The organism is Streptococcus taoyuanensis (assembly GCF_029589235.1).
In the GTDB taxonomy this organism is placed as follows: domain Bacteria; phylum Bacillota; class Bacilli; order Lactobacillales; family Streptococcaceae; genus Streptococcus; species Streptococcus taoyuanensis.
Map to the genome: position 1 here is coordinate 1 of NZ_JARQVW010000004.1, position 115,343 is coordinate 115,343.

Genomic DNA, 115,343 nt, shown 5'->3' on the forward strand with positions numbered 1-115,343 from the left:
GAGCCCACTCAACCACTGCGTCTTGCTCGACAATCCAAAAATAATTGAGAGGCTAGGACTTTTGTCCCAGCCTCTTTGCCATTAGATAAACAAACTAGCGGTTAGGATCAGATAGAGCAAGAAGGTGATCAGAAACCCAGCGCGCCAGAAGTATTTGATAAATTTCGGATAATAAAAACTCTTTTTCTTTTTTAAGAAATAAACCGTTAGCCCCAAGGCCAAAAGCGAAAGGCTCAAGGCTAATAGTGGTAAGAGACTGTGGTAAAAAGCGCTGTCTGAGATCAGGTAGTACTCCAAGGCAAATAAAGGAAAGGCAATATCGGTGGATCGCCATCCTCTTTTTTGGAGTTTAAAGAGGTGAACAATGATGCCGCTCAGAATCAGCGTTAAAAAAATAAATAATACAGAAGCAACTTTGATTAACATAGCTTCATTCTATCATAAAACGAAAAAAAAGTTTACTATATTTTAATTTTTTCTTGCAAAAAAAGAGAAATCGTGTATAATAGAAAGGTATGCACAAAGCATACTTGTGGGAGGTAAAAATCTGTAATTACCGCCAAAACCACAAAGGAGGATTTAAGAAATGGCTAAAAAAGTCGAAAAACTTGTAAAATTGCAAATCCCTGCTGGTAAAGCTACTCCAGCTCCACCGGTTGGTCCAGCGCTTGGTCAAGCAGGTATCAACATCATGGGATTCACTAAAGAGTTTAACGCTCGTACAGCTGATCAAGCTGGTATGATCATCCCAGTTGTTATCACTGTTTATGAAGACAAATCATTCGATTTCGTTACAAAAACACCACCAGCTGCTGTTCTTTTGAAAAAAGCTGCAGGTGTTGAAAAAGGTTCAGGTACACCGAACAAAACAAAAGTTGCAACTGTAACTCGTGCACAAGTACAACAAATCGCTGAAACTAAGATGCCAGATTTGAACGCTGCAAACATTGAGTCTGCAATGCGTATGATCGAAGGTACTGCTCGTTCTATGGGATTCACTGTTACTGACTAATTGTAACAATCCTATTTGCCCGCAATACACTTGATCAAATGACGAGTGACGTGGGAGATGAAAATCGATATGACCACATTACAAGGAGAAAGATAAAATGGCTAAAAAAAGCAAACAACTTCGTGCTGCTCTTGAAAAAATCGACAGCACAAAAGTCTACAGCGTAGAAGAAGCTGTAGCTCTTGCAAAAGAAACTAACTTTGCAAAATTTGACGCAACTGTAGAAGTTGCATACAACTTGAACATCGACGTGAAAAAAGCTGACCAACAAATCCGTGGTGCAATGGTATTGCCAAACGGAACTGGTAAAACAGCTCGCGTACTTGTATTTGCACGTGGTGCAAAAGCTGAAGAAGCAAAAGCTGCTGGTGCAGACTTCGTAGGTGAAGATGACCTTGTTGCGAAAATCAACGATGGTTGGTTGGACTTCGATGTAGTTATCGCTACACCTGACATGATGGCTCTTGTTGGACGTCTTGGACGTGTCCTTGGGCCACGTAACTTGATGCCAAACCCTAAAACTGGTACAGTAACAATGGATGTTGCGAAAGCAGTTGAAGAGTCTAAAGGTGGTAAAATCACTTACCGTGCTGATAAAGCAGGTATCGTTCAAGCGATCATCGGTAAAGTTTCATTCGATGATACTAAATTGGTTGAAAACTTTAAAGCTTTCAACGACACAATCCAAAAAGCAAAACCAGCTACAGCTAAAGGTACTTACGTAACTAGCTTGACTTTGACTACAACTCAAGGTCCTGGTATCAAAGTGGACGTTAACTCACTTTAATTGAAATGAAAAGCTGCCTTCGGGTAGCTTTTTTTGTACGCCATTTTTATTTGCTACAGTTGGTAAAACTAATCGGATGGAAAAAAGAAAATTTTAATGGATATGACTATATAAAAAACGTAATTTATGGTAAAATAATACAGATCAAAAAAGGAGAGAGAAAATGGTAGAACCTAAGTATAAACGTATCTTAATCAAGCTATCTGGTGAAGCCCTTGCTGGCGAACGTGGTGTCGGAATCGATATCAAAACTGTCCAAAATATGGCTCAAGAAATCAAGGAAGTTCACGAACTTGGAATTGAAATTGCCTTGGTGATTGGAGGGGGAAACCTTTGGCGTGGAGAACCTGCTGCAGAAGCAGGGATGGATCGTGTCCAAGCAGACTACACAGGGATGCTTGGGACTGTCATGAACGCCCTTGTGATGGCTGATTCGCTTCAACAAGTTGGCGTGGATACCCGTGTTCAAACTGCGATTGCTATGCAACAAGTTGCAGAACCATATATCCGTGGTCGTGCCCTTCGTCACCTTGAAAAAGATCGGATCGTGATCTTTGGTGCAGGGATCGGTTCTCCTTACTTCTCAACAGATACGACCGCAGCCCTTCGTGCAGCTGAGATTGAAGCAGATGCCATTCTCATGGCTAAAAATGGGGTCGATGGTGTTTACAATGCCGATCCGAAAAAAGATGCTTCAGCTGTGAAATTTGAGGAATTGACTCACCGCGATGTGATCAATAAAGGTCTTCGCATCATGGACTCAACAGCCTCTACTCTCTCCATGGACAACGACATTGATTTGGTTGTCTTTAATATGAATGAACCAGGCAATATCAAACGCGTTGTCTTTGGTGAAAATATCGGTACAACCGTATCAAATAACGTAGAAAAATAATAGAAAATAGAGGAAGATTATGGCAAACCCAATCGTAGAAAAAGCAAAAGAAAGAATGACTCAGTCTCACCAAAGTTTGGGACGTGAATTTGGTAGCATCCGCGCTGGACGTGCAAATGCAAGTCTTTTGGATCGTATTTTTGTAGAATACTACGGAGTAGAAACACCATTGAACCAATTGGCATCTATCACGATTCCAGAAGCGCGTGTCTTGTTGATCACACCATTTGATAAATCATCTTTGAAAGACATCGAGCACAGCATCAATGCTTCTGACCTTGGAATCACTCCAGCCAACGATGGATCTGTTATCCGCTTGGTCATCCCAGCTTTGACAGAAGAAACTCGTCGTGACTTAGCAAAAGAAGTGAAAAAAGTTGGTGAAAATGCTAAAGTAGCGATCCGTAACATCCGTCGTGATGCTATGGATGAAGCGAAGAAACAAGAAAAAGCAAAAGAAATCACAGAAGATGAATTGAAAGGTCTTGAAAAAGAGATCCAAAAAGTTACGGATGATGCTGTTAAGCATGTAGATGAAATGACAGCTCACAAAGAAAAAGAATTGATGGAAGTTTAATCCATCCCAACCATTACAGGAAAGAAAGACTCAGTTGGCACTGCTGGCTGGGTTTTATTTCCATTATTCTTGTGAAGAGGCAAGAGGAAAGAAGGAAACATGAATACGAATCTAGCAAGTTACATCATGGGAATGGTCATTGATGAAAATGATCACTTCTATTTTGTTCAAAAAGATGGCCAGACCTACGCGCTTGACAAGGCTGAAGGCCCGCATCAAGTTGGAGAAAGTGTCAAGGGCTTTGCCTATACAGATATGAAGCAAAAGCTCCGACTCACGACACTTGAAGTCACTGCAACTCAAGAAAGCTTTGGCTGGGGAACGGTCACGGAAGTTCGCAAGGATTTGGGAGTCTTCGTGGATACAGGGCTTCCAGATAAGCAGATTGTTGTCTCATTAGATATCCTACCGGAGATTAAAGATCTATGGCCTAAAAAGGGCGATCGTCTCTATATTCGCTTAGAAGTCGATAAGAAAGATCGGATTTGGGGGATCTTAGCCTACCAGGAAGATTTCCAGCGTTTGGCTCGTCCAGCCTACAACAATATGCAAAACCAAAACTGGCCAGCCATTGTCTACCGCTTGAAATTGTCTGGAACCTTTGTTTACCTTCCAGAGAACAATATGCTGGGCTTTATCCACCCAAGTGAGCGCTATGCAGAACCTCGTTTGGGAGAGGTCGTAAATGCTCGCGTCATCGGTTTTCGTGAGGTGGATCGGACCTTGAATCTATCTTTGAAGCCACGCTCCTTTGAGATGTTGGAAAACGATGCACAAATGATTTTAACCTATTTGGAAGCCAATGGAGGCTTTATGACCTTGAATGATAAGTCATCTCCAGAAGAGATCAAGGCGACTTTTGGGATTTCAAAAGGCCAGTTCAAAAAGGCTTTGGGTGGCTTGATGAAGGCCAAAAAAATCAAGCAAGACCAGTTTGGAACAGAGTTAATCTAAGAGGAGGCTTATGCGAAAATCGTTTTATACTTGGCTGATGACGGAGCGCAATCCTAAAAGCAATGCTCCTAAAGCCATTCTAGCAGATCTTGCATTTCATGAGTCTGCTTTTCCCAAGCATACAGATGACTTCGACGAGGTCAGTCGCTTTCTAGAAGAGCATGCGAGCTTTTCCTTTAATCTTGGCGATTTTGATGCGATTTGGGAAGAATACCAAGCCCACTAGAAAAGGACAGGTCGAGGATGGTTTTTTCTCGGCCTCTTTGTTATAATAATAGAAAAACACAGGTAGAGAGGTTCTTTATTTGCAAGAACATTCAGTTGAAATTACATTAACGCATCCAGACGATCTCTTTCATTTGTTTGGATCTAACGAACGCCATCTCCGTTTGATGGAGCAAGAATTTGGGGTAACTATTCATGCCCGGACAGAAATCGTCCAAATCATTGGGGAAGAAGAAAACTGCGAGCAGGTTCGTCAAGTCATCCAGGCTCTTTTGGTCCTCGTTAACCGTGGTATGACCATTGGTACGCCAGATGTGGTGACCGCCATTACCATGGTGAGAAATGGGGAATTGGATAAGTTCATCGCTCTCTATGAAGAAGAGATTATTAAGGATAGTTACGGCAAGCCCATTCGGGTTAAAACGCTTGGTCAAAAGATCTATGTCGATAGTGTCAAGAACCATGATGTCACTTTTGGGATTGGACCAGCGGGGACTGGGAAAACCTTCCTAGCAGTGACTTTGGCCGTGACTGCCCTCAAGCGTGGTCAGGTCAAGCGGATCATTTTGACCCGTCCTGCTGTAGAAGCTGGAGAGAGCCTTGGTTTCCTACCAGGGGATCTCAAAGAAAAAGTGGACCCTTATCTACGACCGGTCTATGATGCTCTTTACCAGATTTTAGGGAAAGACCAAACCACTCGGATGATGGAGCGGGAGATTATCGAGATTGCGCCTTTGGCTTATATGCGGGGGCGGACCTTGGACGATGCCTTTGTCATCCTCGATGAAGCGCAAAATACCACCATCATGCAGATGAAGATGTTTTTGACCCGTCTTGGTTTTAATTCCAAGATGATTGTCAATGGGGATACCAGCCAGATTGACCTTCCTCGAAATGTTAAATCCGGCTTGATTGATGCCCAGGAGAAATTGAAGAACATTTCTCAAATTGACTTTGTGCATTTCTCTGCCAAGGATGTCGTTCGTCATCCAGTAGTAGCAGAGATTATCCGGGCCTACGAGCCCATTCCGAATCCAGTCCTCAAAGAAGAACCGGATGTGGAAGAAGAATAAAAGAAAAGGCAAAGATCATCGGATCTTTGCCTTAAATTGACGATAAAATCATCTTCTAACCTTTCCTTAGGTGAGAACGGACGTCAGCGAACTTCGTAGAAGTTCCATGACTAATTATTGAGCCTAAGGTCTCAATAATTCCGAGTGCCTGAAACTAAATTGTTTCAGGCACTTTTCTCACGGCGGAAAGTCTCTGAAAATGATTTAAAAAATTCAAAACAACTTGTTTTTTCCAAAACATTTTTAATTAGTTCATATGAAAAAAATAAGTTGTTTGTTTTTTTCGATGGTGATTCTTTTATGATAGTTTAAACCAATTCATCGATTGGTGTGAAGTCGCGCTCTAAACCAGTAGCAACAGGTTGGCTTGTGATGTGACCTTGGTAAGTGGTGACCCCTTGGCGCAGGCCTTCGTCGAGGGCGATGGCCTTGTGGAAGCCATTGTCAGCTAGGGATTCGACATAAGGAAGGGTAACATTGGTAAGGGCGATAGTAGAGGTACGAGCGACAGCCCCTGGGATATTGGCAACAGCATAGTGGAGCACACCATGTTTTTCGTAAACTGGCTCCGTATGCGTTGTGACACGGTCTGCTGTTTCAATAACCCCACCTTGGTCAACGGCCACATCGACGATGACTGAACCGGGACGCATCTGTTTAACCATATCGTCTGTCACTAATTTAGGAGCTTTAGCACCAGGAATCAAGACAGCACCGATGACAACATCGGCATCACGGACGCTGGCCTCAATGTTAAATGGATTGGACATAAGGGTTTGGATTTGGTGACCAAAGACATCTTCCAGAACAGCCAAACGTTTAGCACTGATATCTAAGATGGTCACTTGGGCACCAAGTCCAAGGGCGATACGAGCCGCGTGGGTTCCAACGACACCGCCACCGATGATGGTGACTTTTCCTTTGGGAACACCTGGTACCCCACCTAGGAGGACTCCTGATCCACCTTCTTGTTTGGTCAGGAAGTGAGCACCGATTTGCACGGCCATCCGTCCAGCAACCTCACTCATTGGCACCAAGAGTGGTAATTGTCCATCTAAGTCTCGAACGGTTTCGTAGGCTACACCAGTTGTCTTGGCTGCAACCATGGCATCTGCTAATTCAGGAGCAGCAGCCATGTGCAAGTAGGTGAAGAGCAAGAGGTCTTCACGAAGGAAGCCATATTCTTCAGCGAGGGGTTCTTTGACTTTGACCACCATCTCAGCGGCCCAAGCTTCTGTAGCAGTCGCAACGATGGTTGCCCCTTGCTTCGTGTAATCTTCATCCGCAAAGCCAGAACCAAGTCCAGCATTTGTTTCCACCAAAACTTGATGTCCTTTCTTGACCAAGCTTTGTACGCCTGCAGGAGTCAAACCGACCCGATTTTCGTTGTTTTTAATTTCTTTAGGAATTCCAATGAGCATTCTTGCCTCCTTGCTCAGATTTAGGTGTAAAAAGGCCATTGGTGTGAGATGGCTCTCTTGACTCAATGACCTTTTCACTCCTTATCTGATTGTTTTGATTGATTTAATTGTATAGAAAAGTGGGTTAAAAAGCAAGAAAAATTTGAGCTTGCCTTCCTTTAGGTTATTTGCTAAACTAATCCCTAAAGAAGGAGTGTCAAATGGAAAATTTATATGTGAAGTTAGCGGCTTATCGTGAAGTGGAGACAGAGCGTTTGCACTTGCGTCCGGTCACTCTTGATGATGCACCAGCTATGTTTGAGTATGCTTCTGATGAGACAGTTACGCGCTATACCTTTGCAACCAATCATAGTCTTGAAGAGACGCGTAATAATATTGCCCTCTTTTACCTAGCGAGCCCACTTGGAAAATGGGGGATCGAGCTCAAAGAAAATGAAAAATTTATAGGGACGATTGATTTACTGGATTTGGATCTTTGTCTGAAGAAGGGGAGTATCGGCTATGTTCTGAATAAAGACTATTGGAACCAGGGTCTTGCGACAGAGGCTACCAAGGCAGTCATTGCCTTGGCTTTTGAACAGTTAGGGATGAACAAGCTAATTGCTGTTCATGATCAGGACAACCCAGCTTCTGGACGGGTGATGGCCAAATCAGGGATGAAATATTCTCACGAGGAGCCCTACGCGATGCTAGACCTGCATGAAGAAGGGAGAATGGTGACAAGAGTTCATTATGTCCTCACTAAGGAAGAATATTTGTCAGAAAAATGAGTCAGGATATTGACAAAAGGCCTATCTCCATGATATAGTAGATAGGTACTGCTGGTTTAGCTCAGTCGGTAGAGCGCATCCATGGTAAGGATGAGGTCGCCGGTTCAATCCCGGCAACTAGCATATCAGAAGAGAGAAGCTTAGAGAAGATCTAGGCTTCTTTTTTTGCGAGTCCATCTTTAAAAGTCCGGTTTTTTCAACAATTTTCAAAAAAACGTTGACAAGCAAGGAAATCCGTGGTAAAGTTAGAACAACAAAGAGAAAGGAGAAAACCATCATGAACAAAGTAGATGTTTTGATGACACAATTGAATACACAGCTTCTCCAATCTCAGTTGAGTTCGATGTAAACTATAAATGGAACCCAAGATGGAGGAGTTTGTCTTGGGTTTTTTGTATGCATTTTTACCTGCCTTAACTGAATTGGTGATAGGCATCAGAAGGCCCAAGTGTGGACTGAGCACGTACTCAGCTCCTTGCTTGGGTTTTTTCTGTGCCATTTTGAAAAGGAGAATATATGATCAGAGCTATTTGGGAGTATATCAGGGAGCGCAAGTGGCGATATGTGAAGATCGCTATGGTCCTGATTCTTTATGATTACACCTTATTGATCCCGACGCAAGTTATCCAGCGTTTAGTGGATCATTTGAGTCAGCAGACGCTGACGCAATCCAACTTTGTATGGGATATGGTCCTCTTGGTGGGATCAGCCATCCTCAATTACCTGACGGCTTTTTATTGGCAGTTGCGACTCTTTCAGTCGTCAGTCCATTTCAAGGCGACCCTTCAGGGACAAGCGTTTCGTAAGCTAGTAGCTATGCGGCGTCCCTTTTTTGAGAAATTTCGCTCAGGGGACCTCTTGACGCGCTTTACGACGGATGTGGATGGCATGGCCGATATGGCTGGTTACGGGATGATGGTGCTCCTGTTTGGCGGTGGCTTGTTTGCCTTTATTATTCCGACCATGTTTTTCATTTCTTGGCAATTAACCTTGATTTCCTTTATTCCCATGATCTTCCTCGTCGTCTCTACCTATTTTTTGAGTAGAAAGCAGGAGGAGTATGTTGAGCAAAACCGGGAAGCGGTCGCTCAGTTGAATGATGAAGTCTTGGAGTCGATCGAAGGAATTCGGGTCATGCGGGCCTATAGTAGACGGGACCAGCAGGTCAAACAGTTTCAGAAAAAAACGGCCAGTCTATCCAAAACGGGGGATAAAATTGCCTCTATCCAGTATTCTTTTGGACCTTTAGCCCTGTTGTTTATTGGATTCTCGACAGTCTTGCTCCTGCTATTTGGAGGCCAGTCCCTGGCAAGCGGGCAATTGAGTCTTGGGAAATTATTGGCTTTACAGCTGTATTTGGTCTTTTTAATTGAGCCTATGTGGATGATGGCGGACTTGATCTTGGTCTACCAGACAGGGCAAATGTCCTATAAAAAATTAAAAGAAGTGATTGATGAAACGGATGATCTGGAGCCAGATGGTTCTCACTACCTAGAGCAGATTGATTTGGTGCAGTTTAAGGACTATTCTTTCAGCTATCCTGGTGCTGAGCGAAAGAGCCTATCAGGCATTGATTGGACTATCCAGCGAGGACAGACGGTTGGAATTGTTGGTCGTACCGGAGCAGGAAAGACAAGCTTGGTTCGACAATTCTTGCGGCAGTACCCAGTTGGTGAGGGAGAATTCTTGGTCAACCAGCAACCGATCGTGGACTACAACCGACACTCCATCGAAGAAAAAATTGGCTATGTTTCCCAAGAACATATTTTATTCTCCAAGTCTATCCGTGAGAATATAGCGTTTGGTAAAAAAGGAGCCAGCCAAGAAGACTTGGTGGAAGCAGTAGCCCAAGCTGCTTTTGCGGATGATCTCGAGCGGATGTCTCATGGAATGGACACCCTGATCGGTGAGAAAGGGGTCTCTGTGTCAGGAGGTCAAAAACAACGGATCTCTCTGGCGCGTGCATTCTTAAGAGATGCTGAGCTCTTGCTGTTAGATGATTCCCTTTCGGCGGTGGATGCGAAGACCGAACAGGCCATTATTGACACGATTCAAAAGGAACGAAAAGACAAGACGACCATCATTGTTTCCCATCGTTTGTCGGCTGTTCATCAGGCGGATTGGATCATCGTCTTGGATCAAGGGCAGATTGTAGAAGAAGGCAGGGCTAGTGATTTATTGGCTCAAGAGGGCTGGTATTATGAACAATACCAACGGCAACAAAAACAGGAAGGAGAATAAGATGAAAGTTTTGAAACGATTATTATCTAGGATCACGCTTTATCCAACTGTCTTTCTTGCTGGCTTTATTTGCCTCTTACTAGCCACCATTTTTTCTGAATTGTCTCCCTTTCTTCTCCAAAAGATGATCGATGGGCCTTTGACTGCGCTGACCCACGGTGGAGGGCAAGGGGACTTGCTTCAGATGGGAGGATTCTATCTCTTGGTCTTGAGCATCGGACAGCTAATTAGCTACCTAGGGAATCGGATCTTGCTACACGGAAGCAATCAAGTGACGGCTAACCTAAGAGACCAAGCCTTTCAAGTCATGCAAGGGTTGCCTATTTCTTATTTTGATGATAAGCCGGCTGGGAAGATCGCGACAAGAATTGTCAATGATACGGAGACCTTGCGGACCCAGTTTTATAACTCTTGTATGATTTTAGTCATCTACTTGGTGCGTTTCCTCTTTATCCTAGGGATTCTCTTTTACCTGAGTCCTATGATGGGCCTTCTCTTGTGTTTGGTCTTTCCGATTTTCTATGGGATCCAGTATCTCTACAAGGTCATGACGGACCAGCCTATGAAGGATTTCTTTGATGCGCGAAGCGAGGTCAATACCCAGGTCAATGAACTCTTGCATGGTGCCAGTATGATTCAGCTCTATCATCAAGAGCCTGGTGTGGTGGAGGAGTTTGAAGCCACTACCCAGAAGATGTTAGGAGCTAATGATAGAATCCTCCTGGCTGATTCTATCGCTTCTTGGACCTTGACGGAATTGCTCAAGTTTTTAGTGATTGCGGGCATTTTGACCATCGCTGGGATTTCTTTCCTACAAGGCAATATCGGTGTGACGGCTGGTTTCTTATTTATCAATATTAACTATGTGATTAATCTATTTGATCTCATGGCCAATCTTAGTCGTCAATTCCCAAATATTCGGCGATCCTTAGAAACGGGGAGCCGCGTCCTTGCTTTCTTAGACCAACCTTTGGAGGCCGATGGTGTATCGGAACTGAAGATAGAAAAAGCTCAAGTCGTGTTTGACGACGTTCAATTTGCCTATGAAGAAGGCAAGCCAGTTCTGCGGAATATTGCCTTTCAGGCTAGTCCAGGTCAAACCATCGCTCTGGTGGGCCATACTGGATCGGGTAAGTCTTCGATTATGAACCTGCTCTATCGTTTTTATGATCCTCAAGAAGGAGCGATTTTGATCGATGGTCAAGATATTCGCCAAGTTTCTCGTGAGAGCCTGCGAAGCCACATGGGGATTGTTCTGCAGGATCCTTATCTATTTACAGGGACCATTGCTAGTAATGTGGCCATGAGTCAGGATCACATTGATCGGGAGGCAGTCCAAGAAGCCTTGAAAAAAGTCGGGGCTTGGCCCTTTGTAGAGCGCCTTGAAAAGGGAATCGACCATCCAGTCGTAGAAAAAGGATCCGCCTTTTCAAGTGGCGAACGCCAATTGATTTCCTTTGCGCGGACGCTCTATATGAATCCGCAAATTCTGATTTTGGATGAGGCAACCTCTCACATCGATACGGAAACAGAAGAAATCATCCAGAAGGCTATGGCAGTCCTGCAAAAGGGACGGACCACCTTTATCATTGCCCATCGCTTGTCCACTATCCAAGATGCGGATCAGATCTTAGTCTTATCTGAAGGACGCATTGTGGAGCGTGGTAGACACGAGGAACTAGTCGCACAAGGCGGGATCTATGCCCAGATGAATGCCATCCAGCAAACAGTGGTGTAAGATTGTCCTGCAAAGAAAAAGATTGAAAACCAGCCTGTATCTAGTATATAGGCTGGTTTTATGCTATAATGAGGTGATAATAGTGAGGTGATCCAGATGTATATTGAAATGGTAGATGAGACTGGTCAAGTCTCTGACGAAATCTTAAAACAAACGCAAGAAATTTTAGAATTTGCTGCTCAAAAAATTGGGAAAGAAGACAAGGAAATGGCTGTGACTTTTGTAACCAATGAACGCAGTCATGAACTAAATCTTGAATACCGTGATACGGATCGCCCGACGGATGTCATCAGTTTAGAATACAAGCCAGAGATGGAGATTTCTTTTGACGAGGAAGACCTTGCAGAAAATCCAGAATTGGCAGAGATGATGGCTGAATTCGATACCTATATTGGGGAGCTCTTTATTTCAATTGACAAGGCGCGTGAGCAAGCCGAAGAATATGGCCACAGCTTTGAGCGCGAAATGGGATTTTTAGCAGTGCATGGTTTTCTTCACATCAATGGCTATGATCACTATACGCCGGAAGAAGAAAAGGAAATGTTTGGCTTACAGGAAGAGATTTTGACAGCCTATGGACTCACAAGACAATAAGAGAAAATGGAAAAATCGGGACTTCACTTCAAGCCTGGAGTTTGCGATAACAGGAATTTTCACGGCGATCAAAGAAGAGCGCAATATGCGCAAGCATGCCTTATCAGCCCTTGTTGCAATTCTTGCTGGTTTGGTATTTAGGATTTCTGCGACAGAATGGCTCTTTTTATTGCTCAGCATCACCTTGGTGATTGCTTTTGAAATTATGAATTCAGCCATTGAAAATGTGGTGGATTTAGCTAGTAACTACCATTTCTCCATGTTGGCAAAGAATGCCAAAGACATGGCGGCTGGAGCAGTCCTTGTCGTATCAGGTTTTGCCCTACTAACAGGACTGGTGATTTTTGTGCCCAAATTCTGGGCCTTGGTATTTGGATAAGAGGGAGTATGCCCTCGTGAAAGGATAATATGACATTTAAATCAGGTTTTGTAGCCATTTTAGGACGTCCCAATGTTGGGAAGTCAACTTTTTTGAACCACGTCATGGGGCAAAAAATTGCCATCATGAGTGACAAAGCGCAGACAACGCGCAATAAGATTATGGGGATTTATACGACGGATAAGGAACAGATCGTCTTTATCGATACCCCAGGGATTCACAAACCCAAGACAGCGCTTGGAGACTTCATGGTGGAGTCGGCCTATAGCACCCTTCGAGAAGTCGATACCGTTCTCTTTATGGTCCCAGCAGATGAACCGCGTGGGAAGGGCGATGACATGATTATCGAACGCCTCAAGGCTGCTAAGGTGCCGGTTATTCTTGTGGTCAATAAGATCGACAAGGTGCACCCAGACCAACTCTTGGCGCAAATCGATGACTTCCGTAGTCAGATGGATTTCAAGGAAATCGTGCCGATTTCAGCCCTTCAAGGAAACAATGTTTCGCGTTTGATTGATATTTTAAGTGAAAACTTAGAAGAAGGTTTCCAATATTTCCCTGCCGATCAAATCACCGATCACCCAGAGCGCTTCTTGGTCTCTGAAATGATCCGTGAAAAGGTTTTGCATTTAACGCGGGAAGAAATTCCCCACTCTGTGGCAGTAGTAGTGGATTCTATGAAGCGGGATGAAGAGACCGATAAGGTCCATATCCGTGCAACCATCATGGTCGAGCGCGATAGCCAAAAAGGCATTGTCATCGGAAAAGGCGGGGCTATGCTTAAGAAGATCGGAACCCTTGCGCGTAAGGATATCGAACTCATGCTAGGGGACAAGGTCTTCTTAGAAACCTGGGTGAAGGTCAAGAAAAATTGGCGGGATAAGAAATTGGATCTTGCCGATTTCGGATACAACGAAAAAGAATATTAAGAAGAGGTGGGCAGAAGGCCTGCTTCTTGTTTTTGAAAGGAGTTCTATGCCTGAATTACCAGAAGTAGAGACGGTTCGACGCGGTCTTGAGAAATTAATTCTTGGAAAAACCATCCAGTCCGTGGAAGTAAAGTATCCAAAGATGATTCAGACGGATCTGGATGCTTTTCGTCAAGATCTCCCAGGTCAAGAAATTCGGGTCCTAGGACGCCGTGGGAAATATCTCTTGTTTTATCTGACGGATCTGGTACTCATCTCGCATTTGCGAATGGAAGGTAAGTATTTCTTTTATCCAGACGAGGTTCCTCTTCGCAAGCATGCCCATGTCTTCTTTCATTTTACAGATGGTAGCACTCTGGTCTATGAAGATGTCCGCAAGTTTGGGACCATGGAAGTCCTCACACCTGAGCTTGTCGACAGCTATTTTTTGGCGAAAAAAATTGGTCCAGAGCCGACGGAAGTGGATTTTAAAGAACCAGCCTTTCAAGCAGCTCTTAAAAAATCAAAGAAACCCATTAAATCAGCTCTTTTAGACCAAAAATTAGTGGCTGGTCTGGGCAATATCTATGTGGATGAGGTCCTTTATCGAGCCAAGGTTCATCCAGCTCGTTTGAGTCAAAGCTTGACTGCTAGAGAAGCCAAAGCCGTTCGCAAAGAAACGATTGCCGTGCTTGCTCAGGCTGTTGAAAAGGGTGGTTCCACCATTCGCTCCTACAGCAATGCTTTTGGTGAGGATGGCACCATGCAGGAAGAACACCAGGTCTATGGGAAAACAGGCCAGCCTTGTTTGCGCTGCGGGACTCCGATTGAGAAAATCCAGCTGGGGGGACGCGGAACCCATTTTTGCCCCCACTGTCAAAAGGAGAACTAGATGGCAAGAATCATCGGATTAACAGGAGGGATTGCTTCAGGAAAGTCCACTGTCACCTCCTATTTGAAAGAAAAAGGATATCCTGTCATTGATGCTGATCAAGTGGTCCGTGAGTTACAGGTTCCAGGGGGAGCCCTCTACCGTGTCTTAGTGGATCATTTTGGTAAAGAGATCCTTACAAAAGAAGGAGAGCTGGATCGCGTCGCTTTGGGTCAGCGGATCTTTTCAGACCCTAGTGAAAGAGACTGGTCCAATCGCGTCCAAGGCAGACTTATTCGAGAGGCTCTAGCTGAGGTAAGAGATAGACAAGCTACACAATCCGATCTCTTTTTTATGGATATTCCACTCTTAATCGAGCAAGGCTATGAAGAGTGGTTTGAATCTGTCTGGTTGGTAGCTGTCTCAAAAGAAACCCAGCTCAAACGCCTGATGGAACGCAACCACTTATCAGAACTGCAGGCCCAAGAACGCATTGCGTCTCAAATGCCGCTAGATGAAAAAAGCGCCCATGCAGATCTGGTCTTAGACAATAATGACGATCTAACGGCCCTCTATGCCCAATTAGATGCAGCCCTACAACAATTAGAAAGAAGATGATCTTATCACAAGAGAAATCAATTGGCGTAAAAATCTATATATTGCCTGGATCGGCTGCTTTTTCATCGGAGCCAGCCTTTCTTTAGTCGTTCCTTTTATGGCCCTCTTTGTGGAAGAGTTGGGTGTTACGGGCAAGGCTGTTCCCCTTTATGCTGGCATAGCCGTTGCGAGTTCTTCTGTGACCTCTGCGATCATGTCTCCCATCTGGGGGAGCTTAGCCGACCGCTATGGTCGAAAACCCATGATGCTTAGAGCCTCCATTGCCATGACACTGACCATGGGAGGCATTGCCTTTGTACCATCCGTCTTTTGGCTCTTGGTCCTACGCTTGCTCAATGGGGTCTTTTCAGGCTTTGTCCCCAATAGTACAGCCCTGATTGCCAGTCAAGTTCCAAAGGACCAATCTGGCTACGCTCTAGGGACTTTATCGACTGGTGTCGTGGCTGGAACCTTGATGGGGCCTTTGATTGGGGGACTCATTGCTGAAAATCTAGGCATGCGCAATGTCTTTCTCTTGGTCGGCTTCTTCTTATTTTTGGTTTCCCTCTTAACCTTCTGGGGCATTGAGGAAGACTATGAGCCCCTTCCAAAAGAAGAACAAAAATCCAGTTGGGAGTTGCTCATGTCCATTCAGCAAAAAGATATCCTCTTGGGACTCTTTTTGACCAGCATGACCATTCAAATGATCGCCCAATCTATTTCTCCGATCCTGCCTCTTTATGTGCGAGCTTTGGGACAAAGAGATAACCTGATCTTTGTATCGGGGATGATTGTTTCAGCTATGGGAGTCTCTAGTATGCTCTTTTCAGGTTGGATGGGAAAACTCGGAGACCGAATCGGGAATCACCGGCTCTTATTAATCGCCCTTCTCTATAGTGGCTGTCTCTATATCCTTTGTGCCCAAGCGCAATCACCCCTTCAATTAGGGATTTTACGCTTCCTCTTTGGGATCGGGACAGGAGCCCTACTACCTGGAGTTTCTGCATTATTGAATCGTTTAACCCCTCCTGAAGGGATTTCTCGGATCTTTAGCTACAACCAGCTCTTTTATTACTTAGGTGGTGTATTAGGGCCAATGATGGGGTCGAGTATTTTCATGCATTTTGGCTATCATTGGGTATTTTACGGTACAGCCCTTTTGGCTTTTACCGATTTGATGTTCCTCTTATTCTTATTTAGAAAGTATTTGAAAGTGAGAGACGTACGTGCGAATTAAAGTTCAATTGACCTGCACCAGCTGTGGGAGTCAGAATTATTTGACCAGTAAAAATACCAAAACCCATCCTGAAAAGATCGAGGTCTTGAAGTATTGTCCCAAGGAAAGAAAAGTAACCTTACATATTGAATCAAAATGATTTTCATGGTATAATAGTGAAGATTTTAAGGAGTTTTGAATATGAGCGGAGCATTAACAACTATTTTACTAGTATTATCAGTATTGATTATTATCGCAATTTTTATGCAACCAACAAAAAACCAATCGAGCAACGTCTTTGACGCAAGCTCAAATGACTTGTTTGAACGTTCAAAAGCGCGCGGGTTTGAAGCCGTGATGCAGCGTTTAACAGCTATTATGATCTTCTTTTGGTTATTGATCGCGATGATCTTAATGGTACTTTCTAGTAGATAAGATAGGCTCAGACAATGTCTTTGCCTATTTTTATTTTGTAAAACAAAGACACAAGTGGATAGAAAAAAGGAGGCTGGATAACCAGCAAATAAATCAATGAAAACAAGTATTAAAGAATATTTACAAGAGCATGACAAGGCCCAGATCAATGATCTGGCAGCAGCTCTAGGAAAGGAAGGGTCTAAGGATTTCCGTGACTTGGTCAAAACCATCTCTCTGATGGAACGCCGTCATGAGTTGAAATTCGAAGATGATAGCTCTCTTCGTTTGGCTCAAAAGAAGGCCCCAGCTATTACCCTCAAGGGGATCTTTCATGCGCATAAGAATGGCTTTGGCTTTGTCAGTTTAGAAGGCGAAGAAGAGGACCTCTTTGTTGGCCGAAATGATGTCAACCACGCTATCGATGGTGACACCGTTGAGATCGTCATTACCAAGGTGGCAGACCGAAACAAGGGAACGGCAGCAGAAGCTAAGATTATTGATGTCTTGGAGCATAGCATTAAAACGGTAGTTGGACAAATTGTCCTGGATGAGGAAAAGCCTAAATATGCCGGCTACATTCGTTCGAAAAATCAAAAGATCAGCCAGCTGATCTATGTGAAGAAGCCAGCCATCCAATTGGAAGGGACCGAAATCCTCAAGGTCGAAATTGATCAATACCCGAGCCGCAAGCACAATTATTTTGTGGCGACTGTGCGGGATGTGGTTGGTCATGTAACAGATCCAGGAATCGATGTCTTGGAAGTGTTAGAATCCATGGACATTGTCTCAGAATTTCCAGAAGAAGTGCTGAAAGAGGCTGAGAATGTTCCAGATGCACTGTCTGCAAAGGATTTAGAGGGACGCTTGGATCTGCGAGAGGAGATCACCTTTACCATCGACGGAGCAGATGCCAAGGACTTGGACGATGCGGTCCATATCAAGCTACTCAAGAACGGTAACTTTGAGCTGGGTGTTCACATTGCAGATGTCTCTTATTACGTTCAGGAAGGTTCAGCACTCGACAAGGAAGCTCTAAATCGGGCGACCTCTGTCTATGTGACCGACCGAGTAGTACCCATGTTACCAGAGCGTCTCTCCAATGGGATCTGTTCTTTAAATCCAAATGTGGACCGCCTGACCCAGTCTGCCATCATGGAGATTGATCCTCATGGCAAGGTCGTCAAGCACACCATTACCCAAACAGTGATCAATACGACCTTCCGAATGACCTATAGTGACGTCAATGATATCTTAGCAGGCGACGAAGAAAAGGCTCAAGAGTTTAAGAAAATTGTCCCAAGTATTCATCAAATGGCCACCCTGCATGGTATTCTAGAAAGCATGCGGATTCGCCGAGGAGCCCTCAATTTTGATACCAATGAGGCTAAAATCCTAGTCAATAAAGAAGGAAAACCGGTCGACATTGTCCTCCGTCAAAGAGGAATTGCGGAGCGGATGATTGAGTCCTTTATGCTGATTGCTAATGAGACAGTGGCGGAGCACTTTACACGAATGAAACTGCCATTCATCTACCGGATCCACGAAGATCCAAAGGCAGAAAAAGTACAGAAGTTTATCGATTATGCTTCTAGCTTTGGGATCCAGATCTACGGAACGGCTAGTGACATGAGCCAAGAAGCCCTGCAAGAAATTATGCGCAAGGTTGAAGGAGAACCTTATGCAGATGTCCTTTCGATGATGTTGTTGCGCTCGATGCAACAGGCCCGTTACTCAGAGCACAACCATGGCCACTATGGGCTTGCTGCGGAGTATTATACCCATTTTACTAGTCCCATCCGCCGGTATCCGGACTTGATGGTTCATCGAATGGTGCGCGAATACGGTAAATCCCAAGAAGTGGCAGAACACTTTGAACAAGTCCTTCCAGACATTGCCAGCCAATCCTCTAGTCGAGAGCGCCGGGCTATTGACGCCGAGCGCGAAGTAGAGGCTATGAAGAAGGCAGAATACATGGAAGACTATGTTGGGGAAGAGTACGATGCTGTGGTTTCCAGTGTGGTGAAATTTGGCCTCTTTGTGGAGTTGCCAAATACGGTTGAAGGCTTGATCCATATTACCAATCTCCCTGAATTCTACCATTTTAATGAACGGGATCTAACCCTTCGCGGAGAAAAATCAGGAGTGACCTTCCGTGTCGGTCAGCAAATCCGGATCAAGGTAGAAAGAGCCGACAAGATGACAGGAGAGATTGATTTCTCTTATATTCCAAGTGAATGGGATGTCGTCGAAAAAGGTCTCAAGTCTAAAGGACGTGACCGAGATGGCAATCGTAGAGATCGCAGACGCAAGGACAAAAAAGTTTCTAAGGGATCAACCGCTAGAAAAGATGACAAGCGGAAAGATTCTTCCTCTAAATCCAAAAAGAAAAAAGGGAAGAAACCATTTTACAAGGAAGTAGCAAAGAAAGGAGCCAAACATGGCAAAGGGCGAAGGAAAGGTAGTCGCGCAAAATAAAAAGGCGAGACATGACTACACCATCGTGGATACGATTGAAGCAGGGATGGTGCTGACGGGGACAGAGATCAAAAGTGTCCGTGCGGCACGCATTAACTTGAAAGATGGCTTTGCACAAGTAAAAAATGGCGAAGTTTGGCTTAGCAATGTCCACATTGCCCCTTATGAGGAAGGCAATATCTGGAACCAAGACCCAGACCGTCGTCGCAAGCTCCTTCTTCATAAAAAGCAAATCCAAAAGCTGGACCAAGACACCAAAGGGACCGGAATGACCTTGGTGCCTTTGAAGGTCTATCTCAAGGACGGCTATGCCAAATTGCTTTTGGGACTCGCTAAAGGGAAACATGATTATGACAAGCGTGAATCCATCAAGCGTCGGGAACAAAACCGGGACATCGCACGGGTCATGAAACAATACAATACACGTTAAAGAAAAAGACAGTTTTGAAACTTGTTTCAGATCTGTCTTTTTTATGCTTTCTGCTTGTAATCGCTTGCAAAACAATTGCTTATATTATATACTAAAATTAGGGTGTTGGTATAGTTGCTTTTCTTAGGCTTGAAAGTTTTTCTAGCCTCTTTTGTAGTCAATAAGGAGAAAGACTATGAAGAAAATCCTATTCAAACTACTGTTTGGCCTCATGCTGATCGCTCTCTTCCCTGTGCAGGTTGCACAAGCCTGTTCCGCCTTCATTGTGGGAAAGGACTTAACCACGGATGGCTCTATGCTTTACGGTCGTACAGAGGACTATCCCTATGCACCAGATGGCGGGCGCCACAATCAAAACTTTGTTGTAGTTCCAGCAAAGGACTACAAGGAAGGGGATAAGATCGAAGATGAGTCCAATGGCTTTACCTATCCTCATTTGAGCCATGAAATGAAGTACACAGCGACCTATGATGCTGCGCGTGGTGATGGTAGCAACGGGAACTTCGGAGCTCATGGTTTTAATGAAGTGGGCGTGTCGATGACAGCGACGGTATCAGCGACTCCGCATGACAAGATTTTGAAAGCCGACCCTTTGGTCAAAGATGGCCTACCAGAAGCTTCCATGATCGACTTGGTCTTGCCTCGTGCAAAAACTGCTCGAGAAGGAATCGAAATCGTTGCCAAGACTCTGGATGAAAAAGGTTCTGCTGAAGGGAATATTATTGTCGTAGCAGATAAAAATGAGCTCTGGTACATGGAAATCCTCTCAGGTCACCAATATGTGGCTATTAAATTCCCACAAGACCGCTATGCTATTTTTGCCAATACCTACTATCTGGGACATGTCGATCTCAAGGACAAGGACAATGTCATTGCTTCAAAAGATGTAGAAGCAGTAGCTAAGAAAGCCGATCATTACAAGACGGATAAGGATGGCAAATTCCATATTGCGGATTCTTATGGTCCGGACGAATACACCGAACGCAACCGCTCACGGACCTATGCAGGGATTACCCTGATGGATCCAAAGGCAGATGTCAAATATGATGATCAACACTTTGATCTGCTTCGTAAACCAACGGATCCTTCTAAGAAGTATAGTCTAGAAGATGTTTTTGCCGAACAACGGAACCGTTTTGAACACCTCAAACAATTTACAGCAGATGACTTGGCCGAACCAGGTAAAAAAGTTGATACCAAGAAATACAAGTATGCTCTAGGAAATGAAAACGTCATTGATGCCCATGTCTATCAAATCAAGAAAGACTTACCAAGTCCATTTGGTGGAATCGTTTGGTTGGGTCTTGCCCAAAGTCGCAATACCCCATATGTCCCATTCTATGGCTTAGTCAATGACACCTACGGTGCCTTTAAAGTCCGCTCTGCTAAGTACGATCCAACTTCATGGTATTGGGCTGTTTGGCACATCGACCAAATGGTCATGAAATATCCAGACCTCTTTGGCACCAGTATCCAAGATAAATGGAAAAAAATGGAAGCCGGCTGGATCAAGGAACAAGCTGCTTTGGATCAAAAATATAGTGGTCTCACAGATGACCAAGCCAAAGCTCTTCAAGGTGAAGTCACCAAGGAATCCATGGATCGAGCAGATGTAATCTTCAAACAAATCAAGGCTACTGAAAAGGAAATGGAAGATAAGATTCGTGAAGAAAAGGGCTTGGAAGCTGACTTTGTCTACGATGGCTATAACAAAGCGAATTTAATGGCTGCTGCTGAAAAAGACAGTTCAGACAAGAAGCCAGAAACTTGTCAGGAAGCACTTGGGGATACCCCTAAAAAGGCTAGCCAGACCCAAGATTCAAGTGTGGTCTTCTCAGTCCTTCTTGGAGTATTGGCCGTTTGTGGATTTAGTTTAGCTGGATTCTTTTATAAGAAATCAAAAAAATAAAGAGGATGATGAGATCCTAACAAGGAGGTTCTGCTAGAAAGCGGAGCCTCTTTTTCCAACTTGTAAAAAGGAGCTTTTTTCTGTATGATAAGGGTAGTGAAAGAAAAAGGAGAAGCAGCATGACACAAAAATTGATTGCTTACAAGCGCATGCCTATCTGGACCAAGGATACCATGCCAGAAGCTCTTCAAAGAAAGCACAATACCAAGGTCGGAACCTGGGGAAAGATTACAGTTTTAAAGGGTCAGTTACGATTTATTGAATTGACTGAAGAGGGGGAAGAAATCGCGAGCCACCTCTTTGAAGCAGGAGCAGAGAACCCCATGGCCGAGCCTCAGGCCTGGCATCGTGTGGAAGCGGCGACAGACGATGTGGAGTGGTACCTAGAATTTTACTGTGAGCCAAAAGACTATTTCCCCAAAAAATACAACACCAATCCTGTCCATTCAGAAGTGCTAGAAGCAGTGGGAATTGTCCCCGCTGGAAAGGCATTGGATCTAGGATGCGGGCAAGGCCGCAACGCCCTCTTTTTGGCCCAACATGGCTTTGACGTGACAGCTGTAGATCAAAATGAACTGGCTCTTGAGATTTTACAAAGTATTGTCGCTGAGGAAGATCTAGAGATGCCAGTGGGCCTTTATGATATTAATGCTGCAGCTCTTACCCAAAACTATGACTTTATCGTATCAACTGTGGTCCTCATGTTTTTAGACGCTGATCGGATTCCAGCGATTATCCGCAATATGCAAGAGCATACCAATCCAGGTGGCTACAATCTCATTGTCTGTGCCATGGATACGGAAGATTATCCTTGCCAGATGCCTTTCTCGTTCACCTTCAAAGAAGGAGAATTGGCGGAGTATTACAAGGATTGGGAATTGGTCAAGTACAATGAAAATCCAGGCCATCTCCATCGGCGAGATGAGAATGGCCATCGGATTCAACTTCGATTTGCAACCATGTTGGCAAAGAAAAAATAAAGAAAAAGCAGGATCCTAGCATCCTGCTTTTTTGCTTTCTACAAACAAGTTGAACAAGGTGATCTACATTTTGTTCATTTGCCAAAAAGAAAAACCTTCTCCATAAAGGAAGGAAAAGGTTGGGGAATTTAGTTCCAGTTAGCAAAGTTGCAGACGCTGAGAATAATCGTCCCGATTTCGATTGGCTCTTCTTTCGCACCGGATTCTAACCAGGTCACAATCACAGATTCAATCGTAGCGATGAAAATTTCTAGACCATACTTGTATGGAACTTGAAAGTCTGAAATGATGTGTTCTTCAGCATGGGGAGTATCGTCTAATGCATGGAGGGTAAAACTTCTTATTAGTTTACGGAAGTCTGAGCAGCAGGATTGGGACAATGCATAAATAAAATCATAATTTTCTTTAATAGCAGTCAACACATTAAGAAAGTTCACCTTTACAGGGCTTCCTTCAACGAAGAGGCTATCCAATTCTTGCATCATGTCCATTTTCATTTGCTCAAACATGTCGTATTTATCGACATAGTGCAAGTAGAAGGTCCCGCGGTTAATCCCAGCGGTTTCAGTTAATTGTCGAATAGTGATGCTTTCAAAAGGTTGTTGCAAGAGGAGTTTTGAGAGCGCATTTCGTAAGTCTGACTTGGTTGTTGTTTGTCTTTGGCGTACCATATGTTCCTTTCTGTAGTTGTATCAATCTGTTTCTATTTATTTGACGTTAAAATAATTTATATGTTAAATAATTTTACGACACTAACAAAGAGCATTATACTCCAAAAGAATAAATTAGACAACAATTCTCATTTTTGTACAGATAACGAAAAGTGTACAAAAATTTCACAAGTTTATGAATGACGGGCACTGGCAAGATTTTGTGAAAATCTCACAACAATTAGTGATTTAAAATAATTCCCTCCTAAAAAAATGGTCAGGAAATTTTTAGGAAAAGGAGGAGCAAGATGGAAAAGGGAGTGTAATAAATAAAAAGAGGCTGGGACAAAAGTCCTAGTCTCTCAATTATTTTTGGATTGTCGAGCAAGACGCAGTGGTTGAGTGGGCTCTACTACGCTGATTTCATCAGCTTTTACAGCCCTACTCAACTGTGCGGAGGTGGGACGACGAAATCGAATTCTAACGAATTACCGATTTCTGTCCCACTCTCTCTTTATTTGATAAAAGTTGTCACGATCAAATTGAAATTTAAGATGGTTAAGACAATCGCAACGAGATAGCCTAAGAAAGTGTTCCACTTCGCATTGACATGCTCTCCCATGATTTCCTTGTTGGAGGTGAAATAAACCAGAGGGAAGATGGAGAATGGAAGAGCCGCTGATAGGAAGACTTGAGAATAAACCAGAAGGTCATCAAGGACATGTTCCTGATCTCCAAATAAGATCGCAACGATGATGACAGGAAGAAGGGCAATGATCCGAGTCATGAGACGAACGACCCATTGTGGTAAGCGGAATCTCAAGAAACCTTCCATAACGATTTGACCGGTTAGGGTCCCAGTAATGGTTGAATTTTGACCACTGGCTAACAAAGCGATGGCAAAGAGGGTGGATAAGAAGGGACTAGCGATAGCACCGGCAATATGGTTATCCTTGAGGGCGTTGTACATGCTAGAGAAAGCACCGATCTTATCTCCGTGACCAAAGAAGAGGGCCGCTCCAAGAATCAAGAGGAGGGAGTTGACGACAAAGGCCAAGCTCAATTCAATATTTGAATCCCAGGTCATAAAGCGCACTGCCCGTTTGATATCTGCTGGATCCTTGTAATCGACTTTTCGCGTTTGCGAAATGGAAGAGTGGAGATAGAGGTTGTGGGGCATTACGGTTGCACCGATGATCCCAAGCGCCAAGGTTAAGGCTTCATTTCCTTTTGGAAGCCCAATTCCTAGCACCTCTTTTTGAGGCAGGAAGCCAGCGAAGATTCCTCCGATATCAGGTTTCGATAGGAAAACCAGATAGCCAAAAATTGCAAGGATCGTGAGGATCAAGGTTGATACGATGGCCTCGATCTTTCGAAATCCTAGATGCATGAGCCCCAGTAATAGGAAGACATCAAAGATGGTGATCAGGATAGAAAAGAGCAAGGGCCAGCCAAAAAGAAGGTGGAGGGCAATCCCTGATCCGATGACTTCCGCTAAATCTGTCGCCATCAAGGCAAGCTCAATCACAATCCAAAGGGTATAGCGAAGCCATTTTGGTAAATGATGGGCGGTTGTTTGGGCCAGATCCTTACGATGGACAATCCCTAGTTTACCAGCCATTTGTTGCAACTGCATGGCGATTAAAGACGAGAGAAGAACCACTGATAAGAGGAGGTAGCGGTATTGGGCCCCTCCAACGACACTAGTAATCCAGTTTCCCGGATCCATATAGCCGACAGCTACTAGACTTCCTGGCCCTGAAAAGAGCAGGAGAGTCTTCCAAAAAGGGATCCCTTTTGGCACGTCAATAGATTGGTTGATTTCTTGAAGTGATTTCCTTTCAAACTGTTGTAAACTCACAATGAGCCTTCTTTCTAAGAATAAATCAAATTTGTCTCTAATTATAGCATAAAATTTATAATAGTTCATGATAATTTAGGATAACCTTGTTTTCTACTACCTCGATTTCTTTGTAATCTATCAGAAAAGGACTATAATATAGATAGGAAGTAGGAGGGAGGAGAGGAAATGGCCTTCATCGAAATGCAGCATTGTTACAAGCGCTATACGAGTGGAGAGACAGAGATTTTCGCTAACCAGGATGTTTCCTTTGAGATTGAAAAAGGCGAGCTGGTCATTATTTTAGGGGCGTCAGGAGCTGGAAAATCAACGGTTCTCAATATCTTAGGAGGGATGGACACCAATGACGAGGGGCAGGTTCTGATTGATGGGGTGGATATTGCAAAGCTCAATGCCCATCAACGAACCAATTATCGACGAGATGATGTTGGTTTTGTCTTTCAATTTTATAATTTGGTCCCTAATTTGACAGCTAAGGAGAATGTTGAGTTGGCTTCAGAAATTGTTTCTGATGCTCTAGATCCGGAAGCTGTTTTAAAAGAAGTAGGACTTGGCAATCGTCTTGATAATTTTCCTGCCCAATTGTCAGGGGGAGAGCAACAACGGGTGGCGATCGCTCGGGCAGTGGCTAAAAACCCTAAAATTCTCCTTTGTGATGAGCCGACGGGAGCCTTGGATTACCAGACGGGTAAGCAAGTATTGGGGATTTTACAGGATATGTCTCGAAAAAAGGGAGCGACGGTCATCATCGTAACCCATAATGGTGCCCTAGCTCCGATTGCAGACCGTGTGATTCGCATGCATGATGCCAAGGTCAAGTCGGTAGAAATCAATGAGCTTCCTCAAGATATTGCTACGCTAGAATATTAGAAGAGGTGGTAGCATGAAACGAAAAGTCTATTGGAAGGATCTATTTGCTTCCTTTACACATTCAAAAGGACGTTTTCTCTCCATCTTAACCTTGATGTTATTGGGAAGCTTGGCCTTGGTTGGCTTAAAGGTGACTACTCCAAATATGCACCGAACGGCTAACCAGTTTATTCAGCAACAAAAAATGCTAGATCTTGCTGTCATGGGGGACTTGGGATTAGACCAGGCAGACCAAGAGGAACTTTTAGGAGTCAAAGGAGCGCGTGTCGAATTTGGTTCCCTGCTGGATTTGACAGTGAAAGGAACAGGAAAGGCAATTCGACTCTTTTCTGCCCCAAAAAGTCTTTCTTCTTTTCGTGTGACCAAGGGGCGCCTGCCCCAAAAAGAAGGGGAACTGGCCCTAGCAAGTTTTTGGGAGGATCGCTATCAGATAGGGGATACCCTCACACTTGAAGAAAAGGCTGGAACGCGCTCTAGTTTAAAGCGAAAGCAATTCACCATTGTTGGTTTTGTTCAATCCTCTGAGATGTGGTCTCAAAAGAATTTAGGCACTGCCATGAGTGGTAGTGGAAATCTAGATGCCTATGCACTAGTTTCAAAAGAGGTCTTTACGACTAAACTTCCCGCGATGGCGCGGATCCAGTTTGATGATCTGAAGTCTTTAGATTCTTTTTCGCAAGTCTACCAAAAAGGGCTCAAAGCTCATCAAGAAGAGTTAGAAAAACTTCTGAAAGACAATGGAAAGGCCCGCTATCAAAGACTCAAGCAGGAGGCGGATGGGCAGATTCAAAAAGGCCAGAAAGAACTCAGTCGTGCCGAGGAAACACTCCAGTCAGCTAAAAATCAGATCGATCAGGCTCAAAAACAATTAGACTTGCAGGAGGCCCAGTTCAAGAAATTAGCTCCATTTCTGCCAGCTAAAGAGCAAGTAGCCAGTCAAGAAAAGCTCCATCAAGCCCAAGAACAAATTGATCAGAAAAAGAAGGACTGGACTGCAGGTGAAACGGAGCTCGCAAAAAAAGAGGAGGAGCTGAAAAAAGCGCAAAGGGAGCGAGATCAGCTGGAAATTCCAACTTATCATGTCTATGACCGCAAGACCATGCCAGGTGGACAAGGTTACTTGATGTATAGCAATGCTAGTAGTAGTATTTCCGCTGTCGGAAATATTTTTCCGGTTGTTCTTTATCTAGTAGCCGCCATGGTGACCTTTACCACGATGACCCGCTTTGTCGATGAAGAGCGAACCAATGCAGGGATATTTAAGGCGCTGGGCTATCGTACCAGGGACATCATTCTCAAATTTGTCCTCTATGGATTCTTTGCAGGGACGATCGGTACCCTTCTAGGAACCTTGCTGGGCCATTATTTCCTATCGGGGATCATTTCCAACATTATCACGCAAGGGATGGTGATTGGAGAGAGCAGAGAGTATTTTTATGGGGATATGACTCTGATTGCGCTCGGACTGTCTTTCGTTGCGAGTGTGCTTCCGGCTTACTGGGTTTCGCGTAAGGAATTAAAAGAAGAAGCCAATCTTTTATTACTGCCCAAACCACCGGTATCTGGTTCGAAGATTTTCCTGGAGTGTCTCCATTTTATTTGGAAACGTCTGAGTTTCACCCACAAGGTCACTGCTCGTAATCTCTTTCGTTACAAACAACGGATGCTGATGACCATATTTGGAGTGGCAGGTTCTGTTGCTCTTCTCTTCGCAGGGCTAGGGATTCAATCTTCTGTAGGAGGGGTTCCCAAACGCCAATTTCAAGAGATCTTATCATATGAGTTGATTGTAGCCAAAAAAACGAATGCATCAAGCCAAGAAAGCAAGGAACTAACCAATCGTCTGGAAAAATCAGATATCAAAGATTATCGACCGATCTATAGTAAGGTCATCGAAGCATCTTTAAAGGGTGGACGCGACAAGCAGACCATTACGATGATGGTTACAAATCGTGCAGATTTTTCTCCCTTTGTCAGCTTGCGTTCTCTCAAGCAAGGAGAGCCCTTGTCTCTCAAGAAAGGGGTTATCATCAGTAGTAAACTAGCACAACTAGCCCGGGTTACAGTCGGTGATCGACTGACCTTAGATGGCCATACTTTTACGGTAGCAGGAATCACTGAAAATTATGTAGGCCATTTTGTCTATATGGATCAGGCAAGTTACCAAAAAATCTACGGAAAGCGGACTTCAGCAAATAGCTATTTGCTGCAGTTGAAAAATCCTTCTACACGACAAGTGCAGGCTGTTAGTCGGGATATGATGAATCTTGCAGCTGTGAAGGCGGTTCGTCAGAACGCTTCGATGATTTCCCTCTTTAACTCAGTTGCCAAATCTTTGGACACCACTATGATGATTCTAGTAGTCGTATCGATCTTGCTAGCTATCGTGATCTTGTATAATTTAACCAATATCAATGTGGCAGAGCGGATCCGTGAATTATCGACCATTAAGGTCTTAGGATTCCATAATAAGGAAGTGACGCTCTATATTTACCGCGAAACCATCTTATTGTCTATCATAGGGATCCTCATGGGATTAGTGGGTGGTTATTATCTTCATCAATTCCTCATTGCAATGATTGCACCAGATGCCATTCTCTTTTACCCTAAAGTGGGACTTAGCGTTTTTCTCTTTCCTGTCGGAGGAATGCTCCTTCTCTTGCTCCTGTTAGGAATTTATGTTGACCATTATCTCCGAAAAGTAGACATGCTCGAAGCTCTCAAATCAGTAGACTAAGATACAAAGAGTTGGAGGCGTGTTCGTTTATAAGATACAAAGCCCGTGGCTGATATCGTCCAATAAAGATCTCTATCCTTATTTTTCATTTCTGGTAGCATGGAATGTTCATAAAACTTTCACCTTTGGGTGGAAGTTTTTCTTCTCTTTGTTATAATGGAGAGAAGGAGAAGATCATGACTAAAATTGCTTTACTTTCAGATATTCATGGAAATACGACAGCATTGGAAGCTGTCCTAGAGGATAGTCGAAAAGCCAAGGTGGATGAATATTGGCTCTTGGGAGATAGTTTGATGCCGGGGACAGGGAGACGGGCCCTCTTGGAGCTGTTAGAGGAGTTACCGATTACGGTCAAAGTCCTTGGAAACTGGGAAGATAGTCTTTGGCGGGCTATGAGGGGGATGTTGGATGAGACCAGACCCAGTCATCGCTACCTCATGCGCCAGTGTCAATATATTCTTGAAGAAATCACGCCCCAGGAAATTGAAGACATGCAGAAAATGCCCATGCAAGTCCATAGAGAAATCGCAGGTTTAAAGATCGGCATTACCCACCACTTACCTGATAAGAATTGGGGTCGCGAATTGATCCACATTGGTGAGCAGAAGGATTTTGACCGCTTGGTGACAAATCCGTCTTGTGATATTGCAGTCTACGGACACATTCACCAGCAGTTTTTCCGCTATGGTACAGGAGGAGAACTGATTATCAATCCTGGCTCGATCGGTCAGCCTTTCTTTCTGGAAAAGAATCTTCGCAAGGACCTTCGGGCCATGTATGCTATTCTTGAATTTGATCAAATGGGGTTAAAAGATGTAGATTTTAGACGGGTGGACTATGATGTCCAAAAAGAACTGCAACTGGCAAAAGACCTCCATCTTCCTTATTACCAAGTGTATTATGAAAGTTTGGTCAATGGCATTCATCATACCCACAATCATGAGCTCCTTCATGAAATTGAGCAGAGAGAAGGTCATGATCGAGAAATCGATGCTTGGCTAGAGGACTTCTTCCAATAGTGTAACTGTTGACATTACAACTGAAAAGAGTATAATAGGAATAACGAAAGTCGTCCCTTGACGGTTGTTCAATAGACTCTACCTTCAAAACGGGTAGAAAGGAGTGAAGTTATGCAAATTTCGAGTCGCTTTACCATTGGGACTCATGTCTTGATCATGATTGCTCTACAAGGAGAAAAAACAAAAGTAACCAGTGATTTTTTGGCAGGAAGTGTCGGCGTGAACCCTGTTATTATTCGAAAGACCTTGTCTCAGTTGAAGAAAGCAGGATTGATCCATGTAGCGCGTGGGACAGGCGGAGCTGAGCTCGCAAAAGCATCCGATGAGATCAGCCTGCTGGATATCTATCAAGCGGTAGAATGCTTAGGTTCGACAGGTCAATTATTTGGTTTTCATGACAATCCAAATCCAGCCTGCCCAATTGGCCACAATATCCACAATGTTTTAGATGGGAAGCTTGAGGACATTCAGACTGCTATGGAAAAAGAAATGTCCCAAACCACTTTAAAAGACGTCGTAGAAGATACGCAGAAAAGAATGAAACTCGAATCGGTTTCATAAGAAAAAAGAGAGTGGGACAGAAATCGGTAATTCGTTAGAATTCGATTTCGTCGTCCCACCTCCGCACAGTTGAGTAGGGCTGTAAAAGCTGATGAAATTAGCGTAGTAGAGCCCACTCAACCACTGCGTCTTGCTCGACAATCCAAAGATAATTAAGAGGCTAGGACTTTTGTCCCAGCCTCATTTTTTATAGTTATTAACGAAACAAGATGTTTGTTATATATTGAAACGACTAAAGGATTAGTCAAAGTAAAGTAAGTCTTTGCTGGTTTCAGTGAAGAGTCCAAATCCGTCTTTTGTGACGTACCCACAATCTTCGATACGGACACCGACTTTACCTGGAATATAGATTCCTGGTTCGACTGAGAAGCACATGCCTTCTTCAAGTACCATGTCATTTCCTTCCATAATAGAAGGGAATTCATGCACGTCCATTCCGATCCCGTGTCCGAGGCGGTGGTTGAAGTACTCACCATAACCAGCTTTTTCAATGACGCTTCGAGCAGCTCGGTCTACGTCATGTGCTGTTACACCAGGTTTGATCATGTTAATGGCTGCTTGTTGAGCTTCTAACGTCAAGTGGTAGATTTCTTTTTTGAAATCATCAGGTTTTCCAACAGCAACAGTACGAGTCATATCAGACGCATAACCATTCACCATACAGCCAAGGTCAAAGAGCAAGAGGGCATCATTTTCGACTTTGTTGCTTCCAGGAATTCCGTGTGGGTTAGCTGCATTATTTCCAGTCAAAACCATGGTTTCAAAGCTCATTTCATAACCCAAGCGTTTGATACCAAAGTCGATTTCTGCTACGATATCAGTTTCTGTTTTATCCAGTGAGATGGCGTCGAATCCCATATTGACAGCCTTATCTGCATATTGACCAGCCACCAACATTTTTTGGATCTCATCAGCAGATTTGATCAAGCGCATCCGGTTAATCCGTGGTGTCAAGTTAGTGAATTCCGCTTTTTCAAAGACAGTACGCAAGCCATTGTATTTGGTAAGGATCAAGTTATCATATTCAAGTGCAACGGTTTTGGCATCGGGTTTTGCGATAGCCCCTTTAATCTTTTCCCAAGGGTTTTCAGAATCTACATAGCCAACCACTTGGAAATCAACAACTGCAGTCGCCCGTTCCACTTCAAGTGCAGGAACGAAGAGAAGGGGTTCGTGGTCTGTATAGACGAACAAGAAGAGTTGGCGTTCGTGGGGATCACTGTAAAATCCAGTCAGGTAATTGATGGTGACAGGATCGGATACAACAGCGACATCTGTTTTTTCAGTTTCAAGAAAATCGACGATTTGATCTAATTTAGACATAATGCTACCTTCTTTCTATGGATCTATTTTGTCAAATTTTCCCCAAAAAAGCAAGAGTTTACAAAATTTTACCAAAATGCTTGAAAGTGTTTACAATAAGTGATAAAATAGGATTAATTAGAGAGTGAAAACGAAATTTTCAACAATGAAAGGAAATCTTATGAATACAGACGATACAGTTACAATTTATGATGTCGCCCGTGAAGCAGGGGTTTCAATGGCAACCGTTAGTCGTGTAGTAAATGGAAATAAAAACGTTAAAGAAAATACACGTAAAAAAGTTTTAGAAGTGATCGAACGCTTGGATTACCGTCCAAATGCTGTTGCGCGTGGTCTTGCTAGCAAGAAAACCACAACAGTCGGTGTTGTGATTCCAAACATCACGAATAGCTATTTCTCTACATTGGCTAAGGGGATCGATGACATTGCTGAAATGTACAAGTACAATATTGTTCTTGCAAATAGCGATGAAGACGATGACAAAGAAGTTTCAGTGGTAAATAACCTTTTTTCAAAACAAGTGGATGGGATCATTTTCATGGGCTATCATTTGACAGAAAAGATTCGCTCAGAATTTTCACGCTCTCGTACGCCAGTTGTTCTTGCTGGTACAGTGGATGTTGAACACCAATTACCAAGTGTCAATATCGACTACAAGCAAGCGACTGTGGATGCTGTTACACAGTTGGCAAAACACAACAAGAAAATTGCTTTTGTAAGTGGCCCATTGGTGGATGATATCAATGGAAAAATTCGTTTGACAGGCTACAAAGAAGCTTTGAAAGCGAAAAAATTGAGCTACAGCGAAGGACTTGTGTTTGAATCCAAGTACCGTTACGATGAAGGTTATAACTTGGCAGAACGCATCATTGCGTCAAAAGCAACAGCTGCCTTTGTAACAGGGGATGAATTGGCTGCAGGTCTCTTGAACGGCTTGTCTGATAAGGGGATCAAAGTACCAGAAGACTTTGAAATCATTACTAGTGATGATTCACAAGTAACTCGTTACACGCGTCCAAATCTATCAACGATTGGCCAACCCTTGTATGACCTTGGTGCGATTAGTATGCGTATGTTGACCAAGATCATGCACAAAGAAGAGTTGGAAGAACGCGAAGTACTGTTGTCTCATACGATCAACCAACGTGGAACGACCAAAAAATAAGGATTAGTAGACTAGAGTCTCGACTTGGGAAGACGTGTCTACTAGTCTGAGAGGCTAGAACAGAACTGTTCTAGCTTCTTTTTATATGTGTCATTAATCATAAGTAATGATGAAGTGAAATTGAATGAGTGTTGGTTCAAATATTGATGTGTAAGTTACAATTAAATCGTTCTAGAGTTTGTTAAAATACCATACAACAAAATATGATGAATTTGTTTTGTTTCGTCTTCTATGTTTTTATTTGGAGATAGATGATTTCCTGTGCTATTGAGAGCACTCATGACGTTTAATATAACCTCTGTTGACAAATCTTTAGCAATTATATTTTCATTTTTACCTAGCTCAATATATGCACGATATATTTCACGCTTTTTCTCATCTATCGCTTTTGTCATAAGTTTCGTAAAAGTAGGATCCTCTAACGTTTTTTCTTGAAAGTAGTTAGAAATCTGTTGGCTTATTTTTTTCTGACATAAAGCTAAGGCTTGATTTAATTTTGATTTATAATCTATATTACTGAGTAGAATGTTTTCAGCTTCTTGTATGATGTCTTTAAACAATTCATTAATACATAAAGCTACTAAATTATCTTTCTTATCAAAGTAATTGTAGATTGACACAGGAGAAACTTCTGCGACTTTTGCAATTGATTGTATACTTGTTTCTTTAAACCCTTTTTCTTTAAATAAAGAAAGAGCAGACTGAATAATAGCTTGCTTCTTTTTTTCTGTTGTTTTTTGATATTGATTCATTTGAACACTCCATTTGATATCAATTATAGCACAACTTTGAAATTTATCTCAGATTATTTCATTAATTCTTGACGATATCTGATATTTACAATACAATTAAGTTTGAAATATAATTAATGATATTTCAAACTTATAATAATTGAGGGAAGATATTTAATGTTAACTGAATTTCTTATTAAGCAGTCTCAAAAACCTAGTGGTCTTATTGGTAGAGTCATCACAAAAATATGGTCATTCTATTTTAAAAAACTTAGTCTTTGGGCGATTAAACAGACTACTATTTCAGATAATTATAGAATTTTAGAAATTGGTTACGGTGGCGGGAGTACTATCAAGAACCTTCTTGCTTTAAATAAAAATCTTGAGATTCATGGTATTGATATTTCTAAGGAATCATATAGAACTGCCCAACGTGTTCATTCAGATTCCATAAGAAAAGGTAGTGTCCAACTTAAGATTGGAAATGTGGAGAATATGCCTTATCAAAATAACTATTTTGATAGAATATTTGCTATTCAGACCCATATTTTTTGGAAGGATATAAAAAAGAGTTTTCAAGAAGTTTATAGAGTCATGTCCAGCAATTCTACTTTGATAATTGCTTCTGAAAAAGAAAAAATACATTATCATATGACAGATTATCGTACAAGTCATGAATTTAGTCAGTTACTAACAAGTATTGGTTTTTCAAAAATTGAGGAAAAACAGAATCGCAATTGGATTTTGTATACCGTATATAAATAAAATAGAATTTTAAATTTCGAACAGAACTGTTCTAGCCTCTTTTTTATACTGCAAACAGGTAGAGACTTGCTGGGCACTCTTTATTTCGGTATAATAGAAAGTATGAAAGTTTTACTGTATTTAGAAGGAAAATCCGTATTACAAAAATCAGGAATTGGTCGAGCCTTGCAGCATCAAATGCATGCGCTGGATTTGGCTGGGATTCCGTATACGACAGATATTTTAGGAGATTATGATGTGGTGCATATCAATACCTATGGCCCACGGAGTTTCCTTTTGCTCCATGCAGCAAAGCGTCGTGGAAAGAAAGTCATCATGCATGGCCATTCAACCCGTGAGGATTTTGAAAATTCCTTTATCGGGTCTAACTTTTTTGCGCCCTTGTTTGGGAAGTATTTGGCTCACATGTACCAAAAGGCAGACTATGTGATCACGCCATCTGAGTATTCCAAACACCTGATTCAGTCTTATGGGGTGACCACACCGATTATCGCGGTTTCCAATGGAATTGATTTGGAAAAATACAAGAAGGATCCGAAAAAAGAAGAAGTCTTTCGCAAGCATTTTAATATCCAAGAAGGCCAAAAGGTTGTCATCTGTGCAGGGCTTTATTTTAAACGCAAAGGGATTGAAGATTTCGTAGAAGTGGCTCGTCGCATGCCGGATGTGCGCTTTATCTGGCTAGGTTCTATCAACAAATGGATCATTCCGCGTAAGATTCGTCGTATCGTGGAAAAGGATCATCCAAGTAATGTGGAATTCCCTGGCTACTTCAAGGGAGCGGTCTTCCAAGGGGCCATGACGGGTTCAGATGCTTTCTTCTTCCCATCTTATGAAGAAACAGAAGGAATCGTTGTTTTGGAAGCCTTGGCCAGTCATCAGCACACGGTCTTGCGGGATATTCCAGTATACAATGGCTGGATCGACGAGACGTCTTCTGAATTGTGCCATAATGTAGACGAATTTGTGGATTCCTTGAACAAGGTCTTGAACGGACAAGTAGACAAGCGGGAGGCGGGCTACAAGGTCGCTGAAAGTCGTTCGATCGACTTAGTGGCTTATCAATTGGTCGAAGCCTATCAAACAGTTTTGGAGATGTAAGATGCGTGTAGGGTTATTTACAGATACCTATTTCCCGCAAGTTTCGGGAGTGGCGACCAGTATTCGGACGCTCAAAACAGAATTAGAAAAATTGGGTCACACGGTCTTTATCTTTACGACAACGGATAAAGATGTCAACCGCTATGAAGATTGGCAGATCATTCGGATTCCAAGTGTGCCTTTCTTCGCCTTTAAGGACCGCCGCGTTGCATATCGTGGCTTCTCAAAGGCGCTTGCCATTGCCAAGCAATACCAGCTGGATATTATCCATACCCAGACTGAGTTTTCACTGGGCCTTTTGGGAGTGTGGATTGGACGCGAGTTGCGGATTCCAGTCATTCATACCTACCATACCCAGTATGAGGACTATGTCCGCTATATTGCAAGAGGCATGGTCATTCGCCCAAGTATGGTCAAATACATTGTGAGAAGTTATATGAATGATCTGGACGGCGTGATCTGTCCTAGTGAGATCGTCTATGACTTGCTCCAAAAGTACAAGGTCAAGGCAGAAAAACGCATTATTCCGACAGGGATTGATTTGGCCAAGTTTGACCGACCAGAAATCACTCCGACAGAGACAGCAGCCCTTCGTGAAAAATATGAAGTCGCAGAAGATGAAACGCTTTTACTGAGTCTGTCGCGGGTTTCTTATGAAAAGAATATTCAGGCTGTTATTGCGGCTCTTCCTGATGTCCTCAAGGTCAATCCAAAAGTTAAGTTGATCGTGGCTGGAGATGGTCCTTATTTGGATGATTTGAAAAAACAAGCGGCGAAACTGGGGATTTCAGATGCGGTTGTCTTTACAGGGATGATCCCACCAAATGAGACAGCTCTTTACTATAAGGCGGCTGACTTCTTTATTTCAGCTTCAACGAGTGAGACGCAAGGGTTGACTTATTTAGAGAGTATTGCGAGTGGTACCCCGATCATCGCTCATGGCAATCCTTATCTCGATCATGTGATTGATGACCCTATGTTTGGAAAGCTCTTTTATGAAGAGAGTGATCTGGCACAAGCGATTCTTGAAGCGATTGAGGAGATGCCTCCAATCGATGAGACCAAGTGGGCAGAAAAGATTGATGATATTTCTGCAGCAACCTTTGGCCGTCGGGTCTACGAATTTTACTTGGATAAAATCATCTCTAAAGACTTTTCAAATGATTTGAATCCTGAGCAAAGTCGGGTTAAGCGGATGTCTAAGACCATTGTGAAAATCCCGACCAAGGTGATTGCTCTTCCGGTCAATGGATCTGTGAAGATGATGAAGGCTTCGGTCAAACAAGTGAAGAAAATCCGTAAAATCACGCATTTCTTTGATTGAAAATGAAACTTTTTCTTGCAAAATTTTTCAATCGTGCTATAATAACTGACAGAGACATATCAAATCTAGGAAATCTGATAGAGAGCGCGTGGGGCTGGAAATCGCGTAGAGGATAGGTTTGGGACTACTCGTGATTCTTTTATGCAAACATAAAACGGTGGCTACGTTAGAGCCAATCAGAGGTGTCCCTCTTTTTTGAGGAACATAAATGAAGGTGGAACCACGTTGCGACGTCCTTTCGAGGAGGTCGCTTTTTTGATTTCTTCATGAAGACATCAAAAGGAGTGACGATTCCAATGTTCAAAGACACCTCCCACCCATTTAGCTACTAAAAACTTTATAAGGAGAAAATCATGATTAAGATTACTTTCCCAGATGGCGCTGTTCGTGAATTCGAATCTGGCGTTACTACTTTTGAAATTGCCCAATCTATCAGCAATTCTTTGGCTAAAAAAGCTCTTGCTGGTAAATTCAACGGCAAATTGATTGACACAACTCGTGCCATCACCGAAGATGGAAGCATTGAAATCGTGACACCTGATCACGAAGACGCTCTTCCAATCTTGCGTCACTCAGCAGCTCACTTGTTTGCCCAAGCAGCTCGTCGCCTCTTCCCAGATATCCACTTGGGTGTTGGTCCAGCGATTGAAGATGGTTTCTACTACGATACAGACAACCAAGCTGGTCAAATCTCTAACGAAGACCTTCCTCGTATCGAAGAAGAAATGAAGAAAATCGTGAAAGAAAACTTCCCATCTGTTCGTGAAGAAGTGACCAAAGATGAAGCGCGTGAAATCTTCAAAAATGATCCGTACAAATTAGAATTGATCGAAGAACATTCAGAAGACGAAGGTGGGTTGACCATCTACCGTCAAGGTGAATACGTTGACCTTTGCCGTGGACCACACGTCCCATCAACTGGTCGCATCCAAATCTTCCACCTTCTGAACGTTGCTGGTGCTTACTGGCGTGGAAATAGCGACAATGCGATGATGCAACGGATCTACGGTACTGCTTGGTTCGACAAGAAAGACTTGAAGAACTACCTTCAAATGCGTGAAGAAGCTAAAGAGCGTGACCACCGTAAACTTGGGAAAGAGCTTGATTTGTTCATGATTTCTCAAGAAGTTGGTCAAGGGCTTCCCTTCTGGTTGCCAAATGGTGCGACCATCCGTCGTGAGTTGGAACGCTACATCGTAGACAAGGAAGTCGCTGCGGGCTACCAACACGTCTACACTCCACCAATTGCTTCTGTAGAACTTTATAAAACTTCAGGTCACTGGGATCACTACCGCGAAGACATGTTCCCACCAATGGATATGGGGGATGGAGAAGAGTTTGTTCTTCGTCCAATGAACTGCCCTCACCACATTGAAGTCTACAAACACCATGTGCATTCTTACCGTGAATTGCCAATCCGTATCGCTGAAATTGGGATGATGCACCGTTATGAAAAATCAGGTGCTTTGACTGGTCTTCAACGTGTCCGTGAAATGTCTCTGAATGATGGTCATACTTTTGTGGCTCCAGAACAAATCGAGGAAGAATTCAAGAAGATCCTTCAATTGATCATCGATGTGTATGAAGACTTTAACTTGACGGATTACCGTTTCCGCTTGTCTTATCGTGATCCTGAAGACAAACACAAATACTTTGACAACGATGAAATGTGGGAAAATGCGCAACGCATGTTGAAAGCAGCCGTTGATGATATGGGTGTTGAGTACTATGAAGCTGAAGGAGAAGCAGCCTTCTACGGACCAAAATTGGATATCCAAGTGAAAACAGCTCTTGGTAAAGAAGAAACTCTTTCAACTATCCAATTGGACTTCTTGCTTCCAGAACGCTTTGATCTTCATTACATCGGAGCAGACGGAGAAGAACACCGTCCAGTCATGATCCACCGTGGGGTTATCTCAACGATGGAACGCTTTACTGCGATCTTGATTGAAAACTACAAGGGAGCTTTCCCAACCTGGCTTGCTCCTCACCAAGTAACCCTTATCCCAGTATCGAACGAAAAACACGTGGACTATGCTTGGGAAGTGGCTAAGAAACTTCGTGACTGTGGTGTTCGTGCAGATGTGGATGAACGCAATGAAAAAATGCAGTTCAAGATCCGTGCTTCACAAACTCAAAAAATTCCTTACCAATTGATTGTTGGTGACAAGGAAATGGAAGACAAGGCTGTAAACGTACGTCGTTATGGTCAAAAAGAAACAGAAACCATGTCAGTGGATGCATTTGTAGAATTGATTCTTGCAGATATTGCAAATAAATCCCGTGTTGAGAAATAAACCATTTAACCTAGAACAAAATCTCAGCCACCTAAAAAGCAACAACTGAAATAGTTGTTGCTTTTTTACATTTTGATTAAGCTGAGCTAGTAGTGATCTGTCAAACCACCACAAATAGTATCCTCATCAACAATCCTTTCTATCCACTAACTTTTGGATATAGGATATCCTCCCAAGATTTGCTTCCTCGAGTTAGATAAGTTCACTATCCTCAGTCCTTGTCTGCTTCATTTTCTTTTACGAGATCTTTTTGAGAATCTTTTTCAGAGAGTTTTTGATCGATATACTTGTTAATGGTTTCATAAAATTCCTTGGTCATCTCACTATCTAATTTTGTCGAATTATGGACTTGATTGACTTTCAATTGAACAGATTGAATACCGTAAGAGGCTTGCTTTTGGCGAATTGTTTCTAATTCTTCTTCTGAAATCGGATCTCCAACAACTGTCAAGACTAATTCATTGCTACTTGACTTGTAGACTTGATTAATGATCGTATGATTAGAGAACTCTTTGCCTACAAACTGTTTAATCCCTTCTTTTCGTGCTTGATCCATCGTCAGAGTGACTGCTGAATAGCTGGCTGGAAGAACCAATAATACAATCAAGGATATCAAGCCAATTTTCATTTTAATGTTTAGCTCTTTAAATGAACTTAAGGGAGATTTTCTCATTAAAATTCTTGTTCCAACAATATTGGTTAGCATGATAAAGACACAGTTAATCAAGAAAAGATAGAGAGCCCCGAATAAAAATCGCACATTTCCATTAGCTAAACCATAGCCTGCAGTACAGATAGGTGGCATCAAAGCTGTTGCAATGGCTACGCCAGGCACGATATTGTTTGCTTCTTTTTTCCTTGAACCAATTACACCTGCTATCCCACCAGCAATAGCAATGAGAACATCCCAAATGGTTGGAGAGGTTCGTGCAATCAACTCGCTACTTGCATAAGATAAGGGAGTAATCCAGAAATACAGAGTCGAGACAAGCAAACTGACCAATACTTGAGTAAATAAAACCTCTAGAGATTGCTTGATTAAACGCGTATCAAAAATAGCTAAACCGAATCCCAGTCCAACAATCGGTGTCATAAGAGGGGAAATCAGCATGGCTCCAATAATGACAGCTGTTGAATTCATATTTAGACCTATAGAGGCAATAAAAATCGCACACATCAAAATCACTGTATCTCTTAATCGAACATGAAGGTCATCATATAGTTTCTCGCGGAATTCACGTGTTGAATAGTTTCCGGACATTGGTTACTCCTTTTATTTCATATAATCTTGTTTCTGCATGGATGATGGTAGAGAGCCTTCTGTCCAAACTGACATGTTTTTAATTCTTACCTATGATTTTTTTGAACATTATCTTTTAACTATCCATCAGTCCATCCTTGACATTATATCAAAAATTTTACAGTCTTTCTCTGAAGAAATCAATTAATTTAAAAGATAGTGAAGGCAGAAATTTTTGTATCCTTATCCGAAGAAGAAAAACGATATCTCCTCTGAAAGTAGATACCGTTTTAATGTTTAAACATGATGAGTATGTAGCAGGAATCCTAGCTGATATCGCCAACAAATCACGTGTTGAGAAATAATGAAAAAATAAAAAGATTGAGATGTAACGATCTCAGTCTTTTTGCTTTGTCTTATTGGAAAGTCCAGCAATTGAGACTCCACATTTCTTCATAAGTTTGATATAATAAGAAGATAGAGATTGATAAGGAAAAGTAGCATTAGAAACGGGTATGTAAGATGAAAAAAATATTAGTAGTTGATGATGAAAAACCAATTTCAGATATTATCAAATTTAACATGGCAAAAGAAGGCTATGAGGTATTGACAGCCTTTGATGGTCGGGAAGCTTTAGAGGTCTTTGTGGCTGAAAATCCGGATATCATTATTCTAGATTTGATGTTGCCAGAGATTGATGGCTTGGAAGTGGCGCGGACGATTCGTAAGACTAGCAATGTGCCGATCATTGTCCTATCTGCTAAGGATACGGAATTTGATAAGGTCATTGGGCTTGAAATCGGGGCGGATGACTATGTCACCAAACCCTTCTCGAATCGGGAATTGCAAGCGCGTGTGAAAGCCTTGTTGCGTCGTTCTGAGTTTGCGGCTGATCCTCAGCTTGAAAATGAGGCCGATACGGAAATTGTCATTGGTGATCTTCACATTCTTCCAGATGCCTTCTTGGTTCAAAAAGGCAACAAAGAATTGGACTTGACCCATCGCGAATTTGAATTGCTCTATCACCTTGCGACCCATGTCGGTCAAGTGATGACTCGTGAGCACCTTCTTGAGACGGTGTGGGGCTATGATTACTTTGGTGATGTTCGGACAGTAGACGTGACGGTTCGTCGGTTGCGTGAAAAAATCGAGGACACACCGGGACGTCCAGAATATATCTTGACCCGTCGTGGTGTTGGATATTATATGAGAAACAATGATTGATCAACTAAAACAATTTGTAATGTCGTCGAACTTTGTCTTTGTTCTAATTACGGTTGGGTTTATCATTGTGGTAGCCTTGCTTTTGTTAGAAAACCGTAGGGACAATATTAAGCTCAGACAATTAAACGCCAAAATTAAGGATCTGATTGCAGGGGACTATTCTGAAGTGGTCGACATGCAAGGGAGTCCAGAACTGACCGATATGACCAACAGTATCAATGATCTGTCTGAGGTTATTCGCCTGACGCATGAAAACTTGGAACAAGAAACCAAGCGTTTGACCAGTATCCTTTCTTACATGACAGATGGGGTGCTTGCGACCAATAGACGTGGTCAGATCATCATGGTCAATGAAATGGCCGCCAAGCAATTGAATGTCAATCCAGATGAGGTGCTCAATACCAGTATTCTGGATTTGCTTTCGCTTGGAGATGACTATGATCTACGAAGCTTGATTACAGAAGTACCAGAGTTGACCATCGATTCCCAGGATGAAAATGGGGAATACATAAGTCTTCGTGTGCGCTTTGCCTTGATTCGTCGTGAGTCAGGTTTTATCTCTGGTCTGGTAGCTGTCTTGCACGATACGACAGAGCAGGACAAGGAAGAGCGGGAACGTCGCCTCTTTGTCTCCAATGTGAGCCATGAATTGCGGACTCCCTTGACCAGTGTGAAATCCTATCTGGAAGCCCTAGACGATGGCGCTTTGTCAGAGCCAGTAGCACCAGATTTTGTCAAGGTTTCACTCAATGAAACCAACCGCATGATGCGCATGGTCACAGATCTTTTGAGTCTTTCTCGAATCGACAATGAAACTAGTCAGTTGGAGATCGAGTTGACCAACTTTACGGCCTTTATCACCTTTATTTTGAACCGCTTTGATAAGATCAAGAGTCAATCGCAAGAAGATACCAAGAAGTATGAACTGATCCGGGAATACCCGATCACTCCGATCTGGGTGGAAATTGATACGGATAAAATGACCCAGGTGATCGACAATATCTTGAACAATGCCATCAAGTACTCACCTGATGGTGGAAAGATCAAGGTAGGGATGAAAACGACAGACGCCCAGTTGATTATCTCCATCTCAGATGAGGGCTTGGGGATTCCCAAGAAAGACTTGCCGCGCATTTTTGATCGCTTTTACCGAGTGGATAAGGCGCGTAGCCGGGCCCAAGGTGGGACTGGTCTGGGCTTAGCCATTGCTAAGGAGATCGTTAAGCAACACAAAGGCTTTATTTGGGCCAAGAGTGAATATGGCAAGGGATCTACCTTTACCATTGTCTTGCCGTACGATAAAGACGCTATTAAAGACGACTGGGATACAGAAGAGGAAGAATAAGGAGTCAATGACAGAAGAGGGATTTAAGTATAGTATTTTAGCTTCAGGTTCTAGTGGGAATTCTTTCTACCTTGAGACGCCAAAGAAAAAACTGCTTATTGATGCAGGGTTATCAGGGAAAAAGATTACGGGACTATTGGCTGAAATTGATCGCAAACCAGAAGACTTAGATGCCATTTTGATTACGCACGAACACTCAGACCATATTCATGGTGTGGGTGTTTTAGCGCGGAAATATGGCATGGATCTATATGCTAATGAAGCAACTTGGAAGGCTATGGAAGGCACCAAGTATCTAGGCAAGGTCGATGATGCTCAAAAGCACATTTTTGAAATGGGGAAGACCAAGACATTTGGCGATATCGATATCGAAAGTTTTGGGGTCAGTCACGATGCTGCTGCCCCTCAATTCTATCGCTTTATGAAGGATGGCAAGAGCTTCGTCATGCTGACGGATACGGGCTATGTGAGCGACCGCTTGGCAGGAATCGTCGCGGATGCGGATGGCTATCTGATTGAGTCCAACCATGATGTAGAGATCCTTCGAGCAGGTTCGTATGCTTGGCGCTTGAAGCAGCGGATCTTGTCAGACCTAGGCCACCTTTCTAACGAAGATGGTGCAGATGCCATGATCCGAACCTTGGGAAATCGTACCAAGAAGATTTATCTGGGGCATTTGTCAAAAGAGAACAATATCAAAGAATTGGCCCATATGACCATGGAGAATCAACTGGCTCGAGCAGATCTAGCTGTTGGCCATGATTTTGAGGTGTTAGACACCTCACCAGATACCGCAACTCCATTGACGAAGATATAAGATGGAAAACCACCTGCGGGTGGTTTTTTATATGCCTATTTGAGGAAATCTATATCTAGTACTGAATTTGCTCTTTACCCAAAATTCGTGTATGATAGGAAAGAACGAATTCTGAGTGAGAGTCACGAGAGTAGAGGAGAGATAATAAATGAAAAAAATGATGTTATTACTAGCTAGTTTGGTTGCTTTAACTGCTTGTAGTCAGTCTATGCAAGATACGAAAGAGTCGACTTCCAATCAAACGACGAAGGAAACAAAAGTATCAGAGTCTTCTAAAGATAAAGAAGAAAAAGGTTTGAAATTTGTGGTGGCCCCTCAATATGAAGGAAAGACGTCTGATCTCATCGAGCTAGGAAGAAAATTGGTTAAGGAACATCCTGAAGTTGGTAGTGAAGGTCATATGGTAGTCTACTATACTGGGGCTGTATCTGAAGGAAGAGCAGCGCTCATGTTGGTCAATAAGACAGATGTGGATATCAAGAAAGATTTGAATTTTTCAATTTCTTGGTCTTATGATGGAAAGACTATTTTTGATAATCAAAAGGTAAGTTATTTCATCAAGGATAGCGGCGAATTACCATCTCATTCAGCAACTTTGATATTGTTGCCATTGAATGAGGAACAACAGAGGATTGTGGATGGAATGTCAGATCCATCTAAGATGAAGCTTCAACTATCCGATATGATGTTTGCGGAATGATAACAAAAAGGAATCATACAAAGGAGAAGTAAATGCGCCTTGTTTATCTTACGATTGGTTTTATGTCTTTGGGATTAGGAATTATTGGGATTCCATTACCGATTTTACCGACGACTCCCTTTTTACTGCTATCGATGGCCTGCTTTGCTAAAAGTTCCAAACGCTTTGAAGAGTGGCTCTACCAAACCAAGCTTTATCAAACCTATGTAGCGGATTACCGAGAGACCAAATCGATTGCCAAAGAACGGAAGAAATGGATCCTTCTTCAGATCTACATTCTGATGGGGATTTCGATCTTTCTGGCACAGATTATTTGGGTGAAGCTTGCTCTAGGGGCTTTGACGATTTTTATCACCTATTATCTCTTAAAAGTGATCCCTAATAAGCCTGAAAATCCAACAGAAGAAAATCCTGATTAAAATTGGAGAATTCAGGACCTAGAACTAGGAAAAGAAGTGCGTTCGTGCTTCTTTTTTGGTATAAAAATAAAAACCCTTGTGTATCAAGGGTTTTGGTGTGTTGACTACGTTTTTGACTACGCTTCAAGAAATTTTAATAAGCAATCTGCAACATCTGACCACTGTCTATCGTTTAAGTGTGTGTACATATCGAGTGTCGTTTGGATATTTGAGTGGCCCAGCCTGTCGGATATGGTTTTAGGTTCTAAATATATAACATCTTTTCTATCTACCGTCCTGTTTTTGGGGGGGCGGTTTTTTGTTTTACATTAAACTAAAAATAAAATTCAGTAGTGGAATCAAGAGTAAGATAATAATGATTAAGTACCCCAAATTGCTGAGAGCTTCTCCGCACCCTTGCCTAGCTTCCCCAGCACCTTCGAGAGCATTGCCCACTTGCGTGGCTTTGCTATTCTCTACATGGCTTTCGTAGTCATAAAAGATTTGCTTCACCTCGTCTGGATCATATTCCATTCCATACTTTGGGCATCTGCGCGTGTGGAATGTTAAGATGATGTCATTCTTGCAGTGTTCACATTGTAATTTTAGCCTTGCATTTTCTAAATCTATAATAAGCTCCCGCTAAGTATTTTATTTGTCGTAAATCATCGTGCCGTTTTCTTCGTGCGCAAGTTGGACTTCGTCCTTGTCATGCACATAAACGGGCGGTGCGGTAAAGTTTGCGTCAGTCATTTTATACGTTTTCTCTACATCGTTTTTGATTTTAAGCAGGCCGTCTGCGGTTTGATGTAACTGATCATTTGTGAGTTCGGACGATCCAACAGGTAGCAATACTGCGACCCTATCGCTACGATAGTAAACTTCCATTTGACTTGACTCAAGCCATTGTTTATAAGAGTTCGCAAACTGATCCAGTAGCGGTCTAACCGTGCTAACGTGCCCAGTAGCCTTTCTGTATTGCTCCTCGCCTTGATTTTCTTCTTTGCTTTTAGCTTTGGCCTTTTCGACCAACTCCCAAGCCTTTTCTTTTTTCGACTTTTCAGAGCTTTGCTCTGTAGCTACTTGCTCAGTTGTTTCTTCTTGACTTTTGTCTGTATCTGGTCCATTTTGACTGCACCCAGTCAAGAATAGTGTGAGTGTTACAATTGCTACGAATGTTACCTTTTTCATATTATTCTCCTTTTGGCTATCCCACTAGCCTATATAATTTGTCAACCACCATCATTTAATTTACAATGGTTTTTTATTTTTCTTCTCTACACACATCCACGACTTTACCTATGATTCTAAAATCGCTATCGGAGTTGATTTGTATATCTTTGTATTTTTTGTTAAAACTTCTCAAATAGGCCTTATCTTTCTCTATTACCAGTTGTTTGATGAACTCTTCTCCCTCGTAGTCAAATACCACAACCGTACCACTTGGAAGCTCTACCGTTAGTTTTACAAATACATAGTCCCCAGATTTGTAATCTGGTTCCATGGAATCTCCGTAAATCGGGCAGACAAAGTCAGCGTCCACCTTCACAGGCAACTGGATTGTATCAATTTGTACCTCATTTAGATATTGCCCAGTACCAGCAAAAACAGGCTGGTCGTAGTAGTTGTATGCGAAGTACTGGACAGACACTTCACGGACCTCGGCAAGTCTCTTCTTGGTTTGATTTTGCTCCTCAAGTTGTCCTTCTGCGTAAGTTAGTACATTATGCTGGTATGGTTCTGGGTCGAGTTGAGATACAACTTTATCAATTTTTTCTGCGATTTCGCTTTTAACAATAGAAGAAGTATCTAATCGAGGATCAATCTGCTCGAAAGGAACGTTAAAGAAGTCAGCTAATTTCTTACTATTTGTCTTGGAAGGCAATCTCTTTCCAGAAAAATACTGACTCAACGTGCTTTGCGATATTCCAGATTCTCTAACAATATCTTGCCGACTGAGTTTAGCCATTTTTTAAGTCTATTTAACTCATCAGCGATTTTTAAACGCATTTCTATTCAAGAGGCGTCAGTTTATCTCTTCCTACCATAATTATTTCTTCCTATATTTATTCTTTTAATGAGATTGTACTACAATTTATCATATAAAAAATATATGGATTTTGAAAAATCAATTGTAGAAGAATTTGCTGAATCGATTACAAGCAGACTTCCAAAAAATTCTCCCCAAGAGGAGTGATAGAAAAACACATTTTTTCAATACTAATTTCTGGATAACTTTGAAGAACATGTTGAACATAATAGTTGTTTCTAATGAAATCATACTTTGAATCATCTGCAGAATATCTATCATCTTCAATCTTTAACAACCCTAGTCGTTCTAAGTTCGTTAAAGAAGGAGCAAGTTCATCAATTCTTTCAGATCCATCTATAAAGTAGATGATTGGCAGTATAGTTTTAGAACCAATATCGGATTTTATGACAGCTTTCATGCAAGGAATCGGTGAGCCTGCTGTGTGGTCATGCTCTTTTAAGAATTGGAGAATACGTGCATCTGTGACATCTAGTTGCTTAATAATCTCAACAAAAGAGGGGTGGATAACTGAGTTTTTTCGATTATCAAATGAACTAGATAATATTTTTGCGAACATAGAGCGTAGCTCTTCTTCTTCAATATAATACTTAGATGCTTCCAAAGCAGGACCTATTATTTTTAGGGGTGGTTCTTGAATATTCTCTGGTGGGATAGCTGCCACTTCTTGAAGCGTGCTATTTTTGAGATTCTCAACATCAATTTCGTTTTTTGCACGCAATAATGCTGCTTGATTAGAAACGTTGTAGCCATAATTGATATACCACCAATCTTGCAATGTTTGAATTGGGCCAGCGAATACACCGGCTGAAGTAGCTCCTCCTAAAAATCCTGTAACAAGAGGAAGAAAGTCTTGTAATTGGTTAGGGTCCATAATTATTATTTCTTTCTGTTGAATTTTGACTAAAACGGTGAGAGGTCTCAGTCAAGATAGATTATAATGCAAAAGCTTTCATTTGTCAATATATAGTAATAAAAAGGGTTGGAAATATTGAAAATACACAACATATAGTGTTTAAGCTGTAGGAAAAGATTGAACAACAATTAAAATCAAGGGGCTGGTCGGTGTATCGACTAGCTAAAAAGTCAGGTATTTCTCAATCGAATTTTTCTAACTTAAAGGCTGGAAAATTGAAAGAGATGTCTTGGACGAATATGTGCAAATTAGCTGATGCACTAGAGGTCAGCTTGGACGAATTTAGATAGGAGGTGAAAATTACATGGCTAATGCAAATGTTGATATTGTATATGAAATTTATGCAAATAATATTAATGATGCTATCGACGCAAAAAATAAAATCATCGCCAACACGCTTGACGATGAAAAAGTACATATCAATATTAAAACAAGTGGAGATGTTTGAACTGTAGTTCATTATGACAATGGAACTAAAATTAGCGAAACGCACGTAACAGCGCCATTGTAGATTGTCTTATAGTACTTGGAATCTCATCTGTTTTGTTAGATTCATTTAAAGTGTATGACATAGTCAAACCTATATTTGTATCCAGTGTAAAAGTATCTTGGTATACTTTCCTATTGTTATCTCTGTATGAAATCGTGATTTTCGATGATCCTTTAAAATCATCTTCAATATTAGAAGTGAATTTTTGACCAGGAGCAATCATATTTCCTACAAGAGATTTAAAATTATGCTGATTATAGATACCTAGATTCCCATGGACAGTTATGTCGGTAATGTAGGCAGGTGTCTTTCCGAAATTTTTAATAACATAAACTCTTTGTCGGTCCTTTATTTCAAATAAATCGACAAAGACATTTACATATGGCCTAGCCATATCTTCCTCGGCTCGCTTTGTACGATGAAGGGATACAATGTTAAAAAAGAACCCCACTAGAGCAATAACCACAGTTGTATACAATGTCCAAGTTTGGACTTCAAGTTCAGTAAAAGGCATATAAAGCCCTCCTTTCTGTGACTATTATATCAGAAAGGGGTAAAAAATAAGGAGGTTAAGAAATAAAACCTACTATAAGGAATGGGGGTTAAGTTGGTAAGATATAGAAATGCGCCAGTTGAAGAAAGTTAAAATTCATGGAGTAAATTTACAAAACGTGGTATTCAACTTATTTGAGCGATATCCAAACACACCTAAAACATAGTGAATCAACTAACCGTATCTAATGGATATCTAATGGTAATCGTATTAAAATTTTGGTATACTTAAGAGTATGAATTTATTAGAAAGTAGGCTTCCCATGGAGAAATTACAAGCCCTGTTATCGGAACGGTTTCAGATCGTTTTTTCAGATAGCAGTTTATTAGATACAGCTTTTACGCACACCTCTTATGCCAATGAGCACCGCCTCTTAAAAATTTCACATAACGAACGTTTGGAATTTTTAGGAGACGCTGTTCTTCAATTAGTTATTTCCGAATATTTGTATAAGGAACACCCAAACAGACCGGAGGGAGATTTGTCCAAATTCCGTTCCATGATTGTCCGTGAAGAAAGTCTGGCTGGTTTTTCTCGGGATTGCCAATTTGACCATTACATCAAACTAGGCAAGGGCGAAGAAAAATCTGGTGGTCGGGACCGCGATACGATTCTTGGCGATTTATTTGAAGCCTTTTTAGGTGCCTTGCTCTTAGATCAAGGTGTGGAAGCGGTCAAACGCTTCATCTATCAGGTCATGATTCCTAAGGTTGAAACGGGTCAATTTTCTCAAGTCATTGACTACAAGACTCGTCTGCAAGAACTGTTACAGGTTCACGGAGATGTGGAGATCCAATACCAAGTGGTTAGCGAGTCCGGTCCAGCTCATGCGAAAGAGTTTGAAGTAGAAGTGTTCGTGAACGGTCAAACGATGGGACATGGTCATGGTCGTTCCAAGAAATTAGCGGAGCAGGAAGCAGCCCGCAATGCAGTTGAAACGAGGAATGATGGGCCATGTATCTAAAAGAGATTGAAATCCAAGGCTTTAAATCCTTTGCGGATAAGACAAAAGTCGTATTTGACAAAGGGGTCACTGCCGTTGTAGGGCCTAATGGATCTGGAAAATCAAATATCACGGAGAGTTTGCGCTGGGCCCTGGGGGAATCTAGCGTCAAGAGTTTACGCGGGGGCAAGATGCCCGATGTCATCTTTGCAGGGACAGAATCGCGTAAACCGCTGAATTATGCCTGTGTCACAGTTGTCTTAGATAACCAGGATGGTTTTATCCAGCAGGCTGGTAAAGAAATCCGGGTCGAACGGCATATTTATCGTTCAGGAGACAGCGAGTACAAGATCGACGGCAAGAAAGTACGTCTCAGAGATGTTCATGATTTGTTCATGGATACGGGATTGGGACGGGATTCTTTCTCCATTATCTCCCAAGGTCGGGTAGAGGAGATCTTTAACTCCAAACCGGAAGAACGCCGGGCAATCTTTGAAGAAGCTGCAGGTGTCTTGAAATTTAAGACGCGGCGCAAGGAAACCGAGACCAAACTCAACCAAACCCAGGAGAATTTGGACCGTCTGGAGGATATCCTCTATGAATTAGAAGGACAAATCCAACCTCTTGAAAAGCAAGCGACTGTCGCTCGCCGTTTCTTGGAATTAGACCAAGAACGGCAGGTTCTCTTGCTGGATGTTTTAGTTGCTCAAGTCGATTTGACAAAGGACCTTTATGAAAAGGCTGATCAAGAAGAAAAGGCCATTCAAGAACAGTTGGCTTCTTATTACCAACGTCGTCAGGTCTTAGAAGAAGATAATGTACGTATCAAGAAAGCCCGCCATCAGTTGGATGAAAGCTTAGCTGAGGACCAGGCCAGCTTGCTTGAGGTTACTCGTTTGATCAGCGATTTGGAAAAGCAAATCGAAGTAGCTAAGTTGCAATCGAGTCAAGCAGCCCATAGTCGCAGGGAAAATCTTGAGCGGCTGGATGCTGTTTTAGCCCGTCTGGAAGAAGCGAAACAAGAGCTGGCTCAAAAACAAGAGACGCTAGCTGTGCTTCAACAAAGACTGACAGAGAACCGTCAGCAACAAGAAGAGTTGGAAAAAGAATTAGCCAACTACGAAGAAGATCCGGAACAAGTCATTGAGCATCTACGCGAGCAGTATGTCGCGCTCTTGCAGACAGAGGCTGAAAAATCGAATGAGCGAACAGCCATTGAGAGCCGGATCCAAGCACTCTTGCAAGAATCAAGCCATCGTCAAGAGGATTTGACCAAGGCACAAACAAACTTTGAAACTGCTAAGGAAAAAGAAGTCCGACAATTGGAAGAGTTGGAGCAGGCACAAGCGACGGTCAAAGGCCTATTAGCAGAATACCAAGAGCAATTGGTAAAAGTGGAGCAGGCCAAAGCTGCCTACCAAGAGGCTCAAGCGGCCATGTTTGACTTGATGGATGAGAGCAAGAATAAGCGGGCGCGGATCAATAGCTTGGAAGCTATTCAGAAGAACCATAGTAACTTCTATGCAGGAGTCAAGAGCGTTTTGCAAGAAGCAGAACGGTTAGGAGGCATCTGTGGGGCTGTTAGTGAGAATTTGAGTTTCTCAAAAGACTACCAGACGGCGCTTGAAATTGCTCTGGGAGCTAGCAGCCAACAGATCATTGTCGAAGATGAAAAGGCTGCAACGCGAGCGATCGATTTCTTGAAACGCAATCGCTTGGGACGGGCAACTTTCCTTCCGCTCACGACGATCAAAGCTCGTCAACTATCCCCTCGGAATCTAGAATTGATTCAAGCCAGTGCAGGATTTCTAGGAATTGCGAGTGACTTAGTGACCTATGAGCATCGTTTTGAACAGATTTTCCAAAACCTGCTTGGCGTAACGGCCATCTTTGATACGACGGAGCATGCGCGTGAGGCGGCCCGTAAAGTCAACTATCAAGTTCGGATGGTGACCTTGGATGGGACTGAATTGCGGACCGGAGGATCATATGCCGGTGGTGCCAATCGTTCCCAAAATACGGTCTTTGTCAAACCAGAATTGGATAGTTTGAAGCAGGAAATGCAAGCTCTGGATGCTCGTTTGAGAGAAGCAGAGCAGGAGGTCGAGACCAAGGACAATCTGCTCAAGCAGGCGCAAGAATACCTGGCCTCTATTCAAAGCCAAGGTGAGCAAGCGCGTCTAGAGCAACAGCGGGCCCAATTGGCCTACCAACAAAGCCAAGAGCAACTGAAAGAAATTCAGGAACTCTTAGAAGCTTTGAAGTCAGAATTGGCAACAGATGCGACCCAGTCTCTCCAAGAAGAGCTGGAATCCCTTACTGAGCAATTAGCAAAAATTGAGCTTCAAAAAGAAAATCTGAATCGCGACATTGAAACCATGAAGTCGGACAAAGATGTCCTGCAACAAAAAGTACAAAACTTGCAAGAGCAATTGGCAGAATTGCGACTTCAACAGACGGAATGGTTGAGCCAACAAAGCTATGAGCAAACAGATGCTCGTCGCTTGGAAGAAACGATCTCCCAGTTGGAAGTAGAAGAGCATCAGTTGCAATTGCTGATTGAACAAGGCGAGGCCAAAGTTCAGACAGTGGATGTAGAGCAGCTAGCCAACCAATTGACACAGGCCCAAGCCAAGAAAACGGAACTGGAACAAGGGGTCATTCGGAAACGCTTTGAACTAGATGATTTGGAAGGCCAGGCCGAAGATGTGGCAGAACAGATGGAACAAGCGCGCAAGAAAAACGAAGAGTGGATTCGTCAACAAGCCAAGGCTGAAGCGACACGTGAAAAGCATGCGGATCGTTTGAACAAGCTCTTAACGCAAATTACCGATGAATTCATGCAAAGCTTTGACCAAGCCAAAGAACAGGCCAAACCTGTTGAAAATCTTGCTGCAGCTGAAAACCAGCTCAAGAGCATCGAAAAAGATATTAAGGCTCTTGGTCCAGTCAATGTGGATGCGATCGAGCAGTACGATGAGGTGAAGGGACGCTTTGATTTCCTTTCCAGCCAGCGTGAGGATGTCTTGGCTGCGAAAAATATGCTTCTGTCTACCATCAACGACATGAATGACGAGGTCAAGGAACGCTTTAAATCAACTTTTGAAGCCATTCGTGAATCCTTTAAAGTCACTTTCCGTCAAATGTTTGGTGGGGGTTCTGCTGATTTGATTCTGACAGAGCCAGATCTTCTGACAGCTGGTGTTGAGATTTCTGTGCAGCCACCTGGTAAAAAAATCCAATCCTTAAACCTCATGAGTGGTGGAGAAAAGGCCTTGTCTGCCTTGGCTCTCCTGTTCTCGATTATTCGTGTCAAGACCATTCCATTTGTCATTCTAGATGAGGTAGAGGCTGCCCTAGATGAGGCCAATGTCAAGCGCTTTGGAGATTATCTGAACCGCTTTGATAAGGAAAGCCAATTTATTGTCGTGACGCACCGGAAGGGAACCATGTCAGCTGCAGATTCCATCTATGGTGTGACCATGCAGGAATCTGGGGTTTCTAAAATCGTCTCAGTAAAATTGAAAGACTTAGAAAATGAAGAATAATGATATTAAATTGATCGCTACGGATATGGATGGAACCTTTCTAAATGCCCAACATCAGTACGATCAAGACCTTTTACGCAAGGTATTAGCAAGCTGCAAAGAAAAAGGCATCTATTTTGCTGCTGCGAGTGGCCGTGCCCTGCTTTCTCTCAAATCCCTCTTTAAAGGATTTGAAGACCAGATGATTTTCATTGCTGAAAATGGTAGTGTGGTAGAATTTCATGGAGAAGATCTCTACGAAGCGACCATGTCCAAAGACTTTTATTTGGGTGTTTTTGAGGCTTTGAAAGCTTCCCCTTATGCAGATCCGAATAAACTGCTTTTGACTGGGAAAAAAGGGAGCTATGTCTTGGAAACAGTAGATCCCGACTATCTGGCCTTGAGTCAGCACTACAATGAAAACATTCAAAAAGTGAAAAGCCTAGTGGATATTCAAGATGAAATCTTCAAATTGACCACCAACTTTGATGCAGCTCTTGTTCTTGAAGGAGAGCAATGGGTCACTGAGAATATCCCAGGCGTCAAAGCAATGACGACAGGTTTTGAATCGATTGATATTGTCCTCGATTATGTCGATAAAGGAGTGGCGATTACCGCCTTAGCGGATAAACTAGGGATCTCGATGGATCAGGTGATGGCTTTTGGGGATAACCTAAATGACCTCCATATGATGCAAGTCGTGGGTCATCCTGTAGCGCCAGAAAATGCACGTCCTGAAATCTTAGCGATTGCTGAAACAGTCATCGGCCACCATGCGACGGGTTCTGTCTTGCGCTACATGGAGGAAATCGTATGAGTCAGATTTCCTTGATTGCGCTGGATTTAGATGGGACCCTTCTCAATTCTGAAAAAAAGATCTCCCCTCGCAATAGAGCAGCTCTCGCTGCTGCACAGGCCCAAGGTGTCAAGGTGGTTCTAACCACTGGTCGCCCCTTGAAAGCCATGGATTTTCTTTTAGAAGAATTGGGAACAGCAGGCCTCAAAGAAGAGTATACAATTACCTTCAACGGTGGTTTGGTGCAGCGAAATAATGGAGAAATCCTCTCGAAAGTTGTCTTGGCACCAGAAGATGTCGCAACCATTCATGATGAAACAGCCCGTCTCGGACTTCCGCTGGATGCGATCAGTGAGGGAACGGTTTATGAGATTTATTCGGAACGGAAGTCCCTCTATTCCCATTACAATCCCTATCTAAACTTTGTTGAGACAGATTTTAAAGACCTGCCATCCAAGATTTCCTACAACAAGTGTGTGACAGCCGTTGATCAAGACTTTTTAGATGCAGCGATCAAGCAGATCAGGCCGGACTTATTTCAAGACTATGAAATTTTTAAATCTCGGGAAATGTTGCTGGAATGGTGCCCCAAAAATGTTCACAAGGCAACAGGTTTAGAGGCATTGGCAGCTATTTTGGGTCTTAAGGCAGATCAAGTCATGGCCTGTGGAGATGAAGCCAATGACCTGTCTATGATCCAGTGGGCTGGACTGGGGGTTGCCATGGGCAATGCGATTCCAGCAGTGAAGGAAGTTGCAGCGCTTGTGGCCCCTGTGACCAATGACCAAGATGCTGTCGCATGGGCGATTGAAAATTATGTGCTAAAGGAGAGTGAATAAATGGGATTATTTGATCGTTTATTTGGAAAAAAAGAAGAAACTGAAAAAGTGCTTCCGTCTTCGGAAGAAGTGACGGAAAGTACGGAGGTTGAAGAAACTGTCAAAGAGGAGCCGACGGCTACCCAAAATGACAAGGAAGAGCAAAAAATCGCTGATATGGAGGCTTACTACCAAGAGCTCAAAGCGCGAATTGCAGCCACTCATCAACCTGTTTCAACCGTTGCTCAAGAAGAGCCGGCAGAGGAACCTCTTGTTGAAGAAATAGGAACTTCAGAGACTCCTGAAGTTCAAGAACCGGTAGAGGAGTCTCCAGTTGCCTTTGAACCTGCTCAAACAGAAGCAATTCCTGAAGAAGTTTCACCACTAGCTGATGACACGGAGACTGAGCCTCTTGAAGAAGTGAAAATTGAAGCGGAAGAAACTGAACATGTTGAAGAAGCTGATGAGATTGATGTTATAAAACTGGAAGAAGAGTCACCATCACCTGACGCTGAGCTAGTAGAAGGGAGCACGACAGAAGAGGAGTCTCCAGAACTAGTAGACGCTCAGGATGAGGTTTCAGAACCTGAAGTATCAGAAGCGATTGCTCAAGTGGAGGAAACTTCAGAAGTAGCAGAAGCCGAGTCTAGACTTCCTGAAGGAGAAGCCGCATCAACCGTTGAGGAAAGAACTGTTGAAGAGGCAGAAGAGCCAATTCCAGATGAGATTGAGCCTCAGCAAGAAACCATTCAGGAAAAATATGATCGTAGCTTGAAAAAGACACGAACTGGATTTGGAGCACGTCTCAATGCCTTCTTTGCCAATTTCCGTTCAGTCGATGAAGAATTCTTTGAAGAATTGGAAGAACTCTTGATCATGAGTGACGTTGGGGTTCAAGTAGCCTCTAATTTAACCGAAGAGTTGCGCTATGAAGCCCGTTTGGAAAATGCCAAAAAACCAGATGCTCTCAAGCGTGTGATCATCGAAAAATTGGTGGACTTGTATGAAAAGGATGGCCAATTTAATGAAGCCATTCGTTTTCAAGATGGTCTCACGGTCATGCTCTTTGTTGGGGTCAACGGAGTTGGTAAAACAACCTCTATCGGGAAGTTAGCCCACCGCTACAAACAAGAAGGCAAGAAAGTCATGTTGGTTGCAGCAGATACTTTCCGTGCAGGAGCAGTGGCTCAACTGGCAGAATGGGGACGCCGTGTAGATGTTCCAGTTGTAACAGGTCCTGAAAAATCAGATCCTGCTAGCGTCGTCTTCGATGGAATGGAGCGTGCGATCGCTGAAAATATCGATGTTCTGATGATTGATACAGCGGGTCGTCTGCAAAACAAGGACAACCTCATGGCGGAGCTTGAAAAAATCGGACGGATTATCAAGCGTGTGGTACCTGATGCTCCGCATGAAACCTTGCTGGCCCTGGATGCTTCAACCGGTCAAAATGCCTTGGTGCAAGCTAAAGAATTTTCAAAAATAACGCCTGTGACAGGGATTGTATTAACCAAGATCGATGGAACGGCTCGAGGTGGGGTTGTTCTTGCGATCCGTGAAGAATTGGACATCCCGGTGAAGTTGATTGGATTTGGAGAAAAGATTGATGACATCGGACCATTCCATTCAGAAAACTTCATGAGAGGTCTCTTGGAAGGCTTGATTTAAAGTCGAATAAAAAAGACAAATTGTTGGAAGAACAATTTGTCTTTTTGTTTCCTTGCGCTATCAAAAAAACCACCCGAAGGTGGCTTTCCTTAATTCTTAGGTTCAGGTTTCCAAACCCATTCGGCTCCGTATTCTGCAAGGAGATCATCGGATGCAGTTGGTCCCATGGATCCAGACTTGTATTCATAGAGTGGTGCTCCATTTTCGGCCCATAGTTTTTCGATTCGGTCAATCAATTGCCATGAAGCACGAACTTCGTGCCAGTGGCTGTAATTGGTTGAGTCATTGTTCAAAACGTCAAAAATTAATTTTTCATAAGGCTCTGGGGAAGCTCCAGTTGCAGTCGCATCTGTTTCATAGTCAAAGGAAATCGGTGCGATACTGAATTTTTCTCCGACCTCTTTTCCGTTGATGCTCAATGAGAAACCTTCGTTTGGTTGGATATAAATGGTCAAGACATTTGGTTGCAAGCCATGTCCAAAGATGGAGTCGGTTTGCTTGAAGACCACATTGACCATGGTTCCTTTTTGCGTCAAGCGTTTTCCAGTGCGGAAGAAGAAAGGCACCCCACGGAAGCGATCGCTATCGACAAAGAACGCACCAGAAGCGTAGGTCTCTGTTGTCGATTCAGGATCAACATTGGGCTCGCTGCGATAAGAGATATCTTTTTTCCCTTCGATCGTACCTGAATGGTATTGACCACGGATAAAGAATTTCTTTAGTTCGTCCTCTGTTGGGTTGTGCAATTGCTCAAAAACTTTAATCTTCTCTGCCCGAATCGCATCCTTAGTAAATGTAGCTGGTTTATCCATGGCAAGCAATGACAAAAGCTGAAGGGTATGGTTTTGCACCATGTCCCGAAGGGCCCCAGAGTGATCATAGTAGCCACCGCGTTCTTCAACACCCAAGCGTTCAGCAAAGGTGATTTGGATATTGTCAATAAAATCTCGGTTCCAAAGATTATCAAAAATAAGATTTCCAAAACGAATGGCAAAGATATTTTGGATCATTTCTTTTCCAAGGTAATGGTCGATCCGGAAGATTTGTTCTTCATCAAAGGTTTCTTCCAATTCTTTGTTGAGCTGACTAGCCGTTTCTAGGTCTGTACCGAAAGGTTTTTCAACGATCAAGCGCTCAAAGCCTTGCCCATCCACAATGCCTTCTGATTTGAGGTGTTTGGCAATGGTTCCAAAAAATTGAGGAGCCATGGACAAGAAGAAGACCTTGTTGTGTTCTGTTTGGTATTTTTCATCCAAGCTATTTTGCAATTCACGCAGGGCAATGTAATGTTCGGTATCATTGACATCGTGGCTTTGGTAGTAGAAATGGCTAGCGAATTCTTGAGCTTGTTGTGGGCTATCTGCCAGATCTGTGATAGATTCTACCACGACTGATTCAAAGTATTCCTTGCTCCATGGTCTGCGAGCTGTTCCGATAACCGCAAAGTGTTCAGATAGATTTCCTGATTTATAGAGTCTAAAAAGGGATGGGTAGAGTTTGCGCTTGGCTAAATCTCCACTAGCCCCGAAAATGGTTACAATAACTTTTGAAGACATTTAAGTACCTATTTCCTATTTTATTAACCATATTTTACCATAAAATCTACAAGATTTCTTTGATGGAATCGTTGTTCCGAATATTTTCCGCTTGGATTAGAGGATTTGAGAGGAAAGCATAAAAAAAGCTAGAACCAATGTAGATTCTAGCTTGAAAAGTTATAAGATGTTTGGATCTACAACGGAAGCTCCATCAGAATACGCGGTAGACATAAGGATTGGCTGGTTTTGTAATGGTCTGGCAATCGCTAATGTGGAGGACAGGCAAGCTTTGCTTGAGTTGCTTGTGGTATTCAATGGACAAGGTTCCTTTGGCATGGATCCAGGTATTGTTTTCGAAATGCTGCGGAGCACCCGTCGTTAAGAGACCGTAGACTCCGGAATCTGCGATACAGTGGATGATCCCAAAGCGAAAAAGAAATTGGCTGTTCTTGTTGTTGGGGTCATTGTAAACAAAGCCGGTCAACTCGATCGTCTTTCCTGCAAATTGGTCAGGATAATCATAAATAACTTCCATGACTTCCATGTAATTCTCAGTGGTCACCTGGATCACTTTTTTATCAACATATTTCTTTGCCGCCTGCTTCATTTCTGACTCATAGGCTGACTTGGTAAAATAGCTACTAGTATCTGGTTTGAGATACTGGGTAGTTGTTCCTTCGTCCTGCTGGATTTCCTTGGAAGAACCAGCTGCAACTGGGAAGTGGTAGCCTTTGGCAGAGACTGTTTGGGAATCCAGTGTCACTGTAGGGAAAAATAGCCCGACAAACAAAGGAATACAGAGTAAGAAGATACTCGCCACTTTTGCCCAGAAGCCAGAGAGATGACTGTGGATCTTCATCTGCTTAACCCAGATGATTAGCTGCACAAGAGCTAAAACAAAGGACAAGAACATGGAAATATAAGCCAAGTAAGAATAGTGTAAGTTGATGTATTGATTGAGCTTACCAGATAATTGCAGGTACATGGTGAGCTCAAAATAGCCAGCTAATATCAAGAAACGAATCATAGCACTACCCCCACAAACCAAGCATAAAGGAGCACAACTCCACTCACAATCCCGATAAATTGCCAGATGAAACGAGTCTTGAGATAATTTTTCATCATGAGGAGATTTTTGACATCAAGCATAGGCCCAATCACCAGAAAGGCAAGAACCGGCGCTACTCCAAAACTTGTTAGAAGAGAGGATCCAACAAAGGCGTCCGCCTCGCTACAAAGTGAGAGGAGAAAGGACAAGACCATGAGAAGGAGAATAGCAATAACCGGTGTCGCACTGATCGAAGTGAGGATCCGTGTTGGGACGTAGACTTGGACGAGGCTGGCAAAGAGGCAACCAAATACCAGGTAACGTCCCGTATCAAAGAATTCATCAATCGCCTGCACCAAGACTTGGAAGAGCTTTTGACCTTTGCTCAAGTCCCTAAAATCATGTTCATGTACAGCCTTACGATGTTCTTTTTGGATCGAATCTGTCTGAATAAAACCAAGAAAGATCCCTAGCACCGTTGCGACCAAAAGGGAACCAAGGGCTCGGTAGAAGGCCATCTTGACAGAATTCCCAAAAGCTGAGTAGGTCGCAAAGAGAACGATGGGATTGATGACCGGTGCTGTCACCAGAAAGGGAACAGCAGTATAACTTGGGACTTTCTTTTCTAGAAAGCGATTGATAATGGGAACAATTCCACATTCACAGGAAGGAAAGATAAAGCCGATAAAGGTCCCAAAGAAGATCCGCCCAAATTTATTCTTGGGAAGAAAGCGGTAGACCCTTTCGGGGGTGATATAGACCTCAATAATCCCTGAAATGATACTTCCGATTAGGACAAAAGGTAGGGCCTCGATAATAATCGAGAGAAAAATAGCCCCAGCCTGCAAGACGCTAGAGGGAAGGTGTTGAAAGAATGTCATTACTTAACCTTCTTTGCTTCTTTAGCTGTAGCAGTTTCTGCCTTCTTTTTTTCTTCAGGAAATTCTACTTTCTTTTCTACATCCGGAAAACTTGCAAAGTTTTCAAACATTTTATCAAGATCATCTGTTTTTGAGAATTTAATAGCCATTGTTGGGCCTCCTTTTTATTTTCTTTCATTATAACAAAAAGGAAAGAGCAAGGGGGAAATGGAGCATAAAAGGAAAGATCAAGAGGGTCAAAATTATTCTATGAAAAATCCCTGAAACAGAGACCAGGACAGGCGATCTCACCCCTTGATGTCAGCAAAATATGCTATAATAGAAGCTATGGATAAATATGAAAAAATAGCCCAAGAATTGGGTGTTAGCTTAAAACAAATCGATACCGTATTGAGTCTGACCGCAGAAGGCTCAACCATTCCCTTCATTGCCCGCTATCGAAAAGATATGACGGGAAATTTAGATGAAGTAGCGATCAAGGCCATTATTGACCGGGACAAATCCTTAACGGCTCTAGCTGAACGAAAGGAAACCGTCCTTGCTAAGATTGAGGAACAAGGCAAACTGACAGAGGCGCTCAAGCAGGCTATTGAGGCTGCTGAAAAATTAGCGGATGTCGAAGAGCTTTATCTCCCTTATAAGGAAAAACGGCGGACCAAGGCGACGATTGCCCGAGAAGCAGGACTTTTCCCCTTGGCACGTCTCATTTTGCAAAATAGTCCAGACTTGGAAGCAGAGGCTCGGAAATTTACCTGCGAGGCCTTCCCAACTGAAACCGCAGCATTAGCTGGTGCAGTGGATATTCTGGTAGAGGCTATTTCAGAGGATACCCAATTACGGGCCCTCACCTATCAAGAAATTCATGGGCATTCCCTCATGACGTCAACCTTGAAGGATGAAAGCTTAGATCCTAAGAGAACCTTTGAAATCTATTATGATTTTTCTGAGAAGATCAAGAATATGCAAGGCTACCGGACTCTAGCTCTCAATCGTGGGGAAAAAATGGGCGTTCTCAAAGTCGGATTCGAGCACCAACTGGATCGGATCATTCGTATTTTTGAGGCTCGTTTTAAAACGAAAAATGCCTATGTCGATGAGGTTATTCAACAAGCGGTTAAGAAAAAAATCGTTCTTGCGATTGAACGTCGGATTCGGACAGAGTTGACGGAGGTGGCAGAAGACGGAGCCATTCAATTGTTCTCTGAGAATCTACGGAATCTATTGCTCATTCCTCCATTAAAAGGGCGCGTGGTCCTTGGATTTGACCCAGCCTTTCGGACCGGTGCTAAACTAGCCGTTGTCGATGAGACAGGAAAGATGCTTGCCACCCAGGTCATCTATCCAGTTGCTCCTGCAAAACCAGCTCAGATCGAGCAGGCTAAAAAGGAACTGTCTTCCTTGATTAAGGAGTTTGGAGTAGAAATTATTGCGATTGGAAATGGAACCGCCAGCCGTGAAAGTGAGGCCTTTGTCGCAGAGGTGCTTCATGACCATCCAGGAGTTCGCTATGTTATTGTCAATGAAAGCGGAGCATCTGTCTATTCAGCTAGTGAGTTGGCCCGTCATGAGTTTCCAGAGCTAACCGTTGAAAAACGCTCGGCCATCTCCATTGCCCGCCGCTTGCAAGATCCGCTAGCAGAATTGGTGAAAATCGATGCCAAATCTATCGGTGTCGGTCAATACCAACACGATGTCAATCAGAAAAAACTGACAGAAAGCTTGGATTTCGTGGTAGATACCGTGGTCAACCAAGTTGGGGTCAATATCAATACGGCTAGTCCCTCTCTCTTAGCGCATGTAGCAGGACTCAATAAGACCATCTCTGAAAATATTGTGAAATACCGGGAAGAAGAAGGAATGATTCTTTCACGAGCGCAAATTAAAAAAGTCCCTCGTCTCGGTGCCAAGGCTTTCGAGCAGGCGGCTGGATTCTTACGCATTCCTGAAAGTAAAAACATCTTGGATAATACCGGCGTTCACCCTGAAAGTTACAAGGAAGTTGAAAAACTTTTTCAACTTCTTGAAATTACCGACCTCGATGCATCAGCTCAGGAAAAATTAAAAGCTGTGAACATCGAGGAGATGTCTACTCAGCTGGATCTGGGACCAGAAACTCTGAAAGATATCATTGCCGATCTCCTAAAACCAGGTCGCGATTTGCGGGATTCCTTTGATGCACCTGTGCTCCGTCAGGATGTCTTGGATATTAAAGACTTGCATATTGGCCAAAAATTAGAAGGGGTTGTGCGCAATGTGGTTGACTTTGGAGCCTTTGTCGATATTGGCATTCACGAAGATGGCTTGATTCATATCTCCCATATGAGCAAGCAGTTTATCAAGCATCCAAGCCAGGTCGTCTCAGTAGGTGATTTGGTTACCGTCTGGGTGAAGAAGATTGATGTGGAACGCGAAAAAGTCAATCTCAGTTTGGTAGCTCCGAATGAATCTGACTGAGTATGTACGCCAAGTATCCCTAGAAGATTTTGGGAGAGAATTCCGTCATCGAGCAGAGTGGAATTCACGTCTTCAAACCACTGGAGGCCGTTTCTTTCCCAAGGATCGACACCTTGATTTTAACCCGAAAATATACCAAGCTTTCGGGTTAGAGGTCTTTCGCAAAATCGTCCGCCACGAACTCTGCCATTACCATCTTTACGATCAAGGTAAAGGATATCGCCATAAAGATCTAGCCTTTAAGCAACTCCTCAAGCAAGTGGACGGTCTTCGTTTCACACCTCCTCTACCAGATAGAACTGGACGAGTCAGGCGGATCTATCTCTATCAATGTCCCCATTGTGGCCAAGATTATAGACGAAAGCGAAAAATCGATCTGAAGAAATATGCCTGCGGTCGCTGTCGCAGCCGCCTGCAATTTCTTGAAATGAGACAAGAGTAAGAATCGGTCTTTAGGCGGATCTCTTTCCAGTTCGACTCTGCTAAAATAGGTCTAACTAGAAAGAGGAAAATCAAATGACATCATCATTTTACAAATTAAAACGACATCGCCTGGTTTCAGGTGTGCTAGCTGGCTTAGCTGATAAATTTGGTCTTAGCGTAACTCTCCTACGCTTCTTGTTTATTCTTTTCACGGTTTCTCATGCCTTTATCGGTGTGATTATCTATTTACTGTTAGATACGACCTTACCTTATAAGGACGAGGAGGAGCAGGAAATATTTGACAATGGCCCTCGACCTCGTCGAAGAAAAGAGGCCGAACCCATCCATGATCAGAATGATAGTCCATTTTTCTAAAAGGAGATGCGAGTGAAGCAGAAGTTCTATTCCCTTGCTTTTATTCTATATATCTTCTTTAGTTTTATAGGACAGTTTTTCATTTTAAATCGTGTTTTTGGAGAAGGAGTTGGAACAGTTTTGATCGGAATGGCCCTTTTTCCACTGGGCATTTGGAATAGTCTCTTCTACCTCTTGTTTCTGCCAACAGAAATGGCTAGAAAGCCACAAATTTATCGGTTTTCGATTTTATTTCTGCCGGTTTTGTATCTGGTTTTCTCCTTGTTGGGGGGAGGACCTGCCGTCTTTATGCTCGGATTGATCGCATTCCCTTCAAATGCGGTGGTCTATGCGGTCTCTACCGGAATCAAATCCATGATTACAGATTACTTGCATGGTGAAGGCTAGAGCATTTTTCATATGTTCCCATCATTTCCTAGAGGTTGGAGACCTTTGTCTTCGCCTCTTTTTGCTTGCCTTAAAAAGGAGTTGAAAATGGATCTTTCAAATGACACTTCAGGCTCTCGTCTGAAGAGAAAATCTGCTATAATAGAGAGAGAATTTGAAAAGGGAGAATGATATGGCAGTTACTGTTCGCGATCTACAGGAAAAGCTTCGTCTATCGGTTGTTTATGGGGATGATAGCCTCTTAAGCAAGGAAATTACGACTGCGGACATTTCACGTCCAGGTCTTGAAATGACGGGCTATTTCGACTATTACACACCTGAGCGGATTCAGCTTGTAGGAATGAAAGAATGGTCCTACCTGGTGAAGATGAGCTCTCACAACCGTCATCAGGTCCTGCGCAAGATGTTCCAGCCAGAGACACCTGTCATCATTGTCGCGAGGAATTTAGAAATTCCAGAAGAAATGTTGCGAGCTGCTGAAGAGAAGCAACTAGCCATTTTGAAGAGCAATGTTGCAACGAGTCGTTTATCTGGAGAACTTTCTAGCTATTTGGATAGTCGCCTAGCAGAACGTACGAGTGTACACGGTGTCTTGATGGATATTTATGGGATGGGTGTCTTGATCCAAGGAGATAGCGGAATCGGGAAAAGCGAGACAGGTCTGGAACTTGTCAAGCGGGGTCACCGCCTCGTAGCAGATGACCGAGTTGATATCTATGCGAGAGACGAGATGACCCTTTGGGGAGAGCCAGCTGAAATCCTACGTCACTTACTAGAGATCCGTGGTGTCGGGATTATCGATGTCATGAGTCTTTACGGTGCGAGTGCTGTCAAGGATTCTTCACAAGTCCAAATCGCCGTTTACTTGGAAAATTATGCTAAGGATCAGGTTTATGATCGTCTTGGTAATAATGCAGAAGAGTTGGAAATCGGTGGCGTGACCATTCCTCGTATACGCATCCCTGTGAAGACTGGTCGGAACATTTCGGTCGTGATTGAAGCCGCAGCTATGAATGTTCGGGCCAAAGAAATGGGCTATGATGCTACCAAAACTTTTGAAGAACGTTTGTCCCAGTTGATTAGTCAAAATGAGGTGAAGGAATGAATCCAGTAGCCCTTCAATTAGGTCCGATCAGTATTCGTTGGTATGCAATTTGTATTGTCTCTGGCTTGATTCTAGCCGTTTATCTTTCCATGAAAGAAGCGCCCCGTAAGAAAATTGATCCAGATGATATCATTGATTTCATTTTGATTGCCTTTCCGCTTGCGATTGTGGGAGCTAGAATCTATTACGTTATTTTCGAATGGGGCTATTATAGCCAGCATCTTGGTGAGATTTTCGCCATCTGGAACGGAGGAATTGCGATTTATGGTGGCCTCTTGACAGGTGCTCTTGTCCTCTATCTATTCTCTCGTAGACGTTTGATTGAACCGATCGACTTTTTAGATATTGCGGCCCCGAGCGTCATGATTGCACAGAGTATTGGTCGCTGGGGAAACTTCTTTAACCAGGAAGCTTATGGAGCTGCTGTCAAAAGTCTCAACTACCTCCCCTCTTTTATTCGAGATCAAATGTATATAGATGGTAGTTACCGTCAGCCAACGTTCTTATATGAATCCAGTTGGAATCTTCTAGGTTTTCTCTTGATCTTGATTCTTCGGAGGAAGCCACAATTTTTGCGACAAGGTGAGATCACAGCCTTTTACCTTATCTGGTATGGTTTTGGTCGGATGATCATCGAAGGAATGCGGACAGATAGCCTGATGTTTGCGGGCTTACGTGTTTCCCAGTGGTTGTCGATGATCCTGATTCTAGTTGGACTCGCCATCATCATCTACCAACGTCGCAAAAAAGCCCCTTATTATGTAGAAGCAAAGGAGTAATATATGTTTATTGAAATTGCCTACGGCCTCTTAGGCCTTGCCTTAGTAGCGCTTGTCATTTATATGATTTTTTTCCTCTCAAAGATTGGAAAAGTTGTAGATGAGACGCAAAAAACCATTCAAGTTTTGACATCAGATGTCAATGTCACCTTGCATCAGACCAATGATCTATTGGCAAAGGTCAATGTTTTAACGGATGATTTGAATCAAAAAGTGGCAACGATCGACCCCTTGTTTACAGCGGTAGCAGATCTTTCCGAGTCAGTCTCAGATTTGAATGACCAAGCACGTCAATTGAGTGTTAAAGCTGCATCAGCTGGTGGGAAAACTGTAAAAGCCTCTATCGGATTAAAAGCGATTCAGATGGCTTCAAAATTATTTAAATAGAATCGAGGAAAAAGATGGGACGTTTATCTAGTTTATTAATTGGTGTGATTTCAGGTGCTTCAGCAGCCTACTATTTGTCAACAGAGCAAGGTAAGAAAGTTACTAAAAAAGTGGTGCGCTTCGTAAAAGATTATCAAGAAGATCCTCAAGAAGTACATGAATCAGTGAAACAAACTGCTAAGGAGGTTTCAAAACAAGCAGCAGAAGTAATCCAACAAACCAAAGAAAAAGTTGGATCTGGAGAAATTACGACAGGAACCGTTTTGGAATCTGTCAAAGAAAAAACGCAAGATGTGGTTGAAAAATCTCAAGAAGTCTATCACTCATTTAAGGATAAACTTCAAAAAGAAAATCTAAGTGGCAATGACTTGGTTCAATCCATTCGCAAACAAACAGAATCAGAAGACATCGTGCTAGACTTGGATGAAAAAGATCCTGAAGAAGCAGCTGAAGAAGAAACAAAAGAAGCATAAAAAAATGAGGTTCTCGGAGCCTCATTTTAGATTGAGGACAAAGTCATCTAAAAAACTTTCCTTAGGTGAGTGCGGACGTCAGCGAACTTCAAAGAAGTTCCATGACTTAGTTTTGAACCTAAAGTTTCAAAACTCCCGAGTGCCTGAAACAATTATGTTTCAGGCACTTTTCTCACGGCGGAAAATTTTAGTAGATGATTGAATAATTCAAACGAATAAATTTTTTTATTTTTGTAGAATTTTTCAGATTTGTAAAGAAGAACAGTTTGTCTACGCTCTCAAAATGAGGCTCTCGGAGCCTCATTTTTTGTGGAAGTGAAACGATCAGTTGGTAGTTAGAAGTTATTTTTGTAAAAAAATTCGAGAAAAATAAAAAAATCAGGCGAACCTGATTTTTATTTTTTTCGTTTATTGTAGTAAATTCGGAACCCTTGAATACTAGCAAAGCTAGAACCAATAGCTAAGGCAAACGCAAAGAAGGTATTCATTTTCGTTGCTAAAAAGATAAAACTAAACACAACTGTCAACACACAGAAAATAGCGATATTTAAAAAATATAGCAATTCACTTAATTGAGGCGCGGGTTCAACTTCAGGAGCGTAGTCCTGAATAGGGGTTTTTTGGGTTTGTTTGGTTAATTCGATATAATCGAATTCTTCATCATAGTGTCTTAAATTTCTTACGGGCATTTTCTCTCTCCTAACAGTACTCTATTATTCTATCATGAATTCAGCTATATAAATGTTACAAAAATGTTACAAATTTTACAAAATAAATAAATTTTTCTAGAATATCGGAATTTTTGTTATAATGGTTCTATGAAAAATATTATGATTACAGCAACAGCAGAGAGTGTTGAGCAAGCGCAAGCCCTGATTGATGCAGGGGTTGACCGAATCTATGTCGGTGAAAAAGATTACGGATTACGATTGCCTCAAACTTTAAGCTATGACGAAATAAATCGAATTGCCCAATTAGTCCATGCTGCTGGCAAAGAATTGACAGTGGCTGTAAATGCACTCATGCACCAATCGATGATGGATTCAATCAAGCCTTTCTTAGATTTTCTAAAGGAAATTCAGGCTGATTATATTACTGTCGGAGATGCGGGCGTTTTTTATGTCTTGAAACGAGATTGCTATCCATTCAAAACAATTTACGATGCATCAACCATGGTCACTTCTAGCCGCCAGATCAATTTCTGGGGAAAACAAGCAGGAGCTTCTGAGGCTGTTTTGGCTCGTGAGATTCCATCTGCCGAATTATTCGTAATGGCTGAGAATCTTCAGATTCCAGCAGAAGTATTGGTTTACGGTGCTAGCATTATTCACCATTCAAAACGACCTCTTCTTCAGAACTATTACAACTTCATCAAGACAGAGGACTCTGTGACCAAAGATCGCGATCTGTTCTTAGCAGAACCAGGAGATCCAAATTCTCATTATTCGGTCTACGAAGACAAACATGGAACCCATATCTTCTCAAATAATGACTTGAATATGATGACCAAATTGTCTGAGTTGGTAGAACATGGCTTTGATCATTGGAAACTCGATGGTGTCTACTGTCCGGGTGAAAACTTTGTCAAGATTACAGAGTACTTTGTCAAGGCCCGTGATTTGATTCAAAAAGGAACATTTACACAGGATCAAGCCTATCTGTTTGATGAAGAAATCCGCAAATTGCATCCAGCCAATCGTGGTTTGGATACTGGTTTCTATGATTATGAACCAGATCGTGTAAAATAACAAATAATACTAGGGCTTCTTCGTTTGTGAGTTTTCCTTTTTCAGGGAACGAAGAAGCTATTCATCATATCGACAATCTTGTAAATTGGAGAAAACATGACAAATACAAAAAAACGTCCAGAGGTTTTGGTACCTGCTGGAACATTAGAAAAATTAAAAGTTGCCGTTAATTATGGGGCAGACGCAGTATTCGTTGGTGGACAAGCCTATGGTTTGCGTAGCCGTGCGGGAAACTTCACCATGGATGAGCTTCGTGAAGGTATCGAATATGCTCATGCCCGTGGAGTGGATGTGCACGTTGCTTCAAACATGGTGACCCATGAGGGAAATGAACAAGGGGCTGGTGAATGGTTCCGTGAATTGCGGGATATGGGCCTTGATGCCGTGATCGTCTCAGACCCGGCCTTGATTGAAATCTGTGCAACCTATGCACCTGGCCTCAATATTCACTTGTCTACGCAAGCTTCCGCAACCAATGTGGAGACCTTCCATTTCTGGAAAGAATATGGCTTGACCCGTGTCGTCTTGGCCCGTGAGGTATCCATGGAAGAGTTGGCAGAGATCCGTAAGCGTACCGATCTTGAGATCGAAGCCTTCGTTCATGGAGCCATGTGTATTTCCTATTCCGGACGTTGTACCCTTTCTAACCACATGTCTGACCGGGATGCCAACCGTGGTGGCTGTTCTCAATCTTGTCGTTGGAAATACGATCTCTACGATATGCCATTTGGCCAAGAACGCAAGAGTATCAAAGGACAAGTCCCAGAAGAATACTCTATGTCAGCCGTGGACATGTGTATGATCGAAAATATTCCAGACATGATTGACAATGGGGTTGATAGCTTGAAGATTGAAGGCCGGATGAAATCTGTCCATTACGTATCAACAGTAGCCAACTGTTACAAGGCAGCTTGTGATGCCTATATGGAAAGTCCAGAAGCCTTTTATGCCATCAAGGATGATTTGATCAATGAATTGTGGAAGGTTGCTCAACGTGAATTAGCAACTGGATTCTACTACCAAACACCGACTGAAAATGAACAATTGTTTGGGGCACGTCGTAAGATTCCTCAATACAAATTTGTAGGAGAAGTGGTTGACTTTGATCCATCTACCATGACTGCGACGATTCGCCAACGGAATGTCATCAATGAAGGCGACCAAGTGGAATTCTACGGACCAGGCTTCCGTCATTTTGAATGCCAGATCCAAGACTTGCATGATAAGGATGGAGTGAAGATTGATCGCGCACCAAATCCGATGGAACTTCTCACGATCACGGTCCCACAAGAAGTCAAGCCAGGAGATATGATTCGTTCTTGCCAGGAAGGCTTAATCAATCTCTACTCAAAAGATGGGGCAAGTAAAACTGTTCGAGTATAACAAAAAAAGAGAGGGTTAAACCTCTCCTTTTTGTTGGGCGATGCGAATGTTATTGGGGACCAAACTGATTTTCTGGATCTCAGAAATCCGAATAATCGTGGACATACTCTTTTTAAAATTTTTCACGATCAGTTGTCGGCGTTCTTGGTCATACTTGACAATATCTCCTGTAAAACTCTTGTTTGAAAAAATAACATGAACCCCTTGTTTTTTTCGCAATGCTTGTTGAATGATTTCAATAATTCTCTCATCTTCTAATGGGGCAGGGGTACTGACTTTTCCATTGAAAAATTCATTTGCTCGGTCTTTAACGATCTCGAGAAATTTTTTCATAGCTAAATTCTCCATAACTTGATACAATATATTATAGATAATTTCAACGATTTTGTAAATGATTTACGAATAATAGAGATGAGAAGGCAAGAAAGGAGTCGTGAAATGGCAGAATTTTCATTCCAAATCGAAGAACATCTACTGGTCTTGTCAGAAAATGACAAGGGTTGGACCAAGGAATTGAACCGTGTAAGTTTTAATGGTGCTCCAGCTAAGTATGATATCCGGACCTGGAGTCCCGACCATACAAAGATGGGGAAAGGCATTACACTCACGAACGAAGAGTTTCAAGTTATGCTCGATGCATTTAAAAATTAAAATAAAAAAGAGGTCCTTCAAGGACTTCTTTTTGTTATAGTCTAAGACTATATAGATGTCAAAGATATTAGATTATCCCAAACCCTTGTTTATCAGGTATTGGACTGCTATAATGGTTGCATTGATGAATTAATGTAAAACTTATAGGAAAGAGGAATTCATATTGACACATACACATGCACCTTATCGCATAGACCATGTTGGTTCATTCCTTCGTCCAGCAGCTTTGGTTCAAGCTCGTGAAGATTTCGCAGCTGGAAAAATCAGTCAGGCTGACTTAACAAAAGTAGAAGATCAAGCGATTCGTGACCTCGTTGAAAAAGAAATTGCTGCTGGTCTGAAGTCAGTAACAGATGGAGAATTCCGCCGTGCTTATTGGCATTTGGATTTCTTCTGGGGCTTTGGTGGCATTGATCATGTCCAAGCTGCTCAAGGTTATCAATTCCATGATGAAACAACCAAGGCGGACTCAGCACTTGTCGTTGGAAAAATCACAGGAGCCAATCATCCATTTGTAGAGCATTACAAGTTCTTGCGGGATCTTGTAGCAGATGTAGATGGTGTAGAGGCTAAATATACTATTCCAGCACCTGCGCAATTCTATTTTGAATTGATCCGTGATGCAGAGCATGTAGAACAATTAAATACCATCTATCCTGATTTTGTGGCTGTTCGTGAAGATATCAAGCAAGCCTATCTTCAAGTGATTCAAGATTTGTATGATGCAGGACTTCGGACCCTTCAAGTAGATGACTGTACGTGGGGTGTCTTGGTAGACGATCATTTCTTGACGGCTTGGGGAGCAGCTCAAGGCAAGTCAAAAGATGAGGTTCGCCGAGAACTCGCTGATCTCTTCTTGACCTTTAACAACGATGTCTACCAAAATGTTCCAGCTGGTTTGACCGTCAATACGCACGTTTGTCGTGGGAACTTCCATTCTACTTGGGCTTCATCAGGTGGCTATGCGCCGATTGCCAAAGAACTCCTTGGAGAAGAAGCGGTCAATGCTTACTTCCTTGAGTTTGACACTGATCGTGCTGGTGGTTTTGAACCACTTGCAGAAGTAACCCCTGGTAAAGGAGTGGTGTTAGGCCTTTTGACATCTAAGAGTGGTCAACTGGAGAACAAGGATGAAGTGATTGCTCGTATTAAAGAAGCAAGTCAGTATGTACCGTTGGAAAATCTTTACCTGTCTACTCAGTGTGGCTTTGCTTCGACAGAAGAAGGAAACATTTTGACAGAAGAAGACCAATGGAAAAAAATCGGTTTGATTAAGGAAATTGTCGCTGAAGTTTGGGGCGAATAAGGAGGAAGAAACATGTCAGATTTACTAAGTATTTATAAAGAATTGCAAGCTAAAAAATGGGTGGACTTGAGTCACCAAATCAATGCGGAAAGTCCACACTTCCCAGCCCTTCCTGCCTTGCAACAAGAAGACCTTTTTACATTAAAAGATGGTTTCCATGTTCAAAAATTTACAGTGGTTGGTCAATACGGAACGCATATTGATGCACCGATTCACTTTGTAGAAGGGGGTCGTTGGTTGGATGAGATTGCCCTCAAAGATCTCCTCTTGCCACTTTATGTTATCGACAAATCTAAAGAAGTTGCTGCCAATCCAAACTTTATCTTGAGCAAACAAGATATCTTAGACTTTGAGGCAGAGCATGGACAAATTGCTGAGGGTGCTTTTGTTGCCTTCCGCAGTGATTGGTCAAAACGTTGGCCAGATCAAGATGCTATGCGTAACCTAGATGAAAATGGTGTTCAACAAAGTCCAGGATGGAGCCGTGAAGCCTTGGAATTCTTGATTCATGAACGCTATGTTAAGGCTGTGGGTCATGAAACCTTTGATACCGATGCAGGTATTCCAGCAGCAGAGCATGGCTTGGTCAATGAATACTACCTCTTGGAACAAAATATCTACCAAGTTGAAGTCTTGAACCAATTGGACCAAGTTCCAGCTGTAGGTGCTTTGATTTCGATCGCTTTCCCTCACTGGGACAAGGCAACTGGTTCACCTGTCCGTGCCATTGCCATCTTACCATAAACAAAGAAAAAAGCTTGAAGACAGACGTCGCATTTGGACGTTTGTCTTTTTGTATTTACGAAACTATTTTCGTTATCATCTGATATTCCATCTAATAACCTGATTTATAAAAAATAAAAAGGAATATTCGTTTATTATCTCTCCAATGTTTTGAGATGTAGACGTACCGGTGTAAGCCAAATCTTTATAGGGCCTATACAAAGAAAAGAGAGTGGGACAGAAATCGGTAATTCGTTAGAATTCGATTTCGTCGTCCCGCCTCCGCACAGTTGAGTAGGGCTGTAAAAGCTGATGAAATCAGCGTAGTAGAGCCCACTCAACCACTGCGTCTTGCTCGACAATCCAAAAATAATTGAGAGGCTAGGACTTTTGTCCCAGCCTCTTTTTATCTATCAGAGAGAGCTAAAAATTTCTCTCTTTGTTAGTTGAACTATTTGTTAAGATGCATTGAAAATCTATTTCGTTAGAAAATTGACTATTTTTAATGAATAAATTATTGACGAGTCAATTTCCGTTTGATTCCAACAGCACCTGCTAAGACAAGAATTCCAGAGAAGACGAGTCCAGATGCAACAACTTCACCTGTGTTTGGAAGAAGCGATTTGCGACCTCCCCCATTGTTTCCACCATTTGAACCTGGCGCACTTGGTGTCGTTGTGGTACCAGAATGACTAGGTTTATTTGGATTTTCTGTAGTAGATGAAGAAGTCTTAGGCTCTGCAGTAGTAGTTGTTGTTGACGTTGTGTCTTCCTCACTACTATTGTGGTTTCCTGGTTCTTCTGGTGTTGTATCAGGAGTCTCAGGTGTAGTAGGTACAGTAGTCTTAGGCTCTTCAGAAGTAGTTGAAGTAGTTGTAGGCTCATCGGTTGTCGTTACTGTGGTCTTAGGCTCCTCAGTTGTAGTTGAAGTAGTCTTAGGTTCATCAGTAGTTGTTACCGTAGTGGTTGTAGTAGTCGGCTCTTGAGTCGTAGTAGTTGTGGTAGTCGGCTCTTGAGTCGTAGTAGTTGTGGTAGTCGGCTCTTGAGTCGTAGTAGTTGTGGTAGTCGGCTCTTGAGTCGTAGTAGTTGTGGTAGTCGGCTCTTGAGTCGTAGTAGTTGTGGTAGTCGGTTCTTGAGTCGTAGTAGTTGTGGTAGTCGGCTCTTGAGTCGTAGTAGTTGTGGTAGTCGGCTCTTGAGTCGTAGTAGTTGTAGTAGTCGGCTCTTGAGTCGTAGTGGTTGTAGTAGTCGGCTCTTGAGTCGTAGTTGTAGTAGTGGTTGTTGTAGTGGTTGATGTCATATCGCCATCCACTCCACCGTTTGCATTAATATTTGCAACAGATGCATTTACTTCCTTGGCAACAACGGCTTGCTCACCTTTAACGTGATACCAGACCTTAGTATTGTTTAAGAAATTCTTTTGATTTTCATTCTCTACTTTAGTCTGGTAAAAGATCAGGACACCAGTCTTATTAATTTCACTTTGAGGAATAGTAACCGTAATTTTTCCTGCTGCATCAATTGTGAAAGTTGCTCCAGGAAAGGCTGCTAAGAAATCATCGATAGCAGTTGAGCCACCGTAATATCCTGGTTTGTTACCTGTAGTAGTAATACTAAAACTATCTTTTACAAGTGAATGACCACCTTGGATGTCATCTTCAACACGAACATCACCATCTACATCTAAGTTCATTGCATTAATGGTTAGTGTCCAAAGAATATGTTCAGGATCATTCGCGTGCATATCACCCGCTTTGAGATAGAATGGAGCGCTGTTAACACCAGTAGCCATTTTCTTAACGTTTAATTCTACTTTTCTAGCTCCACTAATAATAGTGAATTTTCCAACATGCTCCTTATCGGTTGCTGTATCGTTATGACCCTCAATCTCAAACTCACCCCAACCGCGAATGTTTTGAAGGTTTTTGATAGCTTCATTGAAAGTAACTGTCGCAGATCCATCTGTAATGACCATGTCTCCAACGTAAGTTCCGTCAATACTTAGTGGAATAGTCTTTTTAAATCCTACCCCAAAGACTGTTCCAGAACTAGTCCAATTAACTTTTAATGTATCCCCCGGTTGAATCTTTTGTGCATGCTCATCAAATGTAAACTTAACAGTTGTTTGTCCACCATCTGTGATTTCTTCTGATGAAACAGTAAGTGAGCTAATATTGTTGCTGACATCGCCAGCTTTTACCATATCAGATTGCGACAATACGATGAATAATAATGGTAAAAATACAATAAAGAAGACTTTGGCAAGTCTACTTAGATTCATTTTTTTCATTTTCTTCTCCCATTTTTCTCCAATATTTACATCAATTTGTATGTTGTTGCCAAAAACTTACAAAATTGAGAAATTTTTATAGGTGTCTTTTAAGACGACATTAATAAAAGTGCACCCCCCACTCGTCTATTTTCAAAAAAGACATCTACAAAGTGAATTATATCACAAATTAGTAAGATTTTAACAATAAAAATATTTTATCTATGAAATTTTAAGGATTTTATAAAAATCAGATAAATGAAAAAGGACTATTGTTTGTTAAAATAGTCCTTTTAGCTTAAAGTGGAACAACTTCAAGCTTATGTTTTATCTCATTGTCACAAATTCTTCGGATCCGGTTGGGTGAATGGCGACGGTTGCGTCGAAATCAGCTTTTGTCGCTCCCATCTTGATAGCAACTGCAAATCCTTGGATCATTTCATCGACTCCGTAGCCAAGACCATGAAGGCCAACGACCCTTTCTTCGGGACCAGCAGTGATGAGTTTGAATTTTGCTTGCTGGCGGTGTTGGGTTACAGCAGTGTACATGGAAGCAAATTGAGAAGTATAGACTTTGATATGCTCTTTTCCATAAGTTTGCTGGGCTTCTTCCTCCGTTAGGCCAACGGTTCCGATAGCGGGGTGAGAAAAGACAACAGTCGGGATATTTGTATAATCCATTTTGGCATTGACTTTTCCATTGAATAGTCGTTCAGAAAGAGTGCGTCCAGCTTTAATAGCGACAGGGGTTAATTCTTTTTCTCCTGTGACATCCCCAAGAGCATAGATTCCTGGAATAACTGTATTCTGGTACTCGTCCACTGCAATGAATCCTTTTTCATTTAAGGTGACACCTGCAGCTTCTAGATTGAGGTCCTGGACGTTTGGTTTTCGTCCTGTTGCCCAGATAACATGATCTGCCACGTGGCTAGTCATATCCTCAAAATAAATCTTCACACGACCGTCTTCTAATTTTTCAAGCTTCATGGGAACCTTATGTTTGTGAAGCGGAAGGTTTTGTTTTTCCATTTCTTCCATTAAGCCATCGACAATGTAGGAATCAAAACTACGTAAAACCCGATCTCTTCGGATGAAGAGGTCTGTTTGGACTCCTAAATGGTGGAGCACACCAGCTAGTTCCACCGCGATGTAGCCAGCCCCGATAATGGCAACAGATGTAGGGAGTTCTTCCCAAGCAAAGACATCATCAGAAGTTTCGCCAAATTCAGCTCCAGGAACAGAAGGGATAAAAGGATGGGCACCGGTCGCAATCACGATATGCTTAGCCTTAATGGTTTCTCCATTTACCTCAACCGTATGAGCATCCACAAAACGGGCACGTCCTTCAATTCGTTCAACTCCATTTCGCTTGAAACTGCCATCATAGGAATTACGGGAACGATCAATATAGGCTTCGCGATTTTTTCTTAAGGTTGCAAAATCAAATCTTGTTTGTTCAGAAGTAAATCCATAGTCTGGTCCATAATCGCGAATAGCTTCTGCAATTTGTGCACCATACCACATAATCTTTTTAGGCACACATCCTCTGTTGACACAGGTGCCACCCAATTGTTTTTCTTCAATGACAGCAGCGCGCGCTCCGTGCTCCCCAGCCCGGTTCATGGTAGCGATTCCTCCACTACCTCCACCGATTGAAATAATATCAAATTCTTTCATGTTTTCCTCCTAAATGGGATTTCAGTTTGATTGTAATATCAACTGTTACAAAAGTCAAGGGTTTAGCATGTTACCAAGCATTTAAATTTCATTTTGCCGTGTCAATTTTAGATAGAAAAGTAAGGAAATATGGTATACTATGGTATAGAATAAAACGCTTTCTTTGATGGAGAAAAACGATGAAGAAATTGAAAAAATGGCAACTTTTTGCAGCTGCAGGTGCAGCTATTGCGGTGATTGGAACAGGAAGTGTGATGGTGTTTTCGCACCCAACTACACCTGATCAGGCAATCACGAAAGAAACTCCAATGGTGCAAACGGTCAAGGATGGATCGATCGCTTCTTCAGTCTTGTTAACTGGGAAAGTCACTGCCAACCAGGAACAGTATGTCTATTTTGATGGAACCAAAGGGGATTTGCAGTCGATTTTGGTCAATGTAGGAGATCAAGTGACGGCCGGTCAGCCAATTGTTCAGTATAGCAGTACAGAGGCCCAAACCGCTTATGATGCAGCCGTTCGTGCTGTCAATAAGGCAGATCGTCAGTTAAATGACTTACTGACAAATGGTGTGACCATTGATACGACAGGCGATGAAGAAGCAGATGCCAAATCAGCTTCGCAGACCCAGCGAACAGTCGATTCTCAAGCTAGCGATTTACGAGATGCTAAGTCGGATGCAGTCGATAATATGAACAAGGCTAAGGCTCTTCTGGATGCGACAACAGTTAGGAGTAATACAGATGGTACCGTGGTCGAAGTCAATAAAGATGTTTCAAAATCGACTACAGGGACCAACCAAACTCTGGTTCACATTGTGAGCAACGGGAATTTACAAGTCAAAGGGGAATTGTCTGAATACAATTTGGCCAATATCTCTGAAGGTCAGGAAGTGGTCCTCACTTCCAAGGTTTATCCGGATAAAACCTGGACAGGAAAGATTTCTTATGTAGCCAACTATCCGACCGACGCGGGTCAAGCAGGCACCAATGCAGCAGGTGGAACACAAGGAAGCGGTGGAGCCAAGTACCCATTCACAGTGGATATTACCAGTGAGATTGGGGAACTCAAACAAGGCTTTTCTGTCAATATTGAAGTCAAAAGTTCTACTCAACATCCCCTTGTTCCCGTGACAAGTGTCATGGCTGATGGGGATACGAGTTATGTATGGACGGTCGAAAATGGCAAGGCTAAGAAAGTAAAAGTGACGCTTGGTAACGCCGATGCTGAAAATCAGGAAATCTTGTCAGGCTTGAAGAAAGATGCTCAAGTTATTGTGAATCCTAATGAGAAACTGGAAGATGGAAAAGAGATCGGAAAATATGACAAAATTGATTGAACTAAAAGGAATCAATAAAACCTATAAAAACGGGGACCAGGAACTTCGTGTCTTAAAAGACATCGATTTAGAAGTCGAAGAGGGAGAATTTGTGGCCATTATGGGTCCATCTGGCTCAGGGAAATCGACCTTGATGAACGTCATTGGCTTGTTGGACCGCCCGACCAGTGGAGAGTATTTTCTAGAAGGTCAGGAGGTTGGAAATCTCAGTGAGAAAAAATTAGCACGTGTTCGAAATGAACAGATCGGTTTTGTCTTTCAACAATTCTTTCTTCTCTCTAAGCTCAATGCCTTTCAAAATGTGGAACTGCCTCTCATTTATGCAGGAGTTCATCCTGCTAAACGGAAGGAATTAGCTGAGCAGTACCTTGAAAAGGTAGAGCTCCATTCTCGCATGCACCATTTGCCTTCAGAACTCTCAGGAGGTCAAAAACAGCGGGTTGCGATTGCCCGAGCCCTTGTCAATCAGCCAGCCATCGTCTTAGCAGATGAGCCGACTGGTGCCCTAGATACCAAGACGGGGGAGCAAATAATGGACTTGTTAACTAAGCTAAACCAAGAAGGAAAAACCATTATCATGGTTACACACGAGCCAGAAATTGCAGCCTTTGCGCATCGTCGCATCGTCATTCGTGATGGAGTGATCTCCTCAGATAGCAAGCTGGAAAGGGGGACCTAATGCAAAATTGGAAATTTGCGATCAGCTCGATTATGAGCCATAAATTACGGTCTTTCTTGACCATGGTGGGGATCATTATTGGGGTTGCTTCTGTCGTTGTCATCATGGCTCTTGGAGATGGAATGAAAGCTGGTGTCACCAAGACCTTCACCAAGGACCAAGAGTATGTACAAATCTCTTATTCTCCCAACAAGAGTGGTTATGTGACAGGAATCAATATTGGCCCTTCTGATGATACTGGAGAAGGAGAAGGCGGAGGCGAAAGTGGCCCTGCAGCTGAAGACCGAGGGATGGCTGCTCCATCGGATATCGATGGGGAAAACGCTGAAGATGTTGATGGTCAAGTCCAAGAAGCACCACCAGTTGTGCAAGAATCTTGGGTTAAGGAATTAACCAAGATTCAAGGCATCGATGGTTACTATGTTAGCAATACCTCCAATGCAACCATTGCTTTTCAAAAGAAAAAAGCAGAAGGGGTAAACATCCAAGGGGTAAATGAAACCTATTTTTCTGTCAAAAAGGTTGAGCTCTTATCTGGACGAAAATTAACCCCTTCAGACTATAGTAATTTCTCCCGGGTGGTGCTCCTTGATGAAGGATTGGCCCAACAATTATTTGGAACGGAGAATCCACTGAATCAGGTGGTCTCTGTTGGGGATAACAATTATCGCGTCGTTGGTATTTTCAAGGATCCAAATGCAGGAACAGCTCTTTACGGAGCTTCCTCAGGTGGAAGTGCCTTGATGGCCAATACCCAGCTGGCATCTGAATTCGGAACGGATGAAATTCAAAATATTGTCGTCCATGTGCCGGATGTGAAACAGATCAAAACCGTTGGGATCGAAGCTGCTCAAAAGTTAACAGAACTTTCAGGTGTTCGCCAGGGAGAATTTCAAATCTTTAATTTGGATAGCATCTTAGAGGAAACCAATAAAGTAGTAGGAATTATGACATCAGTCATCGGAGCTATTGCTGGGATTTCCCTCTTAGTTGGTGGCATTGGAGTCATGAATATCATGTTGGTTTCTGTTACCGAACGGACGAGAGAAATCGGTCTTCGCAAAGCATTGGGAGCAACCAGAGGTAAGATTTTGGTTCAATTTTTGATTGAGTCGATGGTCTTGACCATCATTGGTGGGCTGATTGGACTTGGCCTTGCTTATGGTGTGAATAGCTTGATTACTACACTCGCAGTAGCTTCCCTAGAAGGACCACCGATTATTTCCTTAAATGTCGCCATCGGCAGTATTATTTTCTCTGCTTTTGTAGGCATCATCTTTGGAATTTTACCAGCGAATAAGGCTTCTAAGTTAAACCCGATCGAAGCACTGCGTTATGAATAAAAAAATAGGAGCGGGTCAGGATGAATTGCTTAAGATTCTCCACGCTCCTTTTTGATGCTGTTTTGGAATAGCTTGTCGAAACCTTGTCTTATACAGGTCAAACTATTTGGACAGTCAACGACGGTCTTCAGATGTTTTTGAGTATTCATTCAAGAAGCTGCATTTTTTCTTCCATCTTATTTTTGTTTAATTGGTAAATATTAGTGAATTTCTGGCCTAAATATGATAGAATAGGGGAGAATAACTTAGGAGGTTCCAAATGACTACTGAACATATGGAAGAATTGAATGACCAGCAGATTGTCCGTCGTGAGAAAATGGCGGCCCTTCGTGAACAAGGAATCGATCCATTTGGGAAACGATTCGAACGTACTGCAAATTCAGGTCAATTAAAAGAAAAATATTCAGAATTAGATAAAGAACAACTCCACGACTTGAACGAAACAGCTATTATTGCCGGTCGTCTTGTAACAAAACGTGGAAAAGGAAAGGTTGGCTTTGCCCATCTTCAAGACCGTGAAGGTCAAATTCAGATCTACGTTCGTAAGGATGCAGTTGGAGAAGAAAACTACGAGATCTTCAAAAAAGCAGACCTTGGTGATTTCCTTGGTGTTGAAGGGGAAATCATGCGCACAGATATGGGTGAACTTTCGATTAAAGCAACTCATATCACTCACTTGTCAAAAGCCCTTCGTCCCTTGCCTGAAAAATTCCACGGACTTTCAGATGTTGAAACCATCTATCGCAAACGTTATTTGGATTTGATTTCAAACCGTGAAAGCTTCGAACGCTTTGTAACCCGTTCAAAAATCATCTCTGAAATCCGTCGTTATTTAGATGGTCAAGGCTTCCTTGAAGTGGAAACACCAGTGCTTCACAATGAAGCTGGTGGTGCGGCTGCTAAACCATTTATCACTCACCACAATGCACAAAACATTGACATGGTGCTTCGTATCGCGACTGAGCTTCACTTGAAACGTTTGATTGTTGGTGGGATGGAACGCGTTTACGAAATCGGACGGATCTTCCGTAACGAAGGTATGGATGCCACTCACAACCCTGAATTCACTTCGATCGAAGTCTATCAAGCTTACGCTGACTTCCACGATATCATGGACTTAACTGAAGGCATTATCCAACATGCTGCGAAAGCGGTCCATGGTGATGGTCCAATTGACTACCAAGGAACAGAAATCAAAATCAACGAACCATTCAAACGGGTTCACATGGTTGATGCGATTAAAGAAATCACAGGTGTTGACTTCTGGAAAGACATGACCTTTGAAGAAGCTGTAGCACTGGCAAACGAAAAACATGTACCAGTTGAAAAACACTACACAGAAGTGGGACAAATTATCAATGCCTTCTTCGAAGAATTCGTTGAAGAAACCTTGACACAACCAACTTTTGTTTACGGTCACCCAGTAGCAGTATCTCCATTGGCTAAGAAAAATCCAGAAGATCCACGCTTCACCGACCGTTTCGAACTCTTTATCATGACCAAAGAGTATGCCAATGCCTTCACGGAATTGAATGATCCAATCGATCAATTGCAACGGTTTGAAGCGCAAGCGCGTGCCAAAGAATTGGGAGATGACGAGGCTACAGGCATCGACTATGACTATGTTGAAGCCCTTGAATATGGTATGCCACCAACAGGTGGACTTGGAATTGGTATTGACCGTCTCGTTATGTTGTTGACCAATGTAACAACAATTCGCGACGTCCTACTCTTCCCAACTATGAAATAAGCTAAAAGAAAACACTGATCGCAAGATCAGTGTTTTTTAGTCTTCCATATAAGAGGTGTCGTTCCAAGTGTCTAAGTGATAGTGCTCAAAATCATCTGTTGACAGAATCGTCACGCTGGCATTATCTAGTCCGCCATTTTTGCGGAGTTCTCCTGTGTCATAACCAAGCAAGGTTCGAATAGAAGCTGTCAAATTAGCCCCATGTCCAACGATGAGAACAGTATCGAGCTCTTTTCCTTTCAGGCTTTTTACAAAATCACAGGTACGTTTGGTCGTTTCATAGACAGATTCTGCATCAAAGATTTCATTTTGAAAGCGGGCTAGGTTATGGCGAAAGGCATCCATTTGTTGGGGATAGATAGCGGAAATGGTAGAAATTTTAGCACCTTCCAGTTTTCCTAAATTCCACTCACGAAGAGCAGGCGTTGCTTGCAATTCTAGAGGTGTCTCCAATTGATCGAGGATGATCTGTGCGGTATGGACTGTTCGTGGCAGATCACTTGCAAAGGCTGCATCAAAAGGAACACTAGCTAGGTGCTTTCCTAATTTTTCAAGCTGATGAATAGAGGCCGGTAACAGCGGAGAATCGCCATTTGATCCCTGAAAACGTCCTTCTTCATTCCATTCTGTCCGTCCGTGTCGAATAAAATATAGTTTCACAATCTTGTCTCCTTCTCTGTCATTATTCTAAAATATCTGCAAAAGTCGCTTGTACGAAGTCTGCTAGAAGTTGTGGTTTGATTTGAATACTATGGCCGATTTCCCCAGCAGATACGATCATGCTCTCTAACTGAAGGGCCGATTCATCGATAAAAATAGGGTAAGGATGCTTTTGACGAATGCCCACCGGATTATTGGCACCATGAATATAACCTGTGGTTTTTTCGAGATCCTTTTGAGGAATCATAGCCACTTTCTTATTTCCCGATAATTTGGCCAATTTTTTCTCTGAAAGATGCTCCGTAATAGGAATGATCCCAATCACGGGCCCCGTTTTATCTCCTTTGAGAGCTAGGGTTTTGAAAATAGTAGAGCGATCAATCCCTTCTGGTAAGATCCCTTCTAAAGCGTTGATTTGTAGGCCTACGTGCTCAATTTTTGCTTTTGTCAAGATTTGCTCGACCAAGGTTTTTTTTACTTTATTTTTTTTTGCCATGGCTTTCTCCTTTTCTCTTTTTCTCTACAAAATCAGATTTCATTAGACCATTATAACATATAATAGCGGCAATATTGCCTTCTCCTGAAAAATAGAAAACAGCAGAAAAAGTGAAGATCACTTGATCTGCTGTTTTAAGGCTATGAGGAAGAGTTATCTTTTTGTACCTTGAAAAGTTTCCGATAAATCGCTTCTTGGTCTTGCGTCGGAGCAATTTGGTTGAGATCCAAGTAGTGTGAGAATCCATTTAATTGCCCTTGAGAGGTATATTGATGCAAGTCGTATTCCGTGTTGGTATCTGGTGCAGCATTATAGTAGCCATCATCAAATCCATAAGTAGGAATCCAAAGAGCCGTAAATTTATCAGTGGAGATACTATGTTCTTCCATGAAGTAAGTTCCGATATAGAGTCCAATATTTTTTGCACCCAAAGCTTGTAGTTTTGCTCGGAAAGCTTCAACACCTGCGTTCATATCCTTCATGGTTTTTTCCTCAACGTCTAACCAATAGTAGGTCGGTTTGTAAGGAGAAGCAGCCTTGTAAAATTCCTCTGCTTCTTTTTCCATTTCTTTTTTATCCTTAGCCGCGACATAAGCATAGACTGCGACAGGGATATTTCGTTTTTGGAATTCTTGGATATGGGTTTTAAAAGATTTATCCAGACCATTTAAGTAGGTTGCTGCATTTTCCTTTTTAGCTTGAGCCCCACTATGGACACGAACGATTACACCTCCCACATTTTGGGAGAGGACATCGTAATCAATTTCACTAGGCAATTGCCAGCCTGAAATATCAATGATCGGGCGGCCAACCAGTTCTGGATTGATGTCTTCTTCTTTTTTAGAAGAAGAGCTTGCAGTAGTTGTTTTTCGAGGTGTATTGGAGTTCGGAATGGTTTTGGTTGTTTCTTGTCGCTCTCTGGCTTGCAGATCGGCAATCGTTCGTGAAAGAACGAGAAAAGAAATGAAACCGATAAAAAAGACCAAGAGAACAACGGGTTTTATCCTTTTTCTCATACAAAATCATTTTACCGTAAATAAAACGAAAAGGCAAAACTTAATGCTTAAAAGATCCACATTTCAGCCATTATTTTCAAAAAAAAGGAATCTTTTCATCGAAAAAGGATAAAAATATATGAAAATAAGAAGAATGATCAGAATATTTCTTGAAAATAGGGAAGAAGCCGAATCTTTTCTGGCCTTTCCTTGGTTTTGCTTCTTAAAAATGATATAATGAAGGTTGAACATTAGGAATATGGTGAATTATGAAAATTGAAAAAAGACATCTTTTAAATTATTCCATCCTCATTCCCTATTTGATTTTATCCATCATTGGCTTGATTGTTGTCTATTCGACAACAAGTGCCTTGGCAATTCAAAGTGGAGTGAGTTCGATTCGGATGGTCCGGACCCAGGGGCTCTTTTTCATCCTAAGTCTCCTAACCATCGCCTTGATTTATAAATTTAGCCTAAACTTCCTTCGAAATAAAAAAGTGCTGGCTTTTGTCATTTTTATTGAAGTGATTTTGTTGATTTTGTCTAGGTTTATCACAGATACGGTCAATGGAGCTCATGGTTGGTTGACAATTCCTGGAGGATTCAGTATCCAGCCAGCGGAGTACCTTAAGGTGATCTTAGTCTGGTATCTAGCCTTGATCTTTTCTAAACGACAAGACGAGATACGCGATTATGATTATCAAGCCTTGACCCACAATGAATGGATCCCAAGGAATTTAAACGATTGGCGTTGGCTGACCTTGATTCTGATTGGAATCGTTGTGATTATGCCGGACTTGGGAAATGCAACGATCTTGGCCTTGACGGTCTTGATTATGATTACGGCTAGTGGAGTGGGCTACCGTTGGTTTACCTCTTTACTTGGTTTAGTTGTTGGAGCATCCACCATTGTACTTGGTTCAATATGGATCATCGGTGTGGATCGTGTTGCTAAAATTCCTGTCTTTGGTTATGTGGCCAAACGTTTTAGTGCCTTCTTTAACCCCTTTAATGACTTGTCTGGCGCAGGTCACCAATTAGCTAATTCCTACTATGCCATGAGTAACGGTGGTTGGTTTGGCTTGGGGCTAGGAAATTCCATTGAAAAACAAGGTTACTTACCAGAAGCGCACACAGACTTTGTGTTTGCAATTGTGATTGAAGAATTAGGTTTTGTTGGAGCTAGCTTGATCCTTGCTCTCTTATTCTTCTTAATTCTTCGGATCATTTTAGTCGGTATTCGAGCAAAGAATCCTTTTAATTCGATGATGGCCATTGGGATTGGTGGGATGATCTTAGTGCAAACCTTCATTAACATCGGAGGAATTTCTGGTTTGATTCCGTCTACAGGAGTGACCTTCCCCTTCTTATCCCAAGGGGGAAATAGTTTATGGGTCTTATCCGTAGCGATTGCTTTCGTTTTGAATATCGACGCTAGTGAAAAACGGGCCAAGATGGAACAAGAAGGCATGGTTTTTGAAGAAAAAGGTAAAATCAAACCTTATTATTAAAAGGGAATTGTTGAATGGCTATTCAAAAAGGAGAAAAAATGGTCTTACAAAAATTAGAGAACTTCACAAATAAAGATATTATCAAAGAAGAAGCCGAAATCTTAACCAATTTATTAGATGATATTACGAAAAATTTGGTTCGTCCGGAAACCTTTGATAAAATTAGGCAGTTGAAGGATCTATCAAAAACACAGAACTATCGTGAGTTGAATCAAATAGTGGAACAATTGACAAATGAAGAAATGACAGTGATTTCACGTTATTTTGCCATTTTGCCACTCTTGATTAACATCTCAGAAGATGTCGATTTGGCCTATGAAATCAATCATTTGAATAACGTGGATGGTGAATACCTCGGAAAACTTTCTTCAACCATCAAAGAAGTTGCGAAAAATGAAGATGCACAAGAAATTCTTGAAAATCTCAATATTGTACCTGTTTTAACAGCCCATCCAACTCAAGTGCAACGAAAAACCATGCTGGATCTAACCAATCATATTCATGCTCTTCTTCGTCAGCACCGGGATGTTAAAGCTGGTTTAATGAATGAGAATAAGTGGTATAACAACCTTCGTTGTAATATCGAAATCATGATGCAAACGGATATGATTCGTGACAAAAAATTGAAGGTTACTAATGAAATTACCAATGTCATGGAATATTACAATAGCTCTTTCTTACAAGCTGTTCCAAATCTTATGTTGGAATACAAACGCTTGGCAAAAGAGCATGGATTAGAGCTTGAACAACCACGTCCGATCACAATGGGCATGTGGATTGGGGGAGACCGGGACGGGAATCCGTTTGTAACAGCTGAGACCTTGAAGCGTTCAGCAACCATTCAAAGTGAAGTCATTTTGAACTATTACATCGAAAAAATTTCTAAATTATACCGTCATTTCTCCCTTTCAACGAGTCTTTCTAAAACAAGTGAAGCAGTAGCTGAAATGGCAGCCCTATCAAGTGATACATCTGTCTTTCGTGAAAAAGAACCTTACCGTCGAGCTTTCCACTATATCCAGTCAAAATTGATCCAGACTTTGGTCAATTTAAAAGAATGGACTATGGTTGGGGAAACTAGAGAAGATCGTTATGCTGTCGAGAGGTTATTAGGAGCGAATGCTCATCAACAAGGGCCAGTTTCTGATTATATCGGCAATCGTATCTCTGGGGCTCTAAAGAAAATTTCTGAGAAAGAAGCTCCAGCTTATGCATCAGCTCAAGAATTTAAAGAAGACCTTGAAAAGATCAAAGATTCCTTGTTAGAAAACAAATCAGAGTATTTAATTTCTGGTGAGTTTGCAGAACTTCTAGAAGCCATCGATGTTTTTGGATTCTATCTGGCCTCTATTGATATGCGCCAGGATTCGAGTGTGCATGAAGCCTGTGTGGCAGAATTGCTGAAATCAGCTGGAATTAATGACCATTATTCTGATTTATCAGAGGATGAAAAGTGTCAAGTTCTCTTGAAAGAACTTTTAGAAGACCCACGTATTTTATCAGCAACCCATGCTGAAAAATCTGAACTGCTTGAAAAAGAATTAGCGATTTTCCAAACGGCCCGTGAATTGAAGGATCGTTTAGGAGAAGAAGTCATTCGTCAAAACATCATTTCTCATGCAACCAGTGTGTCAGATATGTTGGAATTGGCTGTGATGTTGAAAGAAGTAGGCTTAGTCGATACGGAAAAAGCTCGCGTTCAAATCGTACCGTTGTTTGAAACGATCGAAGATTTGGATCATTCAGAAGAAACCATGAGAAGTTACTTGTCTCTTCCGATTGCCAAACGTTGGATTGCTTCTAAGAACAACTACCAAGAGATTATGTTAGGATACTCTGATTCCAACAAAGATGGTGGATACTTGTCTTCATGCTGGACCCTCTTTAAAGCCCAACAACAATTGACCGCTATCGGAGATGAGTTTGGAGTGAAGATTACCTTCTTCCATGGTCGTGGTGGGACTGTTGGCCGTGGTGGGGGTCCTACTTATGAAGCCATCACGTCTCAACCGTTGAAATCCATTAATGACCGTATCCGTTTAACTGAGCAAGGAGAAGTGATTGGCAATAAATATGGAAATAAAGATGCTGCCTACTACAACCTTGAGATGCTCGTCTCTGCAACCATTAACCGAATGATTGCTGAACAAAAGAGTCCATTCTCTATGTTTGATCGTTTCGGGGAAGTCATGGATAAAGTCGTGAATCGCAGTTACGATATCTATCGTGATTTGGTCTTTGGAAATGAGCACTTCTATGATTACTTCTTTGAATCAAGTCCGATTAAAGCAATTTCAAGTTTTAATATTGGTTCACGTCCAGCTGCTCGTAAGACCATTACAGAAATTGGTGGTTTGCGTGCTATTCCTTGGGTCTTCTCTTGGTCACAAAGTCGGGTGATGTTCCCTGGTTGGTACGGAGTAGGTTCTAGCTTTAAGGAATTTATCGATGAGGATCCTGAGAATATCGAAACCCTTCGATACATGTATAAAAACTGGCCTTTCTTCCAATCTCTCTTGTCAAATGTGGACATGGTCTTATCCAAAGCTAATATGGATATTGCCTTTGAGTACGCGCAATTGTGTGAAGAAGAAGAAGTTCGCAATATCTATCAGATTATCTTACATGAATGGCAATTGACCAAGGACATCATCTTGATGATTGAGGAACAAGACGAGTTGCTCGCTGAAAATCCTTATTTGAAAGAAAGTTTGGACTATCGGATGCCATACTTTAACGTCTTGAACTATATTCAGTTAGAATTGATTCGACGTCAACGGACTGGACAACTACCAGCCGATCAAGACAAGCTGATCCATATTACGATCAATGGAGTGGCTACAGGATTACGAAATTCAGGCTAAAAAATCGGAACATTGTTCCGATTTTTTTAGTCCCTGATATTAAAGGACCAAAAGGTATGTAATGGCTTAAATAGAAGATTTAAAATGAGAATTTTCAAAGCTAGATCAGGATCTTTCAGCAAGCTGATAAAATAAAAGAAAAGAAGAGGAATAATTAAGAAAATATAGGTAAAAGGCTTGCAATTTTATCTAAAATTCGATAGAATAGTAAGGAAAGTTAGACTGTATTGCCTACTGTCTATCTATAAAATATATTTTATTGGAGGCTTTTACTCAAATGGCAAAAGAAAAATACGATCGTAGTAAACCGCACGTTAACATCGGTACAATCGGACACGTTGACCACGGTAAAACTACCCTAACTGCAGCAATCACAACTGTTTTGGCACGTCGCTTGCCTTCATCAGTTAACCAACCTAAAGACTATGCGTCTATCGATGCTGCTCCAGAAGAACGCGAACGCGGTATCACCATCAACACTGCACACGTTGAGTACGAAACTGCTAAACGTCACTACGCTCACATCGACGCTCCAGGACACGCGGACTACGTTAAAAACATGATCACTGGTGCCGCTCAAATGGACGGAGCTATCCTTGTAGTAGCTTCAACTGACGGACCAATGCCACAAACACGTGAACACATCCTTCTTTCACGTCAGGTTGGTGTTAAACACTTGATCGTCTTCATGAACAAAGTTGACTTGGTTGACGATGAAGAATTGCTTGAATTGGTTGAAATGGAAATCCGTGACCTTCTTTCAGAATACGATTTCCCAGGTGATGACCTTCCAGTTATCCAAGGTTCAGCTCTTAAAGCTCTTGAAGGTGACTCTAAATATGAAGACATCATCATGGAATTGATGGATACTGTTGATGAGTACATCCCAGAACCAGAACGCGATACTGACAAACCATTGCTTCTTCCAGTCGAAGACGTATTCTCAATCACTGGACGTGGTACAGTTGCTTCAGGACGTATCGACCGTGGTGTTGTTCGTGTCAACGACGAAATCGAAATCGTTGGTATCAAAGACGAAATCCAAAAAGCAGTTGTTACTGGTGTTGAAATGTTCCGTAAACAACTTGACGAAGGTCTTGCAGGGGATAACGTTGGTGTGCTTCTTCGTGGTATCCAACGTGATGAAATCGAACGTGGACAAGTTATCGCTAAACCAGGTTCAATCAACCCACACACTAAATTCAAAGGTGAAGTTTACATCCTTACTAAAGAAGAAGGTGGACGTCATACTCCATTCTTCAACAACTACCGTCCACAGTTCTACTTCCGTACAACTGACGTAACTGGATCTATCGAACTTCCAGCTGGAACTGAAATGGTAATGCCTGGTGATAACGTGACTATCGACGTTGAGTTGATCCACCCAATCGCCGTTGAACAAGGTACTACATTCTCAATCCGTGAAGGTGGACGTACTGTTGGTTCAGGTATGGTTACTGAAATCGAAGCTTAATTCGATCTAGTTCCCAGATTAACAATTATATAGACAGACAGAAAACCCTGTGAAGACGGGGTTTTTATTTTGGTAAAAAGTAAAATGAGCTTGTGCAACCTTTCATTATGACGAAAATTATGGTAAAATAGTAGTATAAAATTAGAAAAAAGAGGTATGTGAAATGTCACGTAAACCATTTATCGCTGGTAACTGGAAAATGAACAAAAATCCAGAAGAAGCAAAAGCATTCGTTGAAGCTGTAGCATCAAAACTTCCTTCAGCTGACCTTGTTGAAGCTGGTATCGCAGCTCCTGCAGTTGACTTGACAGCTGTACTTGCTGCTGCTAAAGGTTCAAACCTTAAAGTTGCTGCCCAAAACTGCTACTTTGAAAATGCAGGTGCTTTCACAGGTGAAACTAGCCCACAAGTTTTGAAAGAAATCGGTACTGACTACGTTGTTATCGGTCACTCAGAACGTCGTGACTACTTCCACGAAACTGATGAAGATATCAACAAAAAAGCAAAAGCAATTTTTGCGAACGGTATGCTTCCAATCATCTGTTGTGGTGAAAGCCTTGAAACTTACGAAGCTGGTAAAGCAGCAGAATTCGTAGGGGCTCAAGTTTCAGCTGCTCTTGCTGGATTGACTGCAGAACAAGTCGCTTCAACAGTTATCGCATACGAACCAATCTGGGCGATCGGTACTGGTAAATCAGCTTCACAAGACGACGCACAAAAAATGTGTAAAGTTGTTCGTGACGTTGTAGCTGCTGACTTTGGTCAAGAAGTGGCTGACAAAGTACGTGTTCAATACGGTGGTTCAGTGAAACCTGAAAACGTTGCTGAATACATGGCTTGTCCAGACGTTGATGGAGCTCTTGTAGGTGGTGCATCACTTGATCCAGAAAGCTTCTTGGCATTGCTTGACTTTGTTAAATAATGACATATAAAAAGGCGAGAGATTTCTCGTCTTTTTTTATAGTAGAAAAAGGCTGGGCAAAAACTGTCCAGCCTTTGATGTTTGATAGGAGAAAGTGTAAGACGCAGTGGTTGATTGGCATCTTTGTTCGCCTTTTAAGCTCTAAAGATGACCTAATGAGGGAAACAAAGTTTCCTTTATCCACAACCTTCAACAGTCTCCCAGACTGTTGAAGCTATGCGGGGGTGGGAAGACGAACTCTTTTTAACTTGTCGGAGTTCTTTCCCACTCCCTTTGAGTTAGGAACGTCCTAATAGTTTCTTAATGAGAGAAATCATTTTGTATTTCAGAGGATTTGGGTAATAACGGAAGGTCCCCATCTTACGGACGATGTAGCCGTTGAAGTTTTGTTTGAAACGAAGAACACCGTCTGACCCGTCAAAGATTCCTTGAATACCGAGGAAGTTATATCTTGGGATACCACGTTTGATGGTTTCAAGCATCATATATTCTTGGAGAACAGCAGGAGCATAGAACTTATTAAATTCTGTATAAGAGCCACTGAATAAATAGGTGGATTCTTGTGGCATATAGACGAAGAGGCTACCTGCAAGAATGACGTCTTGATCTCCATATTTTTCAATATATTCTTTTGCGTCCTTCTTTCTCACCTCAAAGGTATCAAACTGGCTAGAGAATTCACGAAGTTGATTTTGTTTTTTCTCTGAATTGGGGTTGCCTTCAAGATCCTTCTGTAATTTCTCAATCTTCTGAGCTAGTTTTCCTTGGTCTTTTTCAAGATTCGTGTAGTAATGGTGGAAGTTCAGCGTTGCGATCATGAAATCTGCTTTGTCGCCAAAACTGTCATAGAAAGTTTGGTAATAATCCAAGGTCTTATCCTGATAGTCGCGACGGTCACTGGTAGAAGAAGTAATATCCTTAAAGAGTTGCAGTTCATCTCGGTTTAATCGTTTCAGTTCAATACCGAAAGATTTGGCTTTTTTGACAAGTGGCTTTCCTTTTTTGCTGAAGCTCTTGAGAAGATTTTTTTCGGTGATGCCCTCCATATCTTTCACATAATGCCAATCACCTTCTCCACCTGGATAACCTGTTGTTAAACCATCATGCTGATAGCCCAAATTTTTTAGGGTATCCATGAAATGGGTTTGCTCTTCACTGGTTGGATTGCCGTCACTGTCAAAGGTTTGATAGGTATCATAGGGCTTAATAACGAGTTCAATAGCCCCATTTTCTTTCGCATAGTCTTTTAAGGCTGCATAGAAGGGTTCTAGCATAGCCTCCTCTTGGTAAAGGGGGCCAGAATTGATTTCCATATGGAGACCACCTGTCATAGGAAGACTGTACAAGATTGCTGCCACTCGGACTTGATTTTCTTGTTTCCAAGCGATAAATTGGACCGTGTTTCCTCGCTTTTCAAGCAGATCTGCCATTTCAGCAGACTGGATAAAAGAGCGATGGGAAACAGTATTTGCAAATGAGGTAAATTCTTCTTTTGAAATTGTCGTAAGAGTCATGTAACTTTATTTACTCCTTAATTTTTTCCGGATCTTGTAGACTTTGTTTACAAGTGGATAAAGTGGACTGGTTGGGAGGTTGAATTCCCCAACAAATTCTTCAATGACAGGATTAAATTTTGATTTGAAATGATAGAGACCACCATCGAGTGAATTTTCAATGCCCCCCATATTTTGCCAAGAAGCACCACGGTCGAAAGCGTGTTGGGCAGTTTCATACCAGGTGAGGATAGCAGGTTGGTAACGGCGGAATTCTTCATCCATCCCTGCATAAACATTTTCAGATGTCCCACCGAATTCAAGGGTTAAGGTCCCAGATAAAGGAACAACCTGTCTACCTGCTTGGAGATGCTGCTCAAGAAATTGCAGTTCTTCCTCTATCCGCTCTTTTTCTTTTTGGTTATTCTCAACCTTGCTAGGCTTTGTTTTTTCTGTGAATTTTTCAGCCTCTGCCTTGTTTTTTTCAAGATCTTTTATAAGGGAGCTTTTGCGTTTCTCGAGATCTAGCGTAGACAAAGTAATGTAGGATTGTCCTGGGTAGGTAGTGAGCAGTTTTTCGTAGTAGTCTTTTCCACGTAAGTGAATGCTTTTACGAGCCTCAGTCTTTTTCATGAGAGAAGCAAAGTCCTCCAACAATTCAGTCCCGCCAAATTGGACTTGGATCCCTTTGTTTCGAGCAGTTCGGATGGCTTGTCGAGTAGATTTTGAAAGATCTTGCTCAGTGAAAAACTCTTTGTGGATATTTGCTTGAAAGCGTGGTTGGATATTTTCTGCCATATCACTGGTTCGGCCAGTCCATTCAACCCCTTCTTTAGTTAAGGTGTCGATGACCGCTTGTACATCAGTGGTTTCCGTATTTTCTTGTCCAATCAAGTGTTTACTCAAGAAAAGACTTGGATCAAATTTCACAAACAAGGCCTTGTATTGTTTGGCTATCTTTTTAAGGGACTGGATCACAAATGAAACCAGCTCTTTGTTTTGGTAATCCATGATTGGGCCTCGAGGAATGTAGAGCATGGAAAAGCCAAGTGGCAGGGGTTGAATCAAGATGCTAGCAACAGCGACTAATTGGTCTTCTTGATAAAAACCAACCCGTTCATTTCCCCAATTATCTTTGATTTTTGCCCATGAGCTGCTTTGTAAGAGATTGGTTTGGTCACTCTGAATAACAAAGTCGTCATGCTCACTAGCAGAAATTCCTAGCTGGTAATGGTACATTTCTTATAATACCCACTTTCTAATGGCGTATGCAACGCCAGATTCATCATTTGATTTGGTAATAGTTGTAGCAATTTTTTTAAGAGCTGGATTGCCATTTTCCATAACGACAGCATGTCCCACGACTTCTAGCATGGAACGGTCATTTTCTTCATCTCCGATAGCCATGGTTTCATCTTGCTGGATTCCAAGTCGTTCAGCTAGATGAAGAAGGGCAGCTCCCTTATTGGTTGTTTTCCCTAGAATTTCTAAATAAAAAGGGGCTGATTTGACCATAGTGAAGCGATCCTTAAATTCTTTAGGGATTTTTGCAATCGCATCATCCAGAATGTCTGGTTCATCGATATACATGGCCTTGACAAATTCTTTCTCACGAACTTCTTCAGGCGTCCGGTAATAAAGGGGCATATTGACCAGTTGAGATTCATGAATGGTGTAGCGTCCGATATCGCGATTGCTGGTATAGATGCCGTCTTTAGTAATCACATGAGAGTGGATTTGGAGTTTGTTAGCAAGAGACTCGATATCGAGATAGTCCTCATAATGTAAAAGGTCTTTGATGAGTTCTTTTCCAGTAGCAGTTTCTTGCACCAGACCGCCATTAAAGGTAATGACATAGTCTCCAGGATCCATCAAATGGAGTTCTTTTAAAAGTTTTGAGACCCCTGCGATAGGACGACCGGTTGTGATCACGATTTTAACGCCTGCGGCTTTAGCATCTTGAATTGCTTCAAATACGGAAGGTGTGATCTCTTTTTTTGAATTGAGGAGTGTACCATCGATATCGATCGCAACTAATTTAATGGACATCCGTCTCTCCTGTAAAATAATCATTGGTAATGTAAGAAGTGAATTCTTCTACTTGCTTACTGAAAAGTCCATTAACCTCCAGCATTTCTTTGGGGAAATAGAAGCGGTTGTCCCCATAGCGAGTTCCTGCTAAAGCAGCGACGAGTGGAGACAACTGAGACAATTCAGCGAGACTCCCATCTTTTCGGATCATCTCGATCTGGGTCCGTGGTTTTTCAAGCTCTGGTCGATAAATATCGTAAGGCAGGTCAAAATTTTGATGAATAGCTGTGTAGTAGGTTGGATTAAAGCCAACCTCTTTAATCAGTTTTTCAAGGATTGCTAAGTCTTTCCGCTTATCTTCTGTAAATAGAATCGACTTAAAGACTTTCCGATTGATATAGCGCTGAGCAAGATCAGACAGGATGGTATCCGGGCTATCCATCCAGACTTGGAAATAGGTATTCATCACACCGTCATCTAGATTTAGGTAGTCTTGAATGGTGACCTCTTCTTCAAAAAATGGAATCAAGCGAGGTGAAGTCAGTTGAAAATACTCTTTCTGATCTGGATAAATGGTTCTAGCGCGCTTGAGTAGATTTTGAAGGAGGACTTCCATGGCACGAGTAGCCGGGTGGAAGTAGACCTGCATATACATTTGGTAACGGCTGACCACGTAATCCTCGACAGCATGCATGCCATTTTGTTGGAAGGCAATGCCATTTTCAATCGGTCGAATGACGCGCAAAATACGGGTCAAGTCAAATTTTCCATAGGAAGCACCCGTAAAGTAGGCATCCCGCAGTAAATAATCCATTCGGTCCACATCAATTTGACTAGAAATCAATTGCACCACTTGTTTATTGGGATAGGTATGATCAATGACGCTGGCAACACGATTTGGGAAATCAGGTGCCACTTGTAAGAGGATCTGATTGACCTCCGTCTCTGGACTGGTGATGATCAGCTGGGTCATTTTTTCATGATCGGTCCCAAAGAGTCCTTCGAAGGTATGAGAATAGGCACCATGTCCGATGTCATGAAGAAGAGCGGCTGTCATGGTCAGTAAGTTTTCATCAGAGTTCCATTGCTCTGCATACTTTTCCTCAAAAATGGACAGAATGCGTCTTGAAATTTCATAGGCGCCAAGACAGTGAGAAAAACGACTATGCTCCCCACCGTGGAAGGTAAAACCAGATGTCCCCAGTTGTTTGATGCGGCGTAGTCGTTGAAATTCTTTACTATTAATTAATTGATAAATGATGGGATGATCCACATGAACGTAATCATGCACGGGATCGCGAAAGACTTTTTCATTCATGGGTCTATTATAGCAAAAAAAAGCCTATTTTGCGATATAGAGGCTAATAGGGGCAGTCAAAATGCGTAAAATTTGATAGAATAGTAAGGCAAGAAAAGAAGAGAAGGAGACAAAGATGCAGATTCGCATTCAAAATACCATTCGATTTGGAGAAGAAATGGAAATTGTTGATCAGTACTATCAAGGTGAATGGAAGGAAAAAGCAGGTTTTCAATATCTCTTGTATACCAATGAAGAAGATGAAAAGGTTGCTTTGAAATTTTCCAATGATGAATTGGTGATGACACGATTCTCAAGTCCTAAATCCATCATGCGTTTCTACAAAAATGAAGATGGTGGGGCAATCATCCCAACTCCGATGGGCATTCAGCAGTTTTTGATTACAACAGACCTCTTTCAATTAGAAGCAGGTCATTTGAAAGTCTCTTATCGCTTGTTAACTCTCGATGGAGAACAGGAATTTGCTAATTATCAATTACTGGTGGAATGGGAAGAATAGACCTCATTAAATTATTAGAGATCCCGCTTGCTTTATTCTATAAAAATGGTATAATAAAACCACTCAAGGGAGTAGCTGGCGGTTTTCCGCGATAGTGTCGTCATTACGAATTATTTCCGGCACTATATTAAACAGCGAGACTTGTTTTTTTAAAAAACAGGTCTCTTTTTTTGTAAAAAGAGGCCAAAAAGGAGGAGACTGTTTTGTCAAAAGAACAAAATAAAGATTTGTTTTACACGCAATCTTCTGAGGAAGTCCTAAAGAACTTGGATTCATCTGTCGAAGGTTTGTCAACCGCCCAGGCTCAAGAACGCTTAGCGAATTATGGTCGTAATGAGTTGGAAGAGGGTGAAAAACGTAGCCTACTAGCTAAATTCCTTGATCAATTTAAGGATTTGATGATTATCATCTTGCTTGTGGCAGCGGCACTTTCTGTGATTACAGAAGGAATGGACGGTCTAACGGATGCCATGATCATCTTGGCCGTTGTTGTCTTGAATGCTGCCTTTGGGGTTTACCAAGAAGGGCAAGCAGAAGCAGCCATTGAAGCTCTGAAAAATATGTCTAGCCCCATGGCTCGTGTTCGTCGTGATGGCCATGTTATTGAGATTGACTCAAAAGAATTGGTACCCGGAGATATCGTCTTGCTTGAAGCGGGAGATGTCGTGCCTGCAGATATGCGTTTGTTTGAAGCAGCTTCTCTTAAAATTGAAGAAGCAGCTCTTACAGGGGAGTCTGTGCCAGTTGAAAAAGATGTGACAGGACTTGTTGAAGCAGATGCTGGTATCGGAGACCGTGTCAATATGGGTTACCAAAACTCAAATGTAACTTATGGTCGTGGTATTGGTGTCGTAACAAACACTGGTATGTATACAGAAGTTGGTAAGATTGCAGATATGTTGGCTAATGCCGATGAGACTGAAACACCATTGAAGCAAAGCTTGGAACAATTATCTAAAGCCTTGACTTACTTAATTGTTGTGATTGCGGTCATTACTTTCTTAGTTGGTGTCTTCGTTCGTGGAGAGCATCCATTAGAAGGCTTGATGGTTGCGGTAGCCCTTGCGGTTGCGGCCATTCCAGAAGGACTTCCTGCCATTGTAACTATCGTTCTATCTTTGGGAACTACAACCCTTGCCAAACGCAATTCGATTGTTCGTAAATTACCAGCGGTTGAAACTCTTGGTTCAACAGAAATCATCGCATCTGATAAAACAGGTACTTTGACTATGAACCAAATGACTGTTGAGAAGGTCTACACCAACGGTCAATTGCAAAGCTCAGCAGCTGAGATTGCTGCTAGCAACAATACCCTTCGTATCATGAACTTTGCCAATGATACTAAGGTGGACCCATCTGGCAAGTTGATTGGGGACCCAACAGAGACTGCTTTGGTACAGTTTGGTTTGGATCACAATTTTGATGTTCGCGAAATTTTGAAGGATGAGCCACGTGTGGCAGAATTGCCATTTGACTCTGACCGTAAGCTTATGTCTACTATCCATAAGGAAGCAGACGGTTCTTACTTTATCGCTGTCAAGGGGGCTCCTGACCAATTGCTCAAACGTGTGACACGTATTGAAGTCAATGGGGAAGTTCGTCCTATCACAGATGAAGATAAGAAAGCTATCCTTGCTACCAACAAAGACTTGGCTAAACAAGCCCTTCGTGTCTTGATGATGGCTTATAAGACAAGCAACGAAATCCCTACCTTGGAATCTGAAATTGTTGAGTCTGACCTGATCTTCTCTGGTTTGGTCGGCATGATTGACCCTGAGCGTCCAGAAGCAGCAGAAGCTGTTCGTGTCGCTAAGGAAGCAGGTATCCGTCCAATCATGATCACGGGTGACCACCAAGATACAGCTGAAGCCATTGCCAAACGTCTCGGTATCATCGATCCAAATGACACAGAAGATCACGTCTTTACAGGAGCTGAGTTGAATGAACTCTCTGATGAAGAATTCCAAAAGGTCTTCAAACAATACTCTGTTTATGCGCGTGTATCACCTGAACACAAGGTTCGGATCGTAAAAGCATGGCAAAAAGAAGGTAAAGTTGTTGCCATGACAGGGGATGGGGTCAACGATGCACCATCACTTAAGACAGCTGATATCGGTATCGGTATGGGGATCACTGGTACAGAAGTTTCTAAGGGAGCTTCAGACATGGTCCTTGCAGATGATAACTTTGCAACCATTATCGTAGCGGTAGAAGAAGGACGTAAGGTCTTCTCAAATATCCAAAAATCTATCCAATACCTCTTGTCTGCCAATATGGCTGAAGTCTTCACCATCTTCTTTGCAACCCTCTTTGGATGGGATGTTCTTCAACCAGTACATCTTCTCTGGATTAACCTGGTTACCGATACTCTTCCAGCCATCGCTCTTGGTGTGGAACCAGCTGAGCCAGGTGTCATGACCCACAAACCTCGTGGACGTAAATCCAACTTCTTTGATGGCGGAGTCTTCGGAGCTATTCTTTATCAAGGTGTCTTCCAAACCATGCTGGTTCTTGGTGTTTATGGCTGGGCCATACTCTATCCAGAACATGCGACTCGTGCCGAAATCCATGCAGATGCTTTGACTATGGCTTTTGCAACTCTTGGTTTGATCCAATTGCTCCATGCCTTTAACGTTAAATCGGTTTACCAATCGATCTTTAAAGTGGGACTCTTCAAGAACAAGACCTTTAACTGGTCGATTCCAGTTGCCTTTGTTCTCTTGATGGCGACCATCATTGTCCCTGGATTTAACAAACTCTTCCATGTCTCTCATTTGAGTTTGACACAATGGTTAGCAGTTATGATTGGTTCGCTCTTGATTGTTGTTCTCGTTGAGATTGTTAAAGCCGTTCAACGTGCACTTGGAAAAGATAAAAACGCCATTTAAGCATAAAAAAAGTCATCTTCGGATGGCTTTTTTTGCGTGCAAAATAGACTGGGCATATTTCTTGAGGTACGTATGGATTTTTGATAAACTAGTCAACAGTTTGAAGAAAGGAAACTTAGTTATGAAAAAGTTTTTTGCTGAAGTAATCGGCACATTTATGCTTGTCTTTATCGGGACTGGCGCAGTTGTTTTTGGAAATGGAACAGAAGGTCTGGGACATTTAGGAATTGCCTTGGCATTCGGTTTATCCATTGTTGCAGCAGCTTACTCAATTGGGACTGTTTCAGGTGCCCACTTGAACCCGGCTGTTTCGATTGCCATGTTTGTGAACAAACGCTTGTCTTCAAAGGACTTGGTTAATTATATTGCAGCGCAAGTAGTGGGTGCGGTTCTCGCATCTGCAACAGTACTCTTCCTCTTGTCAAATTCAGGTATGTCAACAGCTAGTCTTGGTGAAAATGCCCTAGCGAAGGGTGTGACTCCATTTGGCGGTTTCTTGTTTGAAGTGATTGCGTCCTTTATCTTTATCTTAGTCATCATGACAGTGACATCAGCTACCAAAGGTAATGGGAAAATCGCTGGTCTTGTGATCGGTTTGAGCTTGACTTTGATTATTCTTGTTGGTTTGAACATTACAGGACTTTCTGTTAACCCAGCTCGTAGCTTGGCACCTGCCCTTTTTGTTGGTGGTGCGGCTCTTCAACAAATTTGGATCTTTATCTTGGCTCCAATTGTCGGTGGTGTTCTGGCTGCAGTCGTTGCAAAAAATCTCTTGGATACAGAAGAGTAAAAAAATTGGTTCCGAAAGAACCAATTCAGATTGAAAACAAAGTCATATAAAAAACTTTCCTTAGGTGAGTACGGACGTCAGCGAACTTCTTCGAAGTTCAATGACTAATTATTGAGCCTAGGGTCTCAATAATTCCGAGTGCCTGAAATGTTATTGTTTCAGGCACTTTTCTCACAGCGGAAAGTTTCGGTATTTTCTCGATCGATTTAAAAATTGGAACTTATTTATTTTTTTGCAGAATCGCTTAACTTATTTTACTTTAAAATAGTTTGTCTACATTCTAAATTGGTTCCGAAGGAACCAATTTTTTTATAGTTTAAGGATCGTCATGGCTTGAGAAAATTCATGAGCGAGCTGTTTTTTCTTGTATGCTTTAAATTCGGGGAGGTCTTTGATTCTGCGATAGCGTTTGTAAGGATCGTATCGTTTTGGAAAATCATATTCAGGAAAAGCTTCGAAAAATTGTTTGCAGAGCTCCCATTCTCGGACATAGCCTAATGGTCTGGCATGATAGGTGATGGTGTCAATCGTTGTCGCTGGCATTCGGTGGTGGCTATGACCAAAAATCACCTCTCTGACAGGATATTGTCTAAAGAGCTCATGAAAGGCTTGGCTCCCTAGAAAAGCATTAAAGCGTTCAAAATAAGGGTGGCGCAGGAGAAACTGACTATGAGGAACAAAGTGCATGGCGATGATCAGGGGTTGGTCTACTCGCATGAGCTCTTGTTCCAGCTCTTGCAACAGACGTTGGGTAATGGCTGGATCAGATCCCATTCGTTGGAGGCGTCTATCAAACCAAAACAGATTCTTAGTTTGAAGATGTTTTTGGGGAGAGATGGTAGGAACAAAGCTGTAGTCATACCAGCCCGAAAAGGCAAGAAGCGTATGATTGGAGAAGGGAATCTTTTGAAATTCAAAAGGTCTCATGGCTTCTTCTGATAGGCCCAGCATATCATGATTTCCTAGGCTAAAGGTCACTGGAAGGTGACATTGAAGTTGGTCTAAAAATTCCTGTGAGGTCTTTTCAAAGCCGTTGGCAATATCTCCTGCAATATGGAGATGTTGAATTTTTTTGTCCTTGAAAAGAGTGATCAGGGTCTCTATTTCGTCTTTGCCGAAGTTGTTTGAATCAATATGTAAATCGGACATAAAAGCTACTGTTGTCATGCTACCAGTCTAGCATAAGAGGATCTTTTTTTCTAACAATTAGGTTACAAAGAAATAGAAAAATACTGAAAAAAAGCTGGCTTGGCAGTGGTCAACCAGCAGATCCAATATTGGAAGGTGGGCAAATAGTGAAGGTTATGATATAATAGACTAGATACATAGAAAGAGGTACTTATGGACATTTCAGAAATTCGTCAAAAAATTGACGCAAATCGTGAAAAATTAGCTTCTTTCAGGGGGTCTCTTTGACTTAGAGGCATTGGAAGAAGAAATTGCCATTTTAGAAAATAAAATGACAGAACCTGATTTTTGGGATGATAACATTGCTGCGCAAAAGACATCTCAAGAATTAAATGAACTCAAGCAGACCTATGAAAATTTCCATCAAATGGTGGATCTCTTTGATGAGTCAGAAATCTTACTGGACTTTTTGGCAGAAGATGATTCGGTCAAGGAAGAATTGATCGAGAAGTTGGAGGAGCTGGATAAACGTATGACCAGCTATGAGATGACCTTGCTATTGTCTGAACCCTATGACAATAATAATGCCATCTTAGAAATCCACCCAGGTTCAGGAGGGACAGAAGCTCAGGACTGGGGCGACATGCTTCTTCGGATGTATACTCGTTTTGGAAATGCCCACGGCTTTAAAGTTGAAGTCTTGGACTATCAGGCTGGAGATGAGGCTGGAATCAAGTCTGTGACCCTATCCTTTGAAGGGCCACATGCATACGGTCTTCTCAAATCTGAAATGGGGGTACACCGTTTGGTTCGAATCTCTCCATTTGACTCCGCTAAACGTCGTCATACCTCCTTTACATCTGTTGAGGTCATGCCCGAATTAGACGATACCATTGAAGTCGAAGTTCGTGACGATGATATCAAGATGGACACCTTCCGCTCTGGTGGAGCTGGTGGACAAAACGTCAACAAGGTCTCTACAGGGGTGCGCTTGACCCACATTCCGACAGGGATTGTAGTGGCATCCACCGTGGATCGGACCCAATACGGGAACCGTGATCGTGCGATGAAGATGTTGCAAGCTAAACTCTACCAATTAGAGCAAGAGAAAAAAGCAGCAGAGGTGGATTCTCTAAAAGGGGATAAAAAAGAAATCACCTGGGGAAGTCAAATCCGCTCCTATGTTTTTACCCCTTACACGATGGTTAAGGATCACCGGACCAACTACGAAGTAGCGCAGGTGGACAAGGTGATGGATGGAGATATCGATGGCTTTATCGATGCCTACCTTAAATGGCGTCTCCAATAACCTTGAGGGAATCAACCAGAAAAGAATGAAAGGAATTTCATTACATGTCAATGATTGAAATGAAAGATGTTGTCAAAAAGTATGACAACGGGACGACGGCCCTTCGCGGGGTCTCTGTCCAAATTGAACCAGGAGAATTTGCCTACATCGTAGGACCTTCTGGTGCAGGGAAGTCGACCTTTATTCGACTTTTATACCGTGAAGTCAAACACGATAAAGGAAGTTTGAAAGTAGCTGATTTTGATTTGGATAAAATCAAAAAACGCGATATTCCTATGTTGCGACGCAATGTAGGAGTGGTCTTCCAAGATTATAAATTGCTTCCAAAGAAAACCGTTTATGAAAATATTGCCTACGCTATGCAAGTTATCGGTGAGCGCCGTCGCAATATTAAAAAGCGAGTGATGGAAGTTTTGGATCTTGTCGGGTTGAAACACAAGGTCCGCTCATTCCCGAATGAATTGTCCGGTGGCGAGCAACAACGGATTGCGATTGCTCGTGCGATCGTCAACAATCCGAAAGTCTTGATTGCGGATGAGCCAACGGGGAACTTGGACCCAGATAATTCATGGGAAATCATGAATCTTTTGGAGCGGATTAATCTGCAAGGGACCACAGTATTGATGGCGACCCACAATAGCCAGATTGTAAATACTTTACGTCACCGTGTCATCGCGATTGAAAATGGTCGTGTAGTGCGTGATGAAGCGGAAGGAGAGTACGGATACGATGATTAGAAGATTTTTCCGACACTTAATTGAATCGTTTAAAAGCTTGAAACGAAATGGTTGGATGACGATCGCAGCAGTCAGCTCGGTTATGATTACCCTTAGCTTGGTTGCTATTTTCGCCTCTGTTATTGCTAATACTATTAAGCTTTCAGATGATATTCAAAACAGTGTGCGGGTTGTAGTATACATGCGCAAAGATATTCAAGATCAGAGCGAGCAGATTGAACAAGAAGGTCAAACCGTGACCAATGAAAATTACCATAAGGTCTACGATGCTCTGACAGCCATGAAGCATGTCGACAAGGTTGATTTTTCTAGCAAGGAAGAACAGTATGATAAACTGATCAAAACGGCTGGGAACAACTGGAAGATTTTTGATGGAGATGCAAACCCCCTCTACGATGCCTATTATGTAGAGACGACAGCTCCAAAATATGTGAAGCAAGTCTCGGCAGATGCCAAGAAAATTGAAGGGGTCTCTGAAGTCAAAGATGGTGGGGTCGATACCCAACGCTTGTTTGCCCTTGGAACCTTTATTCGAAACTGGGGCTTGATCGGGGTCGCCTTATTGATCTTTATTGCAGTCTTTTTGATTTCAAATACTATTCGGATTACCATCATTTCACGTAGTCGTGAGATTAAGATCATGCGACTGGTAGGAGCAAAGAATGGTTATATTCGTGCACCGTTCCTTTTAGAAGGGGCTTGGATTGGTCTATTGGGAGCAGTGGTTCCATCAGCTTTGGTTTTCTACGTGTATAATGTTGTCTATACATCAATGAATAATAACTTGACAGACCAAAACTTGCATCTTTATAGTCCCCATCTTTTGGTACCGATTATGGTGGGTGGCTTGTTTGGATTGGGGATTTTGATTGGAGCGATCGGTTCGTCAATCTCCATGAGACGTTTTCTTAAGATATAATAAAAAAGCAAGTTCACACTTGCTTTTTTTGTATCTTTTATTAGGACAGGAAGGAGGATACATGATTCTTTAAGATTGTCTAAAGAAGGGATTGAACATCTTCTCGTGACCAATAGAAGTTTCAGGGCCATGACCGGGATAGACGGTATAGGAAGATGGAAGGGTAAAGAGTTCTTCTCTGATACTGCTAAGTAACTGTGCCGCGTTCCCTGTTGGAAGATCGGTCCGTCCAATGGTTTCGCGAAAAAGGGCGTCACCGGATAGAACCAGGTGATCCTCAGGAAAGACGATAGAGACTCCTCCTGCAGAGTGGCCTGGTGTCTCCAGAACATAAAAGTGGAAATCGGCTATTTGGTAATCGGAGCGAATGTCATAAAGGAAGTCGGCCTCCTTGCATACCACATCTTCTAAATCCGCATGACGATCCAAACCAGATAAATTATCGACAGGAGAAGACAACCAACTGGCTTCTGCTGAATGGACATAAACAGGTGGGAAATGATAGGTCTGACGAACCTTTTCAAGACTCATAATGTGATCGTAATGCGTATGGGTTAAAAGAATCGCTACAATTGGTTTTCCGATGCGATCTATTTGTTTTTGAATAGTCGCCCAGTCGCTACCTGGATCGACAAGAATGAGGGAGTGGTCATTTTCAAGGTAGTAGGTATTTTCATAAGCTACAGGATTAACAGTACGATAGATTTTCATAAGGACTCCTTTCTAGAATAGTGTATCAAATTGCAAGGAAAATAACAGGATTGAAGTCAACATGAAAGGAGAAAAAAATCTGCAGAGCTTGCTCAAACGTGATATAATTTTAAGTATTATGACAAGACAGAAACGGAAATATGCCATTGTGGATCTGGAAGCGACCAGTGCTGGAAGCAATGCTAAGATCATTCAGGTTGGGATCGTTATTATCGAGGATGGCCTAATTACCCAATCCTATGAAACAGATGTAAATCCCCATGAACGATTGGATGAGCACATCAAACAATTGACCGGACTAACAGATGCTCGCTTACGCAAAGCACCAGAGTTTGCACAAGTGGCAAAGGAAATTTTTGAATTAATAGAAGATGCCGTCTTTGTGGCCCATAATGTCAAATTTGATGCGAATTTATTGGCAGAAGCCCTTTTTTGGGAGGGATTTGAGTTAACGACCCCTCGGATTGATACGGTTGAATTGTCTCAAGTCTTTTACCCAACTCTAGAACGCTATAATTTGGGGGCGTTAGCATCTGAGCTCGGCATTGACTTGCACCATGCTCACTCCGCCTTGGCAGATGCCATGGCTACGGCCCAATTACTTTTGAAATTGAGAGAAAGAATTGTCGCATTTCCGAGAGGTTTTGTTGAAAATCTCTTATCGATGGCAGATTGTTTGATTTATGAATCGCGACTCTTAATCGAAGATGCGCTTGAAGACAGTACTCTCTTTTTACCCTCCCATTTGAAAGAAGTTCATGGACTCTATTTGCGAAAGCCACAGCAGTTCCTAAAAAGTTACCAGTTATCAGAGCAATTTGATTTCAATATGCAGTTATTAGGAATGGAAGCTTATCCGGAGCAACAACAGTTTGCCTCCTATGTGGAAGAAAGTTTGCAGTACTCCCTCCCAAGTTTTATCGAGGCGCCAACGGGAATTGGGAAGACCTATGCCTATCTGTTAACGCTTTTGGCCAAAACTTCTAAGCGCATTCTTGTGAGTGTTCCAACTAAAATTCTTCAGGATCAAATTATGAAGAAGGAAGGAAAGACCATCCAAGATCTTTTCCAAATTCCCTTTCATAGCCTGAAAAGTCCCAAAGATTACATCCAACTTGATAAATTTTATGAGACCTTACAGAGTGAGTCAGATAATGGGATGATCCGACGTTTTAAAATGCAATTGTTGGTTTGGCTGACCATGACAGAGACTGGAGAGTTGAGTGAAATCGGTCAGCTCTACCGTCATCTCCATTTTGTAGCTGATATTTGCCACGATGGTCAATTGTCGAAACGTTCACTATTTTATCAGGAAGATTTCTGGCGTCTCGGTCAAGAAAAAGTGAAAACTAGCCGGGTGATTCTGACCAATCATGCCTATCTCTTAACCCGTCTGGAAGATGATAAGAGTCTACTTCAAGAATCTGTTCTGGTAGTGGATGAAGCGCAAAAACTCTTCTTTGCTTTAGAGCAGTTTTCACAGAGAGAAGAAACCTTGCAATCTCTTCTTTTTAGCTTGCAACACGCTATTGAAGAGGAAAAAGATCTTCTGCAACGGCGTTTGCTGGAAAGTATTCAATTTGAATTAAATGCCTGCTCTAAGGAAGTTGTACAAGGAAAAACAGCGATCTTATCAGATCAAACAGTGGCAAAAATTCGACAGGATGTATCGGAATTAAAAAACGAATCTCTAGAGAATCTAAGGGAATTGTTTGATGAGCGCTACCAAACCTTTTGGATGGACAAAGAAGTAGTCGAAAGCCACCAGATTCTTCGTCTCCACGGAGGAGTTGAGGACTTGCTATCCTTTAAGGAGTTTGTTCCTGAAGAAGTGCCCGTGCTCTTTGTATCAGCAACGATCGCGATCAGTAAAAAGGTGCATTTACCTGCCCTTTTGGGATACCAAGAGCAGCAAATCTACCGGGTGCCAATAACAGTCAAACAACACCAGGAATTGTTAGTGCCGATAGATTTTCCAGATGTCGTTTCTTTATCTTCTGTGGAGTATGCAGGAGAAATTTGTCAGCTCATCGATGAACTTTTTCCTCTAAGAAAACCAATTTTTCTTTTGTTTACCTCAAAAGAATTGTTACTGGAGACGTCAAACGCCTTGAACTTTCCTCATTTGGCCCAGTATCGAAATGGCGATGCAGCCAATATTAAGCGACGATTTGACCGAGGAGAAAGCTCTATTTTATTGGGAACAGGAAGCTTTTGGGAGGGAGTCGATTTTTCCCAACAAAAAGAAGTGATTCAAATCATCACGCGCCTTCCTTTTGACAACCCTAAAGATTATATGGTTCAAAAGCTGAATACCCAACTCAGAGAACAGGGGAAAAATCCCTTTTATGACTATAGCCTTCCGGTCGCGATTTTAAGGCTCAAACAGGCTATTGGGAGAACCAGCCGTTTTCAAGACCAGGAATCGTTGGTCCTCTTATTGGATCAGCGGGTGGTGACCAAACGATATGGAAAACAAATTTTAGATGGCTTGCAGCAAGTGTTGCCCCTTCACACAACAGTGAGAGAGCGGCTTGTTGAGCAAGCAGCTGACTTTTTTGAAAGGAATTGAGAGAATGAAAAATAAAGGATTTGGACTTGCAATTGCATTTGTACTGGCTCTTTGTGCCATGTTATTGGGAACTTTCTTTCCCATCATTGGCTCCAGTGTCTTTGCTTTGATTTTAGGAATTGTCCTCAATGAATTAGTAGATTTGCCAGAGAATTCACGACCAGGACTGAACTGGTCTGGTAAGAAATTATTGCAGTATTCGATTATCTTCATGGGATTTAGCTTGCCGATTGCGACGGTTGCTTCTACAGGCTTGTCTTCTTTGAAGATTAGTCTGCCAACAATAACAGTTGCCTTTCTTGCAGCGATGATCTTTGGGAAAGTCTTCCATCTGAAATCTCACCTACGGACCTTAATTGGATTTGGAACGGCTATTTGTGGTGGATCTGCTATCGCAGCAGCTGCGCCGATCATTGAAGCAGACGAAGAGGAAATTGCCTTATCTATGTCAACCATCTTCTTCTTCAACATTTTGGCTGTCTTTATCTTTCCAGTATTAGGGCATGTATGGCATATGTCTAATTTTCAATTTGGCCTCTGGTCAGGAACAGCCATTAACGATACGTCATCAGTTGTAGCAGCAGCGTTTTCTTATAGTAAGGCGGCGGGTGAAATGGCTACTATTGTTAAGTTGACACGCGCCCTGATGATTGTACCAGTTTGTTTGGGCTTGATCGGTTTAAAATGGTATCGGAGCAAGCAACAAGGAAGAAACAAAGGAATGTTAAAGAAAATTATTCCTTGGTTCATCATTTGGTTTATTGTGGCTTCTATTCTTTCATCTATCGGCTTGGTACCTAAAGTGGTTCTTCCTTACCTAAAGGACCTTTCTCATCTCTTTATGGCCATGGCCTTGGTCGGAATCGGAAGCAAGGTTTCTTGGAAACAGTTCCGTGCAGCAGGAGCAGCCCCCCTTCTAGTAGGGTTGATTGCTTGGTTTTGTGTAGCAGGATCTAGCTTGATTCTACAAATGTTGTTCTATTAATTAATTTGATGATTCTCACAGAAAGGAACGTGAATGAAGAAACATCATTTTTTGACGATTCACCTGGATTATTCGATCATTGGGATTGTCTTCGCTCTTCTCATGATTGGGATTTTATCTGTTTATGTAGCAGTTTCTCATGACTATCCCCAAATGGTGTGGCCTTTTTTAGGGCAGCAATTGGCCTGGATTGGTGTGGGATGTGTCATTTGCCTGATTGTGACGATTTTTAGCACGAAATTTCTTTGGAAAATCACTCCCTTTCTTTACCTGCTTGGCCTGGCCTTGATGGTTCTTCCCCTTGTGTTTTATAATCCCAACTTGGTAGCTTCAACAGGAGCTAAAAACTGGGTGGCTTATGGGAACATCACCTTATTTCAGCCCTCAGAATTTATGAAGATCCCCTTCATCCTGATGCTGTCACGCTCTATTGTCCGATTCTTGCAAAGAAATAAGGGGCGTGAGCGATTATTACGACAAGATTGGTTTTTGATTCTAGAGTTGACCATCTATACGATTCCGGTCTTTGCCTTATTGGCTCTCCAGCAGGACTTGGGAACGGCCTTAGTATTCTTGGCCATTTTTGCGGGCTTAGTGCTCGTTTCAGGAGTTTCCTGGAAAATTATCTTGCCGGTCATCTTGCTTCTAGCAGGTGGGTTAGCAGGCTTTCTCTTCCTCTTTCTTTCAGAAGGGGGGCGAGCTTTTCTGCACCAGCAAGTAGGGATGCCAACCTATCAGATGAACCGTATTTTAGCCTGGTTAAATCCTTTTGACTATGCACAAACCACCACCTACCAGCAGGCACAAGGACAGCTAGCTATTGCTAGTGGTGGCCTCTTTGGTCAAGGCTTTAATGTCTCCAATTTATTGGTTCCCGTACGGGAAAGCGATATGATTTTTACGGTCGTCGCAGAAGACTTTGGCTTTGTTGGAGCTCTGGTGCTGTTGATTTTATATGTGACCCTGATTTACCGCATTTTAAAAATTACCCTCCAGTCCAATAACCAATTTTATACCTATATTTCCATCGGATTTATCATGATGCTGGTCTTTCATATTTTTGAAAATGTCGGAGCAGTAACGGGTCTTCTCCCTTTGACGGGGATTCCCCTCCCCTTTATCTCACAAGGTGGATCGTCTATTATTAGTAATCTGATTGGTATTGGTCTGGTCCTCTCAATATATAATCATAGTAGCAAAAAGAAAGAGCCAGAAGAAGGGCCTCCAATCCGTAAAAAAGTAGTCCTTAAAAAGGCGCAATAGATAGAAAGAAGGAATGAAAATGAAAAAAGTAGCAACGATTTTAGCAAACGGTTTTGAAGAAATTGAAGCCTTGACCATTGTCGATGTTTTGAGACGTGCTGGGATTGACTGCGACCTCATTGGTATGGAAGAAACAGTCACGGGTTCTCACCAAATTACAGTGGAAGTAGATCGCCTTTGGAATGGAGACCTGTCAGATTATGATGGAATCTTCTTGCCAGGTGGGATGCCAGGAGCAGCGAATTTGAGGGACAATGCAGAATTGATCACAGCCCTTCAGGAAGAAAGTAGCAAAGGAAAAACCATCTCTGCAATTTGTGCTGCCCCCATTGTTTTGGCGCGTGCAGGTCTCTTAAAAGATAAACACTATACGTGTTACGATGGCTTTGAAGAAGAGATTCAAGATGGCCATTATCAGAAAGAAACAGTGGTGAAAGACGGTAATCTTCTCACCAGTCGTGGTCCTTCAACAGCCCTAGCCTTAGCTTATGCCTTGGTGGATCATTTTGGAGGAGATGCCCAAAGCCTTCGGCAAGGAATGCTCTATCAGGACGTCTTTGGAGGTGCATAAAAGGGCTCTTTTGGACACAACGGTTTCTGATGATAGATCATTTTTATAGTGTGAAAAGAGTTTTATTTGATTTAAAATGAAATGACCGTAAAAAATGGCTAAAATCCCCCCTAAATGAGGGTTTTAGCTTATTTTTTTTGTCCATTTGTGGTATAATATTGACTATGAATTATCATGATTTTATATGGGATCTTGGTGGGACGCTATTGGATAATTACGAAACGTCCACAAATGCCTTTGTAGCGACATTGAAGGACTTTCATATCCAAGCCGATCATGATTCTGTTTATGCAGCGTTAAAAATCTCAACACAGGATGCAATCCATACCTTTGCGCCTCATATTCCTAATTTTCGTACGGAATACAAGAAAAAAGAAGCCTTAGGTTTGCAAGATCCGGTTTTATTTGATGGAGCAAAAGAGTTACTAGAAGAGATTCAAGCACATGGAGGACGTCATTTTTTGGTATCTCATCGAGATCGCCAAGTTTTGACCCTTATTGATCAGACGGGCATTGCTCCCTTCTTTACTGAGATTGTAACAGCAGACGAGGGCTTTCCTCGTAAGCCAGATCCAACCTCGATGCTCTATTTGAAAGAAAAATATGGCATTCAAGACGGTCTGGTCATTGGAGATCGTCCGATTGATATAGAAGCTGGGAAGGCGGCAGGGATGACAACTTATTTATTTGATACCATGCCCCACTTACACCAGTTTATATTTGAATAGAAAAGGGAAATTATGACAGAGGATAAACAGCAAGAAATTCAAGCGCAAGAATATGATGCCAGTCAGATTCAGGTCTTGGAAGGACTAGAAGCCGTTCGCATGCGTCCGGGGATGTATATTGGATCTACCTCAAAAGAAGGTCTTCATCATCTGGTCTGGGAAATTGTAGATAACTCGATTGACGAAGCCTTAGCCGGTTTTGCTAGCCATATTGAAGTTTTCATTGAAAAAGACAATTCGATCACGGTTGTCGATGATGGTAGGGGAATTCCAGTGGATATCCAAGAAAAGACGGGTCGACCTGCCGTTGAAACTGTCTTTACCGTGCTCCACGCGGGAGGAAAATTCGGCGGAGGTGGCTACAAGGTTTCTGGTGGTCTTCACGGGGTAGGGTCATCTGTTGTCAATGCCCTTTCCACATCCCTCGATGTTCGCGTCTATAAAAACGGCAGTATCCATTACCAAGAGTATCGTCGTGGACAAGTTGTGGATGATTTGAAAGTCATCGGAGAGACAGATCGGACAGGGACAACTGTTCACTTTATTCCAGATCCAGAAATCTTCACGGAAACGACTGAGTATGATTTTGAAAAATTAAACAAACGGATTCAAGAATTAGCCTTTTTGAATCGTGGTTTGCGTATTTCCCTGACGGATAAGCGCGAAGGCTTAGAGCAGGAAAAGCATTACCACTACGAAGGTGGGATCTCTAGTTACGTCGAATATATCAATGAAAATAAAGATGTCATCTTTGAAACACCCATCTATACAGATGGGGAAATGGATGATATTACAGTTGAAGTAGCTATGCAATATACCACAGGCTACCATGAGACGGTCATGAGTTTTGCCAATAACATTCATACCCATGAAGGTGGGACGCATGAACAGGGCTTCCGTACAGCTCTCACTCGTGTGATCAATGATTACGCTAAGAAAAATAAACTCTTAAAAGAAAACGAAGACAATCTAACTGGGGAAGATGTTCGAGAAGGCCTAACAGCAGTGATCTCTGTTAAACATCCAAATCCACAGTTTGAAGGACAAACCAAGACCAAACTTGGAAATTCAGAAGTTGTTAAGATTACCAATCGACTCTTTAGTGATGCCTTTTCTGATTTCCTTTTGGAAAATCCGCAAATTGCTAAGAAAATCGTCGAAAAAGGGATTTTAGCAGCGAAAGCTCGCGTGGCTGCTAAGCGAGCGCGTGAGGTGACCCGTAAGAAATCAGGGCTTGAGATTTCCAACCTACCTGGTAAATTGGCAGATTGTTCTTCAAATAATCCACAAGAAACAGAACTCTTTATCGTCGAAGGGGATTCAGCCGGTGGATCTGCAAAATCTGGTCGAAATCGGGAATTCCAAGCGATTTTACCAATCCGTGGTAAGATCTTGAACGTTGAAAAAGCAAGTATGGACAAAATTCTAGCCAATGAAGAGATCCGTAGTTTATTTACTGCTATGGGAACTGGATTTGGTGCCGAATTTGATGTTACAAAAGCGCGTTATCAAAAATTAGTGATCATGACCGATGCCGATGTCGATGGCGCTCATATCCGAACCCTTCTGTTGACCTTGATCTATCGCTATATGAAACCAGTCTTGGAAGCGGGATATGTTTACATTGCGCAACCACCAATCTATGGGGTCAAAGTCGGTAGTGAAATCAAAGAATATATCCAACCTGGTGCCAACCAAGAAGCTGAATTAGCTGCAGCTTTGGAACGTTATTCAGAAGGTCGCTCAAAACCAACCATCCAACGCTATAAAGGTCTTGGAGAAATGGATGATCACCAATTATGGGAAACAACCATGAATCCAGAACACCGCTTGATGGCACGAGTATCAGTAGACGATGCTGCGGAAGCAGATAAGATCTTTGATATGTTGATGGGGGACCGCGTGGAACCACGTCGTGAATTTATCGAAGAAAACGCTGAATATAGTACACTCGATGTATAAAATTCACCGAACGCTTCCCATTAATGGATATTTTATGGTATAATTACTAGGATTACGTTCAAGTAATACGATGAAGGAGTTTTTATATGTCTAGTGGACTAATTGTTCTCATCTTTATTGTCGCCCTTATCTTGATTGTAGGATATGTGGTTGCAGTCATTTTGAGAAAACGAAATGAAGCCTTACTGGCAGCACTGGAAGAACGAAAAGAAAAGTTATACAACCTTCCGGTCAACGATGAAGTAGAGGCCGTAAAAAACATGCATTTGATTGGTCAAAGTCAAATTGCATTTCGTGAATGGAATCAAAAATGGGTAGATTTATCCTTAAATTCCTTTGCTGATATTGAAAACAATCTGTTTGAAGCGGAAGGCTATAACAATTCTTTCCGTTTCATGAAGGCTAAACAAGCCATTGACAATATCGAAAGTCAGATCCAATTGATCGACGAAGATATCAAGGCGATTCGGAAAGCCCTTTCTGATCTGGAAGAGCAGGAACAAAAGAATAGCGGTCGTGTGGTTCATGCCTTGGATATGTTTGAAGAACTTCAAAAAGAAGTCACTTCAGACCCAGATCGTTATGGCAGTGCGCTTCCTGAAATTGAAAAACAAATTGGAAATATTCAATCTGAGTTTTCACAATTTGTAACCTTGAATTCTTCAGGTGACCCTGTTGAAGCGGCTGAAATCCTTGATACAGCTGAAAATCATATTGTAGCCTTAAAACAAATTGTTGAGCGAGTGCCAGAAATTGTCACTGCCCTTCAAGCAAAACTTCCTGATCAATTAGAGGATTTGGAAAGTGGCTACCGCAAGCTTTTGGAATCTGGTTACCACTTCACTGAAACAGATATTGAATCTCGTTTCCAACAGTTGCATGCTTCCTTGAAGAACAATATGGCCAATGTATCCGCCCTTGAATTGGACAATGCCATTTACGAAAATGAACAAATTCAAGAAGAAATCGATGCATTGTATCACATCTTTACCCGTGAAATTGAATCACAAAAAATTGTGAAGAAGTTAGTGAAACAACTGCCTGGCTATTTGAAACATGCCAAAGATAACAATAGCAAGCTTGCGGCAGAAGTGGAACGTCTCGGTAAAACATTCGTCTTGAATGAAGCCTTCAGCCAGCAGTTAAAAGAGTTGGAAGCTGAGCTATCTTCACAAGAAAATGTGGTAGAAGATGCCTTGAAAGATTCATCTGAAACACAAAAGGCTTACTCTATCGTAGAAGAAGAATTAGAAGCCATCGAGGCTCGCTTGAAAGAAATCGAAGATGAGCAAATCGGCTTAAGTGATTCTCTTTCAAAAATTGAAAAAGACGATGCCAATGCTCGCCAAAAAGTCAACATCTATGCCAACCGTTTGCATGCCATTAAACGCTATATGGACAAACGGAACTTGCCAGGAATTCCTCAAGAATTCTTAGAAATTTTCTTCACTGCAAGTAACAATACAGAAGCTTTGATGGATGAGTTGGAAGGGGATAAAATCAACATCGAATCAACCAATCGTTTGTTGGAAATCTTGACCAATGATATGAATGAATTGGAAGAAGCGGCGTATCGAATTGTTCAAAATGCGACATTAACAGAACAATTGTTGCAATACTCGAACCGTTACCGTTCATTTGATGATCATGTACAGGCAGCCTTTGATGAGTCCCTTTATATTTTCGAAAGAGAATATGACTATGCGGCTTCCTTCAAAGTCATCTCAGATGCTTTGGAAATGGTAGAAGCTGGTGTAACTGATCGCTTTGTTACTTCCTATGAAAAAACCCGGGAGCAAATTCGCTTCTAATAATAGAAAAATGACCTTTTAGGAGGTCATTTTTTATCTTCAAATCATCATTGAAACTTGAAATTTAAACCCTATTTTTGTATAGTAAGGGAGAAATAAGAAAGGAAAGCGATGAAAGAAGTAACAGGTCTCCTCGTTATGGATGTGGATGGAACCTTGATAAGACAGGAAGGGATTGATCTACTAGCTCAAGAAGCTGGCGTGGGAGAAAAAGTGGCAGAGATTACAGCCCAAGCAATGAATGGGGAGCTGGATTTTGCAGCATCTTTAGAGGCGCGTGTTGCTTTATTGAAGGGATTAGAGACCTCTATCTTTCCGAAAATTTTGGAGCAGATGGAAGTCACACCGGGTGCTGAAAGCTTAATCACGGAACTGCATCAAAGAGGTTACAAGGTTGGCCTTGTTTCCGGGGGATTTCATGAAGTCATTGATCCCATCGCGAGGTCTTTAGGAATTGATCTGGTCCGAGCCAACCGTTTAAAGGTTTCTGATGGCTATTTGACAGGGAAAGTCCTTGGTGGGATAATCACTCCTGAAAGGAAAAAAGAGTCCCTCCTGACCTGGGCGAAAGAAAATCATGTCCCACGAAGTCAGACGATTGCGATGGGAGATGGAGCCAATGATCTTCCGATGATTGAAACAGCCGGTATCGGGATTGCCTTTATGGCCAAGCCAATCGTCGCTGAGCGAGCCCCATATCGTATCGAGAAGAGGGATTTAAGCCTTGTTCTTGAAATTTTAGACCAGCATAGAAAGGAAACAGCATGCATATCCTACTAGCACCGGATTCATTTAAAGAATCCTTATCTGCCAAACAAGTAGCAGAGGCCTTGAAAAAAGGATTTCAAGAGGCTCTACCAGATGTAACTTTTGACCTCCTTCCTATAGGGGATGGTGGCGAAGGCACAATGGAAACCCTAGCTGGAGTTCTAGATGTAACTGAGTACCAAACGCAAGTAACCGGACCATTTGGACAGCCTGTTTCAATGTCTTACTACCTAAAAGATGAGATGGCCTTTTTTGAGATGGCTTCTCTTGTCGGTTTAGGTTCGATTCCAGCTGAAAAACGAAACCCTCTTGAACTGGAAACACGAGGAATTGGTGAACTTATTTTGCAATTGGTTGACCAAGGGGTTAAAACGATCTGTGTGGGAATTGGCGGTTCTGCAACGAATGATGGTGGGATTGGGATGGCTGCTGGACTTGGGGTAGCCTTCTATGATGAACAAGGCCATCTGCTTCGTCCTGTCGGTGCTTCGCTCGGTCGTGTGGCTCGAATAGATACCAGTGCGGTTCCAAAAGCTTTAGAAGACATCGAGCTTCAAGTCTTAACGGATGTAACCAATCCTCTCTGTGGCAGTCAAGGAGCGACCTATATCTTTGGTGGGCAAAAGGGATTGAATCCGCTTCTGTTTCCAGCTGTTGATCAGGCTATGCAGGATTTTTACCAGCTAGCTGATGCACGAATTTTGTCTATGCCTGGCGCCGGAGCTGGAGGTGGCATGGCTGCTGGCTTGGTCGCTTTTGCGGGTGGTCAGATTTCATCAGGAATTGAAAAAAGCCTCGATTTGATTGACTTTGATCACAAAGTACAAAAAGCTGATCTGGTCGTGGTCGGGGAAGGTAGGATGGATC

The 115,343-nt window shown here is 42.2% G+C and carries 107 protein-coding genes and 1 tRNA gene (1 of these 108 running past the window's edge); 80 read left to right on the top strand and 28 right to left on the bottom strand.

The annotated features are described in order from the left end of the window. Nucleotides 1-81: 81 nt before the first annotated feature. Entirely contained in the window at nt 82-426 is a 345-nt protein-coding gene (locus tag P5Y91_RS04195) for a DUF3397 family protein (RefSeq protein ID WP_049498640.1), read from the bottom strand. A 160-nt stretch (nt 427-586) separates the two neighbouring features. Here P5Y91_RS04195 and rplK point away from each other — a divergent pair, with 160 nt between their 5' ends. From rplK to P5Y91_RS04230, 7 genes are all read left to right on the top strand, one after another. Further along, the gene (rplK, locus tag P5Y91_RS04200) at nt 587-1,012 is read left to right on the top strand and encodes a 50S ribosomal protein L11 (RefSeq protein ID WP_003005369.1); all 426 of its coding nucleotides are present in this window, start codon (nt 587-589) and stop codon (nt 1,010-1,012) included. Between the two features lie 97 nt (nt 1,013-1,109). After that, nucleotides 1,110-1,799 carry a 50S ribosomal protein L1 gene (rplA, locus tag P5Y91_RS04205; protein ID WP_003005355.1) on the top strand — a complete coding sequence of 230 codons (690 nt, stop codon included), beginning with the start codon at nt 1,110-1,112 and terminating at the stop codon, nt 1,797-1,799. Nucleotides 1,800-1,962: 163 nt separating this feature from the next. Continuing rightward, nucleotides 1,963-2,694, top strand: coding sequence for a UMP kinase (gene pyrH, locus P5Y91_RS04210; protein WP_003005706.1), 732 nt, complete (start codon nt 1,963-1,965; stop codon nt 2,692-2,694). 19 nt (nt 2,695-2,713) lie between these two features. Then, complete coding sequence (gene frr, locus P5Y91_RS04215) at nt 2,714-3,271, top strand: ribosome recycling factor (RefSeq protein WP_003005165.1); 558 nt, start codon at nt 2,714-2,716, stop codon at nt 3,269-3,271. A gap of 99 nt (nt 3,272-3,370) precedes the next feature. After that, entirely contained in the window at nt 3,371-4,225 is an 855-nt protein-coding gene (gene cvfB / locus P5Y91_RS04220) for an RNA-binding virulence regulatory protein CvfB (protein ID WP_049472906.1), read from the top strand. A 10-nt stretch (nt 4,226-4,235) separates the two neighbouring features. Continuing rightward, complete coding sequence (locus P5Y91_RS04225) at nt 4,236-4,451, top strand: YozE family protein (protein ID WP_118396642.1); 216 nt, start codon at nt 4,236-4,238, stop codon at nt 4,449-4,451. A gap of 79 nt (nt 4,452-4,530) precedes the next feature. After that, nucleotides 4,531-5,523 carry a PhoH family protein gene (locus P5Y91_RS04230; protein WP_118396644.1) on the top strand — a complete coding sequence of 331 codons (993 nt, stop codon included), beginning with the start codon at nt 4,531-4,533 and terminating at the stop codon, nt 5,521-5,523. 308 nt (nt 5,524-5,831) lie between these two features. Here P5Y91_RS04230 and ald read toward each other — a convergent pair whose 3' ends face one another. Further along, nucleotides 5,832-6,944: an alanine dehydrogenase gene (gene ald / locus P5Y91_RS04235; protein ID WP_049498637.1), complete on the bottom strand. Its 1,113-nt coding sequence runs from the start codon at nt 6,942-6,944 to the stop codon at nt 5,832-5,834. A 200-nt stretch (nt 6,945-7,144) separates the two neighbouring features. Here ald and P5Y91_RS04240 point away from each other — a divergent pair, with 200 nt between their 5' ends. From P5Y91_RS04240 to tehB, 16 genes are all read left to right on the top strand, one after another. After that, complete coding sequence (locus P5Y91_RS04240) at nt 7,145-7,714, top strand: GNAT family N-acetyltransferase (protein WP_118396646.1); 570 nt, start codon at nt 7,145-7,147, stop codon at nt 7,712-7,714. Nucleotides 7,715-7,764: 50 nt separating this feature from the next. After that, nucleotides 7,765-7,837, top strand: a tRNA-Thr gene (locus P5Y91_RS04245). A gap of 393 nt (nt 7,838-8,230) precedes the next feature. Next, the gene (gene tetA(46), locus P5Y91_RS04250; protein WP_118095433.1) at nt 8,231-9,955 is read left to right on the top strand and encodes a tetracycline efflux ABC transporter Tet(46) subunit A; all 1,725 of its coding nucleotides are present in this window, start codon (nt 8,231-8,233) and stop codon (nt 9,953-9,955) included. A 1-nt stretch (nt 9,956) separates the two neighbouring features. Further along, nucleotides 9,957-11,693: a tetracycline efflux ABC transporter Tet(46) subunit B gene (gene tetB(46) / locus P5Y91_RS04255; protein ID WP_118396648.1), complete on the top strand. Its 1,737-nt coding sequence runs from the start codon at nt 9,957-9,959 to the stop codon at nt 11,691-11,693. A gap of 96 nt (nt 11,694-11,789) precedes the next feature. Then, nucleotides 11,790-12,287 (top strand): rRNA maturation RNase YbeY, encoded by a 498-nt coding sequence (gene ybeY / locus P5Y91_RS04260; protein ID WP_003005431.1) that lies wholly within the window; start codon nt 11,790-11,792, stop codon nt 12,285-12,287. Beyond that, nucleotides 12,268-12,666 (top strand): diacylglycerol kinase family protein, encoded by a 399-nt coding sequence (locus tag P5Y91_RS04265; RefSeq protein ID WP_003008202.1) that lies wholly within the window; start codon nt 12,268-12,270, stop codon nt 12,664-12,666. The genes ybeY and P5Y91_RS04265 overlap by 20 nt, the downstream gene beginning before the upstream one ends. Nucleotides 12,667-12,695: 29 nt before the next feature. Continuing rightward, on the top strand, nt 12,696-13,595 hold the full coding sequence (gene era, locus P5Y91_RS04270; RefSeq protein ID WP_003004993.1) for a GTPase Era: 900 nt from the start codon (nt 12,696-12,698) through the stop codon (nt 13,593-13,595). 46 nt (nt 13,596-13,641) lie between these two features. Further along, nucleotides 13,642-14,466, top strand: a complete 825-nt coding sequence (mutM, locus tag P5Y91_RS04275; protein ID WP_118227935.1) for a DNA-formamidopyrimidine glycosylase — start codon at nt 13,642-13,644, stop codon at nt 14,464-14,466. Beyond that, nucleotides 14,467-15,063, top strand: a complete 597-nt coding sequence (gene coaE / locus P5Y91_RS04280; protein ID WP_277839034.1) for a dephospho-CoA kinase — start codon at nt 14,467-14,469, stop codon at nt 15,061-15,063. Between the two features lie 16 nt (nt 15,064-15,079). Next, on the top strand, nt 15,080-16,279 hold the full coding sequence (locus P5Y91_RS04285) for a multidrug efflux MFS transporter (protein WP_277612641.1): 1,200 nt from the start codon (nt 15,080-15,082) through the stop codon (nt 16,277-16,279). Beyond that, the gene (gene rpmG, locus P5Y91_RS04290) at nt 16,269-16,418 is read left to right on the top strand and encodes a 50S ribosomal protein L33 (protein ID WP_003005699.1); all 150 of its coding nucleotides are present in this window, start codon (nt 16,269-16,271) and stop codon (nt 16,416-16,418) included. The genes P5Y91_RS04285 and rpmG overlap by 11 nt, the downstream gene beginning before the upstream one ends. Before the next feature lie 41 nt (nt 16,419-16,459). Continuing rightward, nucleotides 16,460-16,693 (top strand): preprotein translocase subunit SecG, encoded by a 234-nt coding sequence (gene secG, locus P5Y91_RS04295; RefSeq protein WP_003008189.1) that lies wholly within the window; start codon nt 16,460-16,462, stop codon nt 16,691-16,693. Between the two features lie 96 nt (nt 16,694-16,789). Next, nucleotides 16,790-19,150, top strand: a complete 2,361-nt coding sequence (gene rnr / locus P5Y91_RS04300; protein ID WP_277839035.1) for a ribonuclease R — start codon at nt 16,790-16,792, stop codon at nt 19,148-19,150. Beyond that, nucleotides 19,113-19,580 carry an SsrA-binding protein SmpB gene (gene smpB / locus P5Y91_RS04305; RefSeq protein WP_003005443.1) on the top strand — a complete coding sequence of 156 codons (468 nt, stop codon included), beginning with the start codon at nt 19,113-19,115 and terminating at the stop codon, nt 19,578-19,580. The genes rnr and smpB overlap by 38 nt, the downstream gene beginning before the upstream one ends. A 175-nt stretch (nt 19,581-19,755) precedes the next feature. Next, a complete protein-coding gene (locus P5Y91_RS04310) occupies nt 19,756-21,489 on the top strand; it encodes a C69 family dipeptidase (protein WP_118227939.1) in 1,734 nt (577 codons plus the stop codon). Between the two features lie 119 nt (nt 21,490-21,608). Beyond that, on the top strand, nt 21,609-22,469 hold the full coding sequence (tehB, locus tag P5Y91_RS04315; RefSeq protein WP_277839036.1) for an SAM-dependent methyltransferase TehB: 861 nt from the start codon (nt 21,609-21,611) through the stop codon (nt 22,467-22,469). 128 nt (nt 22,470-22,597) lie between these two features. On the opposite strand, the gene P5Y91_RS04320 is transcribed toward tehB, so the two are convergent. Together P5Y91_RS04320 and P5Y91_RS04325 are read right to left on the bottom strand one after the other, a co-directional pair. Beyond that, nucleotides 22,598-23,140, bottom strand: coding sequence for a TetR/AcrR family transcriptional regulator (locus tag P5Y91_RS04320; RefSeq protein ID WP_227223606.1), 543 nt, complete (start codon nt 23,138-23,140; stop codon nt 22,598-22,600). Between the two features lie 493 nt (nt 23,141-23,633). Then, complete coding sequence (locus P5Y91_RS04325; protein WP_003013089.1) at nt 23,634-24,980, bottom strand: Nramp family divalent metal transporter; 1,347 nt, start codon at nt 24,978-24,980, stop codon at nt 23,634-23,636. Nucleotides 24,981-25,148: 168 nt separating this feature from the next. Here P5Y91_RS04325 and P5Y91_RS04330 point away from each other — a divergent pair, with 168 nt between their 5' ends. The 4 genes from P5Y91_RS04330 to P5Y91_RS04345 all read left to right on the top strand — a co-directional run bounded on the left by P5Y91_RS04330 (nt 25,149) and on the right by P5Y91_RS04345 (nt 30,167). Further along, nucleotides 25,149-25,850 (top strand): ABC transporter ATP-binding protein, encoded by a 702-nt coding sequence (locus P5Y91_RS04330; RefSeq protein WP_277839038.1) that lies wholly within the window; start codon nt 25,149-25,151, stop codon nt 25,848-25,850. 13 nt (nt 25,851-25,863) lie between these two features. Continuing rightward, nucleotides 25,864-28,587: an FtsX-like permease family protein gene (locus P5Y91_RS04335; RefSeq protein WP_277839039.1), complete on the top strand. Its 2,724-nt coding sequence runs from the start codon at nt 25,864-25,866 to the stop codon at nt 28,585-28,587. A 176-nt stretch (nt 28,588-28,763) separates the two neighbouring features. Beyond that, a complete protein-coding gene (locus P5Y91_RS04340) occupies nt 28,764-29,606 on the top strand; it encodes a metallophosphoesterase family protein (protein WP_129824040.1) in 843 nt (280 codons plus the stop codon). Between the two features lie 111 nt (nt 29,607-29,717). Further along, nucleotides 29,718-30,167 (top strand): Rrf2 family transcriptional regulator, encoded by a 450-nt coding sequence (locus P5Y91_RS04345; RefSeq protein ID WP_150906398.1) that lies wholly within the window; start codon nt 29,718-29,720, stop codon nt 30,165-30,167. 240 nt (nt 30,168-30,407) lie between these two features. Here P5Y91_RS04345 and P5Y91_RS04350 read toward each other — a convergent pair whose 3' ends face one another. After that, a complete protein-coding gene (locus P5Y91_RS04350) occupies nt 30,408-31,490 on the bottom strand; it encodes a M24 family metallopeptidase (protein WP_021153620.1) in 1,083 nt (360 codons plus the stop codon). Between the two features lie 160 nt (nt 31,491-31,650). On the opposite strand from P5Y91_RS04350, the gene ccpA reads away from it, so the two are divergent. Continuing rightward, nucleotides 31,651-32,655 carry a catabolite control protein A gene (gene ccpA, locus P5Y91_RS04355; RefSeq protein ID WP_003005429.1) on the top strand — a complete coding sequence of 335 codons (1,005 nt, stop codon included), beginning with the start codon at nt 31,651-31,653 and terminating at the stop codon, nt 32,653-32,655. Nucleotides 32,656-32,816: 161 nt separating this feature from the next. Here the strand turns inward: ccpA and P5Y91_RS04360 are convergent, their stop codons facing one another. Continuing rightward, nucleotides 32,817-33,407 carry a TetR/AcrR family transcriptional regulator gene (locus tag P5Y91_RS04360; protein WP_024055141.1) on the bottom strand — a complete coding sequence of 197 codons (591 nt, stop codon included), beginning with the start codon at nt 33,405-33,407 and terminating at the stop codon, nt 32,817-32,819. Between the two features lie 156 nt (nt 33,408-33,563). Here P5Y91_RS04360 and P5Y91_RS04365 point away from each other — a divergent pair, with 156 nt between their 5' ends. The 4 genes from P5Y91_RS04365 to thrS all read left to right on the top strand — a co-directional run bounded on the left by P5Y91_RS04365 (nt 33,564) and on the right by thrS (nt 38,873). Next, nucleotides 33,564-34,151, top strand: coding sequence for a class I SAM-dependent methyltransferase (locus P5Y91_RS04365; RefSeq protein WP_021153618.1), 588 nt, complete (start codon nt 33,564-33,566; stop codon nt 34,149-34,151). A gap of 102 nt (nt 34,152-34,253) precedes the next feature. Next, nucleotides 34,254-35,252 carry an LTA glycolipid anchor biosynthesis glycosyltransferase, IagA/BgsA family gene (locus P5Y91_RS04370; protein ID WP_003008161.1) on the top strand — a complete coding sequence of 333 codons (999 nt, stop codon included), beginning with the start codon at nt 34,254-34,256 and terminating at the stop codon, nt 35,250-35,252. Nucleotide 35,253: 1 nt separating this feature from the next. Beyond that, nucleotides 35,254-36,576: a glycosyltransferase family 4 protein gene (locus tag P5Y91_RS04375; protein WP_021153617.1), complete on the top strand. Its 1,323-nt coding sequence runs from the start codon at nt 35,254-35,256 to the stop codon at nt 36,574-36,576. Between the two features lie 353 nt (nt 36,577-36,929). After that, nucleotides 36,930-38,873, top strand: coding sequence for a threonine--tRNA ligase (thrS, locus tag P5Y91_RS04380; protein ID WP_277839041.1), 1,944 nt, complete (start codon nt 36,930-36,932; stop codon nt 38,871-38,873). Between the two features lie 211 nt (nt 38,874-39,084). On the opposite strand, the gene P5Y91_RS04385 is transcribed toward thrS, so the two are convergent. Beyond that, nucleotides 39,085-40,134 carry a TIGR00341 family protein gene (locus P5Y91_RS04385; protein ID WP_118227947.1) on the bottom strand — a complete coding sequence of 350 codons (1,050 nt, stop codon included), beginning with the start codon at nt 40,132-40,134 and terminating at the stop codon, nt 39,085-39,087. 501 nt (nt 40,135-40,635) lie between these two features. Between P5Y91_RS04385 and yycF the strand changes: the two genes are divergently transcribed. The 5 genes from yycF (at nt 40,636) to P5Y91_RS04410 (ending at nt 44,618) form a co-directional block, all read left to right on the top strand. Beyond that, complete coding sequence (gene yycF / locus P5Y91_RS04390) at nt 40,636-41,337, top strand: response regulator YycF (protein ID WP_118396652.1); 702 nt, start codon at nt 40,636-40,638, stop codon at nt 41,335-41,337. Then, complete coding sequence (gene vicK, locus P5Y91_RS04395; protein ID WP_118227948.1) at nt 41,330-42,682, top strand: cell wall metabolism sensor histidine kinase VicK; 1,353 nt, start codon at nt 41,330-41,332, stop codon at nt 42,680-42,682. The genes yycF and vicK overlap by 8 nt, the downstream gene beginning before the upstream one ends. A gap of 7 nt (nt 42,683-42,689) precedes the next feature. Continuing rightward, nucleotides 42,690-43,499 (top strand): exodeoxyribonuclease WalJ, encoded by an 810-nt coding sequence (gene walJ, locus P5Y91_RS04400; protein ID WP_023918725.1) that lies wholly within the window; start codon nt 42,690-42,692, stop codon nt 43,497-43,499. 148 nt (nt 43,500-43,647) lie between these two features. Next, on the top strand, nt 43,648-44,199 hold the full coding sequence (locus P5Y91_RS04405) for a putative periplasmic lipoprotein (protein WP_118227949.1): 552 nt from the start codon (nt 43,648-43,650) through the stop codon (nt 44,197-44,199). Nucleotides 44,200-44,231: 32 nt separating this feature from the next. Further along, nucleotides 44,232-44,618, top strand: coding sequence for a YbaN family protein (locus P5Y91_RS04410; RefSeq protein ID WP_118227950.1), 387 nt, complete (start codon nt 44,232-44,234; stop codon nt 44,616-44,618). 630 nt (nt 44,619-45,248) lie between these two features. Here the strand turns inward: P5Y91_RS04410 and P5Y91_RS04415 are convergent. The 3 genes from P5Y91_RS04415 to P5Y91_RS04425 form a co-directional block, all read right to left on the bottom strand. Next, nucleotides 45,249-45,788, bottom strand: coding sequence for a hypothetical protein (locus P5Y91_RS04415; RefSeq protein ID WP_118396655.1), 540 nt, complete (start codon nt 45,786-45,788; stop codon nt 45,249-45,251). Nucleotides 45,789-45,861: 73 nt separating this feature from the next. Further along, nucleotides 45,862-46,566 (bottom strand): LexA family transcriptional regulator, encoded by a 705-nt coding sequence (locus tag P5Y91_RS04420; RefSeq protein WP_182448475.1) that lies wholly within the window; start codon nt 46,564-46,566, stop codon nt 45,862-45,864. Nucleotides 46,567-46,753: 187 nt separating this feature from the next. Further along, nucleotides 46,754-47,521 carry a DUF4393 domain-containing protein gene (locus tag P5Y91_RS04425; RefSeq protein ID WP_118396657.1) on the bottom strand — a complete coding sequence of 256 codons (768 nt, stop codon included), beginning with the start codon at nt 47,519-47,521 and terminating at the stop codon, nt 46,754-46,756. A 158-nt stretch (nt 47,522-47,679) separates the two neighbouring features. Here P5Y91_RS04425 and P5Y91_RS04430 point away from each other — a divergent pair, with 158 nt between their 5' ends. Together P5Y91_RS04430 and P5Y91_RS04435 are read left to right on the top strand one after the other, a co-directional pair. Continuing rightward, on the top strand, nt 47,680-47,853 hold the full coding sequence (locus tag P5Y91_RS04430; protein ID WP_049497373.1) for a helix-turn-helix domain-containing protein: 174 nt from the start codon (nt 47,680-47,682) through the stop codon (nt 47,851-47,853). Nucleotides 47,854-47,867: 14 nt separating this feature from the next. Continuing rightward, nucleotides 47,868-48,011, top strand: a complete 144-nt coding sequence (locus tag P5Y91_RS04435; RefSeq protein WP_173018772.1) for a hypothetical protein — start codon at nt 47,868-47,870, stop codon at nt 48,009-48,011. 31 nt (nt 48,012-48,042) lie between these two features. Here P5Y91_RS04435 and P5Y91_RS04440 read toward each other — a convergent pair whose 3' ends face one another. Beyond that, on the bottom strand, nt 48,043-48,567 hold the full coding sequence (locus P5Y91_RS04440) for a DUF8453 domain-containing protein (RefSeq protein WP_049497375.1): 525 nt from the start codon (nt 48,565-48,567) through the stop codon (nt 48,043-48,045). Between the two features lie 301 nt (nt 48,568-48,868). Between P5Y91_RS04440 and rnc the strand changes: the two genes are divergently transcribed. From rnc to ftsY, 5 genes are read left to right on the top strand one after another with little or no spacing between them, the layout of a single operon-like run. Beyond that, a complete protein-coding gene (rnc, locus tag P5Y91_RS04445; protein WP_031573937.1) occupies nt 48,869-49,570 on the top strand; it encodes a ribonuclease III in 702 nt (233 codons plus the stop codon). Next, nucleotides 49,561-53,097: a chromosome segregation protein SMC gene (smc, locus tag P5Y91_RS04450; protein WP_277839044.1), complete on the top strand. Its 3,537-nt coding sequence runs from the start codon at nt 49,561-49,563 to the stop codon at nt 53,095-53,097. The genes rnc and smc overlap by 10 nt, the downstream gene beginning before the upstream one ends. After that, complete coding sequence (locus P5Y91_RS04455) at nt 53,087-53,893, top strand: Cof-type HAD-IIB family hydrolase (RefSeq protein WP_195424574.1); 807 nt, start codon at nt 53,087-53,089, stop codon at nt 53,891-53,893. The genes smc and P5Y91_RS04455 overlap by 11 nt, the downstream gene beginning before the upstream one ends. After that, entirely contained in the window at nt 53,890-54,711 is an 822-nt protein-coding gene (locus P5Y91_RS04460; RefSeq protein ID WP_272143830.1) for a Cof-type HAD-IIB family hydrolase, read from the top strand. Before P5Y91_RS04455 ends, P5Y91_RS04460 begins: the two co-directional genes overlap by 4 nt. Continuing rightward, entirely contained in the window at nt 54,712-56,358 is a 1,647-nt protein-coding gene (ftsY, locus tag P5Y91_RS04465; RefSeq protein WP_201088061.1) for a signal recognition particle-docking protein FtsY, read from the top strand. An 89-nt stretch (nt 56,359-56,447) separates the two neighbouring features. Here the strand turns inward: ftsY and zwf are convergent, their stop codons facing one another. The 4 genes from zwf to P5Y91_RS04485 form a co-directional block, all read right to left on the bottom strand. Beyond that, nucleotides 56,448-57,914, bottom strand: a complete 1,467-nt coding sequence (gene zwf / locus P5Y91_RS04470) for a glucose-6-phosphate dehydrogenase (RefSeq protein ID WP_129824050.1) — start codon at nt 57,912-57,914, stop codon at nt 56,448-56,450. Between the two features lie 193 nt (nt 57,915-58,107). Further along, nucleotides 58,108-58,923, bottom strand: coding sequence for a TIGR03943 family putative permease subunit (locus tag P5Y91_RS04475; protein WP_024054726.1), 816 nt, complete (start codon nt 58,921-58,923; stop codon nt 58,108-58,110). After that, nucleotides 58,920-59,825: a permease gene (locus P5Y91_RS04480; RefSeq protein ID WP_118396669.1), complete on the bottom strand. Its 906-nt coding sequence runs from the start codon at nt 59,823-59,825 to the stop codon at nt 58,920-58,922. The genes P5Y91_RS04475 and P5Y91_RS04480 overlap by 4 nt, the downstream gene beginning before the upstream one ends. Further along, nucleotides 59,825-59,974 carry an SPJ_0845 family protein gene (locus P5Y91_RS04485; RefSeq protein WP_173018773.1) on the bottom strand — a complete coding sequence of 50 codons (150 nt, stop codon included), beginning with the start codon at nt 59,972-59,974 and terminating at the stop codon, nt 59,825-59,827. The genes P5Y91_RS04480 and P5Y91_RS04485 overlap by 1 nt, the downstream gene beginning before the upstream one ends. A gap of 148 nt (nt 59,975-60,122) precedes the next feature. On the opposite strand from P5Y91_RS04485, the gene P5Y91_RS04490 reads away from it, so the two are divergent. The 8 genes from P5Y91_RS04490 (at nt 60,123) to P5Y91_RS04525 (ending at nt 66,208) form a co-directional block, all read left to right on the top strand. Further along, nucleotides 60,123-62,279 carry a Tex family protein gene (locus P5Y91_RS04490; protein ID WP_374955842.1) on the top strand — a complete coding sequence of 719 codons (2,157 nt, stop codon included), beginning with the start codon at nt 60,123-60,125 and terminating at the stop codon, nt 62,277-62,279. Next, a complete protein-coding gene (locus P5Y91_RS04495) occupies nt 62,266-62,721 on the top strand; it encodes a SprT family protein (protein ID WP_277839047.1) in 456 nt (151 codons plus the stop codon). The genes P5Y91_RS04490 and P5Y91_RS04495 overlap by 14 nt, the downstream gene beginning before the upstream one ends. Nucleotides 62,722-62,795: 74 nt before the next feature. Then, nucleotides 62,796-63,077, top strand: a complete 282-nt coding sequence (locus tag P5Y91_RS04500) for a PspC domain-containing protein (RefSeq protein WP_070588801.1) — start codon at nt 62,796-62,798, stop codon at nt 63,075-63,077. A gap of 6 nt (nt 63,078-63,083) precedes the next feature. After that, on the top strand, nt 63,084-63,464 hold the full coding sequence (locus P5Y91_RS04505; protein WP_229027496.1) for a hypothetical protein: 381 nt from the start codon (nt 63,084-63,086) through the stop codon (nt 63,462-63,464). Nucleotides 63,465-63,636: 172 nt separating this feature from the next. Continuing rightward, complete coding sequence (hprK, locus tag P5Y91_RS04510; RefSeq protein ID WP_023918696.1) at nt 63,637-64,569, top strand: HPr(Ser) kinase/phosphatase; 933 nt, start codon at nt 63,637-63,639, stop codon at nt 64,567-64,569. Continuing rightward, nucleotides 64,566-65,348, top strand: a complete 783-nt coding sequence (gene lgt / locus P5Y91_RS04515; RefSeq protein ID WP_118396675.1) for a prolipoprotein diacylglyceryl transferase — start codon at nt 64,566-64,568, stop codon at nt 65,346-65,348. Before hprK ends, lgt begins: the two co-directional genes overlap by 4 nt. Before the next feature lie 3 nt (nt 65,349-65,351). Then, nucleotides 65,352-65,735, top strand: a complete 384-nt coding sequence (locus tag P5Y91_RS04520; RefSeq protein ID WP_118396677.1) for a DUF948 domain-containing protein — start codon at nt 65,352-65,354, stop codon at nt 65,733-65,735. A gap of 14 nt (nt 65,736-65,749) precedes the next feature. After that, the gene (locus P5Y91_RS04525) at nt 65,750-66,208 is read left to right on the top strand and encodes a YtxH domain-containing protein (protein WP_118396679.1); all 459 of its coding nucleotides are present in this window, start codon (nt 65,750-65,752) and stop codon (nt 66,206-66,208) included. A gap of 395 nt (nt 66,209-66,603) precedes the next feature. Here P5Y91_RS04525 and P5Y91_RS04530 read toward each other — a convergent pair whose 3' ends face one another. Further along, nucleotides 66,604-66,897 carry a DUF3270 family protein gene (locus P5Y91_RS04530; protein WP_118396681.1) on the bottom strand — a complete coding sequence of 98 codons (294 nt, stop codon included), beginning with the start codon at nt 66,895-66,897 and terminating at the stop codon, nt 66,604-66,606. A gap of 129 nt (nt 66,898-67,026) precedes the next feature. Between P5Y91_RS04530 and P5Y91_RS04535 the strand changes: the two genes are divergently transcribed. Then, entirely contained in the window at nt 67,027-67,956 is a 930-nt protein-coding gene (locus tag P5Y91_RS04535; protein WP_118396683.1) for a peptidase U32 family protein, read from the top strand. A 96-nt stretch (nt 67,957-68,052) separates the two neighbouring features. Continuing rightward, nucleotides 68,053-69,339: a peptidase U32 family protein gene (locus P5Y91_RS04540; protein WP_003002878.1), complete on the top strand. Its 1,287-nt coding sequence runs from the start codon at nt 68,053-68,055 to the stop codon at nt 69,337-69,339. A 15-nt stretch (nt 69,340-69,354) separates the two neighbouring features. On the opposite strand, the gene P5Y91_RS04545 is transcribed toward P5Y91_RS04540, so the two are convergent. Then, complete coding sequence (locus tag P5Y91_RS04545; RefSeq protein WP_013903885.1) at nt 69,355-69,687, bottom strand: hypothetical protein; 333 nt, start codon at nt 69,685-69,687, stop codon at nt 69,355-69,357. Nucleotides 69,688-69,777: 90 nt separating this feature from the next. On the opposite strand from P5Y91_RS04545, the gene P5Y91_RS04550 reads away from it, so the two are divergent. From P5Y91_RS04550 to P5Y91_RS04560, 3 genes are all read left to right on the top strand, one after another. Then, nucleotides 69,778-69,990, top strand: a complete 213-nt coding sequence (locus tag P5Y91_RS04550) for a YdbC family protein (protein WP_003002541.1) — start codon at nt 69,778-69,780, stop codon at nt 69,988-69,990. Nucleotides 69,991-70,153: 163 nt separating this feature from the next. After that, nucleotides 70,154-71,296, top strand: a complete 1,143-nt coding sequence (locus tag P5Y91_RS04555) for a 5-methyltetrahydropteroyltriglutamate--homocysteine S-methyltransferase (protein WP_129824053.1) — start codon at nt 70,154-70,156, stop codon at nt 71,294-71,296. Nucleotides 71,297-71,308: 12 nt separating this feature from the next. Further along, a complete protein-coding gene (locus tag P5Y91_RS04560; RefSeq protein WP_118227958.1) occupies nt 71,309-72,040 on the top strand; it encodes a cyclase family protein in 732 nt (243 codons plus the stop codon). A gap of 493 nt (nt 72,041-72,533) precedes the next feature. On the opposite strand, the gene P5Y91_RS04565 is transcribed toward P5Y91_RS04560, so the two are convergent. Together P5Y91_RS04565 and gorA are read right to left on the bottom strand one after the other, a co-directional pair. Beyond that, the gene (locus P5Y91_RS04565) at nt 72,534-74,306 is read right to left on the bottom strand and encodes an LPXTG cell wall anchor domain-containing protein (RefSeq protein WP_277839049.1); all 1,773 of its coding nucleotides are present in this window, start codon (nt 74,304-74,306) and stop codon (nt 72,534-72,536) included. A 306-nt stretch (nt 74,307-74,612) separates the two neighbouring features. Then, nucleotides 74,613-75,962 carry a glutathione-disulfide reductase gene (gene gorA / locus P5Y91_RS04570; protein WP_070674283.1) on the bottom strand — a complete coding sequence of 450 codons (1,350 nt, stop codon included), beginning with the start codon at nt 75,960-75,962 and terminating at the stop codon, nt 74,613-74,615. A gap of 179 nt (nt 75,963-76,141) precedes the next feature. Between gorA and P5Y91_RS04575 the strand changes: the two genes are divergently transcribed. From P5Y91_RS04575 to lysS, 4 genes are all read left to right on the top strand, one after another. Beyond that, nucleotides 76,142-77,299, top strand: coding sequence for an efflux RND transporter periplasmic adaptor subunit (locus P5Y91_RS04575; RefSeq protein ID WP_070674286.1), 1,158 nt, complete (start codon nt 76,142-76,144; stop codon nt 77,297-77,299). Next, the gene (locus P5Y91_RS04580) at nt 77,283-77,978 is read left to right on the top strand and encodes an ABC transporter ATP-binding protein (RefSeq protein ID WP_003002759.1); all 696 of its coding nucleotides are present in this window, start codon (nt 77,283-77,285) and stop codon (nt 77,976-77,978) included. Before P5Y91_RS04575 ends, P5Y91_RS04580 begins: the two co-directional genes overlap by 17 nt. Further along, nucleotides 77,978-79,321, top strand: coding sequence for an ABC transporter permease (locus P5Y91_RS04585; RefSeq protein ID WP_118396689.1), 1,344 nt, complete (start codon nt 77,978-77,980; stop codon nt 79,319-79,321). Before P5Y91_RS04580 ends, P5Y91_RS04585 begins: the two co-directional genes overlap by 1 nt. Before the next feature lie 259 nt (nt 79,322-79,580). Then, nucleotides 79,581-81,071 carry a lysine--tRNA ligase gene (lysS, locus tag P5Y91_RS04590; RefSeq protein WP_070665415.1) on the top strand — a complete coding sequence of 497 codons (1,491 nt, stop codon included), beginning with the start codon at nt 79,581-79,583 and terminating at the stop codon, nt 81,069-81,071. 36 nt (nt 81,072-81,107) lie between these two features. Here lysS and P5Y91_RS04595 read toward each other — a convergent pair whose 3' ends face one another. The 3 genes from P5Y91_RS04595 to P5Y91_RS04605 all read right to left on the bottom strand — a co-directional run bounded on the left by P5Y91_RS04595 (nt 81,108) and on the right by P5Y91_RS04605 (nt 83,243). Further along, complete coding sequence (locus tag P5Y91_RS04595; protein ID WP_118396691.1) at nt 81,108-81,731, bottom strand: histidine phosphatase family protein; 624 nt, start codon at nt 81,729-81,731, stop codon at nt 81,108-81,110. Nucleotides 81,732-81,753: 22 nt separating this feature from the next. After that, nucleotides 81,754-82,227, bottom strand: a complete 474-nt coding sequence (locus P5Y91_RS04600) for an aminoacyl-tRNA deacylase (RefSeq protein WP_118396693.1) — start codon at nt 82,225-82,227, stop codon at nt 81,754-81,756. A 140-nt stretch (nt 82,228-82,367) separates the two neighbouring features. After that, nucleotides 82,368-83,243 carry a GH25 family lysozyme gene (locus P5Y91_RS04605; RefSeq protein ID WP_214254782.1) on the bottom strand — a complete coding sequence of 292 codons (876 nt, stop codon included), beginning with the start codon at nt 83,241-83,243 and terminating at the stop codon, nt 82,368-82,370. 248 nt (nt 83,244-83,491) lie between these two features. Between P5Y91_RS04605 and ftsW the strand changes: the two genes are divergently transcribed. The 4 genes from ftsW to tpiA all read left to right on the top strand — a co-directional run bounded on the left by ftsW (nt 83,492) and on the right by tpiA (nt 89,993). Then, entirely contained in the window at nt 83,492-84,733 is a 1,242-nt protein-coding gene (gene ftsW, locus P5Y91_RS04610; protein ID WP_021153577.1) for a cell division peptidoglycan polymerase FtsW, read from the top strand. A gap of 38 nt (nt 84,734-84,771) precedes the next feature. Then, nucleotides 84,772-87,597 (top strand): phosphoenolpyruvate carboxylase, encoded by a 2,826-nt coding sequence (ppc, locus tag P5Y91_RS04615; protein WP_070448794.1) that lies wholly within the window; start codon nt 84,772-84,774, stop codon nt 87,595-87,597. 277 nt (nt 87,598-87,874) lie between these two features. After that, nucleotides 87,875-89,071 carry an elongation factor Tu gene (tuf, locus tag P5Y91_RS04620; protein WP_003008055.1) on the top strand — a complete coding sequence of 399 codons (1,197 nt, stop codon included), beginning with the start codon at nt 87,875-87,877 and terminating at the stop codon, nt 89,069-89,071. A 163-nt stretch (nt 89,072-89,234) separates the two neighbouring features. Then, complete coding sequence (gene tpiA, locus P5Y91_RS04625; protein WP_118227966.1) at nt 89,235-89,993, top strand: triose-phosphate isomerase; 759 nt, start codon at nt 89,235-89,237, stop codon at nt 89,991-89,993. Between the two features lie 278 nt (nt 89,994-90,271). On the opposite strand, the gene P5Y91_RS04630 is transcribed toward tpiA, so the two are convergent. The 4 genes from P5Y91_RS04630 to P5Y91_RS04645 are packed head-to-tail and all read right to left on the bottom strand — an operon-like array spanning nt 90,272 to nt 94,835. Next, complete coding sequence (locus tag P5Y91_RS04630) at nt 90,272-91,507, bottom strand: aminoacyltransferase (RefSeq protein ID WP_277839051.1); 1,236 nt, start codon at nt 91,505-91,507, stop codon at nt 90,272-90,274. A 6-nt stretch (nt 91,508-91,513) separates the two neighbouring features. Further along, a complete protein-coding gene (locus P5Y91_RS04635) occupies nt 91,514-92,725 on the bottom strand; it encodes an aminoacyltransferase (protein WP_277839052.1) in 1,212 nt (403 codons plus the stop codon). A 3-nt stretch (nt 92,726-92,728) separates the two neighbouring features. Next, entirely contained in the window at nt 92,729-93,535 is an 807-nt protein-coding gene (gene yidA / locus P5Y91_RS04640; RefSeq protein ID WP_277839053.1) for a sugar-phosphatase, read from the bottom strand. Next, complete coding sequence (locus P5Y91_RS04645) at nt 93,525-94,835, bottom strand: HD domain-containing protein (RefSeq protein WP_013903868.1); 1,311 nt, start codon at nt 94,833-94,835, stop codon at nt 93,525-93,527. Before P5Y91_RS04645 ends, yidA begins: the two co-directional genes overlap by 11 nt. 115 nt (nt 94,836-94,950) lie before the next feature. On the opposite strand from P5Y91_RS04645, the gene P5Y91_RS04650 reads away from it, so the two are divergent. The 3 genes from P5Y91_RS04650 (at nt 94,951) to P5Y91_RS04660 (ending at nt 99,012) form a co-directional block, all read left to right on the top strand. Then, nucleotides 94,951-95,334, top strand: coding sequence for a YwiB family protein (locus P5Y91_RS04650; protein ID WP_049483366.1), 384 nt, complete (start codon nt 94,951-94,953; stop codon nt 95,332-95,334). 203 nt (nt 95,335-95,537) lie between these two features. After that, complete coding sequence (locus P5Y91_RS04655; protein WP_277839054.1) at nt 95,538-98,222, top strand: cation-translocating P-type ATPase; 2,685 nt, start codon at nt 95,538-95,540, stop codon at nt 98,220-98,222. Between the two features lie 121 nt (nt 98,223-98,343). Next, complete coding sequence (locus P5Y91_RS04660; RefSeq protein WP_277839055.1) at nt 98,344-99,012, top strand: MIP/aquaporin family protein; 669 nt, start codon at nt 98,344-98,346, stop codon at nt 99,010-99,012. Between the two features lie 309 nt (nt 99,013-99,321). On the opposite strand, the gene P5Y91_RS04665 is transcribed toward P5Y91_RS04660, so the two are convergent. Beyond that, nucleotides 99,322-100,179, bottom strand: a complete 858-nt coding sequence (locus tag P5Y91_RS04665; RefSeq protein WP_277839056.1) for a metallophosphoesterase — start codon at nt 100,177-100,179, stop codon at nt 99,322-99,324. A 174-nt stretch (nt 100,180-100,353) separates the two neighbouring features. Between P5Y91_RS04665 and prfB the strand changes: the two genes are divergently transcribed. From prfB to ftsX, 3 genes are all read left to right on the top strand, one after another. Further along, a protein-coding gene (gene prfB / locus P5Y91_RS04670) for a peptide chain release factor 2 (RefSeq protein WP_100209015.1) occupies nt 100,354-101,449 on the top strand; the annotation gives its coding sequence in 2 pieces (ribosomal slippage) (nt 100,354-100,425 and nt 100,427-101,449; 1,095 coding nt in all). Between the two features lie 44 nt (nt 101,450-101,493). Beyond that, nucleotides 101,494-102,186: a cell division ATP-binding protein FtsE gene (gene ftsE, locus P5Y91_RS04675; RefSeq protein ID WP_003008021.1), complete on the top strand. Its 693-nt coding sequence runs from the start codon at nt 101,494-101,496 to the stop codon at nt 102,184-102,186. Continuing rightward, nucleotides 102,179-103,105 carry a permease-like cell division protein FtsX gene (gene ftsX, locus P5Y91_RS04680; RefSeq protein WP_049514653.1) on the top strand — a complete coding sequence of 309 codons (927 nt, stop codon included), beginning with the start codon at nt 102,179-102,181 and terminating at the stop codon, nt 103,103-103,105. Before ftsE ends, ftsX begins: the two co-directional genes overlap by 8 nt. A gap of 69 nt (nt 103,106-103,174) precedes the next feature. Here ftsX and P5Y91_RS04685 read toward each other — a convergent pair whose 3' ends face one another. Then, a complete protein-coding gene (locus tag P5Y91_RS04685) occupies nt 103,175-103,816 on the bottom strand; it encodes an MBL fold metallo-hydrolase (protein WP_049475350.1) in 642 nt (213 codons plus the stop codon). A gap of 118 nt (nt 103,817-103,934) precedes the next feature. On the opposite strand from P5Y91_RS04685, the gene P5Y91_RS04690 reads away from it, so the two are divergent. The 9 genes from P5Y91_RS04690 to P5Y91_RS04730 all read left to right on the top strand — a co-directional run. After that, on the top strand, nt 103,935-106,388 hold the full coding sequence (locus P5Y91_RS04690) for a bifunctional DnaQ family exonuclease/ATP-dependent helicase (RefSeq protein WP_277839065.1): 2,454 nt from the start codon (nt 103,935-103,937) through the stop codon (nt 106,386-106,388). 4 nt (nt 106,389-106,392) lie between these two features. Continuing rightward, nucleotides 106,393-107,373: a YeiH family protein gene (locus P5Y91_RS04695; RefSeq protein ID WP_070448771.1), complete on the top strand. Its 981-nt coding sequence runs from the start codon at nt 106,393-106,395 to the stop codon at nt 107,371-107,373. A gap of 33 nt (nt 107,374-107,406) precedes the next feature. Further along, entirely contained in the window at nt 107,407-108,636 is a 1,230-nt protein-coding gene (locus tag P5Y91_RS04700; RefSeq protein WP_118396707.1) for an FtsW/RodA/SpoVE family cell cycle protein, read from the top strand. A gap of 19 nt (nt 108,637-108,655) precedes the next feature. After that, entirely contained in the window at nt 108,656-109,207 is a 552-nt protein-coding gene (locus P5Y91_RS04705) for a DJ-1 family glyoxalase III (RefSeq protein WP_125826476.1), read from the top strand. A gap of 164 nt (nt 109,208-109,371) precedes the next feature. Further along, nucleotides 109,372-109,935, top strand: a complete 564-nt coding sequence (locus tag P5Y91_RS04710; RefSeq protein WP_049475346.1) for an HAD-IA family hydrolase — start codon at nt 109,372-109,374, stop codon at nt 109,933-109,935. A 12-nt stretch (nt 109,936-109,947) separates the two neighbouring features. Next, the gene (gyrB, locus tag P5Y91_RS04715) at nt 109,948-111,897 is read left to right on the top strand and encodes a DNA topoisomerase (ATP-hydrolyzing) subunit B (RefSeq protein ID WP_049483373.1); all 1,950 of its coding nucleotides are present in this window, start codon (nt 109,948-109,950) and stop codon (nt 111,895-111,897) included. Between the two features lie 86 nt (nt 111,898-111,983). Further along, complete coding sequence (gene ezrA / locus P5Y91_RS04720) at nt 111,984-113,708, top strand: septation ring formation regulator EzrA (RefSeq protein WP_277839058.1); 1,725 nt, start codon at nt 111,984-111,986, stop codon at nt 113,706-113,708. A 111-nt stretch (nt 113,709-113,819) separates the two neighbouring features. Then, a complete protein-coding gene (gene serB / locus P5Y91_RS04725; RefSeq protein WP_277839060.1) occupies nt 113,820-114,488 on the top strand; it encodes a phosphoserine phosphatase SerB in 669 nt (222 codons plus the stop codon). Continuing rightward, nucleotides 114,473-115,343 carry the 5' portion of a glycerate kinase gene (locus P5Y91_RS04730; protein WP_277839061.1) on the top strand. It continues 245 nt past the right edge of the window, so only the first 871 of its 1,116 coding nucleotides appear in the window; its start codon is at nt 114,473-114,475; its stop codon lies off the right edge, out of view. Before serB ends, P5Y91_RS04730 begins: the two co-directional genes overlap by 16 nt.

Excerpts from the sequence above, each read along its gene's own strand:
- P5Y91_RS04195 (WP_049498640.1), bottom strand. The coding sequence starts at position 426 with ATGTTAATCAAAGTTGCTTCTGTATTATTTATTTTTTTAACGCTGATT.
- rplK (WP_003005369.1), top strand. The coding sequence starts at position 587 with ATGGCTAAAAAAGTCGAAAAACTTGTAAAATTGCAAATCCCTGCTGGT.
- rplA (WP_003005355.1), top strand. The coding sequence starts at position 1,110 with ATGGCTAAAAAAAGCAAACAACTTCGTGCTGCTCTTGAAAAAATCGAC.
- pyrH (WP_003005706.1), top strand. The coding sequence starts at position 1,963 with ATGGTAGAACCTAAGTATAAACGTATCTTAATCAAGCTATCTGGTGAA.
- frr (WP_003005165.1), top strand. The coding sequence starts at position 2,714 with ATGGCAAACCCAATCGTAGAAAAAGCAAAAGAAAGAATGACTCAGTCT.
- cvfB (WP_049472906.1), top strand. The coding sequence starts at position 3,371 with ATGAATACGAATCTAGCAAGTTACATCATGGGAATGGTCATTGATGAA.
- P5Y91_RS04225 (WP_118396642.1), top strand. The coding sequence starts at position 4,236 with ATGCGAAAATCGTTTTATACTTGGCTGATGACGGAGCGCAATCCTAAA.
- ald (WP_049498637.1), bottom strand. The coding sequence starts at position 6,944 with ATGCTCATTGGAATTCCTAAAGAAATTAAAAACAACGAAAATCGGGTC.
- P5Y91_RS04240 (WP_118396646.1), top strand. The coding sequence starts at position 7,145 with ATGGAAAATTTATATGTGAAGTTAGCGGCTTATCGTGAAGTGGAGACA.
- ybeY (WP_003005431.1), top strand. The coding sequence starts at position 11,790 with ATGTATATTGAAATGGTAGATGAGACTGGTCAAGTCTCTGACGAAATC.
- P5Y91_RS04265 (WP_003008202.1), top strand. The coding sequence starts at position 12,268 with ATGGACTCACAAGACAATAAGAGAAAATGGAAAAATCGGGACTTCACT.
- era (WP_003004993.1), top strand. The coding sequence starts at position 12,696 with ATGACATTTAAATCAGGTTTTGTAGCCATTTTAGGACGTCCCAATGTT.
- mutM (WP_118227935.1), top strand. The coding sequence starts at position 13,642 with ATGCCTGAATTACCAGAAGTAGAGACGGTTCGACGCGGTCTTGAGAAA.
- coaE (WP_277839034.1), top strand. The coding sequence starts at position 14,467 with ATGGCAAGAATCATCGGATTAACAGGAGGGATTGCTTCAGGAAAGTCC.
- secG (WP_003008189.1), top strand. The coding sequence starts at position 16,460 with ATGAGCGGAGCATTAACAACTATTTTACTAGTATTATCAGTATTGATT.
- rnr (WP_277839035.1), top strand. The coding sequence starts at position 16,790 with ATGAAAACAAGTATTAAAGAATATTTACAAGAGCATGACAAGGCCCAG.
- smpB (WP_003005443.1), top strand. The coding sequence starts at position 19,113 with ATGGCAAAGGGCGAAGGAAAGGTAGTCGCGCAAAATAAAAAGGCGAGA.
- P5Y91_RS04310 (WP_118227939.1), top strand. The coding sequence starts at position 19,756 with ATGAAGAAAATCCTATTCAAACTACTGTTTGGCCTCATGCTGATCGCT.
- tehB (WP_277839036.1), top strand. The coding sequence starts at position 21,609 with ATGACACAAAAATTGATTGCTTACAAGCGCATGCCTATCTGGACCAAG.
- P5Y91_RS04320 (WP_227223606.1), bottom strand. The coding sequence starts at position 23,140 with ATGGTACGCCAAAGACAAACAACAACCAAGTCAGACTTACGAAATGCG.
- P5Y91_RS04330 (WP_277839038.1), top strand. The coding sequence starts at position 25,149 with ATGGCCTTCATCGAAATGCAGCATTGTTACAAGCGCTATACGAGTGGA.
- P5Y91_RS04335 (WP_277839039.1), top strand. The coding sequence starts at position 25,864 with ATGAAACGAAAAGTCTATTGGAAGGATCTATTTGCTTCCTTTACACAT.
- P5Y91_RS04340 (WP_129824040.1), top strand. The coding sequence starts at position 28,764 with ATGACTAAAATTGCTTTACTTTCAGATATTCATGGAAATACGACAGCA.
- P5Y91_RS04345 (WP_150906398.1), top strand. The coding sequence starts at position 29,718 with ATGCAAATTTCGAGTCGCTTTACCATTGGGACTCATGTCTTGATCATG.
- P5Y91_RS04350 (WP_021153620.1), bottom strand. The coding sequence starts at position 31,490 with ATGTCTAAATTAGATCAAATCGTCGATTTTCTTGAAACTGAAAAAACA.
- ccpA (WP_003005429.1), top strand. The coding sequence starts at position 31,651 with ATGAATACAGACGATACAGTTACAATTTATGATGTCGCCCGTGAAGCA.
- P5Y91_RS04360 (WP_024055141.1), bottom strand. The coding sequence starts at position 33,407 with ATGAATCAATATCAAAAAACAACAGAAAAAAAGAAGCAAGCTATTATT.
- P5Y91_RS04365 (WP_021153618.1), top strand. The coding sequence starts at position 33,564 with ATGTTAACTGAATTTCTTATTAAGCAGTCTCAAAAACCTAGTGGTCTT.
- P5Y91_RS04370 (WP_003008161.1), top strand. The coding sequence starts at position 34,254 with ATGAAAGTTTTACTGTATTTAGAAGGAAAATCCGTATTACAAAAATCA.
- P5Y91_RS04375 (WP_021153617.1), top strand. The coding sequence starts at position 35,254 with ATGCGTGTAGGGTTATTTACAGATACCTATTTCCCGCAAGTTTCGGGA.
- thrS (WP_277839041.1), top strand. The coding sequence starts at position 36,930 with ATGATTAAGATTACTTTCCCAGATGGCGCTGTTCGTGAATTCGAATCT.
- P5Y91_RS04385 (WP_118227947.1), bottom strand. The coding sequence starts at position 40,134 with ATGTCCGGAAACTATTCAACACGTGAATTCCGCGAGAAACTATATGAT.
- yycF (WP_118396652.1), top strand. The coding sequence starts at position 40,636 with ATGAAAAAAATATTAGTAGTTGATGATGAAAAACCAATTTCAGATATT.
- vicK (WP_118227948.1), top strand. The coding sequence starts at position 41,330 with ATGATTGATCAACTAAAACAATTTGTAATGTCGTCGAACTTTGTCTTT.
- walJ (WP_023918725.1), top strand. The coding sequence starts at position 42,690 with ATGACAGAAGAGGGATTTAAGTATAGTATTTTAGCTTCAGGTTCTAGT.
- P5Y91_RS04405 (WP_118227949.1), top strand. The coding sequence starts at position 43,648 with ATGAAAAAAATGATGTTATTACTAGCTAGTTTGGTTGCTTTAACTGCT.
- P5Y91_RS04410 (WP_118227950.1), top strand. The coding sequence starts at position 44,232 with ATGCGCCTTGTTTATCTTACGATTGGTTTTATGTCTTTGGGATTAGGA.
- P5Y91_RS04415 (WP_118396655.1), bottom strand. The coding sequence starts at position 45,788 with ATGAAAAAGGTAACATTCGTAGCAATTGTAACACTCACACTATTCTTG.
- P5Y91_RS04420 (WP_182448475.1), bottom strand. The coding sequence starts at position 46,566 with ATGGCTAAACTCAGTCGGCAAGATATTGTTAGAGAATCTGGAATATCG.
- P5Y91_RS04425 (WP_118396657.1), bottom strand. The coding sequence starts at position 47,521 with ATGGACCCTAACCAATTACAAGACTTTCTTCCTCTTGTTACAGGATTT.
- P5Y91_RS04435 (WP_173018772.1), top strand. The coding sequence starts at position 47,868 with ATGGCTAATGCAAATGTTGATATTGTATATGAAATTTATGCAAATAAT.
- P5Y91_RS04440 (WP_049497375.1), bottom strand. The coding sequence starts at position 48,567 with ATGCCTTTTACTGAACTTGAAGTCCAAACTTGGACATTGTATACAACT.
- rnc (WP_031573937.1), top strand. The coding sequence starts at position 48,869 with ATGGAGAAATTACAAGCCCTGTTATCGGAACGGTTTCAGATCGTTTTT.
- smc (WP_277839044.1), top strand. The coding sequence starts at position 49,561 with ATGTATCTAAAAGAGATTGAAATCCAAGGCTTTAAATCCTTTGCGGAT.
- P5Y91_RS04455 (WP_195424574.1), top strand. The coding sequence starts at position 53,087 with ATGAAGAATAATGATATTAAATTGATCGCTACGGATATGGATGGAACC.
- P5Y91_RS04460 (WP_272143830.1), top strand. The coding sequence starts at position 53,890 with ATGAGTCAGATTTCCTTGATTGCGCTGGATTTAGATGGGACCCTTCTC.
- ftsY (WP_201088061.1), top strand. The coding sequence starts at position 54,712 with ATGGGATTATTTGATCGTTTATTTGGAAAAAAAGAAGAAACTGAAAAA.
- zwf (WP_129824050.1), bottom strand. The coding sequence starts at position 57,914 with ATGTCTTCAAAAGTTATTGTAACCATTTTCGGGGCTAGTGGAGATTTA.
- P5Y91_RS04475 (WP_024054726.1), bottom strand. The coding sequence starts at position 58,923 with ATGATTCGTTTCTTGATATTAGCTGGCTATTTTGAGCTCACCATGTAC.
- P5Y91_RS04480 (WP_118396669.1), bottom strand. The coding sequence starts at position 59,825 with ATGACATTCTTTCAACACCTTCCCTCTAGCGTCTTGCAGGCTGGGGCT.
- P5Y91_RS04485 (WP_173018773.1), bottom strand. The coding sequence starts at position 59,974 with ATGGCTATTAAATTCTCAAAAACAGATGATCTTGATAAAATGTTTGAA.
- P5Y91_RS04490 (WP_374955842.1), top strand. The coding sequence starts at position 60,123 with ATGTCAGCAAAATATGCTATAATAGAAGCTATGGATAAATATGAAAAA.
- P5Y91_RS04495 (WP_277839047.1), top strand. The coding sequence starts at position 62,266 with ATGAATCTGACTGAGTATGTACGCCAAGTATCCCTAGAAGATTTTGGG.
- P5Y91_RS04500 (WP_070588801.1), top strand. The coding sequence starts at position 62,796 with ATGACATCATCATTTTACAAATTAAAACGACATCGCCTGGTTTCAGGT.
- P5Y91_RS04505 (WP_229027496.1), top strand. The coding sequence starts at position 63,084 with ATGCGAGTGAAGCAGAAGTTCTATTCCCTTGCTTTTATTCTATATATC.
- hprK (WP_023918696.1), top strand. The coding sequence starts at position 63,637 with ATGGCAGTTACTGTTCGCGATCTACAGGAAAAGCTTCGTCTATCGGTT.
- lgt (WP_118396675.1), top strand. The coding sequence starts at position 64,566 with ATGAATCCAGTAGCCCTTCAATTAGGTCCGATCAGTATTCGTTGGTAT.
- P5Y91_RS04520 (WP_118396677.1), top strand. The coding sequence starts at position 65,352 with ATGTTTATTGAAATTGCCTACGGCCTCTTAGGCCTTGCCTTAGTAGCG.
- P5Y91_RS04525 (WP_118396679.1), top strand. The coding sequence starts at position 65,750 with ATGGGACGTTTATCTAGTTTATTAATTGGTGTGATTTCAGGTGCTTCA.
- P5Y91_RS04530 (WP_118396681.1), bottom strand. The coding sequence starts at position 66,897 with ATGCCCGTAAGAAATTTAAGACACTATGATGAAGAATTCGATTATATC.
- P5Y91_RS04535 (WP_118396683.1), top strand. The coding sequence starts at position 67,027 with ATGAAAAATATTATGATTACAGCAACAGCAGAGAGTGTTGAGCAAGCG.
- P5Y91_RS04540 (WP_003002878.1), top strand. The coding sequence starts at position 68,053 with ATGACAAATACAAAAAAACGTCCAGAGGTTTTGGTACCTGCTGGAACA.
- P5Y91_RS04545 (WP_013903885.1), bottom strand. The coding sequence starts at position 69,687 with ATGGAGAATTTAGCTATGAAAAAATTTCTCGAGATCGTTAAAGACCGA.
- P5Y91_RS04550 (WP_003002541.1), top strand. The coding sequence starts at position 69,778 with ATGGCAGAATTTTCATTCCAAATCGAAGAACATCTACTGGTCTTGTCA.
- P5Y91_RS04560 (WP_118227958.1), top strand. The coding sequence starts at position 71,309 with ATGTCAGATTTACTAAGTATTTATAAAGAATTGCAAGCTAAAAAATGG.
- P5Y91_RS04565 (WP_277839049.1), bottom strand. The coding sequence starts at position 74,306 with ATGAAAAAAATGAATCTAAGTAGACTTGCCAAAGTCTTCTTTATTGTA.
- gorA (WP_070674283.1), bottom strand. The coding sequence starts at position 75,962 with ATGAAAGAATTTGATATTATTTCAATCGGTGGAGGTAGTGGAGGAATC.
- P5Y91_RS04575 (WP_070674286.1), top strand. The coding sequence starts at position 76,142 with ATGAAGAAATTGAAAAAATGGCAACTTTTTGCAGCTGCAGGTGCAGCT.
- P5Y91_RS04580 (WP_003002759.1), top strand. The coding sequence starts at position 77,283 with ATGACAAAATTGATTGAACTAAAAGGAATCAATAAAACCTATAAAAAC.
- P5Y91_RS04585 (WP_118396689.1), top strand. The coding sequence starts at position 77,978 with ATGCAAAATTGGAAATTTGCGATCAGCTCGATTATGAGCCATAAATTA.
- lysS (WP_070665415.1), top strand. The coding sequence starts at position 79,581 with ATGACTACTGAACATATGGAAGAATTGAATGACCAGCAGATTGTCCGT.
- P5Y91_RS04600 (WP_118396693.1), bottom strand. The coding sequence starts at position 82,227 with ATGGCAAAAAAAAATAAAGTAAAAAAAACCTTGGTCGAGCAAATCTTG.
- P5Y91_RS04605 (WP_214254782.1), bottom strand. The coding sequence starts at position 83,243 with ATGAGAAAAAGGATAAAACCCGTTGTTCTCTTGGTCTTTTTTATCGGT.
- ftsW (WP_021153577.1), top strand. The coding sequence starts at position 83,492 with ATGAAAATTGAAAAAAGACATCTTTTAAATTATTCCATCCTCATTCCC.
- ppc (WP_070448794.1), top strand. The coding sequence starts at position 84,772 with ATGGTCTTACAAAAATTAGAGAACTTCACAAATAAAGATATTATCAAA.
- tuf (WP_003008055.1), top strand. The coding sequence starts at position 87,875 with ATGGCAAAAGAAAAATACGATCGTAGTAAACCGCACGTTAACATCGGT.
- tpiA (WP_118227966.1), top strand. The coding sequence starts at position 89,235 with ATGTCACGTAAACCATTTATCGCTGGTAACTGGAAAATGAACAAAAAT.
- P5Y91_RS04630 (WP_277839051.1), bottom strand. The coding sequence starts at position 91,507 with ATGACTCTTACGACAATTTCAAAAGAAGAATTTACCTCATTTGCAAAT.
- P5Y91_RS04635 (WP_277839052.1), bottom strand. The coding sequence starts at position 92,725 with ATGTACCATTACCAGCTAGGAATTTCTGCTAGTGAGCATGACGACTTT.
- yidA (WP_277839053.1), bottom strand. The coding sequence starts at position 93,535 with ATGTCCATTAAATTAGTTGCGATCGATATCGATGGTACACTCCTCAAT.
- P5Y91_RS04645 (WP_013903868.1), bottom strand. The coding sequence starts at position 94,835 with ATGAATGAAAAAGTCTTTCGCGATCCCGTGCATGATTACGTTCATGTG.
- P5Y91_RS04650 (WP_049483366.1), top strand. The coding sequence starts at position 94,951 with ATGCAGATTCGCATTCAAAATACCATTCGATTTGGAGAAGAAATGGAA.
- P5Y91_RS04660 (WP_277839055.1), top strand. The coding sequence starts at position 98,344 with ATGAAAAAGTTTTTTGCTGAAGTAATCGGCACATTTATGCTTGTCTTT.
- P5Y91_RS04665 (WP_277839056.1), bottom strand. The coding sequence starts at position 100,179 with ATGACAACAGTAGCTTTTATGTCCGATTTACATATTGATTCAAACAAC.
- ftsE (WP_003008021.1), top strand. The coding sequence starts at position 101,494 with ATGTCAATGATTGAAATGAAAGATGTTGTCAAAAAGTATGACAACGGG.
- ftsX (WP_049514653.1), top strand. The coding sequence starts at position 102,179 with ATGATTAGAAGATTTTTCCGACACTTAATTGAATCGTTTAAAAGCTTG.
- P5Y91_RS04685 (WP_049475350.1), bottom strand. The coding sequence starts at position 103,816 with ATGAAAATCTATCGTACTGTTAATCCTGTAGCTTATGAAAATACCTAC.
- P5Y91_RS04690 (WP_277839065.1), top strand. The coding sequence starts at position 103,935 with ATGACAAGACAGAAACGGAAATATGCCATTGTGGATCTGGAAGCGACC.
- P5Y91_RS04695 (WP_070448771.1), top strand. The coding sequence starts at position 106,393 with ATGAAAAATAAAGGATTTGGACTTGCAATTGCATTTGTACTGGCTCTT.
- P5Y91_RS04700 (WP_118396707.1), top strand. The coding sequence starts at position 107,407 with ATGAAGAAACATCATTTTTTGACGATTCACCTGGATTATTCGATCATT.
- P5Y91_RS04705 (WP_125826476.1), top strand. The coding sequence starts at position 108,656 with ATGAAAAAAGTAGCAACGATTTTAGCAAACGGTTTTGAAGAAATTGAA.
- P5Y91_RS04710 (WP_049475346.1), top strand. The coding sequence starts at position 109,372 with ATGAATTATCATGATTTTATATGGGATCTTGGTGGGACGCTATTGGAT.
- gyrB (WP_049483373.1), top strand. The coding sequence starts at position 109,948 with ATGACAGAGGATAAACAGCAAGAAATTCAAGCGCAAGAATATGATGCC.
- ezrA (WP_277839058.1), top strand. The coding sequence starts at position 111,984 with ATGTCTAGTGGACTAATTGTTCTCATCTTTATTGTCGCCCTTATCTTG.
- serB (WP_277839060.1), top strand. The coding sequence starts at position 113,820 with ATGAAAGAAGTAACAGGTCTCCTCGTTATGGATGTGGATGGAACCTTG.